112 protein-coding genes (2 of these 112 only partly in view) are annotated in these 112649 nt (G+C 64.0%); 71 read left to right on the top strand and 41 right to left on the bottom strand.

The genetic code is table 11. The annotated features are described in order from the left end of the window. From AB7245_RS38465 to AB7245_RS38450, 4 genes are all read left to right on the top strand, one after another. Positions 1 to 879, top strand: partial view of an NAD(P)/FAD-dependent oxidoreductase gene (locus AB7245_RS38465; protein ID WP_085401811.1) — the 3' portion only. 540 nt of this gene lie to the left of the window's left edge; only the last 879 of its 1419 coding nucleotides appear in the window; its start codon lies off the left edge, out of view; the stop codon is at positions 877 to 879. Then, positions 876 to 1997, top strand: coding sequence for an NAD(P)/FAD-dependent oxidoreductase (locus AB7245_RS38460; protein WP_085401812.1), 1122 nt, complete (start codon positions 876 to 878; stop codon positions 1995 to 1997). Before AB7245_RS38465 ends, AB7245_RS38460 begins: the two co-directional genes overlap by 4 nt. 12 nt (positions 1998 to 2009) lie before the next feature. Continuing rightward, entirely contained in the window at positions 2010 to 2357 is a 348-nt protein-coding gene (locus AB7245_RS38455) for a RidA family protein (protein WP_085401813.1), read from the top strand. A gap of 135 nt (positions 2358 to 2492) precedes the next feature. Further along, positions 2493 to 3212, top strand: a complete 720-nt coding sequence (locus AB7245_RS38450; RefSeq protein WP_063981063.1) for a hypothetical protein — start codon at positions 2493 to 2495, stop codon at positions 3210 to 3212. Here AB7245_RS38450 and AB7245_RS38445 read toward each other — a convergent pair. Together AB7245_RS38445 and AB7245_RS38440 are read right to left on the bottom strand one after the other, a co-directional pair. Further along, positions 3202 to 4047: a tetratricopeptide repeat protein gene (locus tag AB7245_RS38445; protein WP_085401814.1), complete on the bottom strand. Its 846-nt coding sequence runs from the start codon at positions 4045 to 4047 to the stop codon at positions 3202 to 3204. The two genes, AB7245_RS38450 and AB7245_RS38445, sit on opposite strands and share 11 nt — an antisense overlap. Positions 4048 to 4086: 39 nt before the next feature. Then, positions 4087 to 4254, bottom strand: a complete 168-nt coding sequence (locus AB7245_RS38440) for a hypothetical protein (protein ID WP_161495845.1) — start codon at positions 4252 to 4254, stop codon at positions 4087 to 4089. Positions 4255 to 4277: 23 nt separating this feature from the next. On the opposite strand from AB7245_RS38440, the gene AB7245_RS38435 reads away from it, so the two are divergent. Beyond that, entirely contained in the window at positions 4278 to 5873 is a 1596-nt protein-coding gene (locus AB7245_RS38435; protein WP_354115626.1) for an ABC-F family ATP-binding cassette domain-containing protein, read from the top strand. Positions 5874 to 6023: 150 nt separating this feature from the next. On the opposite strand, the gene AB7245_RS38430 is transcribed toward AB7245_RS38435, so the two are convergent. Then, positions 6024 to 7358 (bottom strand): dicarboxylate/amino acid:cation symporter, encoded by a 1335-nt coding sequence (locus AB7245_RS38430; protein WP_085401816.1) that lies wholly within the window; start codon positions 7356 to 7358, stop codon positions 6024 to 6026. A gap of 163 nt (positions 7359 to 7521) precedes the next feature. On the opposite strand from AB7245_RS38430, the gene AB7245_RS38425 reads away from it, so the two are divergent. Continuing rightward, on the top strand, positions 7522 to 8841 hold the full coding sequence (locus tag AB7245_RS38425; protein WP_085401817.1) for a solute carrier family 23 protein: 1320 nt from the start codon (positions 7522 to 7524) through the stop codon (positions 8839 to 8841). Between the two features lie 72 nt (positions 8842 to 8913). Next, positions 8914 to 9750: an SDR family oxidoreductase gene (locus AB7245_RS38420; protein ID WP_085401818.1), complete on the top strand. Its 837-nt coding sequence runs from the start codon at positions 8914 to 8916 to the stop codon at positions 9748 to 9750. Between the two features lie 52 nt (positions 9751 to 9802). Here AB7245_RS38420 and AB7245_RS38415 read toward each other — a convergent pair whose 3' ends face one another. Further along, complete coding sequence (locus AB7245_RS38415) at positions 9803 to 10063, bottom strand: DUF1488 domain-containing protein (protein WP_085401819.1); 261 nt, start codon at positions 10061 to 10063, stop codon at positions 9803 to 9805. Between the two features lie 425 nt (positions 10064 to 10488). Between AB7245_RS38415 and AB7245_RS38410 the strand changes: the two genes are divergently transcribed. The 6 genes from AB7245_RS38410 (at position 10489) to AB7245_RS38385 (ending at position 16451) form a co-directional block, all read left to right on the top strand. Further along, the gene (locus AB7245_RS38410) at positions 10489 to 10719 is read left to right on the top strand and encodes a hypothetical protein (protein ID WP_439035549.1); all 231 of its coding nucleotides are present in this window, start codon (positions 10489 to 10491) and stop codon (positions 10717 to 10719) included. A gap of 10 nt (positions 10720 to 10729) precedes the next feature. Next, a complete protein-coding gene (locus AB7245_RS38405) occupies positions 10730 to 11134 on the top strand; it encodes a hypothetical protein (protein WP_063981068.1) in 405 nt (134 codons plus the stop codon). A 68-nt stretch (positions 11135 to 11202) separates the two neighbouring features. Next, positions 11203 to 11574, top strand: coding sequence for a signal transduction histidine kinase (locus AB7245_RS38400; RefSeq protein ID WP_187387922.1), 372 nt, complete (start codon positions 11203 to 11205; stop codon positions 11572 to 11574). Between the two features lie 185 nt (positions 11575 to 11759). Further along, a complete protein-coding gene (locus AB7245_RS38395) occupies positions 11760 to 12581 on the top strand; it encodes an NAD-dependent protein deacetylase (RefSeq protein WP_085401821.1) in 822 nt (273 codons plus the stop codon). Between the two features lie 133 nt (positions 12582 to 12714). After that, positions 12715 to 14799, top strand: a complete 2085-nt coding sequence (locus AB7245_RS38390; protein WP_085401845.1) for a hydantoinase/oxoprolinase family protein — start codon at positions 12715 to 12717, stop codon at positions 14797 to 14799. A gap of 2 nt (positions 14800 to 14801) precedes the next feature. Further along, entirely contained in the window at positions 14802 to 16451 is a 1650-nt protein-coding gene (locus tag AB7245_RS38385) for a hydantoinase B/oxoprolinase family protein (protein WP_354078622.1), read from the top strand. Positions 16452 to 16478: 27 nt separating this feature from the next. On the opposite strand, the gene AB7245_RS38380 is transcribed toward AB7245_RS38385, so the two are convergent. Both AB7245_RS38380 and AB7245_RS38375 read right to left on the bottom strand, forming a co-directional pair. Then, positions 16479 to 17648 (bottom strand): alpha/beta fold hydrolase, encoded by a 1170-nt coding sequence (locus AB7245_RS38380; protein WP_245344107.1) that lies wholly within the window; start codon positions 17646 to 17648, stop codon positions 16479 to 16481. Between the two features lie 23 nt (positions 17649 to 17671). Next, the gene (locus AB7245_RS38375; protein ID WP_354078624.1) at positions 17672 to 19084 is read right to left on the bottom strand and encodes a DUF4403 family protein; all 1413 of its coding nucleotides are present in this window, start codon (positions 19082 to 19084) and stop codon (positions 17672 to 17674) included. A 604-nt stretch (positions 19085 to 19688) separates the two neighbouring features. Here AB7245_RS38375 and AB7245_RS38370 point away from each other — a divergent pair. The 3 genes from AB7245_RS38370 (at position 19689) to AB7245_RS38360 (ending at position 22642) form a co-directional block, all read left to right on the top strand. After that, positions 19689 to 21407 (top strand): pyrroloquinoline quinone-dependent dehydrogenase, encoded by a 1719-nt coding sequence (locus AB7245_RS38370; protein ID WP_063981075.1) that lies wholly within the window; start codon positions 19689 to 19691, stop codon positions 21405 to 21407. A gap of 89 nt (positions 21408 to 21496) precedes the next feature. Beyond that, entirely contained in the window at positions 21497 to 21838 is a 342-nt protein-coding gene (locus AB7245_RS38365) for a c-type cytochrome (protein WP_135214749.1), read from the top strand. A gap of 36 nt (positions 21839 to 21874) precedes the next feature. After that, positions 21875 to 22642: a substrate-binding periplasmic protein gene (locus tag AB7245_RS38360; protein WP_085401825.1), complete on the top strand. Its 768-nt coding sequence runs from the start codon at positions 21875 to 21877 to the stop codon at positions 22640 to 22642. A gap of 73 nt (positions 22643 to 22715) precedes the next feature. Here AB7245_RS38360 and AB7245_RS38355 read toward each other — a convergent pair whose 3' ends face one another. After that, complete coding sequence (locus AB7245_RS38355) at positions 22716 to 23360, bottom strand: glutathione binding-like protein (RefSeq protein WP_085401826.1); 645 nt, start codon at positions 23358 to 23360, stop codon at positions 22716 to 22718. Between the two features lie 106 nt (positions 23361 to 23466). Between AB7245_RS38355 and AB7245_RS38350 the strand changes: the two genes are divergently transcribed. Next, entirely contained in the window at positions 23467 to 24111 is a 645-nt protein-coding gene (locus AB7245_RS38350) for a TetR/AcrR family transcriptional regulator (RefSeq protein WP_085401827.1), read from the top strand. A gap of 187 nt (positions 24112 to 24298) precedes the next feature. Here the strand turns inward: AB7245_RS38350 and AB7245_RS38345 are convergent, their stop codons facing one another. Further along, entirely contained in the window at positions 24299 to 25264 is a 966-nt protein-coding gene (locus tag AB7245_RS38345; RefSeq protein WP_085401828.1) for a 2-hydroxyacid dehydrogenase, read from the bottom strand. A 141-nt stretch (positions 25265 to 25405) separates the two neighbouring features. On the opposite strand from AB7245_RS38345, the gene AB7245_RS38340 reads away from it, so the two are divergent. The 4 genes from AB7245_RS38340 to AB7245_RS38325 all read left to right on the top strand — a co-directional run bounded on the left by AB7245_RS38340 (position 25406) and on the right by AB7245_RS38325 (position 28164). Continuing rightward, a complete protein-coding gene (locus AB7245_RS38340; protein WP_063981079.1) occupies positions 25406 to 25774 on the top strand; it encodes a YciI family protein in 369 nt (122 codons plus the stop codon). Next, the gene (locus tag AB7245_RS38335) at positions 25771 to 27072 is read left to right on the top strand and encodes an RNA polymerase sigma factor (RefSeq protein ID WP_085401829.1); all 1302 of its coding nucleotides are present in this window, start codon (positions 25771 to 25773) and stop codon (positions 27070 to 27072) included. Before AB7245_RS38340 ends, AB7245_RS38335 begins: the two co-directional genes overlap by 4 nt. Positions 27073 to 27151: 79 nt before the next feature. After that, a complete protein-coding gene (locus tag AB7245_RS38330) occupies positions 27152 to 27688 on the top strand; it encodes an SRPBCC family protein (protein WP_085401830.1) in 537 nt (178 codons plus the stop codon). Positions 27689 to 27750: 62 nt separating this feature from the next. After that, the gene (locus AB7245_RS38325; protein ID WP_028161093.1) at positions 27751 to 28164 is read left to right on the top strand and encodes a VOC family protein; all 414 of its coding nucleotides are present in this window, start codon (positions 27751 to 27753) and stop codon (positions 28162 to 28164) included. A gap of 112 nt (positions 28165 to 28276) precedes the next feature. Here the strand turns inward: AB7245_RS38325 and AB7245_RS38320 are convergent, their stop codons facing one another. The 4 genes from AB7245_RS38320 to AB7245_RS38305 form a co-directional block, all read right to left on the bottom strand. Then, on the bottom strand, positions 28277 to 28639 hold the full coding sequence (locus tag AB7245_RS38320) for a hypothetical protein (RefSeq protein WP_085401831.1): 363 nt from the start codon (positions 28637 to 28639) through the stop codon (positions 28277 to 28279). Positions 28640 to 29067: 428 nt separating this feature from the next. Continuing rightward, the gene (locus tag AB7245_RS38315) at positions 29068 to 29412 is read right to left on the bottom strand and encodes a hypothetical protein (protein ID WP_063986089.1); all 345 of its coding nucleotides are present in this window, start codon (positions 29410 to 29412) and stop codon (positions 29068 to 29070) included. Between the two features lie 287 nt (positions 29413 to 29699). Continuing rightward, positions 29700 to 30128: a hypothetical protein gene (locus tag AB7245_RS38310; RefSeq protein WP_425364317.1), complete on the bottom strand. Its 429-nt coding sequence runs from the start codon at positions 30126 to 30128 to the stop codon at positions 29700 to 29702. Positions 30129 to 30258: 130 nt separating this feature from the next. Further along, positions 30259 to 31047, bottom strand: coding sequence for an SDR family NAD(P)-dependent oxidoreductase (locus tag AB7245_RS38305; RefSeq protein WP_439035548.1), 789 nt, complete (start codon positions 31045 to 31047; stop codon positions 30259 to 30261). A gap of 89 nt (positions 31048 to 31136) precedes the next feature. Here AB7245_RS38305 and AB7245_RS38300 point away from each other — a divergent pair, with 89 nt between their 5' ends. Next, on the top strand, positions 31137 to 31514 hold the full coding sequence (locus tag AB7245_RS38300) for a cupin domain-containing protein (protein ID WP_085401834.1): 378 nt from the start codon (positions 31137 to 31139) through the stop codon (positions 31512 to 31514). Between the two features lie 93 nt (positions 31515 to 31607). Here the strand turns inward: AB7245_RS38300 and AB7245_RS38295 are convergent, their stop codons facing one another. Beyond that, positions 31608 to 33275, bottom strand: coding sequence for a methyl-accepting chemotaxis protein (locus AB7245_RS38295; RefSeq protein WP_085401835.1), 1668 nt, complete (start codon positions 33273 to 33275; stop codon positions 31608 to 31610). Between the two features lie 319 nt (positions 33276 to 33594). Here AB7245_RS38295 and AB7245_RS38290 point away from each other — a divergent pair, with 319 nt between their 5' ends. The 10 genes from AB7245_RS38290 to AB7245_RS38245 all read left to right on the top strand — a co-directional run bounded on the left by AB7245_RS38290 (position 33595) and on the right by AB7245_RS38245 (position 38871). Next, complete coding sequence (locus tag AB7245_RS38290; RefSeq protein ID WP_085401836.1) at positions 33595 to 33960, top strand: nuclear transport factor 2 family protein; 366 nt, start codon at positions 33595 to 33597, stop codon at positions 33958 to 33960. Positions 33961 to 34126: 166 nt separating this feature from the next. Next, on the top strand, positions 34127 to 34531 hold the full coding sequence (locus AB7245_RS38285) for a YciI family protein (protein WP_028152208.1): 405 nt from the start codon (positions 34127 to 34129) through the stop codon (positions 34529 to 34531). Positions 34532 to 34596: 65 nt separating this feature from the next. Then, positions 34597 to 34959, top strand: a complete 363-nt coding sequence (locus AB7245_RS38280; RefSeq protein WP_063981089.1) for a YciI family protein — start codon at positions 34597 to 34599, stop codon at positions 34957 to 34959. Positions 34960 to 35129: 170 nt separating this feature from the next. Beyond that, positions 35130 to 35870, top strand: a complete 741-nt coding sequence (locus AB7245_RS38275) for a TetR/AcrR family transcriptional regulator (RefSeq protein WP_085401837.1) — start codon at positions 35130 to 35132, stop codon at positions 35868 to 35870. A 120-nt stretch (positions 35871 to 35990) separates the two neighbouring features. Continuing rightward, entirely contained in the window at positions 35991 to 36476 is a 486-nt protein-coding gene (locus tag AB7245_RS38270) for a DUF2852 domain-containing protein (protein ID WP_028152211.1), read from the top strand. Positions 36477 to 36676: 200 nt separating this feature from the next. Then, positions 36677 to 36844 (top strand): hypothetical protein, encoded by a 168-nt coding sequence (locus tag AB7245_RS38265; RefSeq protein WP_144030761.1) that lies wholly within the window; start codon positions 36677 to 36679, stop codon positions 36842 to 36844. Between the two features lie 68 nt (positions 36845 to 36912). After that, positions 36913 to 37170, top strand: coding sequence for a hypothetical protein (locus tag AB7245_RS38260; protein ID WP_085401838.1), 258 nt, complete (start codon positions 36913 to 36915; stop codon positions 37168 to 37170). After that, positions 37167 to 37304 carry a hypothetical protein gene (locus AB7245_RS38255; RefSeq protein ID WP_201266188.1) on the top strand — a complete coding sequence of 46 codons (138 nt, stop codon included), beginning with the start codon at positions 37167 to 37169 and terminating at the stop codon, positions 37302 to 37304. The genes AB7245_RS38260 and AB7245_RS38255 overlap by 4 nt, the downstream gene beginning before the upstream one ends. Before the next feature lie 63 nt (positions 37305 to 37367). Beyond that, positions 37368 to 38135 carry a serine O-acetyltransferase gene (locus AB7245_RS38250; RefSeq protein WP_085401839.1) on the top strand — a complete coding sequence of 256 codons (768 nt, stop codon included), beginning with the start codon at positions 37368 to 37370 and terminating at the stop codon, positions 38133 to 38135. Between the two features lie 25 nt (positions 38136 to 38160). Beyond that, positions 38161 to 38871: an SDR family NAD(P)-dependent oxidoreductase gene (locus AB7245_RS38245; RefSeq protein WP_354078636.1), complete on the top strand. Its 711-nt coding sequence runs from the start codon at positions 38161 to 38163 to the stop codon at positions 38869 to 38871. Positions 38872 to 39084: 213 nt separating this feature from the next. Here AB7245_RS38245 and ggt read toward each other — a convergent pair whose 3' ends face one another. Beyond that, the gene (gene ggt, locus AB7245_RS38240) at positions 39085 to 40821 is read right to left on the bottom strand and encodes a gamma-glutamyltransferase (RefSeq protein WP_085401841.1); all 1737 of its coding nucleotides are present in this window, start codon (positions 40819 to 40821) and stop codon (positions 39085 to 39087) included. A gap of 711 nt (positions 40822 to 41532) precedes the next feature. Between ggt and tolQ the strand changes: the two genes are divergently transcribed. From tolQ to ftsH, 10 genes are all read left to right on the top strand, one after another. After that, complete coding sequence (tolQ, locus tag AB7245_RS38235) at positions 41533 to 42249, top strand: protein TolQ (protein WP_085400854.1); 717 nt, start codon at positions 41533 to 41535, stop codon at positions 42247 to 42249. A gap of 43 nt (positions 42250 to 42292) precedes the next feature. After that, positions 42293 to 42742 (top strand): protein TolR, encoded by a 450-nt coding sequence (tolR, locus tag AB7245_RS38230; protein WP_028152217.1) that lies wholly within the window; start codon positions 42293 to 42295, stop codon positions 42740 to 42742. A 4-nt stretch (positions 42743 to 42746) separates the two neighbouring features. Next, the gene (locus AB7245_RS38225) at positions 42747 to 43703 is read left to right on the top strand and encodes a protein TolA (RefSeq protein WP_085400852.1); all 957 of its coding nucleotides are present in this window, start codon (positions 42747 to 42749) and stop codon (positions 43701 to 43703) included. 41 nt (positions 43704 to 43744) lie between these two features. Further along, complete coding sequence (gene tolB, locus AB7245_RS38220; protein ID WP_049807612.1) at positions 43745 to 45088, top strand: Tol-Pal system beta propeller repeat protein TolB; 1344 nt, start codon at positions 43745 to 43747, stop codon at positions 45086 to 45088. 290 nt (positions 45089 to 45378) lie between these two features. Beyond that, positions 45379 to 47712 carry a putative bifunctional diguanylate cyclase/phosphodiesterase gene (locus AB7245_RS38215; RefSeq protein ID WP_085400850.1) on the top strand — a complete coding sequence of 778 codons (2334 nt, stop codon included), beginning with the start codon at positions 45379 to 45381 and terminating at the stop codon, positions 47710 to 47712. Positions 47713 to 47911: 199 nt separating this feature from the next. Beyond that, positions 47912 to 48637, top strand: a complete 726-nt coding sequence (locus AB7245_RS38210; RefSeq protein ID WP_085400848.1) for an N-acyl amino acid synthase FeeM domain-containing protein — start codon at positions 47912 to 47914, stop codon at positions 48635 to 48637. Between the two features lie 293 nt (positions 48638 to 48930). After that, positions 48931 to 49419, top strand: coding sequence for a peptidoglycan-associated lipoprotein Pal (gene pal / locus AB7245_RS38205; RefSeq protein WP_028152222.1), 489 nt, complete (start codon positions 48931 to 48933; stop codon positions 49417 to 49419). A 184-nt stretch (positions 49420 to 49603) separates the two neighbouring features. Continuing rightward, positions 49604 to 50635, top strand: a complete 1032-nt coding sequence (ybgF, locus tag AB7245_RS38200; RefSeq protein WP_085400846.1) for a tol-pal system protein YbgF — start codon at positions 49604 to 49606, stop codon at positions 50633 to 50635. A gap of 72 nt (positions 50636 to 50707) precedes the next feature. Continuing rightward, positions 50708 to 51790: a tRNA lysidine(34) synthetase TilS gene (tilS, locus tag AB7245_RS38195; RefSeq protein ID WP_085400844.1), complete on the top strand. Its 1083-nt coding sequence runs from the start codon at positions 50708 to 50710 to the stop codon at positions 51788 to 51790. Between the two features lie 259 nt (positions 51791 to 52049). Continuing rightward, positions 52050 to 53972 carry an ATP-dependent zinc metalloprotease FtsH gene (gene ftsH / locus AB7245_RS38190; RefSeq protein ID WP_071909744.1) on the top strand — a complete coding sequence of 641 codons (1923 nt, stop codon included), beginning with the start codon at positions 52050 to 52052 and terminating at the stop codon, positions 53970 to 53972. 487 nt (positions 53973 to 54459) lie between these two features. On the opposite strand, the gene AB7245_RS38185 is transcribed toward ftsH, so the two are convergent. From AB7245_RS38185 to AB7245_RS38175, 3 genes are all read right to left on the bottom strand, one after another. Continuing rightward, a complete protein-coding gene (locus AB7245_RS38185; RefSeq protein ID WP_085400843.1) occupies positions 54460 to 55329 on the bottom strand; it encodes an alpha/beta fold hydrolase in 870 nt (289 codons plus the stop codon). A 143-nt stretch (positions 55330 to 55472) separates the two neighbouring features. Next, positions 55473 to 56333 (bottom strand): DMT family transporter, encoded by an 861-nt coding sequence (locus AB7245_RS38180; RefSeq protein ID WP_085400841.1) that lies wholly within the window; start codon positions 56331 to 56333, stop codon positions 55473 to 55475. A gap of 85 nt (positions 56334 to 56418) precedes the next feature. Continuing rightward, on the bottom strand, positions 56419 to 57033 hold the full coding sequence (locus tag AB7245_RS38175; protein ID WP_201266168.1) for a TetR/AcrR family transcriptional regulator: 615 nt from the start codon (positions 57031 to 57033) through the stop codon (positions 56419 to 56421). Positions 57034 to 57272: 239 nt separating this feature from the next. Here AB7245_RS38175 and AB7245_RS38170 point away from each other — a divergent pair, with 239 nt between their 5' ends. After that, positions 57273 to 58286: an alpha/beta fold hydrolase gene (locus tag AB7245_RS38170; RefSeq protein ID WP_439035547.1), complete on the top strand. Its 1014-nt coding sequence runs from the start codon at positions 57273 to 57275 to the stop codon at positions 58284 to 58286. Positions 58287 to 58364: 78 nt separating this feature from the next. Here AB7245_RS38170 and AB7245_RS38165 read toward each other — a convergent pair whose 3' ends face one another. Together AB7245_RS38165 and AB7245_RS38160 are read right to left on the bottom strand one after the other, a co-directional pair. Further along, positions 58365 to 60158, bottom strand: coding sequence for an adenylate/guanylate cyclase domain-containing protein (locus AB7245_RS38165; protein WP_354078643.1), 1794 nt, complete (start codon positions 60156 to 60158; stop codon positions 58365 to 58367). A gap of 255 nt (positions 60159 to 60413) precedes the next feature. Next, positions 60414 to 62900, bottom strand: a complete 2487-nt coding sequence (locus AB7245_RS38160; RefSeq protein WP_201266167.1) for an arylsulfatase — start codon at positions 62898 to 62900, stop codon at positions 60414 to 60416. 367 nt (positions 62901 to 63267) lie between these two features. Here AB7245_RS38160 and AB7245_RS38155 point away from each other — a divergent pair, with 367 nt between their 5' ends. Beyond that, a complete protein-coding gene (locus tag AB7245_RS38155; protein WP_063981102.1) occupies positions 63268 to 63717 on the top strand; it encodes a MaoC/PaaZ C-terminal domain-containing protein in 450 nt (149 codons plus the stop codon). A 193-nt stretch (positions 63718 to 63910) separates the two neighbouring features. Here the strand turns inward: AB7245_RS38155 and AB7245_RS38150 are convergent, their stop codons facing one another. Next, positions 63911 to 64576 (bottom strand): CPBP family intramembrane glutamic endopeptidase, encoded by a 666-nt coding sequence (locus tag AB7245_RS38150; protein WP_085400840.1) that lies wholly within the window; start codon positions 64574 to 64576, stop codon positions 63911 to 63913. A 413-nt stretch (positions 64577 to 64989) separates the two neighbouring features. Here AB7245_RS38150 and AB7245_RS38145 point away from each other — a divergent pair, with 413 nt between their 5' ends. Beyond that, positions 64990 to 66378: a hypothetical protein gene (locus AB7245_RS38145; RefSeq protein WP_063984876.1), complete on the top strand. Its 1389-nt coding sequence runs from the start codon at positions 64990 to 64992 to the stop codon at positions 66376 to 66378. Positions 66379 to 66863: 485 nt separating this feature from the next. Continuing rightward, on the top strand, positions 66864 to 67511 hold the full coding sequence (locus tag AB7245_RS38140) for an HAD family hydrolase (RefSeq protein ID WP_085400838.1): 648 nt from the start codon (positions 66864 to 66866) through the stop codon (positions 67509 to 67511). Between the two features lie 234 nt (positions 67512 to 67745). On the opposite strand, the gene AB7245_RS38135 is transcribed toward AB7245_RS38140, so the two are convergent. Both AB7245_RS38135 and AB7245_RS38130 read right to left on the bottom strand, forming a co-directional pair. Beyond that, positions 67746 to 68024, bottom strand: coding sequence for a hypothetical protein (locus tag AB7245_RS38135; protein ID WP_085400836.1), 279 nt, complete (start codon positions 68022 to 68024; stop codon positions 67746 to 67748). 237 nt (positions 68025 to 68261) lie between these two features. Beyond that, positions 68262 to 69749: a hypothetical protein gene (locus AB7245_RS38130; protein WP_085400834.1), complete on the bottom strand. Its 1488-nt coding sequence runs from the start codon at positions 69747 to 69749 to the stop codon at positions 68262 to 68264. Positions 69750 to 70148: 399 nt separating this feature from the next. Here AB7245_RS38130 and AB7245_RS38125 point away from each other — a divergent pair, with 399 nt between their 5' ends. Beyond that, positions 70149 to 70313: a Flp family type IVb pilin gene (locus AB7245_RS38125; RefSeq protein WP_014492421.1), complete on the top strand. Its 165-nt coding sequence runs from the start codon at positions 70149 to 70151 to the stop codon at positions 70311 to 70313. Positions 70314 to 70760: 447 nt separating this feature from the next. Continuing rightward, positions 70761 to 71441, top strand: coding sequence for a TetR family transcriptional regulator (locus AB7245_RS38120; RefSeq protein WP_063981105.1), 681 nt, complete (start codon positions 70761 to 70763; stop codon positions 71439 to 71441). A gap of 151 nt (positions 71442 to 71592) precedes the next feature. Here the strand turns inward: AB7245_RS38120 and pyk are convergent, their stop codons facing one another. Together pyk and AB7245_RS38110 are read right to left on the bottom strand one after the other, a co-directional pair. Next, positions 71593 to 73029 (bottom strand): pyruvate kinase, encoded by a 1437-nt coding sequence (gene pyk, locus AB7245_RS38115; protein WP_085400833.1) that lies wholly within the window; start codon positions 73027 to 73029, stop codon positions 71593 to 71595. Further along, positions 73026 to 73625, bottom strand: a complete 600-nt coding sequence (locus tag AB7245_RS38110) for a DUF1036 domain-containing protein (RefSeq protein WP_085400831.1) — start codon at positions 73623 to 73625, stop codon at positions 73026 to 73028. The genes pyk and AB7245_RS38110 overlap by 4 nt, the downstream gene beginning before the upstream one ends. A 180-nt stretch (positions 73626 to 73805) precedes the next feature. Here AB7245_RS38110 and AB7245_RS38105 point away from each other — a divergent pair, with 180 nt between their 5' ends. The 3 genes from AB7245_RS38105 to AB7245_RS38095 all read left to right on the top strand — a co-directional run bounded on the left by AB7245_RS38105 (position 73806) and on the right by AB7245_RS38095 (position 75159). Beyond that, positions 73806 to 74108: a DUF1244 domain-containing protein gene (locus tag AB7245_RS38105; protein WP_085400829.1), complete on the top strand. Its 303-nt coding sequence runs from the start codon at positions 73806 to 73808 to the stop codon at positions 74106 to 74108. A 198-nt stretch (positions 74109 to 74306) separates the two neighbouring features. Continuing rightward, on the top strand, positions 74307 to 74579 hold the full coding sequence (locus AB7245_RS38100) for a DUF2312 domain-containing protein (RefSeq protein WP_014492426.1): 273 nt from the start codon (positions 74307 to 74309) through the stop codon (positions 74577 to 74579). A gap of 154 nt (positions 74580 to 74733) precedes the next feature. Next, entirely contained in the window at positions 74734 to 75159 is a 426-nt protein-coding gene (locus AB7245_RS38095) for a DUF1801 domain-containing protein (protein WP_085400827.1), read from the top strand. A gap of 979 nt (positions 75160 to 76138) precedes the next feature. Here the strand turns inward: AB7245_RS38095 and AB7245_RS38090 are convergent. The 3 genes from AB7245_RS38090 to AB7245_RS38080 form a co-directional block, all read right to left on the bottom strand. Then, complete coding sequence (locus tag AB7245_RS38090) at positions 76139 to 77746, bottom strand: DUF882 domain-containing protein (RefSeq protein WP_245344057.1); 1608 nt, start codon at positions 77744 to 77746, stop codon at positions 76139 to 76141. Between the two features lie 284 nt (positions 77747 to 78030). After that, entirely contained in the window at positions 78031 to 80286 is a 2256-nt protein-coding gene (locus AB7245_RS38085; RefSeq protein WP_085400821.1) for a L,D-transpeptidase family protein, read from the bottom strand. Positions 80287 to 80652: 366 nt separating this feature from the next. Then, positions 80653 to 82149 carry a sigma-54-dependent transcriptional regulator gene (locus tag AB7245_RS38080; RefSeq protein WP_439035546.1) on the bottom strand — a complete coding sequence of 499 codons (1497 nt, stop codon included), beginning with the start codon at positions 82147 to 82149 and terminating at the stop codon, positions 80653 to 80655. Between the two features lie 127 nt (positions 82150 to 82276). Here AB7245_RS38080 and AB7245_RS38075 point away from each other — a divergent pair, with 127 nt between their 5' ends. From AB7245_RS38075 to AB7245_RS38025, 11 genes are all read left to right on the top strand, one after another. Further along, on the top strand, positions 82277 to 84184 hold the full coding sequence (locus tag AB7245_RS38075) for a M3 family oligoendopeptidase (RefSeq protein WP_085400817.1): 1908 nt from the start codon (positions 82277 to 82279) through the stop codon (positions 84182 to 84184). A 224-nt stretch (positions 84185 to 84408) separates the two neighbouring features. Next, entirely contained in the window at positions 84409 to 87396 is a 2988-nt protein-coding gene (locus AB7245_RS38070) for a cell division protein (protein ID WP_085400816.1), read from the top strand. A gap of 140 nt (positions 87397 to 87536) precedes the next feature. Next, positions 87537 to 87689, top strand: coding sequence for an aa3-type cytochrome c oxidase subunit IV (locus AB7245_RS38065; RefSeq protein WP_008136857.1), 153 nt, complete (start codon positions 87537 to 87539; stop codon positions 87687 to 87689). Positions 87690 to 87827: 138 nt separating this feature from the next. Next, positions 87828 to 88955, top strand: coding sequence for a Re/Si-specific NAD(P)(+) transhydrogenase subunit alpha (locus tag AB7245_RS38060; RefSeq protein ID WP_085400814.1), 1128 nt, complete (start codon positions 87828 to 87830; stop codon positions 88953 to 88955). A gap of 11 nt (positions 88956 to 88966) precedes the next feature. Next, complete coding sequence (locus AB7245_RS38055) at positions 88967 to 89284, top strand: proton-translocating transhydrogenase family protein (protein WP_014492434.1); 318 nt, start codon at positions 88967 to 88969, stop codon at positions 89282 to 89284. 39 nt (positions 89285 to 89323) lie between these two features. After that, positions 89324 to 90721, top strand: coding sequence for an NAD(P)(+) transhydrogenase (Re/Si-specific) subunit beta (locus AB7245_RS38050; protein ID WP_085400812.1), 1398 nt, complete (start codon positions 89324 to 89326; stop codon positions 90719 to 90721). Positions 90722 to 90741: 20 nt separating this feature from the next. After that, positions 90742 to 90912: a hypothetical protein gene (locus tag AB7245_RS38045; protein ID WP_201266166.1), complete on the top strand. Its 171-nt coding sequence runs from the start codon at positions 90742 to 90744 to the stop codon at positions 90910 to 90912. Positions 90913 to 90933: 21 nt separating this feature from the next. Beyond that, entirely contained in the window at positions 90934 to 91734 is an 801-nt protein-coding gene (locus tag AB7245_RS38040) for an alpha/beta hydrolase (protein ID WP_085400810.1), read from the top strand. 60 nt (positions 91735 to 91794) lie between these two features. Continuing rightward, on the top strand, positions 91795 to 92892 hold the full coding sequence (locus AB7245_RS38035) for a calcium:proton antiporter (protein WP_063981119.1): 1098 nt from the start codon (positions 91795 to 91797) through the stop codon (positions 92890 to 92892). A gap of 13 nt (positions 92893 to 92905) precedes the next feature. Further along, the gene (locus AB7245_RS38030) at positions 92906 to 93190 is read left to right on the top strand and encodes a cupin domain-containing protein (protein WP_014492439.1); all 285 of its coding nucleotides are present in this window, start codon (positions 92906 to 92908) and stop codon (positions 93188 to 93190) included. 93 nt (positions 93191 to 93283) lie between these two features. After that, the gene (locus AB7245_RS38025) at positions 93284 to 94243 is read left to right on the top strand and encodes a hypothetical protein (RefSeq protein WP_085400808.1); all 960 of its coding nucleotides are present in this window, start codon (positions 93284 to 93286) and stop codon (positions 94241 to 94243) included. An 86-nt stretch (positions 94244 to 94329) separates the two neighbouring features. Here AB7245_RS38025 and AB7245_RS38020 read toward each other — a convergent pair whose 3' ends face one another. Together AB7245_RS38020 and rpsU are read right to left on the bottom strand one after the other, a co-directional pair. Next, positions 94330 to 94983, bottom strand: a complete 654-nt coding sequence (locus tag AB7245_RS38020) for a tetratricopeptide repeat protein (RefSeq protein WP_085400807.1) — start codon at positions 94981 to 94983, stop codon at positions 94330 to 94332. A gap of 144 nt (positions 94984 to 95127) precedes the next feature. Then, entirely contained in the window at positions 95128 to 95430 is a 303-nt protein-coding gene (gene rpsU, locus AB7245_RS38015) for a 30S ribosomal protein S21 (RefSeq protein ID WP_071909764.1), read from the bottom strand. Positions 95431 to 95694: 264 nt separating this feature from the next. On the opposite strand from rpsU, the gene aqpZ reads away from it, so the two are divergent. Then, on the top strand, positions 95695 to 96417 hold the full coding sequence (gene aqpZ / locus AB7245_RS38010) for an aquaporin Z (protein ID WP_071909765.1): 723 nt from the start codon (positions 95695 to 95697) through the stop codon (positions 96415 to 96417). Between the two features lie 36 nt (positions 96418 to 96453). On the opposite strand, the gene AB7245_RS38005 is transcribed toward aqpZ, so the two are convergent. The 3 genes from AB7245_RS38005 to AB7245_RS37995 form a co-directional block, all read right to left on the bottom strand. Continuing rightward, complete coding sequence (locus tag AB7245_RS38005) at positions 96454 to 97560, bottom strand: 5-(carboxyamino)imidazole ribonucleotide synthase (protein ID WP_085400805.1); 1107 nt, start codon at positions 97558 to 97560, stop codon at positions 96454 to 96456. Continuing rightward, a complete protein-coding gene (gene purE / locus AB7245_RS38000) occupies positions 97557 to 98045 on the bottom strand; it encodes a 5-(carboxyamino)imidazole ribonucleotide mutase (protein ID WP_071909766.1) in 489 nt (162 codons plus the stop codon). Before purE ends, AB7245_RS38005 begins: the two co-directional genes overlap by 4 nt. A 92-nt stretch (positions 98046 to 98137) precedes the next feature. Continuing rightward, the gene (locus AB7245_RS37995) at positions 98138 to 98341 is read right to left on the bottom strand and encodes a hypothetical protein (RefSeq protein ID WP_259261251.1); all 204 of its coding nucleotides are present in this window, start codon (positions 98339 to 98341) and stop codon (positions 98138 to 98140) included. Here AB7245_RS37995 and AB7245_RS37990 point away from each other — a divergent pair. Then, complete coding sequence (locus AB7245_RS37990; RefSeq protein WP_354134106.1) at positions 98274 to 98900, top strand: GGDEF domain-containing protein; 627 nt, start codon at positions 98274 to 98276, stop codon at positions 98898 to 98900. The two genes, AB7245_RS37995 and AB7245_RS37990, sit on opposite strands and share 68 nt — an antisense overlap. 62 nt (positions 98901 to 98962) lie before the next feature. Here AB7245_RS37990 and AB7245_RS37985 read toward each other — a convergent pair whose 3' ends face one another. From AB7245_RS37985 to AB7245_RS37975, 3 genes are all read right to left on the bottom strand, one after another. Next, complete coding sequence (locus AB7245_RS37985) at positions 98963 to 99214, bottom strand: hypothetical protein (RefSeq protein WP_063981128.1); 252 nt, start codon at positions 99212 to 99214, stop codon at positions 98963 to 98965. A gap of 21 nt (positions 99215 to 99235) precedes the next feature. Continuing rightward, complete coding sequence (locus AB7245_RS37980; protein ID WP_014492449.1) at positions 99236 to 99454, bottom strand: hypothetical protein; 219 nt, start codon at positions 99452 to 99454, stop codon at positions 99236 to 99238. 127 nt (positions 99455 to 99581) lie between these two features. Then, positions 99582 to 99788 (bottom strand): YdcH family protein, encoded by a 207-nt coding sequence (locus tag AB7245_RS37975; protein ID WP_063986093.1) that lies wholly within the window; start codon positions 99786 to 99788, stop codon positions 99582 to 99584. Positions 99789 to 100117: 329 nt separating this feature from the next. Here AB7245_RS37975 and AB7245_RS37970 point away from each other — a divergent pair, with 329 nt between their 5' ends. Then, on the top strand, positions 100118 to 100300 hold the full coding sequence (locus tag AB7245_RS37970; protein WP_008131172.1) for a YdcH family protein: 183 nt from the start codon (positions 100118 to 100120) through the stop codon (positions 100298 to 100300). 141 nt (positions 100301 to 100441) lie between these two features. Here AB7245_RS37970 and AB7245_RS37965 read toward each other — a convergent pair whose 3' ends face one another. Beyond that, on the bottom strand, positions 100442 to 101545 hold the full coding sequence (locus tag AB7245_RS37965; RefSeq protein ID WP_085400801.1) for an NAD(P)/FAD-dependent oxidoreductase: 1104 nt from the start codon (positions 101543 to 101545) through the stop codon (positions 100442 to 100444). A gap of 202 nt (positions 101546 to 101747) precedes the next feature. Here AB7245_RS37965 and AB7245_RS37960 point away from each other — a divergent pair, with 202 nt between their 5' ends. The 6 genes from AB7245_RS37960 (at position 101748) to AB7245_RS37935 (ending at position 109495) form a co-directional block, all read left to right on the top strand. Next, the gene (locus tag AB7245_RS37960; RefSeq protein ID WP_063981130.1) at positions 101748 to 104426 is read left to right on the top strand and encodes a sensor domain-containing protein; all 2679 of its coding nucleotides are present in this window, start codon (positions 101748 to 101750) and stop codon (positions 104424 to 104426) included. A 136-nt stretch (positions 104427 to 104562) separates the two neighbouring features. Next, positions 104563 to 106023, top strand: coding sequence for a glycerol-3-phosphate dehydrogenase (locus AB7245_RS37955; RefSeq protein ID WP_085400800.1), 1461 nt, complete (start codon positions 104563 to 104565; stop codon positions 106021 to 106023). 75 nt (positions 106024 to 106098) lie between these two features. Beyond that, positions 106099 to 107256 carry an ABC transporter ATP-binding protein gene (locus tag AB7245_RS37950; protein WP_085400798.1) on the top strand — a complete coding sequence of 386 codons (1158 nt, stop codon included), beginning with the start codon at positions 106099 to 106101 and terminating at the stop codon, positions 107254 to 107256. Then, entirely contained in the window at positions 107253 to 108167 is a 915-nt protein-coding gene (locus AB7245_RS37945; RefSeq protein ID WP_085400796.1) for an ABC transporter permease, read from the top strand. The genes AB7245_RS37950 and AB7245_RS37945 overlap by 4 nt, the downstream gene beginning before the upstream one ends. Positions 108168 to 108171: 4 nt before the next feature. Continuing rightward, positions 108172 to 108984 carry an ABC transporter permease gene (locus tag AB7245_RS37940; protein ID WP_354078664.1) on the top strand — a complete coding sequence of 271 codons (813 nt, stop codon included), beginning with the start codon at positions 108172 to 108174 and terminating at the stop codon, positions 108982 to 108984. Between the two features lie 13 nt (positions 108985 to 108997). Next, entirely contained in the window at positions 108998 to 109495 is a 498-nt protein-coding gene (locus tag AB7245_RS37935; protein ID WP_085400792.1) for a DUF6622 family protein, read from the top strand. On the opposite strand, the gene AB7245_RS37930 is transcribed toward AB7245_RS37935, so the two are convergent. The 5 genes from AB7245_RS37930 to AB7245_RS37910 all read right to left on the bottom strand — a co-directional run. Continuing rightward, on the bottom strand, positions 109496 to 109747 hold the full coding sequence (locus tag AB7245_RS37930; RefSeq protein WP_245344056.1) for a hypothetical protein: 252 nt from the start codon (positions 109745 to 109747) through the stop codon (positions 109496 to 109498). A 66-nt stretch (positions 109748 to 109813) separates the two neighbouring features. Further along, positions 109814 to 110488: a hypothetical protein gene (locus AB7245_RS37925; protein ID WP_439035545.1), complete on the bottom strand. Its 675-nt coding sequence runs from the start codon at positions 110486 to 110488 to the stop codon at positions 109814 to 109816. Between the two features lie 211 nt (positions 110489 to 110699). Next, on the bottom strand, positions 110700 to 111566 hold the full coding sequence (locus AB7245_RS37920; RefSeq protein ID WP_028151662.1) for a carbohydrate ABC transporter permease: 867 nt from the start codon (positions 111564 to 111566) through the stop codon (positions 110700 to 110702). Further along, positions 111563 to 112435: a carbohydrate ABC transporter permease gene (locus tag AB7245_RS37915; protein ID WP_028151661.1), complete on the bottom strand. Its 873-nt coding sequence runs from the start codon at positions 112433 to 112435 to the stop codon at positions 111563 to 111565. Before AB7245_RS37915 ends, AB7245_RS37920 begins: the two co-directional genes overlap by 4 nt. Before the next feature lie 97 nt (positions 112436 to 112532). Next, positions 112533 to 112649 carry the 3' portion of an ABC transporter substrate-binding protein gene (locus tag AB7245_RS37910; RefSeq protein WP_028151660.1) on the bottom strand. It continues 1269 nt past the right edge of the window, so 117 of the gene's 1386 nt are visible here — the last part of the coding sequence; the start codon falls outside the window, past its right edge; its stop codon occupies positions 112533 to 112535.

Raw genomic sequence — 112649 nt, 5'->3', positions numbered from 1 at the left:
GATCGCATCCTCGACACCACCGAGCGCGGCAATTACTTCGCCGCGTTGCCGCACGCCTTCGCCTTCCTGACCTCGCCCTATTTCACCAAGGGGCTGTCGATGATGCGCGAGGTGAAAGCGAAGGCGCAGGTCGTCTCAGGTGTGACCGAGCTCTCAGCATCCGGTGATGGCCAGCTCGCGAATGTGAGCTATGTCGCCGGCGGCAAGCGTGAGACGATTCCGGCGGACCTGTTGCTGCTGCATCAGGGCGTCGTGCCCAATGTCAATCTGGCGATGGCCGCCGGTATCGAGCATCGCTGGGATGATCTGCAATTGTGCTGGTCGCCGGTGTTAGACGCGAGCGGCAATTCGTCGGTAGCGGGCATCGCGATCGCTGGTGACGGCGCCGGTATCGGTGGTGCCAATGCGGCTGTGGTCCGTGGCCGCATCGCGGCGCGCGCGGCAGTGGAGGCATTGGCGCCTGCGGTTGCGACAAAGCTTGCGCCGATGGCGACGCTCCGCGCCGATCTCGCCAAGGCCGAGCGCGGCCGCGTCTTTCTCGACACGCTGTTCCGCCCGGCGCCGCAGTTCCGCATTCCCACGGGCGACACCATCGTCTGCCGCTGCGAGGAAGTCACCGCGAAGGACATTCTCGATGCCGTTGCCATCGGCGCGACCGGGCCGAACCAGCTCAAGGCCTATCGCCGCACCGGCATGGGGCCGTGCCAGGGCCGGCTCTGCGGCCTCACGGTCACCGAGTTGATGGCGCAGGCGCGGGGCAAGACGGCACAGGAGATCGGCTATTACCGGCTGCGCGCGCCGGTCAAGCCGATCACGCTCGCCGAGCTCGCCTCCGTCCCGAAGAGCGAGGCCGACGTCAAGGCGGTGGTACGCGGATGACCCAAAACGTGGATGCGATCGTCGTCGGCGGCGGCATCCACGGATGCTCGACCGCGCTGCATCTGTGCCTCGCCGGCATGAAGCCGGTGCTGATCGAGAAAGACTACGCCGGCCGCCATGCTTCCGGCGTCAATGCCGGCGGCGTCCGCCAGCTCGCGCGGCACATGCCCGAAATCCCGCTCTCGATCCGCTCGATGGGGATCTGGGAGAAGATCACCGATCTCCTCGACGACGATTGCAGCTTTGAGAGTTACGGTCAGGTTCTCGTCGCGGAGAACGAGGAGGAGCTCGCGGTCTGCCGCGCGCGTGTCGCCGAGCTGAACGCGCTTGGCTTCACCCATGAAGAGCTGATCGACGCGACTGAATTGCGGCGCCTCGTGCCGGCCGTGGCTGAGACATGTCCGGGCGGCGTGGTGTCGCGCCGCGATGGGGCCGCCAATCCGGCGCAGACGACGACGGCGTTCCGGCGCAAGGCGGAGCAGCTCGGCGCGACCGTGCGCGAGGGCGTGGCGGCCAGCAACATCCGCTACAGCGACGGCCTCTGGTATGTCGATGTCGGCACCGAGACTTATGCCGCGCCGGTGCTCGTCAATGCCGCCGGCGCCTGGGCCGGAAACATTGCGGCCGCGCTCGGCGAGCCCGTTCCGGTCGAGACCGTGGCGCCGATGCTGATGATCACCTCGCGCGTGCCGCACTTCATCGACCCCGTCGTGATCCTGCGCGGGCGCAAGCTCTCCTTCAAGCAATTCTCCAACGGCACCGTGCTGATTGGCGGCGGCCACCTGGCGACGCCCTATCAGGATCGCAACGAGACCGTGCTGGACTGGAAGAGCCTCGCGATCAGCGCGCGCACCGTGTTCGAGCTGTTCCCGGTGATGCGCAGCGCGACGATCGTCCGCGCCTGGGCCGGCATCGAGGCGAAGATGAAGGACGATATCCCTGTGTTCGGACCGAGCAGCCGCCACAAGGGCCTCTATCACCAGTTCGGCTTCTCCCTGCACGGCTTCCAGCTCGGCCCCGGCGCCGGCGCCGTGATGGCCGAGCTGATCGTCAATGGCGGCACCCAGACCCGAATCGGCGATCTCGGCATCGACCGTTTCCATCCTTCCACGCTCTAAGAAGAGGACATCATGAGCATCACCCGCAGCATCCGCACGCCCATCATGCACCGCGCCGTCGAGGCCAACGGCTTCGTCTTCGTCGGCGGCACCATCGCCGACGACACCTCGGTCTCGATGGGCGATCAGACCCGCAACATCCTCGGCAAGATCGCCGGCTATCTGAAGGAAGCCGGCACCGACAAGTCGCGCGTCGTCAGCACCTCGATCTTCGTCACGGATCTCTCCAAGAAGAAGGAGATGGACGCGGCCTGGACCGAGTTCTTCGGCGACAACCTGCCGACGCGCGCCACGGTCGGTGTCGCCGATCTCGGCGGCGGTGCTCTGATCGAGGTGGTGGTGACCGCACTCAAGGGCTGATTGCGCTCTTCTCACGGGCCCGTGAAGAGAGCCGTCGATCCGAACATGACGAAGATGTAATGGTCTGGATTAGCTGCGGCGCTTTGACGCGCCGCAGTTTCCGTTTATCAGTAGGGGACTCGGCTGGAATGCCCAATGTCCTCGCAGAATAATAACAACAAGCTCGCGATCAAATTTCGCTGCCCCGGAGAACTCGAAGGCCTGCTGCCGCAGCCGGTGCCGGCGAATCTCGGCGTTCCCGACTGGCTCAAGGCGATGCCGACCACGGCCTTCAGTGCCCTCAATCAGCAGGATGACGAGACGGTCAAGCGTTGCCCGCCGTTCATCGACGCGATGACATGCGGTTTCCTGATCCCGCTAATCTGCGATATCAGGGTCGAGGATGGCGAGATCAGCTGGGACAACGACATCCCGCCCGGCGGTGAGATCGATTTTCCGCGCTCGCCGATCAGCTTTCACGATCAGGGCCAGCTCACCGGCTCGCCGCTGTTCGAGGCCGATCGCTTCGTCATCAAGTTTCACAATCTCTGGACCATCGAGGCGCCGGAAGGCTATTCGCTGTTCTTCACCCATCCGGTCAATCGCTTCGACCTGCCGTTCATCACGCTGAGCGGCCTCGTCGATTGCGATCGCTATCGCGACAGCTGGATCCACTTTCCGGCGCATTGGCACAATACGGGCTTTCGCGGCGTGCTGCCCAAGGGCACACCGATCGCGCAATGCATTCCGGTCAAGCGTGAGGATTGGACGCGGCAGACCTCGGCCTTCACCGAGGATGAAGCGCAGAAGGTCCACGCCCTGCGCGCCGCGCTGAAGCGCGAGCCGGGTCTGTACCGGCGGAAATTCAGGGCGTAGCCCGCTCGGGCCTGGCTCCCAGGAATTTCGCCGCGGCGCTCGGGCGGAAGAAGAAGCGGCCGTGCGACGAGGCGGCGAGTGTGAGGGCGGCGCGGCTGAGCATCTGCGGCCGTCCGCCATACACGGACCGCAGCGCCGCCTCGCCGCCATCGCGTTCGCCCATCTCCATCAGGCAGATCGCGAGATTGGCGCGGGAGAGAGCGTCGTCCGGGCGAAGCCCGAGCGCGTGACGGTAGGTGTCGGCGGCCTCCGCATAGGCGCCGTCGAGAAGCTCGGCCCAGGCAAGTTCGGTCAGGATATCGGTGCGTCCCGGCCCGATCGCGCGCGCCGCGGTCAGCACGGTACGCGCTTTGGCGCGATTGTTATTCCGGACATGCATGCGGCCAAGGTCGAGTTGCAGATCGACGCTGGCCGGGGCGAGCGCGAGGGCTTGCTCGATCATCCCGACCGCCTCGCCAACCTCGCCGGCGTTCGCAAGCTGGCCCGCCAGCTCCTGGAACGCGGGCAGATAGGGCGGACGGCGTGCTGCGGTTCGCCGCAGTTGCGCCAGTCCATCGCTTCTGCGCCGCGCGGCACACAGCACATGGCCGAGCAGCGTCTCGATTTCGGGATCGCTATTGCGCTTCGCGGCTTTCTCCAGCGGCGCAATCGCCTCCTCCGCGCGCTCCTGGCCGAGCAGGGCATGGGCGAGGATCAGCACGGCATTCCGGTCGGTGCGATTTGATTTCAGGGCTTCGGTCGCAAGCTGCCTTGCAATGTCGAACTGCTTTGCACGTAGCGCCAGAAAGGCTTGCTGAAGCAGTTGGGCGAGGGGGCTATTCGGCTTGCCGCTCAAGAGATGGCCTCTTGGTTGAGACACGTTGTTTTTTGCCCCTTACCGCATGCCCCATGCAGCGTCCATCAACAGCTTCGTGATGCTTTGCTGATTGGCCCGGACGCTTCGCACGGAATGCGCCTTGATCTCGGCGCCCGGCGGGATTATCAGCGAGACATCAATCAGGAGTTTCGCATCCATGGATTTCACCCCGACCGCAACGCCCATCCGCCTTGCTCACGGGGAATTCCATGCCTGCATCGATCATTCTGTCGAACCTCTCGCTGTCCACGCCTGACGGCCGTCCTCTCCTTTCCGACCTCAAGCTGACATTTGGTGCCGAACGGGCTGGTCTCGTCGGCCGCAACGGCGTCGGCAAGACAACGCTGCTTGCTGCGATCACCGGAGAGCACATTCCCCAAGCGGGACGCGTTCTCCTGAGCGGAACCGTGGGAATGCTCCGCCAGGACGTCCAGCTTCCTGCGGGCGCCGCGGTGATCGATCTGTTCGGCGCGCGCGCAGCGCTGGAGCTGCTTCGCCGTGCCGAGCGGGGCGATGCATTCGCCGACGAAGTCACCGACGTCGACTGGACGCTTGAAGCGCGGCTTGCGTCCGCGCTCGCGCGTGTCGGGTTCGATCCTGATACCGACACGGAGCTGGATCGTTTGTCGGGCGGGCAGATCACGCGGATCCGTCTGGCCGCGCTGGTCTTCGCCGAGCCGGACTTCCTGCTGCTCGATGAGCCCACCAACAATCTCGATCGGGATGGACGTAAGTCAGTGGTCGACCTGCTCGCAGGCTGGCGGGGCGGGGCGATCGTCGTCAGTCACGACCGCGACCTGCTCGAGACCATGGATGCCATCGTCGAGATGACATCGCTCGGGGCAAGACGGTACGGCGGCAATTGGAGCAGTTACCGCGAGCAGAAGGCCATCGAGCTCGCTGCCGTCAGGCACGACCTTGCGCATGCCGAGAAGCATCTCGCCGAGATCGACGGCAAGGCGCAGGAGGCAGCGGAACGCAAGGCGCGCAAGGACAGCGGCGGCAGGAAGAAACGCGCCAAGGGCGACATGCCGCGCATCCTGGCCGGCGCGCGCAAGGATCGCAGCGAGGACTCCGGCGGCAAGACCACGCAGATCGCCGAGCGGCGGCGTGCGGAGGCGCTCGAGGCCGTCGACACGGCTCGCCGGCGCGTCGAGATTCGCCAGCCGCTGTCGGTCAAGCTGCCCCCGACCGGCCTGCCGGCGGGCAGGGAGGTGGTATGGCTCGATCGCGTCAACGCCGGCTATCAGCCGGAGCAGCCGGTCCTGCGCGATCTCTCACTCACGCTCGTCGGCCCGGAGCGCGTCGGGGTCGTCGGGCCGAATGGTTCCGGCAAGACAACGTTACTCAAGCTCGTCACAGGCGAGTTGCGCCCGTTCGCGGGCACCGTGCGGGTCAGGCCGGACTTCGCGCTGTTCGACCAGAAGGTCAGCCTGCTCGATCCCGCGATCTCCATCCTGGACAATTTCGGGCGTCTCAATCCGAAAGCGAGCGCGAACGAGTGCCATGCGGCCCTGGCCCGGTTCGCGTTTCGCGCCGATGCCGCCGCGCAGATCGTGGGGAGCCTGAGTGGCGGACAGCTGTTTCGTGCGGGCCTCGCCTGCGTTCTAGGCGGGGCGGCGCCGCCGTCCCTGCTCATCCTGGACGAGCCGACCAATCATCTCGACATCGAGTCCATCGAAGCCATCGAGGCAGGCTTGAGGGCCTATGACGGCGCGCTGCTCGTGGTCAGTCACGACGAAGCGTTCCTGCAGGCGATCGATATCACGCGCAGGGTCGAGCTGGTCGCCAGCTCGGCCTTCTAAGGCTCATTGGTCGACAACAAATACCCGACGCCCTGCCCCCAGCGCGTCGGGTGGAAAGATAGACTATCAATCGGTGAACCCAACGCCATTGTTGTGACGCGTGCCTTGCCAATTCTCCAGTCCGGGAGACTACCGGCTGCGTGGCGCGGCCTACGAGGCCGCGCTGCCGCCCGGTTCCAGCGCCTCGCCCATCTCCAGCGGATGAGCCATGGTCTCGTGCAGAGCCTCGCGATCGAGCTCGCCTTCGGAGATGCTGATGACGACGCAGGCGATACCGTTGCCGATCAGGTTGGTCAGCGCGCGGCACTCGCTCATGAACTTGTCGATCCCGACCAGGATCGCGATCGACTGGATCGGGATGTCGGGAACGATCGAGAGCGTCGCGGCAAGCGTGATGAACCCGGCGCCGGTCACGCCCGAGGCGCCCTTCGAGGTGATCATGGCGATGCCGAGAATGCCGAGCTCCTGCCAGATCGTCAGATGGGTGTTGGTCGCCTGCGCCAGAAACAGCGTCGCCAGCGTCATGTAGATGTTGGTGCCGTCGAGGTTGAAGCTGTAGCCGGTCGGAATGACGAGGCCGACCACCGAGCGTGAGGCGCCGAGATGCTCCATCTTCTGGATCATCTGCGGTAGCACCGTTTCCGACGAGGAGGTGCCGAGCACGATCAAGAGTTCGTCCTTGATGTAGGCGATGAAGCGCAGGATCGAGAAGCCGGAGAGCCGCGCGATCGAGCCCAGCACGATCAACACGAACAGGATGCTGGTGAGATAGAACGTGCCGATCAGGGCCGCGAGGTTGAGCAGCGAGCCGAGGCCGTAGGCGCCGACAGTGAACGCCATCGCGCCGAACGCGCCGATCGGCGCCACGCGCACGATGATGCGGATGATGCCGAAGAACATTTTCGCGGCCTTGTCGATCGCCTCCGCGATCGGCTCGCCGGCCTTGCCGAGGAAGGCGATGGCGAAGCCCGACAGGATCGAGATCAGCAGCACCTGAAGCAGGTCGCCGCGCGCGATCGCGCCCACATAGCTGTCGGGAATGATCGCCATCAGATGGGCGACGATGCCCTCTTCCTTGGCCTTGGTGACGTAGGTCGCCACCGATTTCGGATCGATCGTGGCGGGATCGATGTTGAAGCCGTGCCCGGGCTGGAGAATCTCGCCGACCAGCAGGCCGATGGCGAGCGCGACGGTCGAGACCGTCTCGAAATAGATCAGCGACTTCAGCCCGACCCGGCCGACGCGCTTGAGGTCGCCCATCGAGGAAATGCCGTGCACCACGGTGCAGAAGATGACAGGCGCGATCATCATCTTGATCAGCGCGATGAAGCCGTCGCCGAGCGGCTTCAGCTCCTTGCCGAGATCGGGATAGAAATAGCCGATGAGCACCCCGAGCGCGATCGCGATCAGAACCTGGATGTAGAGGATCTTGTACCAGGGTTGATGCCGGCGATGGACGGCTGGCTGGATCGCGACTTCTGTCATAGTGTGTGCCCCGGAACGCATTGATTTTTGATTCTGCAAGATCTGGCTTTTGCAAGCTTTGAATCTTGCATGACTCGCATCATGTGATGGTCGCCGCAGAAGCGACAATCACATTTTTGTCGGATCGCACGAAGATCGGTCGCTGCACCGCAACGGGGGGAATATGACAACCACGATGGGCTCGGACGAGCAGCCGCAAAGCTATTTTCCGCGCTGGAAATTCAAGGCCTCGGGCGTGATCATGCCGGAGGAGCGGCTGTCATGGGGCCAGACCGTCGTCTCCGGTCTTCAGCATTGCGTCGCAATGTCGGGCTCGACGATCATCGCGCCGCTGCTGATGGGGTTCGATCCCAATGTTGCGGTCCTGTTCTCCGGCATCGGCACGCTGATCTTCTTCGTCATCGTCGCCGGGCGCGTGCCGAGCTATCTCGGTTCGAGCTTCGCGTTCATCGCCGTCGTCATCGCCGCCACCGGCTATGCCGGGCAGGGGCCGAATCCAAACCTCTCCGTCGCGCTCGGCGGCATCGTTGGCGCCGGCGTGCTCTACGGCGTGATCGCGTTGATCGTGATGTGGTCGGGCGTTGGCTGGGTCGAGCGCCTGATGCCGCCGGCCGTCACCGGCGCCGTGGTCGCCGCGATCGGCCTCAATCTCGCGCCCGTGGCGGTCAAGGCGGTGAGCGTCAACGCGTTCGACACCTGGATCGGGCTCGCGACGGTGCTGATCATTGGCATAGTGGCCGTTGCCGCTCCAGGCCTGTGGCGCCGCCTGCCGATCATCCTCGGCGCGGTGGGCGGATATCTGTTGTACCTGCTGTTCGCGAACGGCCTTGGCTTCGGCAAGCCGATCGACTTCGCGCAACTCGCGGCCGCGCCGTGGTTGGGCATGCCGAGCTTTACCACGCCGACCTTCCAGGCCGATGCAATCTTTCTGATCGCGCCGGTTGCGGTCATTCTCGTCGCCGAGAACCTCGGTCACATCAAAGCCGTTGGCGCCATGACGGGCCGGAGCCTCGATGCCTATCTCGGCCGCGCCCTGTTCGCCGACAGCCTCGCGACCATCGTGGCAGCCTGCGGCGGCGGCACCGGCGTCACCACCTATGCCGAGAACATCGGCGTCATGGCGGCGACGAAAGTCTATTCGACACTGTTGTTTGCATTCGCGGCCACGGTCTCGATCCTGCTCGGCTTCTCGCCGAAATTCGGCGCACTGATCCTGTCGATTCCCGGTCCCGTCATCGGCGGCCTCTCGATCGTGCTGTTTGGATTGATCGCCGCGATGGCCGGACGGATCTGGGTCGAGAACAAGGTCGACTTCGCCAATCCCGCGAACCTGATCACCGTCGCCGTGGCGCTGACCGCGGGCGCCGGCGACCTCACGTTCAAATTCGGCGCGTTTACGATCGGCGGGATCGGCACGGCGACTTTTGGCGCCATCATCCTTTATCAGATCCTGACCTCGCCGCTGGCGCGGCGCGCGGAATGAATCCCAAGGATGCACGGAAGGATGGAACAAAACGCGCCGTCCGTCGATGATGAGACATTCCGGAGAGAACACATGCCGCAGACCGATCGCTCGACCCCGTTTTCCTCCCGCCTCGTCGACCAATACGCGCTGGTGACCGGTGCCTCGCAAGGCATCGGCCGCGCCGTCGCCATCCGGCTCGCGCAGGAGGGCGCGACCGTCGCCATCAACTATGTCGATCACCCCGAGAGGGCCGAGGAGACGCTCGCGCTTGCAAGGACAGGATCGGCTGACCGCGGCCACGGCAAGCTCGATCATGTCGTCGTCAAGGCCGATGTCAGCAATGAGCAGGAGGTCGCCGCGATGTTCGAGACGGTGCTTTCGCGCTGGAAGCGGCTCGACTGCCTCGTCAACAATGCCGGCTTCCAGCGGGAGTCGCCGAGCGAGGCGCTCGACATCGACACCTACCGCCGCATCATCGACGTCAATCTCAACGGCGCCGTGCTCTGCGCGCAGAAGGCGCTCGCCCATTTCGTCGCGCGCGGCGGAGGCGGCAGCATCATCAACTGCTCCAGCGTCCACCAGATCATCCCGAAGCCGGGCTATCTCGCTTATTCGATCAGCAAGGGCGGCATCGCCAATCTGACACGCACGCTGGCGCTGGAATTCGCCGGCCGCGGGATTCGCGTCAATGCGGTCGGCCCGGGCGCGATCGATACGCCGATCAACGCGGCGTGGACGGGTGATCCCGCCAAGCGCGGCGTCGTCACCAGCCACATTCCGCTGGGACGGGTCGGCACCCCGGAAGAGATCGCCGCTGTGTTCGCCTTCCTCGCCTCGGATGACGCCAGTTACATTACGGGCCAGACCATTTACGCCTGCGGAGGCCTGACGCTGTTCCCCGAGTTTCGCGAGAACTGGGCGAGCTAGAAACGTGGATTCACGACCGAAGCCACGAACTCATCACCCCGTGCCGACCGCTTCAAAAATCTCCCGCGAGCAGGTCGTAGGAGCCCCGGCTGCCGCGGACATACTTTTTGGCCGCAGCGGCACATATCAAGTCGCGGTTGGAATCGAACGCAATCAGAAATCCCGATTCGCTGGAATGGGTACCCGGTTGAATCCGCTTCAATGCGTCTTCGTCGATGAAGAACGAGGCCTCGATGGCGCTGTCGTGTCCCCAGAACCGCACGGCATGCCGCGTCCGGTCATACGAGCGGCTGTGATTTGGAAAGTCGATCATGGTCAGGCCGATCAGGTTGCAGGTGCCGCGCGCCAGCCTTTCGCCGTTTGAGTCGGGGCTCGCCGGGTGGCCGACGCTCGGCCCGCGTACGTCAGGAACACGGACGTTCCGTCCAGACGAAGACGCGCCGGTTGCGCCTCTCTCAAATGAAGATTTGGCAACAGGGCAGCAATCCGATTCAATGCCGATCGCGACAAATAGTTTCTTGATAAGCCTCGCTATTCGGCGAAGGGATCACTACATACAGTTTATCACCGCGCGCCCCTCGGCTGTCATCGGTGACTGAGAGCATTGCGCTCCCGCCAGAACCAACAGGCGGTCAGTATGTCGGATTCCCCTAGATTCAGCCTTCGCGAGTGGCTCGTACCTCCGGTCTTGCTACCGGTTTTCTTCGTGGTGTTGATCGCCGCAGCGATGCTCATACAATGGTAGCCGGTCTTGGCGTGCCTTCGCCATCGGCTCAAGCAAGCAGCTCGTCAGAATCGATCCCGGCCTCTTTGGCTTGCGAGGTGAGCGCCAGGGCGATCAACGCCCTCGACCTTGCCCGCAAGATGCCGTCGGGAGACAAGCGCACGGTGGCAATGCGCCGGGCAGCGATTCTCGGAAATGCCGCTGAAATCCTCACGTATTTCTCGGCGGCGAAGGATCGCTGTTGAAGGAGCCCGCATGTTTAAATTTCTGCAGTATCGTGCAAAAGCGGCCGCGTATGGCGAACTGGCGAGGAATTCGCCCGGCAAAGCCGATACGCGCAAATTCGAACAACTGCAGGATAGCCACACATCGCGCGCGGACAACGAGCAGATGCTCGCGGACCAATACGTGGATGCAGTCAATGCCGGGGGGACGGAGCGACTGCGCGGCGCAGCCCTCGCGGCGGAGGAAGAGCGCGTTTTGCGCTGTCTCGGTGCGGCCGTCATCATGCAATGGAATTCATTGCCGACGACGCTCCAGCGGGAGATCTTCGATACCGCCGGATCGGTTGGGACATTGCTGGATACGGCGGCGCTCCGTGGGCAGATTGCCCGGTTTCTTCACAAGCATAGGCACGACGCCGATCCCGCCAAGATCTGACATGTTCAGGGGCTGAGCGAGAGGCGCGGTTCGCGAAGCATATGGACGCAAACAACAGGAGGATCCAGATGGCACTGACAAAATTCCGTATCGATGAACAGCCGCATGCCATGGACGGTCTGCGGCTTCTTGCCCAGGAAGGCACGAGAGAAGTCGAGGCGTTCGTCAGTCGCAAGGTGATGGACGTTTGGGCCGAATCGATCGAGCACAGTGGCGGACGTCAGAGTTTGTTCCGGAAGCAATACAGCGCGCTTGGGAAACGGAACTTTGCCGCGCTTGAGCGCATCGTGAGCGCCAAATACCAGCGGGGCACCGCGTTCAACCGTCAGCATCCGTTTGTCGAGGTGTTGTTCTCGGACATCGCGGAAAGCGGGGAGACCTTGAATCTCAGCGAACTGGTGCGTGAGCCGTTGCCGCCGGCATTTCACCGGCGCGCCTGATCCGATTGGAACGCCGCCCGGTAGCGGTCACTGGTTTGCCAATGTGCCCCGTCATGAAGATGGGAGGCGTGGAGGCTCTGGCCGACCTGCTCGGGCTGACGCAGGCCAAAAACTGATCGCCGGCTTCGAGCTGCTGGCGCGGGAGTGATCTGGCAAAACGACACGGCGTGAACTACATCTGCGCCATGGCAAACCCTCCGCAGGCAAACCGTTCGCTCGAAGATTTCGTCGGCCGGCACGAACGTCTGTTCGTGCTGACCGGCGCCGGCTGCAGCACCAATTCGGGCATTCCCGATTATCGCGACAGCCATGGCAATTGGAAGCGGACCCAGCCGGTCAATTTCCAGGCCTTCATGTCGGAAGAGCCTACGCGCCAGCGCTATTGGGCGCGCAGCCTGATCGGCTGGCGGCGGTTCGGCCGGGCGAGGCCGAACGATGCGCATCATGCGCTTGCCCGGCTCGAGGCGAGCGGGCGCTGCGAGATGCTGCTGACCCAGAACGTCGACCGGCTGCATCAGTCCGCCGGCCACCGGCAGGTGATCGATTTGCATGGCCGGCTCGATCTGGTCCGCTGCATGGGCTGCGGGGCGAAGACCCCGCGCAACGAATTCCAGGACAGGCTCGGCCGTGCCAATGCGGAATGGCTGACGCTCGACGCCGCCGATGCGCCTGATGGTGACGCCGATCTCGAGCATGCGGATTTCTCGTCGTTCGAGGTGCCCGCCTGCGAAGCCTGCGGCGGCATCCTCAAGCCCGACGTCGTGTTCTTCGGCGAGAACGTTCCGCGCGACGTGGTTGCCACCGCGCAGGATCATCTGGCGCAGGCCGACGCCATGCTGATCGTCGGCTCCTCGCTGATGGTCTATTCCGGATTCCGCTTCGTGCAGTCTGCCGCGAACCGGCAGATCCCGATCGCCGCGGTCAATCTCGGACGCACCCGCGCCGACGATCTCCTCACGCTCAAGGTCGAGGAGCGCTGCGAGGCGGCGCTTGCATTCCTGCTCTGAGCGCGTGGGCCGCACCCTTCTACCGCATAGGTGCCACGCAAAGCGGCTCGGACGCTTCACCCCGGGCGTTGTCGCTGGTATGAAAATTGCTGCGGTTTTCGCGCAGTTTGTCGATCAGCACGGAGAATTTGGAATGCTTGAGGGAGCCGAGGTGCGGCTTGCCGTTGATATCGGTGGCACGTTCACCGACATCGTGCTGGACGTGGGGCAGGATCGCAAGACGCGCAAGGTGCTGACGACGCCGCAGCGGCCGGAGCAGGCGGTGCTGGATGGCATGCGTCTCATTCTCACTGACGCGCGTGCGCATATGAGCGACATCGACGTCTTCATTCACGGCACGACGCTCGCGACCAATGCGATCATCGAGCGCCGCGGCGCCAAGACCGCGCTGATTGCGACCGACGGCTTTCGCGACGTGCTCGATATCGGCACCGAGAGCCGCTATGACCAGTACGATCTCAGCATCGACAAGCCGAGGCCATTGGCGCCGCGGTCGCTCCGCTTCACCGTGCCGGAGCGGATCGACGCACACGGCGCCGTTCGCCTCCCGCTGGACGAGGCGGCAGTACGTGCACTCGCGCCAAAATTGCGCGCGCTGAACGTCGAGAGCGTCGCGATCGCCTTCCTGCACTCCTACGCCAATCCCGAGCACGAGCGCCGCACGGCCGCGATCCTCGGCGAGGAGATGCCCGGCATCTCCGTGACCGTGTCCTCTGCGGTGTGTCCGGAGATCCGCGAATACGAGCGCACCTCCACCGCGGTCGCCAACGCCTATGTGCAACCCCTGATCGACGGCTATCTCGCTCGCATGGCGGATGCCTTGCAGGTTGAGCAGTTCCGCGGCGCGATCTATCTCGTCACCTCCGGCGGCGGCGTCACCTCGATCGAGACGGCGCGGCGCTTTCCGGTGCGGCTCGTCGAATCCGGTCCTGCCGGGGGCGCGATCTTCGCGGCGCAGATCGCAGCGCGGCTCGGCGAGAGCAAGGTGCTGTCCTTCGACATGGGCGGCACGACCGCAAAAATCTGCCTGATCGAAAAATACCAGCCCGAGACCTCGCGCGTGTTCGAGGTCGATCGCGCGGCGCGCTTCCTGAAGGGCTCCGGCCTGCCGGTGCGCATCCCCGTGATCGAGATGGTCGAGATCGGCGCCGGCGGCGGCTCGATCGCGCATGTCGATGCGATGAAGCGTGTCACTGTCGGCCCCGAGAGCGCCTCGTCGGAGCCGGGGCCTGCCTGCTACGGCCGCGGCGGCCAGCGTCCGGCCGTGACGGACGCGGACGTAGCCCTCGGTATGATCGATCCTGATGCCTTTGCGGGCGGCACGATCAAGCTCAACCCGGAACTTTCAAAGGAGGCGCTGTTGCGCGCCGTCGGTGAGCCGCTGGGGCTGTCGGCGGAAACCGCGGCCTATGCCGTGCACGAGGTCGTCTGCGAGAACATGGCGAGTGCGGCGCGCGTGCACGCGGTCGAGCGCGGCGAGATTGTCGGCCAGCACACGCTGATCGCCTTCGGTGGTGCCGCGCCGCTGCATGCGGCGCGCGTCGCCGAGAAGATCGGCGTCTCGCGGGTCATCGTGCCCTCGAATGCCGGCGTCGGCTCGGCCGTCGGCTTCCTGGCTACTCCCATTGCCTATGAGCTGGTGCGCAGCCGCCATGTCCGCCTCGATGATTTCGACACGGAGGGGGTCTCGGAGCTGCTCCAGGAGATGGTGACTGAAGCGCGCGCGCTGGTGGAGCCGGGCGCGGCCGGTGCGCCGGTGCGCGAGCGCCGTGCAGCCTTCATGCGCTATGTCGGCCAGGGCCACGAGATCTCGGTCGAGCTGCCGAACCGGCGGCTGACATCGGCCGATCTCGCCGGCCTGCGCCAGAAGTTCGAGGCCGACTATTCGGCGATGTTCGAGCGGCCGATCCCGGGCGCCGCGATCGAGGTTCTGAGCTGGTCGGTGCTCGCGACCACCGATGCGCACAATCCCTCTGTCGTCGCTTCCGTTGCGCGCAAGCCCGCCGGCAAGGCCTCGGGCAGCCGCAAATTCTTCGACGGACGCGCGGGGGAAGTGATCGAGATCCCGCTCTATCGCCGCGAGGACATGGCACCGGGCGCGACCATTGCGGGTCCCGCCGTGATCGCCGAGGACGAGACGTCCACCTTCGTCTCCAACAGTTTTGACGCCCATATCGACGGTGCCGGCAGCATCGTCATGGAACGAAAGGCGGCCTGATCATGAGCAAGGCAAATGGCGCGAGCCTGATCGACCTTCAAATCATGTGGCACCGGCTGATCGCCGTGGTCGAGGAGCAGGCGCAGGTGCTGCTCCGCACCGCCTTCAGCCCGATCGTGCGCGAATGCGGCGACCTTTCCGCCGGCGTGTTCGACCTCCGGGGACGGATGCTGGCGCAGGCGGTGACCGGCACGCCCGGCCATGTCAACTCGATGGCGGAATCGGTCAAGCACTTCATTGCGCATTTCCCGATCGAGACGATGAAGGAAGGCGACGCCTACATCACCAACGATCCCTGGATGGGCACAGGTCATCTCAACGACTTCGTCGTCACCACGCCCTGCTTCAAGGACGGCAAGCCGGTCGCGCTGTTCTCCTGCACCAGCCACCTCATGGACATCGGCGGCATCGGGTTTGGCCCTGACGCCACCGACGTGTTCATGGAGGGGCTCTACATCCCCATGCTCAAACTGATCGACCAGGGCGTCGTCAACGAGACGCTGATGGCGATGATCCGCACCAACACGCGGCTGCCGATCGACACCGAGGGTGACACCTATTCGCTGGCCGGCTGCAACGACGTCGGCTGCGAACGCCTGGTCGAGATGATGACCGAGTTCGAGATCGACACGCTCGATGAGCTCGGCGACTACATCTGCGACCGCTCGCGCGAGGCCGTGCTGGCCGAGATCGCAAAACTGCCGAAGGGCAGCTGGCGCAACACCATGGTCGTCGACGGCTACGATGCGCCGGTGACGCTCGCGGCGACGCTGACGATCTCCGAGACGGGCATCCATGTCGATTTCGACGGCACCTCGGCCGCCTCGAAGTTCGGCATCAATGTGCCGCTGTCCTACACCACGGCCTACACCGTGTTCGGCCTCGGCTGCGTCGTCGCCTCGCAGATCCCGAACAATGCCGGCTCGCTCTCGCCGCTGACGGTGTCGGCTCCCCCTGGTGCAATCCTCAACGCGCCGAAGCCGGCGCCGGTCGCTTCGCGTCACATCGTCGGGCAGATGCTGCCCGATGTCGTGTTCGGTTGCCTGCGCCAGATCATTCCGGAGCGCGTACCGGCGGAAGGCACCTCCTGCCTGTGGAATCTCAACGTGCGCGGCCAGACCCGCTCGGGTGCCGGCGGCAATTACGGGTTCTCGATGGCGGTAACTTCGAATGGCGGTACCGGCGCGCGCTTTGCGAAGGACGGGCTGTCCGCGACCGCCTATCCCAGCGGCGTGCGCGGCACGCCGGTCGAGATCGCTGAGACGCAAACGCCGCTGATCTTCTGGCGCAAGGAGCTTCGCCCGGATTCCGGCGGCGCCGGGCGCACCCGCGGCGGTCTCGGCCAGATCATCGAGGTCGGCAGCGGCATCGATGCGCCCTTCGACATCCTCGCTGCATTCGACCGCATCGACCATCCGCCGCGCGGTCGCGACGGCGGCAAGAACGGCGAGGCCGGCTATGTCGGATTGAAGTCCGGCCAGAAGATGCGTGGCAAGGGCTTTCAGACCATTCCACCGGATGACCGGCTGGTGGTGATGACGCCGGGCGGCGCCGGTATCGGTGACCCCAAGGAGCGCGATCGTGCAGCGATCAAGGATGACGTTGAGAGCGGTCTCGTGTCGGCTGACAACGCTGTTGCCGTTTATGGGTAGCTAACGCTCCGGCAACGACTGCGGCGATTACCCGCCGCAGTCGTTCGGCGCCGGCTTCCCGGCAAAGCGGTCGGTCATCCAGTTCACAGCGGCCATCGTGCTCGCCTGTGCGGCGCGGCCGTGTCCGATGTTGGGAAGGGTGACCATTTTCACGGGGCTGCCCGCCTTGCACAGCCGGCTCATATAGGCGCGCGTCACCGCGGGCCGGATGATCTGGTCGACAGTCCCTTGAGCGAGGAACACTGGCATGCCGGCGGCCAACGTGCCGGCGCTGTTCTTCTCCAGCAGCGAGCGCCAGGGCTCGCGCTTGGTCGGATCCGGCACGGTCAGAAAATATTCCTGGAGCGGCCGCTCGGTCCGCTGCCGGATGAAGATATCGAAGGGACCTTCGATGCATTCGCGTGCCAGCCGGTCGATCACCGGCAGCGCGCGCGGATCGAGGACGCCGTCGAGCGCGGCGCCGTAGACGCGATGCCACGACCATAGCGTCATCGCCGTGATGTTCTTGCCACCGACGGAGTTGATGTCGTCGCTCATCAGCGTGGCGAGATCCGTCGCGGGCGCCGCAGCGGCAACGCCGAGCAGATGGAGATCGGGCGCATAGGTCGGCGCCAGCTGCCCGGCAAACAGCACAGCCTGTCCGCCCTGCGAGTGTCCCCACAAGGTAAAATCCTTAGTCCCGCCGGCGCCCGGCAGATCGCGCGCGACGCGCACGATGTCGAGCACGGCGCGGCCCTCGCTCTCGCCGACGAGATAAGGATGCGGACCCGGCGTGCCGAGCCCGGGATAGTCGGTTGCCGCGACGATGTAGCCACGCGCCACCATCGAGCGCAGTCCCTGGATCTGCTGGAACAGGAAGATCGCGAGCGACGGCGCGCAGCGCGGCACAATGCCTGACGTCGGATGCGCCCAGGCGACGATCGAGCGGCCGCCCGGTGGCGGCGGTCCTTGCGGCACGATGACGACGCCCGAGACGAGAATGGGTTCACCCTTCAATCCGGTCGATCGGTAGAGCACGCGGTAGCTCGAGGCGCCGAGCGGCGCGCCATCCATCGGCTCCTGTCGCACCAGGCTGCCGGGCGGGCCATCAGCGAGCGATGCCGGCGCGTCGTAAAATGCCGATTGCGCGTGGGCAGTCACGATGCCGGCGGCGAACATGACGAGTACGGCCATCAGAGCGCGGGCGGCGACAAGCATTTGCGATCCGCTCCAGCGCACGATCACATCCCGTACAGGATTTTCAGCTCGCCGCTCGCGCGCAGCGCGAGTGTGATCCCGTCGGCAAGCAGCAAGGCCTTGTCGAACTGCACCGAGGAGAGCTTGCCTTCCATACGGAAGCCGTCCTTGAGCGGACGCGTCAGCCGCTGGTTCGCCGCCATCAGCAGGTTCTGGTAGGAGACGCCATAGTCAATGTTCACGGCCTGCTTCAATTGCGCGACGATCGACTGCAAGCCAGGGTTTGCCTCTCCGTCCTGCGCGGCGAGATCGAGATCGGCGAGCGCGACGCTCTTGCTGGTATCGTCCACCTTCAGTGCGCCGGAGAGATAGCTCCATTGGCCTGCATTGGGGTCGCTGTCCGACGTCTTCGCAAGACGCAGGCCGATCACAAGCTTGCCCGCCGACGGATAGACCTGAACCTCGCGCAACGCGCTGTCTTGCGCCGGCAGCGCGGCGATCGCCTGGCTGATCTTGTCCTTGATCGCGTCATAGCCGAGCCGGACCGGAAGGATGACGTCGAACGTTCCCGGCGCGGTCACGTCGTTGCCAAGCGGCGGCAGCGATGTCGGGGTGACGCTCGCACCCTGCTGCCCAATCGACGTCACGGCGCTGCCGGAGAGTTCGAGCGAGCCGGACAACACCTTGTCGTTGGCCCGCACGCCGGCAAATGCGGCAGCTTGCGGCGTCACTTGCAGCCAGACCGGCGGCTCGTCGGTGAGCTTCATCGGCTCGAACGCATGCGTCCAGGCAGCGGCCGCCTTGTCCCGCAGATTGAGTTTCCTTGCCGCGGCCAGCGCACGTGATCGCACGCGCGCGAGCTGCGTACGGATGCGCGGCTCGACGTAGGGCGCAAGATCGAACTCGCGGCCGAGCACGTGCAAATAAGGTGCTTCGCTCCAGTGGAAGGAGTCGCTGAAATTCAGGTCGAGCGACCAGTCCTTGCGCAGCGCGGGCCGTGCCTCGGCCTCGATCGTCGCGCGCGCTTCGGTCTGGCCGCGGATGCGCGCGGTGAAGCGGTTGGCGCCCTGGCCTTCGGCCGCGCCGTAGATCGAGACTGCACCATAGACGCGGTCGCCGCGGCCATAGAGCGAGACGCCGCTGGTGCGATTGGCGAAGCCAAACACGTCGCAATTGGCGTTGACACGGAACATCAGTACGCGGCGGTGCACGCAGTTGACGCGCTCGTCGATGGTGGCAAGCCGCTTGGGGATATCCTGCTCGATCGCCTTGGCGAGCGCCGGCAGACCGAACTCGATGGTTGCGGACACCCGCGAGGTCGTGGCGAGCGGCGCCGGCGGATCGGGAGCGAGCGGCGGCTTGTCGGCGGCGTGCGCGGCTTGCGCGAGTGCGGTGAGGGCGAGCGCAACAAGCCCGGCACGTTTCGTCGAACGAACAATTCGCAAGGAAACGGGCATTCTTTTTATTCCAGCTTGGCCCTGCTTCGCGCCCAGGCCGCCGGCAGCGGTGCCGTTCGGTCTTCAGAGCAAAATCGCGGAAGGAGAGGGCGGTCAGTTGATCAACTATTGCTTGTATTCAATGGTCGCGTATCGCGGCACTTGTATGGCGCGGCGTCGCGCTTTGAGCAAGGCTTTGTATATCGCTCCGTTATGATGGCCGTTCTTGAATTGCTCAAAAGAGATTGACGCCGCCCCCGTCCAAATGATCACGCGATGAAGCTTCTCCGTGGGCGCTGCGATTTTTGAGTCCGAGATCTGCGGCCAAGACGAAACGGTCAGCGCAGCTGACGTTTCAAATTCGTGCTGCGCGTTAAATTCGCGCCGCTCGCGCATTCCATCTTTGCGCCCTCCCTCATCCGGCGTACTCTGTGAGAGCGAGCAGGAGTGCAACAGCAACCAGCCCAGGAAACGTAGCTCCTTTTGGCGATGTCCGCCGAGAGAGATCGAGAGCTGTTGGCAGCTCATATGCGATGGAGAAGAACCGACACTTAGCGAGCTGCAAACATCCCTCGCAGCGTCTGCGAGACGCGAGTTCAACAAAACACAAAAGCGGGAGGAACGGATGAAGAAGCGTTGGTGTAATTCTGGTCTACCTCTTGTTGTCGGCGCGACACTTGCGGCGTCGGCGGCGTTGGCCCAATCCGTGGATACTGCCCGGATCGAGAACGCCGGTCAGAACGATTGGCTCACCTATCATGGTTCATACAAATCCCATCACTACAGCCCGCTCGCGCAGATCAATGCGAGCAACATCGGCAATCTGGGCGTAGCCTGGACGCACATTCCCGGACGATCGACGCGCGGCCTGCAGTCAATGCCGCTCGTGGCCGACGGCGTGCTCTATTATTCGGGTTCGTACAGCCGGGTCTTTGCGCTGAACGGCGCGACCGGCGAGGTCATCTGGTCGTTCTTTCCGGAACTCGATGAGGCGCTCATCAGCCGACAGACCCACTCGCCCTACAACCGCGGTGTAGCCCTTGGTGAAGGCAAGGTCTTCGTCGGTACGATGGATGGTCGTCTGTTCGGGCTCGATGCGAAGTCGGGAAAGGTGCTCTGGGAAACCAGGCTGATCGACTCGCAGAAGCTCACGGTCGGCTTCACTGGCGCGCCGCTTTACGCGAAGGGAAGCGTCATCATCGGCTCGCAGGGGGGTGAATGGCCGGGCCGTGGCCCGATCTTCGCTGTCGATGCCACCACCGGCAAGAAGAAGTGGGAGTTCCTGACGGTCGCGGGCACCGACGAGGCCATGAAGACCTGGGGCAACGATTCCTGGCGCACGGGCGGTGGCGGCGGCTGGATGCCGGGCACCTACGACTCCGAGACCAACTCCGTCCTGTGGGGCACCGCGAACCCGGCGCCGCTCTACGATTGGTCGGGCGCTGATTACAAGACGCAAGGTGCGCGTCCCGGCGACAATCTCTATACGAGTTCGGTCATCGCTCTCGATATCGATACCGGAAAGCTGAAATCCTACCATCAGGAACTGCCTCACGACGCCTGGGACTTCGACAGCGCCGTCGGCGAGTTCGTGATGCTTGAGCGCGATGGCCAGAAATACGTGGTTCATCCGAACAAGGGCGGCTTCGTCTTCGTCTACGACCGTAATCTTGGCGTGAAGAACGTCTGGCGGCTGGTTGAGAACATCAACTTCGTCAAGGATATCGATCCCAAGACCGGCGCGCTGATCGGCCGTCGCGATTTCCCTGTCGGGAAAGTCACTGAAGTACCGCTGTGTCCCTTCATTGGCGGCGGCATCAGCTGGAATGCCGGCTCGTACAACCCGAAGACCGGTCTTTATTACAAGATCGGCCAGGAATGGTGCATGACGCTGGATATTCAGAAGACGACGCCGGTCACCGCGCCCCAGGTCCAGCTCAACATCGGCGCCGACTTCAAGATGGTGCCGCCTCCGAGCGGCGAGATCTACGGACATCTCGACGCGCGCGACCCGATAACGGGCGCGAAAAAATGGGAGGTTCGCTTTCCCGAGCCGCCGCTTGGGAGCGTTTTGTCGACCGGGGGTAATCTTGTGTTCGTACCCGACTCCCGTGGCATCCTTCACGCCTACGATGCCGAAACCGGGGCCGAGTTGTGGAAGCACAACAACGGCACCGGCCACCAGGGCGGTATCGTCAGCTACTCCGTCGGCGGCAAGCAATATATCGCCGTGGCGGCCGGCTTCGGCGGCATGCTGGCGGACGAATATGCGCCAAACTTCGGCGGCGTCTACAAGAGCATGCCGCGTGACGACGGCGCCCTCGTCGTCTTCAGCTTGAAATAGTCTGTCTCAAACGATCTGCCGAGGAGCGGGTGCAAACCCGCTCCTCGGTCGATTGCAGCGGCCGGGCGTGATTCAGGAATGGAGCGGACGTGTTGAAACTGCATTTGAAGTCGCTTCCGGCGGTGCTGGGCGCTTCGTTGCTGTGCGTTGTGGTGGCTCGAGCTCAATCTGCCACGCCGGCGCCGGACAACGGGTCACTGGACGTCGAGCAGTTGTTCGCAGGCACCTGCGGCTTTTGCCACTCCGACGGCGGCCGGGCTGCTGGCAGGGGACCGCAACTGATGAATTCGCAACGAGACGACGAATTTCTGCACAACCGTATCAAGATCGGCAAGCAAGGTGCGATGCCGGCATTCGGCGAGAGCTTCAGTGACGCGCAGATCGACCAGATCGTCAAATATATCCGCGCCTTGAAGCCGCGCGAGGGCTGACCCGCCGGGACCTGATCCATCCAGATGAGACGCGGCATGAAGGCAATTGTCCTGATTATCGTCGGTGCCGCCATCGGGCTGTCCGGACCGGCGCAGGCGCGAACCCTGGAGGCGATCCGCGCGAGTGGCGCGCTCGGACTATGCGCGCATCCCAACTCGCTTCCTTTCGCGCGCAAGGGCGGCGATCCGCCCGGCTTTCAGGTCGAGTTGGGACAGGTGCTGGCACGCGAGCTCGGTGTCTCGCTGCGGCTCGACTGGATCATCACGCAGTATCAAATGCGCAGCGCCAATTGTGACGTTCTCCTGGATGTCATCGCCGATCGCGAAGCGCAAGGCGAGACCCGCTTGAGGATCTCGAAACCGTACTATCGCACGGGCGTCGCGCTCGCGGTGCCGTCATCCAGCTCCCTCACATCGTTCAAGAGCCTTAGCGAGCATACCAAGGTGGGCGTGCAGGTCGGCTCTGTCGCCGCCATGATCATCGGTCAACGGCACGTGCCCATATCGATCTTCGGCTTCGAGACCGACAGCCTCGACGCCGTATCAAACAAGGAGATCGATGCGGCTGCGGTCACGCCCACCGCGGCGGGCTATTTCAATCTGACGCATCCCGACAAGGCACTCCGGATCCTGGATCGCGACGAGGGCGTGGCCGACCTCAACTGGAATGTCGCCGTCGGCATGGTCCGCCCGGATGATGCGTTGCGCGAGGCGATCGACGGAGCGCTGGAACGGCTGCGCAACGACGGCACGATCGATCGGATCTACGGTCGCTATGGGATCGTGCTGCAAGCGCCGAGGTAGCCGATTGCCGAAAGAACGACGCCGTCCCGGTTTGGCCAGGACGACGTCGCTTTGCGAAGATATCGCTTTGGCCTTAAGCCGCCGCCTTCTTCCGCGCCTGCTCGGCCTTGTACAGCTCGAACTCTTCGGCGATCGCCTTCGCGACCGACGGCCGCTGGCGCAGGCGGTCGTGATACGCCTTCACGTTCGGCCATTTGGCGAGCTCGACCGGCGGGGTCGCCATGGTCCAGTTGATGACCGTGACGAGATAGGCGTCGGCCACGCTGAAATGGTCGAGCAGGAAGTCGCGCCCCTTCAGGTAGTTGTCGAGATAGTCGAGCCGCGACAGGTTCTTCTCCAGCGCATAGGCCTTGGTTTCCTGCGGCGCCTTGCGGTCGAGCAGGGGGATGAACAGGCCCTTGTGCAGCTCGGTGCCGATGAAGCAGAGCCATTGATGCAGCCGGGTGCGATCGATGCCCTGGGCCGCACCGAGGCCGGATTGCGGGAACCGATCCGCGACATATTGCAGGATCGCGGCGTTCTCGGTCAGCACCACGCCCTCGTCGGTGCGCAGCGTCGGCACGAGCCCGATCGGGTTGATTGTGCGGAAGTCGGTGCCGTCGTTCAGCACTGTCTTGGTCGGCGGATCGACTTCGAGATAATTCGCTTCGGCGCCGGCTTCATACAGCGCGACGCGGGTCGCCATCGAACAGGCGAGCGGCGAGAAATAAAGATCCATCTTGGGCCTCCTTGGGCAATTCCTCTTTGGGTGTCGCTCAACCTGGCCAGATTGATTTTTGTACCATCTTGTATAATATCGCAGCGGTCAAGGATTAATTTGCGAAATGGTACAAAAATCGAAGCCGCCAGCTGCTGCCAATGAACCGAAGCGGCGTGGCCGTCCGCGCGCCTACGAGCCCGACGTCGCGCTCGGCAAGGCGCTCGACCTGTTCCGCCGGCAGGGTTTTGCGGCGACATCGCTGGACGATCTCAGCGAAGCGACCGGCATGAACCGGCCGAGCCTCTACGGCGCCTTCGGCGACAAGCGCGAGCTCTACATCAAGAGCTACCAGCGCTACCGCGAGGACGCGCGCGCCTCGATGGTGGAGATCTTTCGCCAGGAGATGCCGGTGCGCCAGCGGCTCGAGCGCATCTTCGCGTCCGCGCTGAACATCTATCTCTCCGGCGAGACCGGTCCGCGCGGCTGCTTCACGGTGGTGACCGCGGCGTCCGAAGCCGTCGGCGATCCCGAGATCCGTGCCATGGTGCTGGATGGGCTGACCGAGCTCGACAAGGCCTTTGCTAGTTGCTTCCGCCGCGCCAAGGAGAAGGGCGAACTGCCGGAGAGCGCCGACCCGGTCGTGCTGGCGCAACTCGCCTCCGCAACCGTGCATTCGATCGCCATCCGCTCCCGCGCCCGCGTGTCGCGCAAGGAGCTCGAGGCGATCGTGAAGGGCGCGATTGACGTGATGGTGGGGGCCAAAAGTTAGGCCGTCGCCCCGGGGCGCGCGTAGCGCGAGCCCGGGACCCGTAACCCCAGGGAGGCGTTTGGCGACGACTGGTCGTTCGGTACTGCGACCATCCGCAACGATAAATCACGCGGTATGGGTCCCCGCGTACGCGGGGACGACAGCGAGGGTGGGGCGCATGCGTGCCTCTCTCAGCCTGCCCAAGCGTCTAATATCCCCGTGCCCGGTCCACCACGTTCTCCAGCGCACCGCCGGCCTCGAACTTTGCGATTTGCTCGGCGACATAGGCCGAGATTGCATCCGCGTCGGTGTCGGCCGCGTTGTGCGGGGTCAGCAGCACCTTGGGGTGGGTCCAGAACCGGCTGTCCGCAGGCTGCGGCTCCTGCACGAAAACGTCGAGCGAGGCCGCGCCAAGCGTGCCGTCGTCGAGGCAGGCCAGGATGTCGGCCTCGTTCTGCAAGCCGCCGCGACCCGCATTGATCAGCACGGGCGCGCCGAGCGGGCTGCTGCGGTTGAGCTTGGTGAAGACGTCGCGGTTGAGGATGCCGTGCGTATCAGGCGTCAGCGGCAACAGGCAGACCAGGATGTCGGTCTTGCGCAGGAATGCATCGATCTGCGCGGCGCCATGGAAGCATTCGACGCCCTCGATCGTGCGCGGGCTGCGGCTCCAGCCGGCAACGCGGAAGCCGAGCCGGCGCAGCACGTCGGCGGCATCGGCACCCAGCGTGCCAAGCCCCATCACGCCGACGGTGACGGCGCTCGCCGGCCACTGATATTGCGGCTCCCAGCGTTTTGCGCGCTGCGAGTCCCGCAAGTACAGCTCCTGGCGGTGGTGCATCAGCACGTGCAGCACGACATATTCGGTCATGCGATTGGTGAGATCAGGCACGGCGACGCGCACCAGCGGCACGTCGGGCAGGCTCTTGTCGGCCATCAGCGCGTCGACGCCGGCGCCCAGATTGAAGATCGCACGCAGATTGGGGAAAGAGCTGAGGTCGCCCGGCACCGGCTTCCACACCGCGGCATAGTGCACCTCGGCCGGATCGAGCCCGGCGTCGGGCAGCAGCACCACGCGGCGGCCGCCGCAGACCGCGTCGAACCGGGCCTTCCAGCGCTCCGGCAGCCAGTTCTGCTGCGTGCTGTTGATCAGGACGGCCAGTGTGCCCATGCTCATTCGAAGTGCCTCGTCGGTTCCGTTTTGAAAACCCTCCTTGGCACGATCCGATGGATTTTTCTCGCAAATTTTTTCCGCAGCCCTGTCGGGGCGGGGCATATTGGATCGTCTTAAAAACAAGCGTTCAGGAAGGTGCTGCCCATGCTTTATGCGATCCTCTGCTATCACGACGAGGACTTCGTCGGCTCCTGGAGCAAGGACCAGGACGAGGCCGTGATGAAGAAGCTCGCCGTGGTGCAGGACAAGCTCACACAGCAGGGCCGGCTCGGTCCGGTGGCGCGGCTGTTGCCGACCACGGCGGCGGCGACGCTGCGCAAGGAAGACCCGCCGCTGGTGCTCGACGGCCCCTATGCGGAGACCAAGGAGCAATTGCTCGGCTTCTACATCGTCGATTGCAAGAACCTCGACGAGGCCCTCGACGTCGCGCGCGACCTCGGCGCGGCCAATCCCGGCGGCGCCTATGAGGTGCGCCCCGTCGGCGTATTCCGGCCCGGAGGAATTTCGACGTGAGCGAGGCCGACACCGCCTGGATCGAGACCGCGCTGACCTCGGCGCGACCCCAGGCGGTCGGCGCGCTGCTGCGCTATTTCCGCGATCTCGACACCGCCGAAGAGGCCTTCCAGAACGCCTGCCTGCGCGCGCTCAAGACCTGGCCGCAGAACGGGCCGCCGCGCGATCCCGCGGCCTGGCTGATCATGGTCGGCCGCAACGTCGCCATCGACGAGGTCCGTCGCGCCCGCAAACAGCAGCCGCTGCCCGAGGACGACCAGGCCATCTCCGATCTCGACGACGCCGAGGGCGCGCTCGCCGAGCGGCTCGACGGTTCGCACTACCGCGACGACATCCTGCGTTTGATGTTCATCTGCTGCCATCCGCAGCTGCCGGCGACGCAGCAGATCGCGCTGGCGCTGCGCATCGTCTCCGGTCTCACCGTGAAACAGATCGCGCGCGCCTTCCTGGTCTCGGAAGCGGCGATGGAGCAGCGCATCACCCGTGCCAAGGCGAAGGTCGCCGAGGCCGGGGCGCCGTTCGAAACGCCTGGCGCGGTCGAACGCTCCGAGCGGCTCGCCGGCGTTGCCGCAATGATCTACCTGATCTTCAACGAAGGCTATTCGGCCAGCGGCGACACGGCGGAGATCCGAAAGCCGCTGTGCGAGGAAGCGATCCGGCTGGCGCGGTTGCTGCTGCGGCTGTTCCAGAGCGAGCCGGAGATCATGGGGCTCGCGGCGCTGCTGCTGTTGCAGCATGCGCGCAGCGCCGCGCGCTTTGCCGCGGACGGCGCGGTGATCCTGCTCGACGACCAGGATCGTACGCTGTGGAACGGCAACATGATCGCGGAAGGCCTGGCGCTGATCGACAAGGCGATGCGCCATCGCCGCAGCGGCCCCTATCAGGTCCAGGCCGCGATCGCCGCGCTGCATGCGCGCGCGTCGACGCCCGAGGAAACCGACTGGACGCAGATCGACCTGCTCTACGGCGCGCTCGAACTGATGCAGCCTTCGCCGGTGGTGACGCTCAACCGGGCGGTTGCGGTCTCCAAGGTGCGCGGGCCGCAAGCGGCGCTCGAGCTGATCGAGCCGCTGGCGCCGAAACTCGCCAACTACTTTCATTTCCACGGCGTGCGTGGTGCCTTCCTGATGCAGCTCGGCCGTAACGACGAAGCCCGCATCGCCTTCGACCACGCCATCGCACTCGCCAATACTTCGGCGGAAGCCGCCCATATCCGCATGCATATTGATCGCCTGATCCGGGACAGCCAGCCGAAGGGCGCCAATGGCGGCGCCAGGCAGGGCGCAAAGGCAAAGTGACGGCCAAAAATTTCGTCCCGCCAATTGTCGGCTCCCGCCGTTCCCCTTCGTCTTAATTCCATATCCAGGGAGCCCACTCATGCTGAAAGCCATTGCCATCATCGCCGTCGTGCTCGTCGTCGGCATAGCCGCGGTCCTCGTCTTCGCCTTGACAAAACCCGACACGTTCCGCGTCGAGCGCTCGCTCGCCGTGAAGGCGCCGGCCGATGCGATTTATCCGCACGTTGCCGATTTCCATTTCTGGATGAGCTGGTCGCCCTATGAGGATCGCGACCCCGGCATGAAGCGGACCTTCGGCAGAACCGCGTCAGGCAAGGGCGCGACCTATGCCTGGGACGGCAACAATAATGTCGGCGCCGGGCATATGGAGATCCTCGAGGCAAGCACGCCGTCGAAGCTTCGGATCAAGCTCGATTTCGAGCGCCCGTTCGAAGGCCACAACACCGCCGAGTTCACCTTTGTGCCGCAAGGCGATGCCACACTGGTCACATGGGCGATGTACGGTCCGGCGCCGTTCATGTCCAAGGTGATGCAGGTGTTCATCAATATGGACAACATGATCGGCAAGGACTTCGAGGCCGGCCTCGCCAGCCTGAAGAAGCTCACCGAGAAGTAGCAAGGCTTGCTGCCCCAAGGAGCAGCCAAGGAACCGACAAGAAAACGAAGAGGAGAGAAACGATGATCAATGCCTATCTGTTCTATCAGGACACCTGCGAAGCGGCGTTCAACTTCTATGCCAAGGTTCTGGGCGGCAAGATCGACGCCATGATGCGCTCATCGGAAGCGCCGCCGGACATGCCCGCCGCGCCCGGCCGCGAGAAGATGATCATGCATGCGCGGATGTCGCTGCCCGACGGCAGCGTGCTGATGGCCTCCGACGCGCCACCCGAGCATTTTCAGAAAGCCCAGGGCTTTTCGGTCTCGCTCACGGTCACGGACCCCGCGGATGGCGAACGCAAGTTCAACGCGCTCGCCGACGGCGGCACCGTCACCATGCCCTTCAGCAAGACGTTCTGGGCCAAGGGCTTTGGCATGTGCGTCGACAAGTTCGGCATTCCCTGGATGGTGAACTGCCCGGCCGAGGGCATGTGACGGGCGCGTCGGCCTGACACGCCAAGCCGCGATCCCACTCCCGTTGTTACGGGAGTGGGTCACTGTCACTCATGCCGTCGTCATGTCACACGGCTGATCGCCGCGTGCTCGCTCACCGGAGCGATCCGGTCGCGTCATCGCTTGGCGGCGGCGATTCAACGCAGCGAGGGCAGATCACGAGTTTCGTGCCAAGCTGCCTGTCGTTCTCCGCCTCGATTTCGTCATGGACCACCCACCACGCCTCGGAGAACGGGCGCAACGTGCCGAGCACTCTTTCCCGCTCCTGATTGGGATTGTCCTGCGCAGGCGCCGGGTTCGCGGCGCGCCGCTTTGTGACAGAGGAGCGGTGAGGGGCCTGGTTCGGATCCCGGCCGAGGCCGTCCCATGCGATCGGTCGGCGCTCCTGCGCCGACGCCGCCGCGCATCCGAGGAGCGCTGCGCAAAAAGTGAGCAAGACGAAGCCGTGACGCAGCATGCCGGACCCTTGGTGCGGTACGCGACACGCAAACTCCGCATGCGGAGCCTTGCATCGCGCCGGTTAAATGGAACCTAAGGGAAACGACGTGGCCGCCATGGCCCAATATGGAATCGTGCTCTCGCATCACATTGCGAGAGCAGTGAGGCCGCTTCGTGAAATCATGCGGATCGCATCGCACAACAACTGGCGAAATATTAGGCTGTAAACTCCACGACAGAATCGCTAATAATTTCTTCATAAATTCTACAAACTGGGGTGGGCGTAACTTGGGAAGGGAGCGACCGATGGCAGCGGCGCTACAAATCAATTTTGCACTTTGGGGTATGCTCATCTGCGCGACCTTGGAATTGGCGCAGACCATCCAGAGGCTTTACTAGGCCCGACGAAATGCGTGACCGGCGCAATTTCGCCGTCGCGCTTGCCTGCTAGCTCACCAGCAACGCGATGAGCGTGAAGCTGACGCTCGCGATCACGATCATCGAGAGGATGTAGTTGCGCGGCCGCGCCGTTCGCGCACGCGGCGGTCTCCGCCGCTGGAGTGGCTCGCTCGCCTGCCATGCGAGCTCCGACGGCGCGAGCGCAGCCTCTGCGCCCGAGCCGATATATTTCACATAGAGCTCGAGCAGCCGCAGCTCGGACGGCAGGTCCATCAGGCCCTCGCGGTGGCGCCGCGACAGCAATTCGAATTCGACGGTTTCCTGGGAGCTCAACTGGCCAAGGACAATGCGTCCCTGGTCCGACAGGCGGTAGTGAAAATCGATGGGCTGCACGGCCTGCGACCGGTTTGAAAATGAGTAATCTTGAAAAAGCGGAACCATCCTAGTCTGTGACCATTGCTGCGATTATGACGGCCCTGCAGCCATCGTGACCCGAGCGGCCTCAATCTGGACGGGACCATCATAGACGGTCGGGAAAGGCCGCAAACCGGGTAAATTGGGCAGGCATTGCCAAGCGGTTGAGCGGATTCGTGTCCGGATCGTCGGAATTTTGCAAAACTGCCTAATCGCCGGACAGCGGCGGATGCAACCCGGTCGCATCGCTGGCGGCCGCCTGTTGCTCAGCGGCAGCGCGGATAAATCGCCGCAAGGTCGCGGCCCTTCAGCAAAAGCAATCTGGACGAGAGGCCACCGTGCCGGCTGATCCAGTCGCGCACCGGGCCGGGATAGGCCTGCAGCACCGCGTCGGAGGCTTCGGGCTCGGCATAAAAGCGCCCGCGCCGGTCGACCGAACGCGCCGCGTGGAAGCCGAGTACCGCGCGCTTGGTGACGCAGATGCGCTCGCCCGGCACGATGCTGAGCACCAGCGTGCAGGCGGACAGGCACGGACCGTCGATCACCACGCGCTCGCCGCTCTCGCGCACCTGCTCGAACAGGTCGAGGAACGGCCCGACCTCTCCGCCCGGCGACTGGATGATGCGGATTTCGGCCATGGCGGGGGTGGTGGTAAAGAGCGCAGATGCGAGCATCCAGGCACCCACAAAGAACATGCGTCGCATGGAGCACTCCACTAACTCGATCCCGTAGGGTGGGCAAAGCGTAGCGCGCCCACCAATGGCATCGCAAATCTGGAGGGAAGGTGGGCGCGGCGCTTGCGCGCCTTTGCCCACCCTACGACGTTCACCCGTTCCGCCGTTCGCCGCGCAGCGTCGGCAGGCCGATGCCAGCCGCATCGAAGCCGCCATCGACGGCCAAAATTTGGCCGGTGATGTAGCTCGATCGTTCCGAGCACAGGAAATAGATCGCTTCGGCGAGTTCCTCCTCCAGGCCGTAGCGGTTGAGCGGAATGGCGTCGTGATAGTCGGCGCGGATCTCCCTGCTGTGCACCTGCTTCGCCATCGCGGTGTCGACCGGCCCCGGCGCGACTGCGTTGACGCGGATGTTGAGCGAGGCGAGCTCGACCGCGAGCTGCTTGGTCAGGTGCGCAAGGCCCGCCTTGCTGGTGCCATAGGCCGAACGCAGGGTCGAGGCGCGCACCGCCGAGATCGAGGTGACGTTGACGATGGCGCCGCCGCCTTGCTCGCGCATCAGCGGCGCGGCCGCCTTGGTGAACAGGAACGGGCCGGTGAGATTGACCGCCATGATCCTGTTCCAGTCGGCGTCGCTGGTCTCCAGCACTGGCGCGAACACGGCGACGCCGGCGTTGTTGACGAGAGCATCGAGCCGACCGAAGCGGCTCATGACCGCCACCATTGCAGCTCCTACGGCGGCTGCATCGGACACGTCGCAGGTGATTGCCAGCGTGTTATCGGGATTCTTCAGGGCCGCCGTCGCGCCTGCCTGCAGCTCCCCCTCGATATCGAGCAGCGCGACGCGCCACCCTTCGGCCAGGAATTTCTTGGCCGTCGCCAGCCCGATACCTCGCGCGGCTCCGGTGACGAGGGCGACGTTTTGTGGGGCCTGCGGCATTTGCTAATCTGTCCTGTGTTCGAAAGGGGCGCGCACGAGCGCCGGCTCCTTTTACTTCGCTTTCGTCCCGGCAAGAAGGGCTCCAGGCCATGCTCATCGATCCCAGCACGATCCCGCTCGAGGAATGGCGGCCAGGTGTGAAGACCCGCATGGTCACATCCGCGCGCAACGGCGCGACCGCGCTCTGCATCTTCGAGCAATGGGTCGATCCCGGCGCCGGCGCGCCGACGCACAGCCACACGGTCGAGGAGGTGCTCACCGTGCGGGCGGGCGAGGCGGAGATGTGGGTCGAAGCCCGGCGTATCACGATGACGGCCGGACAGGTGCTGCTGGTTCCCGCCGGCCGCAAGCACGGTTTTCGCAATTCGGGAGCGACCATGCTGCATGTGCATGCGGTGTTGGCCTCGCCGGTCTTCGAGATGCTGCCGGAAGGGGCGAGTGAAGCGACGCGACGCTGGGAGCGGTAGGGTAAGGGCGTCGGTCTCTCTCACCGTCACCCCAGGGTGGCCGCTTCTTCAGCGGCCCTCGAAGGATGACGGGGATCGTGATAAAGCGAGAGCTTACGCCAGCTCCGCCGATGCGCGCTGCATGTTCGACGACATGTCGGAGGTCACGATGCTCTGCTCCTCGACCGCGGCCGCGGTGGAGGCGATGAACTCGTTGACGCCGGCGATCGCGGCCTTGATCGCGGTGAGCGAGCTCGCAACGTCGCCCGAGATGGTGTTCAGCGCGTCGATTTCGGAGGTAATCGTGTCGGTGGCCTGCTTGGCCTGGCTGGCGAGGTTCTTCACCTCGGAGGCGACGACGGCAAAGCCGCGGCCCGCTTCGCCCGCCCGCGCCGATTCGATCGTGGCGTTGAGCGCAAGCAGGTTGATCTGACTGGTGATGCCCGAAATCATCTCGACGATGCCGCTCATGGCCTGGGCCGCTGCAGTCAACTTCTGAGCCTGACCGTCCGCGGACTCGACCCTGGTGGTCGCGACCTTGGAGGTCTCGCGCGATTTCGCCATGGTCGCGGAGATCTCGCGGATCGAGGCGCTCATCTGCTCGCTGCCGGCCGCGACCGCCTCGATCAGCCCGCGCGCATTGTCGGCCTTCTTGCGGCCGATCGCCTGCGCGGTGATGTCGGTGGCGTATTTCACCACCTTGTAAGGTTTTCCGTTGAGGTCCAGAATCGGATTGTAGGACGCCTGGATCCAGATCTCGCGGCCGCCCTTGGCGATCCGCCTGTATTCGGCGGCCTGGTATTCGCCGCGGTTGAGCATCTCCCAGAAATGGCGGTAGGCCGCCGAATTCCTCTCGCTCGGCTCGACGAACATGGAATGGTGCTGGCCCTTGATCTCGGCCAGCGAATAGCCCACCGCCTTGAGAAAATTCTCGTTGGCGGTGCGGATCGTGCCGTCCATGTTGAACTCGATCACCGCCTGCGACTTCTGGATCGCAGCGAGCTGGCCGTCATTGTCGGCGGCCTTCATCTTCTGCGCGGTGATGTCGGTTGCGAACTTCACCACCTTGAACGGCTTGCCGGTCTCGTCGAGGATCGGGTTGTAGGTCGCGAGTATCCAGATCTCCTTAGCCCCCTTGCCGAGCCGCTTGTACTCGGCCGCCTCGAACTCGCCGCGGTTCAGCCTGGCCCAGAACGCGGCATAGGCCGAACTCGCGCGGTCCTCGGGCGTCACGAACATGCTGTGATGCTTGCCCCTGATCTCGTCGAGCGAATAGCCCATCGCGCCCAGGAAGTTCTCGTTGGCGGTGACGATGGTGCCGTCCATGTTGAACTCGATCACGGCCTGCGCGCGGTTGATCGCGGCGATCTTGCCGGAGTCTTCCATGGTCTTGATCTTGTACGCCGTGATGTCGGTGGCGAACTTGATGAAGCTGACCACCTTGCCGTTCTTGTCCAGCAACGGGGCGTAGGAGGCATGAACCCAGACTTCCTTGCCGTTCTTGCCGAAGCGCTTGTATTGCGTGGTCTGGAATTCGCCGCGGTTCAGGCTGGCCCAGAAGTCGCGGTAGCGGGCGCTCTCGCGTTCGGCCGGGCTGACGAAGATGCTGTGATGCTTGCCCTTGATCTCGGCGAGCGAATAGCCGCTCATCTTCAGAAGGTTCTCGTTGGCATCGAGGATGGTGCCATCGAGATCGAATTCGATGACGGCCTGCGAGCGATCGAGGGCGTCGACTTCCGCGAGCGCGTGCTGGATCCTGGCCTTGCTGTTGAAATTGAACACTTGAAGATCCCCGGAATGGTTCAACTATGCGTCGGCCCAGCTGCAATTGGCCTTCCCGAAAAAGTTGCATGCACGCGTTGATCAACTGTAAACCCTTGCAGCAAGTTGCGCGGTCTCCGTAGTTCCGCGTGCGCCGGCCATGTTGTTCTGCTTTCGAAGATTCTTGTCCTATATGCACGGCGGTGGACATAGTCGGTCCGTAATCGTACGGACCCGCCTCGCGATATTTTCGCATCGTCTCTGTTGAAATTCGGCAAGCGATGTCGGGGCACGCGTTCGTGCATCGTCTTCAAGAGGATCTTCTCTGCGGAGACCATCAATGCCTGACGACCGCGAGCGCCTGATTCGAGACCTCTTCGCAGCCTATCTCGGCAACGACCGGCAACGGGTCGCCGACGCATTGGCCGACGATTTCCGCTTCACCAGTCCGTTCGACGACGACCTCGACAAGGCGGCCTATTTCGAGCGCTGCTGGAAGGACACCGGCTGGATCGCGCGGCACGACATCGAGCGGGTTTTCGTCCGGGGCGACGAGGCCTTCGTCACCTATCTCTGTCTGGCGAAAGATGGCAGGAGCTTTCGCAACACGGAGTTCTTCACCTTTTCGGGTGGCAAGGTCCGCCGCATCGACGTCTATTTCGGCGCTGCCCGAAAGGATGGGCGTTTCCTGCCACAGCCGCGCTAGCGGTCGGCGCAATGACCTCCGGAATAATTTTCATCACCCTGTCGGTTCCGTAAAGGTTGGTTCGTCTTAGAGGTAAGGGTGGGCGGCCCGGGCCGCCGCTCCCGTCCTTCCGGGGGTGGCGCCGCGCCGCGCAAACCCGAAACGACAAAGCAAACAAGGACTGCTCATGCGATTCATGATGCTGATGATTCCGCTCGGCTACGAGACCGCGCCGCCGGACGTGCAACTCGATCCCGAACGCGTCGCCGCGATGATGCGCTACAACGAGGCGCTGAAGGATGCCGGCGTGCTGATTACGCTCGACGGCCTGCACCCGCCGTCGATGGGCGCGCGCGTCTCGTTCGCGACCGGCGAGCCCATCGTGACCGACGGCCCCTTCGCCGAAGCCAAGGAAGTCCTTGGCGGCTACTGGATGATCGAGGTTGCCTCGCGCGAGGAGGCGATCGCCTGGGCGAAGAAGTGCCCGGCCTCCGCCAATGAAGTCATCGAGATCCGGCAGGTACAGGAGATGGCCGACTTTCCGCCGGAGGTGCAGGCAGCCGCCGCCGGTTTCGACGATCTGAAGACGTAGCCGAGACGGCCGCGGATCAACTCGCGGCTCGTCAATCCATCATCCATCAACAAAGGAGAGAACCAATGAGCACCGATACCTATCTCGCCGTTTTCCTCGGCAGCAAGACCAGCCCGCAATGGGCCGCATGGAACGCGATGTCCGAGACCGCGCGGAAGGCGAAGGAGCAGGAGGGCATGGCGGCCTGGAAAGGCTGGGTCGAGAAGCATCAAGGCGCGATCCAGGCCATGGGCGGCCCTCTCGGCAAGACCAAGAAGGTCGACGGCAAGGGCGTCGCCGACATCGCCAACGAGATGGGCGCCTTCACCGTGGTTCGCGCCGCGTCCCATGAGGCCGCAGCCAAGATGTTCGAGAACCACCCGCACTTCGCGATCTTCCCCGGCGAACGCGTCGAGATCATGCCGGTGCTGCCGATTCCCGGCGGCTAGGCCGTGTCATTCCGGGGGCGCGCACACGCGAGCCCGGAAATCTCGAGATTCCGGGTTCGGCTCGTCGAGCAGCCCCGGGTCGAGCCGCCCCCGGAATGACGAGTTGGCCGGTTAATCAAATCCGGCCTGCGCTAGTGACTTCACGCCCGGCTCATGTAAAAGCTGTTCACATGAGCTGGCGTAAGGACCAGGGCCGCACCGAGCGCGGCTATCACCACGGCAATCTGAAGGAAGCCCTGTTGCAGGCTGCCCTCGGGCTGATCGCCGAGAAGGGCGCGGCCGGCTTCACCTTTGCCGATGCCGCGCGCATGGCTGGCGTCAGCGCAGCGGCGCCCTACCGGCATTTCCGCGACCGCGAGGAGTTGCTGTCCTCGATCGCGCAGCGCGGCTTCGAGCAGTTCGAGCAGCGCCTGACCGCGGCCTGGGACGACGGGCGCCCGGATACGGTCTCGGCGTTCGAGCGCGTCGGCAAGGCCTATCTCGCCTTTGCCCGCGAAGAGCCTGCCTTCTACAACGCGATGTTCGAATCAGGCGTGCCGGTCGATTCAAATCCGGCCCTGCAGGCTGCCAGTGAACGCGCCTTCAACATCATTCGCGCCGCCGCCGAACGGCTTGCGGCGTTGGCGCCGCCCGGCACGCCGCGGCCACCGGCCATGATGATGGCGCTGCACATCTGGTCGATGGCGCATGGCGTGGCCTCGCTGTTCTCACGCGGCGACGCCGCGCGGCGAAAACTGCCGATGTCGCCGGATGACCTGCTCGAAGCCGAGGTGCTGATCTATCTCCGCGGCCTCGGCTTCCCGACCGACCGCCGTCCGCCGGCGAGAAGCACCGAGCCGCCGCCGGTGCCACCGGAGGCATCCTCCGGTTCTGGCCTGCCGCCCGGCGGCCCCTGGGGCAAGCCGAAATAAAATTGCGCAAATAATTCGGCGACCCTGTCAGGCGGCCGGCTTGACAAAATCGCGGGATGGTCTAGCTATGTAAATGTTATTTACATTCACAACGGCGCTGGTGCCGTGATGGAGATGGAAATGGCCTACACCGCTGATGTCAATCGATGGCGCGGTTCCTCTGACGAACGCTATGAGCGCCCCCACATGCTCGATACGCCCTGGCATCCCGGCTGGATCGCCGTGACCATCCTCGGCTTCATCATCTGGTGGCCGATCGGACTTGCCCTTCTCTTTTTCACACTCGGGAGCAGAAAAATGGGTTGCTGGAGCCATCAGGATCGCTGGCAGAACAAGATGGAGCGGATGCAGTACAAGATGGACCGCATGCGCGGCCGCATGGAGCGCCGTGGTTTCGGCTTCGGCTTCGGCCCGCCCTCGAGCGGCAACCGTGCCTTCGACGAATACCGCACCGAGACGTTGCAGCGGCTTGAGGAAGAGCAGGTCGAGTTCAGGAACTTCCTCGACCGTCTGCGTCACGCCAAGGACAAGGAAGAGTTCGACCAGTTCATGGCGCAGCACAAGACGCGTCCGACCCCGCCGCCGACCGACCAGCCGCAGGGCTGATCTAAAACGGCTGATCCGAGGTCTGCCTCTCAAAGCCTTCAGGCGCATGCCCCCAAAGTCCTGATGGCCCCGAGCCGCCCGCCTGCGCAACCCGCAGGCGGGCGGTTTGGTTTTTGGGGACCCGAACCAACCGCCGACGATCCGACACCAAGACTTGCGCGTGCCACCTCAATCCGCCGCGCTGCTGGACGACGCGCATCATGGACCTCTACACCCGCCTGCTGCTTGCCGTGACCGCCCTGGCGGTGCTGGGCTACATTGGCTTGGTCTATGGCAGCTGCGCGTCTGATCCCGATTGCCATTTTCGCCTCTGCGCCGGTGGGCGTGCGTTCTGCGGCGTTGATCACGTACATGTGCAGGACCGGTAGAACCCGATCCGCACCACGCCCGACCAAGCCCCGACGGCGCATCTCCCGCGGCGCCAACGGGCCCGACCATGACCAACGCCGAACGCAAAGAGATCAGCCAGCGCATCGCGCTCCTTGAGCGCGCCTCGGCGCTGTTCGACCGGTTCGGAAACATCGTGCCGGTGGCGATCGCGTTCCTCAATGGATGGCCGACGGAAGTCCAGCTCTATCCGCAGTGGCAGCTCGGCGAATCCTGGCGGTTCTTTCTCAGCCTTTATCTCTATTGGTTCGCCTCGTTCGCACTCAGCCGCGCGGTCTCGTTTGCGAAGGGGAGTATCGCCCCATGATCCTGCTCCGCGATTTCGCGCTCTTCGTCCTGCCGATCCTGATCGCGGCGGGCGGCTGGCTCTACACGCTCAGCCTGCGCAAGCGGGCCCGGACCGATCTTGAGGGCGAAAGCAAGCGCGTCCCGACGGCGTGACTGGCGCCCCGACCCGGACCGCCTATATTCGCCTTCACAAGAGTGGGCGGACCGGAGGCGACAATGGCGGAAGCTGCGATCACGGCGAGCGACGGCCTCTGGCAACAGGTCCGCAGCGAGGCGCAGCGCGCGGCTGATGCCGACCCCGTGTTCGGTACGGCCCTTGCGCGTACCATTCTCGCTCATGATGATTTTGCCGCCGCCTTAGCCGATTTGATCGGGCAGCGGCTCGGCAGTGGCACCACCGGGCGCACGCGCTTCACGTCCTATTCCCGCGACGCCTTTCAAGGCGAGCCAGACCTGATCGAAACCGCCAACCGAGATCTGCAGGCCATCGCATTGCGCGATCCCGCCATCACCGACCTGCTGCCGCCGCTGCTGCATTACAAGGGCTACGTTGCGCTGCAAGCCTGGCGCGTCTCGAACTGGCTCTGGCGTCATGACCATCGCGACGCGGCGCTGCTGTTTCAGAACGAGGCGTCCAACCTGCTGCAGATCAGCATTCATCCGGCCGCATCCATTGGATTGTCCGTCTATCTCGACCACGCCACCGGCATCGTGATTGGTGCGAATGTGGTGATCGGCGACGAGGTCACCATCCTCCAGAGCGTCAGCATCGGCCGTCGCGGTGAATTGCCGACGCGTTCGCCGCGCATCGGCCGCGGCGTCTACATCGGTGGCGGCGCGACCATTCTCGGTGACATCAATATCGGTGATTTCGCAAAGATCGGTGCCGGCGCTGTTGTGACCGGTGACGTGCCCGCTGGCTGCACCGCGATCGGCAATCCCGCGCGATTGACCAATTGCCCCGAACCTGCCTCGGCGGCTTGACCCCATCAACCTTCGGAGAGTTGCAATGAAGACGGCAATCGTGATCGGCGTTGGTCCGGACCGCGGGCTCGGAGCCCGGCTTTGCAAGCGCCTTGCGGCCGATGGGCTCAAGGTGATCGTCGCGGGCCGGACGCTGTCTGCCTTGCAGGCCGTTGTCGACGACATCACGAAGGCGGGCGGCGCAGCCGTACCCTTCGTTGCTGATGCGACCAGGGAGGGGGACATCGTCGCGCTGTTCGATGCCGCCGGCGACAACCTCGACCTCGCCATCTACAACGCCGGCAACAACACGCCCGGCAAGATCATCGAGATGGAGGCCGACTATTTCGAGAATGCCTGGCGCGTGGTCTGCTTCGGCGGCTTCCTGTTCGGCCGCGAGGCGGTGCGGCGGATGGTGCCGAAGAAGACCGGCACGCTGCTGTTCACCGGCGCCAGTGCCTCGCTGCGCGGACGCTCCGGCTACGGCGCCTTCAACTCGTCCAAGGCCGGCCTGCGCACGCTGGCGCAGGCGATGGCCAAGGAATACGCGAGCGACGGCATCCATGTCGGCCATGTCGTGGTCGATGGCGCGATCGCCGGCGACAAGATCTTTTCACGATTCCCGGATGCGGCCGGCCGCGAGGACAGCCTGATCGACATCGATGGCATCGTCGATGCCTTCGCCTTCCTCTATCGCCAGCCCGAGCGCGCCTGGTCGTTCGAGCTCGATGTGCGGACCTCGAAGGAGAAATGGTGAGGGGCGGTCCTCGACCATTTCTACCGCCGTCATTGCCCGCGAAGGCGGGCAATCCAGTATTCCAGAGACAGCATTGAGATGCGGAGGAGCCGCAGCGTACTGGATACCCCGCTTGACGCCTACGCTAAAGCTTCGGCGCCCCTGGACCGCAGCCCCGGCGAAGCCTTGGCGTAGCCGGGTCGCGGGGGATGACAGTCGTAAGGGTGGCGTAGATCAATACCCGGCGGCCAATCCCGAGTTTCGGCGTGGATCGTTCGCACCGTAGTAACGGTTGTTGCCGACTTGCTCGCCATTCAGTGACGGCGCGCCGACGATGATGACCGCGAGATGGTTGGCCGGCTGCGGCGGCCCGAATTTGTGGCCCATGCCTTCCAGGATCTTGCGCGTGTCCGGTGACAGCGCATAGTCCTCGACATTGGTCATATCAGGCAGCCATTGCTGGTGGATGCGCGGCATGTCGACGGCTTCCTGCGCGTTCATGCCGTAGTCGATCGCATTGATCATGGTCTGCAGGACCGCCGTGATGATGCGGCTGCCGCCGGGCGTGCCCACCACCATGACGGTCTTGCCGTCCTTGGTGACGATGGTCGGGCTCATCGAGGACAGCGGTCGCTTGCCCGGAGCGATGGAATTCGCCTCGCCCTGCACCAGGCCATACAGGTTCGGCACCCCGACCTTGGCCGTGAAGTCGTCCATTTCGTCGTTCAGCAGCACGCCGGTCTTGGCCGCCGTCACCTTGGCGCCGAACCAATCGTTCAGCGTGTACGTCACCGATACCGCGTTGCCGTCCTTGTCCGCGATTGAATAGTGCGTGGTGTTGCTGCCCTCGTGCGGCGCGACGCCCGGCTTGATGTCCTTGGAGATTGCGGCCTTGTTCGGATCGATCACGGCGCGGATCTTGGTCGCGTAATTCTTGTCGAGCAGGCGGTCGAGCGGATTCTTCACGAAATCCGGATCGCCGAGATAGCTGTTGCGGTCCACGTAAGCATGCCGCATGGCCTCGATCTGCACGTGCACGGCCTGCGCGGAATGGTAGCCCAGCTCCTTCAGAGGGTAGCCCTCCAGGATATTCAGGATCTCGCAGATGACGACGCCGCCCGAGCTCGGTGGCGGCGCGGAAATCACGTGATAGCCGCGATAGTCGCATTCGACAGGTGCGAGCTCGCGCGTCTTGTAGCCGTCGAGGTCGTCCTGCGTCAGCAGGCCCTTGCCGGCCTGGCTCGATGCCACGATGGCGCTGCCGACCCACCCCTTATAGAAGCCGTCGGTGCCTTTGCTGCTGATCTCGCGCAGGGTTTTCGCCAGTTCGGATTGCAGCAGTCGATCGCCCACGCCGAACGGCTGGCCGTTGTTGAGGAAGATGGCGCTCGATGCCGGATCGTCCTTGAAATCGTCGGTTGCCGTGCGCAGCAGGTCGATGTCGCCCTGGTCGAGCACAAATCCCTGTTCGGCGAACTGGATCGCGGGAGCGAGCAGGTCGGCGCGCTTCATGGTGCCGTATTTTTCGCGCGCATATTCCATGCCCGAGACGGAGCCTGGCACACCCACAGCCAGATGCCCCTTGGTCGAGATGCCCTTGATGACGTTGCCGTCCTTGTCGAGATACATATTGGCCGTCGCCGCCTTGGGCGCGGTCTCGCGGAAATCGAGGAAGGTCTTGCGGCCGTCGGCGAGCTGGATCGTCATGAAGCCGCCACCACCGAGATTGCCGGCGGCCGGATAGACGACGGCCAAGGCATAGCCGACGGCCACAGCGGCATCGACGGCATTGCCGCCGCGCTTCAGCACGTCGACACCCACTTGGGTCGCCAGATGCTGCGCGGACACCACCATGCCGTTTTGCGCGGCGACCGGCGCGACCGACGCCGCGCGCGCGGCGCCGGATGTGACGAGGCTGACCGATATGATCGCGGCGACGATCCACCGCTGATTTGCTTGTGGTTTCGGCATGGGACGCTCCTCGGGCTGGCCGGTGATGCCGGCACGTTATTGTCAGCGAGCGCAGCCTATCGGCTCGTGCCCGCCGTGAGATGCGAGATGGAGCATGTGGACGTGGTGTAGCTGTGGCGCACGCGACGCTCCCTGCGATTTCGGGCTGGGCAGGGGCGGGGGTTCCAGAAGGGGCGTCCGTTGCGCCCGGTGTCGTAGCGCCACGAGTCCCACTGCGCTCCCCCCTTGCTGGGGAGGGCGGGGGAGAGGGGTCGCCCAGGAAAAGGTGCTCGTTGCGTGTGTTCGATTTCGGTGGGAGCCCCCGTGTGGTACCCCTCTCCCTAGCCTCCCCCGCAAGGGGGGGAGGGAACCGACCTCGCCAGTGGACCCGGCTCCGATCCGTCGCCGCCATGTCCCGCGGCAAAGCGGCCAACCGCCTGCGCTGCCTACCTTTCCGGCAGCCAAATTCGGCCGTGGTAACCGCACGTTAACCATCGGCGGGCTCTGGTAATTGCGGACAGTCGTGCCCGGAGCCGTGCTCAAGGCCCATAGTTTTGACATCTTGGCAGGGAATGCAGACGGCCGGCTTTGGACGAGCCCCTGCACCCCAGAAAGACAAGGCTTTGAGCGGGCTTGCCGGCCGCGCCGGTGCTAGCGCGGCTGTTGGGGAACCGGCAGCCATTTGCTGGCCGGAGAGGTCAGGTAAATGATCGCCTTGAGAGGATACTGCTTATGAATCCGGCCGACGTGGCTCAGTCAGCCCTTCCGGTTGCCGCTTCCGCGGACGTGTCGCTGATTGCGCTGTTCTTGCAGGCTCACTGGATCGTGAAAGCGGTGATGCTGGGGCTTCTCGCCTGCTCGGTCTGGGTCTGGGCCATCGCGATCGACAAGATCTTTCTTTACGCGCGCACCCGCCGCTCGATGGACCGGTTCGAGCAGGCCTTCTGGTCCGGCGAGTCGATCGAGGAGCTCTATCGCACGCTCTCGGCCAAGCCGACGCATTCCATGGCAGCCTGCTTCGTCGCCGCCATGCGCGAGTGGAAGCGCTCGTTCGAGAGCCACGCTCGCTCGGTCGCGGGCCTTCAGATGCGCATCGACAAGGTGATGAACGTCTCGATCGCCCGCGAGGTCGAGCGGCTGGAACGCCGGCTGCTGGTGCTCGCTACCGTCGGCTCCGCCGGCCCCTTTGTCGGCCTGTTCGGCACGGTCTGGGGCATCATGTCGAGCTTCCAGTCGATCGCGGCATCCAAAAATACCTCCCTGGCGGTGGTCGCGCCGGGCATCGCGGAAGCGCTGTTTGCGACCGCCGTCGGCCTTATCGCCGCCATTCCTGCCACTATTTTCTACAATAAGTTCACTTCCGAGGTGAACCGGCAGGCCCAGCGGCTCGAAGGTTTCGCCGATGAATTTTCCGCCATTCTGTCGCGTCAGATCGACGAGCGGGGCTGACGGACGGCATGTATAGTGTGAGGGGCAATTTGGGCACTCGATCATGGCGATGAACGTAGCTAGTTCGTCCGGAGGCGGCGGGCGCCGTGGCCGGCGCAAGCCCGTCGTGGCCGAGATCAACGTCACGCCGATGGTGGACGTGATGCTGGTGCTGCTCATCATCTTCATGGTGTCGGCTCCGATGTTGACGGTCGGCGTGCCGCTCGACCTGCCTCAGACCCAGGCCAAGAGCCTCGAAAACAACGACCAGAAGCCGATCCAGATGTCGGTCGACATCAAGGGCAAGGTGTTCATCAACGACGCCGAGATCGCGATCAACGAGTTGATCCCGAAGCTGAAGGCGATCACGGACGCGCGCGGCGGGCTCGAGGAGCGCATCTATCTGCGCGCCGACAAGAAGGCGGATTACGGAACGGTGGCCAAGGTCATGGGCCTGTTGTCCGGCGCGGGCTTCAAGAAGCTGGCGCTCGTGACCGAGGCGGATCAGGGGTAAACCGGTGAAGGTGAACGTCGACAAGACACTCGTTGCGTCGATTGCCCTCCACGTCCTCGTGCTTGGATGGGGACTGGTCACCTTTAGCAGCAAGGCCTTTGTCGCGGAAGAGTCGCTTCCGATCGACATCATCTCCACCGATCAGCTTGCGCAGATGATGTCGGGGCAGAAGACCGGCAAAAAGGAAGAGCCGAAGCCCAAGGTCGAGAAGATCGCGGAAGCCAAGCCCGAGGAAGACGCCGTCGGCAAGGTCACCGAGAAGAAAGAGCTGATCAAGACCAACTCGACGCCCGAGCCGCCGCCGAAACCCGTCGAAAAGCCGGTCGAGAAGAAGCCCGAGCCGCCGAAGCCTGTCGCCGAGGCGAAGCCGAAGGAAGAACCGAAGCCGCAGGAAAAGAAACCTGATCCGGCGAAGGAAGATCCGATCGCCGAGCTCCAGAAGAAGCTGGAGACCAAGAAGTCTCCGCCGAAGCCCGTCGAGCAGAAGGTCGCGGCGGTGCAGCCGCAACAGCAACCGAAGCCCAAGGAGCGCAGCTTCGATCCCGCGCAGATCCAGCGCGACCTCGACAAGCGCGCGGCGACCCGGCACGAGCTCTCCGGCGCGGCGCTGAATGCGTCGGCTGCGCTGGGATCGACAACCGGGACTGCTGCCAACAACGTTGCGACGTGGGGAGGCGCGTTCACGAATGCGGTCCGGCGCTGCTTCACGCCCACCTATAACGGGCAAGACGCCGAGCAATACGAGGCTGACATCGATATCCCGATGAAAATCGATGGCTCACTTGCGTCCGAGCCGATTATCGTCGCGGTTCGCGGCCCGTCTCGGTCGATTGCTCAGGCGGTGGCGGAGAGCGCCAAGCGCGCCATCGTGCAGTGTCAGGTCTATTCGTTCCTGCCGAAGCAGCAGTATGACACTTGGAAGACCATTCCAATGCGCTTCGGCCTGAAAGATATGTTGTGACATCCGAACAAAAGAATTTTGCGATGAATGACGTCCTATCGATGAACCGCCGCCGCTTCATGACGCTGACAGGATCGGCGCTCGCGACGCTCGGGGGCGGACATGCCCTGGCCCAGGGCCAAAAGCGGCTCGAACTCAATCCAACGGAGTTTCGGCCGATCCCGATCGCGATCTCCAACTTCGTGCCGGGCTCGCCCGCCGACGGCGACGTCAGCAACGGCGTCACCCAGGTCATCACCAACAATCTGAAGCGGTCGGGCCTGTTCGCACCGATCGACCAGGCCGCTTTCATCGAGCGCATCAGCAACATCGACGTCGCGCCGCAATTCCAGAACTGGAAGACCATCAACGCCCAGGCCCTTGTCACCGGCCGCATGACGCGGGGGCAGGACGGAAGGCTCAAGGCGGAATTCCGCCTGTGGGACGTCATCACGGGCCAGCAGCTTGCGGGCCAGCAATATTTCACCTCGCCGGAATATTGGCGCCGCATCGCCCACATCATCTCCGACCAGATCTATGAGCAGATGACCGGCGAAAAGGGCTATTTCGACAGCCGCGTGGTGTTCGTGGACGAGACCGGTCCAAAGGAGCGTCGCGTCAAGCGGCTCGCGATGATGGACCAGGACGGTGCCAATGTGCGCTATCTGACCCGCGGCTCCGACCTCGTGCTGACGCCGCGCTTCTCGCCGAACTCGCAAGAGATCACCTACATGGAGTTCGGCCAGGGCGATCCGAAGGTCTATCTCTTCAACATCGAGACCGGCCAGCGCGAGATCGTCGGCAATTTCCCCGGCATGACCTTCGCGCCGCGCTTCTCGCCGGACGGCCAGCGCGTCATCATGAGCCTGCAGCAGGGTGGCAATTCGAACCTGTTCGTGATGGATCTGCGCTCGCGCTCGACCACGCGGCTCACCGATACGCCGGCGATCGACACCTCTCCGTCTTACTCACCGGACGGCACCCGCATCTGCTTCGAATCCGATCGCGGCGGCAGGTCGCAGATCTATGTGATGGCCGCGGGCGGCGGACAGGCGCAGCGCATCTCCTTCTCCAAGGACGACACCAACGCCACCTATTCGACGCCGGTGTGGTCGCCGCGCGGCGATTACATCGCCTTCACCAGGCAAGGCGGCGGGCAGTTCTCGATCGGCGTCATGAAGCCGGACGGCTCCGGCGAGCGTCTGCTCACCTCAGGCTATCACAACGAAGGCCCGACCTTCTCGCCGAACGGCCGCGTGCTGATGTTCTTCCGCGATCCTGGCGGCAGCGGCGGGCCGTCGCTGTTCTCCGTCGACATCTCCGGCCGCAACGAGCTCAAGGTGCCGACGCCGGGCTTCGCCTCCGACCCGGCATGGTCGCCGCTGCTGTCCTCGACACCCGGCTAGAGCGCCTGCGAGCGAAGTGGATACAGGTTCGCGTGAAACATCGGGGCTAAGACATTGCGCGTTCAGACGCGCGATGTTTTCGAAAAAACATGCCGATTTTTTCGGGGTTTGGTGCAGGACGCAAGCTTTCCTTCACCTTGTGCCCGGCAACGCTTGCCTAGTTGCTTGATATTTCAGCGGAAACTTGTTCGCTATTGCCGAAAAACAACTCGACTTTAACGATGTTCCCTCAGAAAGGCTTCATCAGGTCTGGGTAAAAGTACGCGCCAAACAGGACGCGTAACAAGCCGATGCAGCTGGCCGACCAGAAGCAGAGCGATCGAGACGAGCTGGAGCCAATACTCTACGCCGCTCTCATCAACTCTATGGTGCAGAATTTCTGGGCGATTTTCCTGGGCTCGGCCTCCGCGGCCGTGGCCGCGGTCATGACTGCGCTGAAGACAGGCGATGTCTGGCTGTGGCCGCTCGCATTTCTGCTGATCGCGATCGGCACCGCGCGCGCGTTCCAGATGCGCGGATACGAAAACCGCACGCACCCACTCTCGTTCGAGGAAGCCAAGCACCTGGAGCCGCGCTACTGGCTCGGCGCGCTCAGCTATGCGGCGGTGCTCGGCCTGTGGTCCTTCGTCGTCATCTACAACAATGACGATCCGATTGCCGACATGCTCTGTGTCGCCATCGGCATCGGCTACACCGCGGGCGGCGCCGCCCGCAATTACGGCCAGCCCCGGGTGATCCAGTGGCACGTCGCGCTCGCCTGCGCACCGATGTCGCTCGCGCTGCTGCTGCATGGCGGCTTCTACCACATCGGGCTCGCCGTCCTGCTCGTGTTCTTCTTCGTCGGGCTGAAGAACATCAATCTCAGCCTGCATGCGATCTTCGTCAAGGCGCTGACCTCGAGCTTTCGTGAGTCCGCGCTGGCAAGCCAGTTCGACACCGCGCTCAACAACATGCCGCATGGCCTGTGCATGTTTCGCGCCGACGGCCGCCTTGCGGTGATGAACCATCGCTTCGGCGAGCTGATGGCGTTGCCCGAAGATCTGGTCAAGCGTGGCGCCACCGCTGCCGACATCGTATCGGCCTGTATCGCCGCCGGCTCCATCTCGGCGGAGAGCGGCAAGCAGATCCTGGCCGAGATCGAGCATGCGCGGATCTGCGAGATCGTCACCGCCGATCCGGATTCCTCGCGCGGCCGCGCGCTCGCCTGGACGTTCCAGCCGATGACCGGCGGCGGCACGGTGCTGCTGCTGGAAGACATCACCGAACGTACCAACGCGGAAGCCCGGATCACCCATCTCGCCCGCTATGACGAGCTCACGGCGCTGCCCAACCGGGTCTCCTTCCGCGACGAGATCGAACGGTTGCTGGCGATCTCGCACGACGCCGAGCGCCTCTCGGCGCTGCTGTTCGTCGACCTCGACCAGTTCAAGCAGGTCAACGACACGCTCGGCCATCCCTGCGGCGACCAGCTCCTGTGCGCGGTCGCCAACCGCCTGCGCGAGATGCTGCGTCCTGAGGATTTCGTCGCCCGCTTCGGCGGCGACGAGTTCGTCGTGTTCCAGCAGAACATCAGCTCGGCCGAGGATGCCGCGAGCCTCGCCCGCCGCATCGTCGAACGCCTGAGCGAGCGCTACCGAATCGACAATCATCTGGTCGAGATCGGCGCCAGCGTCGGCATCGCGCTGACCTCGCCGGACGGCGACGTCAGGGCCGACACGCTGCTCAAGAACGCCGACATGGCGCTCTACCGCGCCAAGGCCGACGGCCGCGGCACCTTCTGCTTCTTCCGCGACGAGATGGCGGCCACCGTCGAGGCCCGCCGCATCCTCGAGCTCGACCTGCGCAAGGCGCTGGCCAACGAGGAGTTCGAGCTGTTCTACCAGCCGCTGGTCAATCTGAAGTCCGGCAAGATCACCACCTGCGAGGCGCTGCTGCGCTGGAATCATCCGGTGCGCGGCACGGTCTCGCCGGTCGACATCATCCCGGTCGCCGAAGACATGGGGCTGATCGTCGATCTCGGCCGCTGGATCCTGCGCCGCGCCTGCATGGAATGCATGAAGTGGCCCGACGGCGTCAGCGTCGCCGTCAACTTCTCGCCGCAGCAATTCCACCAGCGCGACGTGCTCAGCGAAATCCGCTACGCGCTCGAGGTCTCGGGGCTGCCGGCCCATCGGCTGGAGATCGAGATCACGGAGTCCTCGCTGCTTCGTAACACCCAGCTCACCCACGACACGCTGTCGCAACTGCATGCGCTCGGCGTGCGCATCTCGCTCGACGATTTCGGCACCGGCTATTCCAGCCTCAGCTATCTGCACAATTTCCCGATGCAGAAGGTGAAGATCGACCGCTCCTTCCTCGAGGGCATCGACACCGACCGGCCGCTGACGCTGCTGCGTGGCGTGGCGCGGCTGTCGGCCGACCTCGGCATGGCCGTGGTGGTCGAGGGCATCGAGACCAATGAGCAGCTCGAGCTGATCAGCGCAGACGGCACCGTCTCCGAGGCGCAAGGCTATCTGTTCAGCCGTCCGGTGCCCGCCGTGCGGATGCGCCAGCTCCTCAACGCCTCGCATGGACGGCGCGGCGAGGGCCTGCTCCAGGTTGTCAGCTCACGCTCCTTCGCCTGAGTCCACATCCAGAAATTGCACGTCGTTTCAGGCAGTTGCTGAACCGACCGTAGTGCTACGGAGGTTAACCCTATCGCGTCGATTGCTTTGCATCGTCGTTAAGGAGGTGTTAATAAATCGTCACGCGCGCGCAAGTTGTTCAGCGGCAAATGGCCCAGGTTCGCGTGGTGGTGTTGTTGGTGGTGGGTAAGGAGTTCGAATGCAGTCCTCAGCCAGATCTGTCATTTCGGCTGTTGGACGGGGAGCGGAGCTTCTGACCGACGTCGACTATCATCTCGCGGCGACGGACGCGGAAAAGGAGCAAATCTACAACCTCCGCTACCGCGCCTATCTGCGCGAGGGTGCCGTCAGGGAATCCGCGGAAGCCCGCGTCACCGACCGCTACGACGAGCTGCCGAACGCGTGGACCTTCGGCGTCTATCTCCGTGGCCAGCTCTGCAGCTCTGTGCGCATCAGCGTGCTGACCTCGGAATGGCGCGAGTCCACCTCGGCCGACGTCTTCCCCGACATCCTGCTGCCGCGGCTCGATCGCGGCGAGGTCATGATCGACCCGACCCGTTTTGTCGCCGATCCCGACCAGGTGAAGCGGGTTCCGGAATTGCCCTATCTGACGACCCGGCTCGCCTACATGGCGTGCGAGCACTTCAATGCCGATCTCGGCCTCGCCATCGTGCGTCCCGAGCATCAGGCCTTCTACCGGCGGGTGTTCCTGCACGAGACGATCGCCGAGCCCCGCCTGGTTCCTGGCCTCACCAAGCCGTTCGGACTGATGGCGGCGGATTTCCCGACCTTCCGGAAGAAGGTGTTCGAGCGTTATCCGATCATGCGCTCCACCGCCTTCGAGCGGCGGATGCTGTTCGGGCGCGGCGGGCAGCGCGAGATCCCGCAGCGGTCGTCACTGGTCCCGGAAGCCGTTCACGTCTGATTGCCTGCCGTCACCGCCTTGAGCCGCCGCGCGCCTTTCGGCCGGAGCTCCGTTCATCCCCATCATCGTCCGAGCCCAAAATTCCAGCAAAAACCTGCACTTTTGCCGGTTGCTGCAGGTTGCTTCACCCTCGCGCCACATTTAGAACCCATTAACCATGACGGTTGCTTTTCGCGGTTTGGGGGCATTTGACCGGCTGAAGCAAGGTTCCATCAAGGTTGACGGAACGTTCGCTTAACCAACCCCCTGTAGACCGGACAGCAGTGGACGAACGTGAGCGTGGAGGCTCCGGAATGAAATACCCTATGCGTATCCTCCAGGGATTGAAGCTGGCTGCGGTGGTTGCGATCGCGCTGTCGATGGGCGCATGCGCGAACAAGAACGCAGCGACGGATGCGATGGCCAATGCTGCGACGCCTGGCAGCCAGCAGGATTTCGTCGTTAACGTGGGCGACCGCGTGTTCTTCGAGAGCGACCAGACCGATCTGACGCCGCAGGCGATCGTGACCCTGGAGAAGCAGGCGCAGTGGCTCCAGAACTATCGGCAGTACAGCTTCACCATCGAGGGGCATGCCGACGAGCGCGGTACCCGCGAATACAACATCGCACTCGGCGCCCGCCGCGCCCAGTCGGTGCGTTCGTTCCTCGCCTCGCGCGGCATCGATCCGAACCGCATGCGCACGATCTCCTACGGCAAGGAGCGGCCGGTCGCTGTCTGTAACGATATTTCCTGCTGGTCGCAGAACCGTCGCGCCGTCACCGTGCTGAACGCGAGCTCCTGACGATCAGTCAGGCGCCGTTCATCTTCAGGAACCGATTATGCCGGCGCCCTCTCGGGCGCCGGTTTTGTTTCAGCCATCTGTGACCGAAACCCCGTGGTGCCAGTCACATTTTTGGCGTACTGCCTTTCAATGTGTGGCGCGTCGCAGGTTCCGTCGCAGATTTCGTTTTCGTCGTCAGGGCAAGATGTCATCCAGATCCAAGGTCTTTACCGGCACCGTGGCGATCGCCGCGCTGTTCTCTTTGTGCTCGCCCGCACTGGCGCAGTCGGACGATGATCCCGAGATGCGGATCGAGCGGCTGGAGAACCAGCTGCGCCAGCTCACCGGCCAGAACGAGGAGCTGCAATACCGCAACCGCCAGCTCGAGGAGCGGCTGCGGGCGCTCGAGGGTGGCGCGCAGGCCGCGCCCGGACAGGCGCCGGTCCAGCCCTCGGTCGCAGCCGTACCGCCTGCGCAGTCCGCGCCGGCCTATCGCCAGCAGCAACAGGCTCAGCCGAATTACGAGCAGCCGCAGATCGCGGCTCCCGCGCCGATCGTTCAGGAGCAGCCAGCGCCCGGTGCGCCCGGCGTGCGCCGCCGCGGTGATTCCTTCGATCCGAACCAGAACCCGAATGCGCCCGGCGCGCCGCGCGCGCTTGGTGGCGGGCAGCAGCCGATGGCGGCAGGCGCCCCTGGCGGCGGGCGCGCTGCCGGCGAGCCGCTCGATCTCGCCAACACCAGCCCGCGCTACCAGCAAGGCGTGCCGCCGGCAGCCCAGCCCGGCTACCCGCCGGCACAATCGGGCTATCCGGCGCCATCGGGTGGCACCGGTCTGACGACCCTGCCGCCCTCGGCTACGCCGCGCGACGAGTTCGACCTCGGCATCGGCTACATGCAGCGCAAGGACTATGCGCTCGCCGAGCAGACCATGAAGAATTTTGCGCAGAAACATCCGAGCGATCCGCTGCTCGGCGACGCGCAATACTGGCTCGGCGAAAGCTATTTCCAGCGCCAGCAATATCGCGACTCCGCGGAAGCCTTCCTCGCCGTCACCACCAAATACGACAAGTCCGCCAAGGCGCCGGATGCCCTGCTGCGGCTCGGCCAGTCGCTGGCCGCGCTGAAGGAGAAAGAGGCCGCCTGCGCCGCCTTCGGTGAGGTCGGCCGCAAATATCCGCGCGCCTCCGCCGGCGTCAAATCCGCCGTCGATCGCGAGCAGAAGCGGGTGAAGTGCTGACGCGCGGCATTTGCGCCCTGACAATGCGGATGGCGCTGCGCTAAATAGTCTGGTGATGGCCTGGGCAGCGTCATGTCAGACGACGACAACTCACCGATCTCGGCGCGCGCGGCGAAGCAACTCTTCGCCGAGCTCAGAAGTGCGCCGGCGCTGGTGCTCGCGGTCTCCGGCGGACCTGACTCGGTCGCGCTGATGTGGCTCGCCGCGCGCTGGAAGCGCGGCCTGGCACGCGGTCCGCAATTGACCGTCGTCACCGTCGATCACGGCCTGCGCCCGGAGGCGGCGCGCGAGGCGCGCGAGGTCAAGCGGCTGGCGGCCGAACTCGGGCTGGCACACCGGACCCTGCGCTGGCGTGGCGCGAAGCCGAACACGGGACTGCCTGCCGCTGCACGCGAAGCCCGCTACCGCCTGCTTGCGCAGGCCGCGCGCAACGCCGGCGCGAGCCATGTGCTGACCGCCCACACCCGCGACGACCAGGCCGAGACCCTGTTGATGCGCCTTGTCCGCGGCAGCGGGCTCGCCGGGCTGTCGGCGATGGCGCGCCTCACGGAGCGCGACGGCGTGGTGCTGGTGCGCCCGCTGCTCGATGTCCCGAAGTCGCAGCTGATCGCGACCTTGAGGCGGGCGAAGATCGGCTTTGCCGATGATCCCACCAATCGCGACACCGCCTTCACCCGGCCGCGGCTGCGCGCGCTGCTGCAGCAGCTCGCGGCCGAGGGGGGCGACAGCAGGAGCCTGGCGCGGCTCGCAGGCAGGCTGGCGCGCGCCAATGCGGCGGTCGACGTGCTGGTCGATGGTGCGGAACGCTTCCTTCAGCTTCGGGCGCGCGGCGATGCGCCGCAGGCGGGCGGTCGCAGCTTCGAGGCCTCGGCATTCGCCAATCTGCCGGAGGAGGTCCGGCTGCGGCTCCTGCTGCGGGCCGTCAATGCCCTCGGTCATGAGGGGCCGGCGGAACTCGGCAAGGTCGAGACTCTCCTGGCCGCGCTCGATCAGGCCATAGCTGCAAGCCCCCGCGCAGCCGCAAATGGCCGGCCGGTCCTGAAGCAGACCCTTGCGGGAGCCTTGATCAGCCTTGCCGGGGGGCGTATCCACATCGCACCGGCGCCGGCCCGGCGGTCCAAGGGACGGACGAGGGCGGATCAGGGCGGATCATGACACCGGCCGTTTCCGCCGCGCGCCGTCAGGACACCTTAACCAGGCAGGAAAAACCCCGGGCAGATCGCCATTATTTCAGCGGGAATCGCTCTAAGATGGGATAAATAGTCCCATCTCGTTCCCTTGGCAGCGACCGGGGCGGCACCTAAATTGTATCCGTCTAACCAAGAGGATTCCTTGGGGATTTCCTCGCACTGACAAAGTAACTGCTACCGCCCAAGGATCAGGCCGCGATCCGCGCGACCATGAAGGAAGATCGATGAACGCCAATCTGCGCAATTTCGCCCTCTGGGTCATCATTGTCTTGCTGCTGTTGGCGTTGTTCACGCTCTTCCAGAATCCGGGTCAGCGCGCCTCCTCGCAGGACATCGCCTTCTCCCAGCTCTTGAGCGAAGTTGACCGCGGCAATGTGCGCGATGTCGTGATCCAGGGGCCGGATATCCACGGCACCTTCACCAATGGCTCAAGCTTCCAGACCTATGCGCCGAACGATCCGACGCTGGTGAAGCGCCTCTATGACAGCAAGGTCCAGATCACCGCGAAGCCGCCCGGCGACAACGTGCCGTGGTTCGTCTCGCTGCTGGTCTCCTGGCTGCCCTTCATCGCGCTGATCGGCGTGTGGATCTTCCTGTCGCGTCAGATGCAGGGCGGCGCCGGCAAGGCGATGGGCTTCGGCAAGTCGCGGGCCAAGATGCTGACGGAGGCCCATGGCCGCGTCACCTTCGAGGACGTCGCCGGCGTGGACGAAGCCAAGCAGGACCTGCAGGAGATCGTCGAATTCCTCCGCGACCCCGGCAAATTCCAGCGCCTCGGCGGCCGGATTCCGCGCGGCGTGCTGCTGGTCGGCCCTCCCGGCACCGGTAAGACCCTGATCGCGCGTGCGGTCGCGGGCGAAGCCAACGTGCCGTTCTTCACCATCTCGGGTTCCGATTTCGTCGAAATGTTCGTCGGCGTCGGTGCTTCCCGCGTCCGCGACATGTTCGAGCAGGCCAAGAAGAATGCGCCCTGCATCATCTTCATCGACGAAATCGACGCCGTCGGTCGTCACCGTGGCGCCGGTCTCGGCGGCGGCAATGACGAGCGCGAGCAGACGCTGAACCAGTTGCTGGTCGAGATGGACGGCTTCGAGGCCAACGAGGGCGTGATCCTGATCGCCGCGACCAACCGTCCCGACGTGCTCGATCCCGCGCTGCTGCGTCCGGGCCGCTTCGACCGTCAGGTCGTGGTGCCCAATCCGGACGTCGTCGGCCGCGAGCAGATCCTCAAGGTTCACGTCCGCAAGGTGCCGCTGGCGCCGGATATCAACCTCAAGACCATCGCGCGCGGCACCCCGGGCTTCTCCGGCGCCGACCTGATGAACCTCGTCAACGAAGCCGCCCTGACCGCCGCCCGCCGCAACAAGCGGATGGTGACGCAGGCCGAGTTCGAAGAGGCCAAGGACAAGGTGATGATGGGCGCCGAGCGCAAGTCGCTGGTCATGACCGAGGAAGAGAAGCTGCTGACGGCCTACCACGAGGGCGGCCACGCCATCGTCGGCCTCAACGTCGTCGCGACCGATCCGATCCACAAGGCGACCATCATTCCGCGCGGCCGTGCGCTGGGCATGGTGATGCAGCTGCCTGAGCGCGACAAGCTGTCGATGTCGCTGGAGCAGATGACCTCGCGCCTCGCCATCATGATGGGTGGCCGCGTCGCCGAAGAGCTGATCTTCGGCCGTGAGAAGGTGACCTCGGGTGCATCCTCCGACATCGAGCAGGCGACGCGTCTGGCCCGCATGATGGTCACGCGCTGGGGCCTCTCGGAGGCGCTCGGCACCGTGTCCTATGGCGAAAACCAGGACGAGGTGTTCCTGGGCATGTCGGTGTCGCGCACCCAGAACGCATCGGAGGCGACGGTCCAGAAGATCGACACCGAGATCCGGCGTTTCGTGGAAGAAGGCTACAACGAAGCGACCCGCATTCTCACCGAGAAGCGTGCCGACCTCGAAGCTCTCGCCAAGGGCCTGCTCGAGTTCGAGACGCTCTCCGGCGACGAGATCATCGACCTGCTCAAGGGCAAGAAGCCGAACCGCGAGTCCGTGCTCGAGCCGACCACGCCGCGCGCCTCCGCCGTGCCCCCGGCCGGCAAGTCGCGTCCGCGGCCCGATCCGGATCCCGGCCTGGAGCCGCAGCCGCAGGCGTAATCGAGAAGCGGCAGATCGAATCGAAAAACGCGGCGGAAACGCCGCGTTTTTTGTTGGCCGATGTTGATGCAGCTGCGCTTCAAACTCCGGTCTCGTGCCCTGAACGCAGCGCAGCGCCCCTTCGCCGGTGCGCTGCAGAACCGGGGCCCATGTCTCCGCATCTTGCCGTGTAGCCTTCTGGGTCCCGGCTCAGCGCAGCAGCGTTGCACGCAGCAGCGCGTCCGGGACACAAGAGAGGTGCGCGTCCCCGGCCCGCAAACTCCGTCATTGCGAGCGCAGCGAAGCAATCCAGAATGTTTCCATGGCAGCAGTCTGGATTGCTTCGTCGCTTCGCTCCTCGCAATGACGGCGTGGATGCAGTTGGGCTCGTAATGGCTCTGCACCGGTCTCGTAGGGTGGGCAAAGGCGCGTAGCGCCGTGCCCACCATCTCTCGGCAATTGCGATAGACGCGGTGGGCACGCTTCGCTTTGCCCACCCTACGATATCTCACTTCGCTGCCGCTCCGGGCCTCTCACCGCCACGCTCCAGAAAATGCAGCACGTCGTCGCTGAACTGCTCGGGATCCTGCAGGAACGAGAAATGACTGACCTCCGGCTGGATCAGCAGGCCGGCGCCCGGAATGTTCGCCGCCATGAACTCGGTGTTCTCGCGCTTGATCGCCTCGTCGTGGTCGCCGTCCACGATCCAGGTCGGGACCTTGATCGTCGCGAGATCCGACGCCGTCCATTTCGGCTGGCTCTCCCACATTTTGGTAATCTCGGCGACGAAGCTCTGGTACTCGGTCGGGGTCGGCGAGAGGCGCTTGTACTCCTCGCCGGCTCTCGCGATGTAGGCGTTGAAGACGTCGCTCGACGCGATGTCCGCAACGCCTGACGGATCCGAATTCGCGGCGAAGGCGAACAGCTTGCTCACGCGCTCCGGGTGCTTCATCGCAATGTCGAGGCCGATGATCGCGCCGTCGCTCCAGCCGACGATCGCAGCTTTCCTGATCCCCAAGTGATCGAGCAGGGCGACCACGTCCGAGGCCATCAGATCGTAGCCATAGGGCTCCTGATTGCGGCTGCTGCGCCCATGTCCGCGGCTGTCCATGACGATGACCTGATAGTGCCGTTGCAGCGCGCGGACCTGGCGGCCCCAATAGTTGGCGTTGGCGAGGCCGCCATGCAGCAACAGGACGGGCTCGCCGCGGCCGAAAATTGCGTACCAGACCTTGATGCCGTTGACGGGCGCGAAGCCGCTCTGTGTCGCCCTGGGCAGTGTCGGCGTCGGCGGCAGGTTCAGCCATTGCGGTGCCGCATGTGCCGCGCTGATCGCGACCGTGACGACAAGCGCGGCGAGAAGATTGCGAAACATCATGATACGCCCTCCTGTTCGACCGGATATTAGCGCACGGCAAGTTGTGGGCGTCACGTCGCAACACGGTCCACCACCGAGACGTGAAGCCTCGTGATCTCCGTTGCCGGGCAGACGACATCGATGCCACAACGCAACGTCCGGGCTCAAATGGGGCGCGCGCTCGGTCTGACTTGTGTCATCGCAACGCCTGCGATCGCAAGCAGCCCGCCGGCGATCAACTTCGGGGTCATGCGCTCGCCAAGGAACAGCACGCTCGACGTCAAGGCGAACACCGGAAGCAGCAGGCCGAAGGGCGCGACGCGGCCCATGGAGCAGCGGGCGATCAGCCAGAACCAGAGGCCGAACCCGACAATTCCGCCGATGAAAATCGTGTAGGCGAGCGCCAGCCAGCCGCGTCCATCCGCCGTGACGAGGCTCGCCAGTTGTCCGTATTCGAGCAGCAGCGACATCAACATGACCTGCGGCACTGTGAACAGCGACGACCACCCCATCAACATCAGGGGATCGAAAGGGCCGTAGCGTTTCGTCAGGACGTTGGACACCGCGAATGCGAAGGCCGCCCCGACCACCAGCAGCAGCGGAAGCCCGTTGGCCGACAGGCCAGGCTCCGCTGCCAGCACGACAACGCCGGCGAATGCGAGCAGCACTCCGGCGGACGTGGTGAGAGACGGCCGCTCGGCGAGCAGCGGCCAGGCCAGCAGGACGGTGAAGGGCGTCGCGAGCTGATACGCGACGGCCGACAGGCTTCCCGAGCCGAGCCCGAGTCCGACATAGAACAGGCCGAAGTTCAGGCCACCAAGGAAGATCGAAATCGCGACGACAGGGCCGAACTGCTCGCGCGTCGGCCGTTTGACGAACGGAACGAGCAGCAGTGCGATCGCGAGGAAGCGCAGCGCGAGGAAGAACAGCGGCGGAAACTCCGAAACGCCGACCTTGATGGCCACGAACTGATAGCCCCAGAGCAGGGGAACGGCCACCGCGCAGACGATCTGGATGGCAGTCATGGCATCTTCCTTTCAAGACCGATCAGTCCAGATATTGACGCACAAAGTGCGGAGGCGTCCGGGGTTTTTTGACCTGATTGGGTTGCTACCTGACGAACCGATCGAGCAGAGCGTCAGCGGTGGCTTGCGATGTGGCCCGCGCCGGCGCCGTCTTGCCGACCACGCGCAGGCCCTCGACGAAACAGACCAGAATCTTGGCGGCACTCGCGGGATCGACACCGTCGGCCAGCTTGCCCGCCACCTTCGCACGGGACAGCGCATCGGCCAGGCGGGCCTCCATGGCCCTGAAGAAGCCCGCGACGCGACGACCAATCTCGGCATCCTGGCCGGCCAGCTCCATGGCCGTGGCCACCAGCAGGCAGCCGCGCCGGCCGTTGGCGCCACTGGTGCGGTCGACATAGCCGGCAAGATAGGCCCGCAGGGCGTCGATCGGCTCCCTGCGGGGGGCGAGCTCGACATCCATCCGCGTCACGGCATCGGCAATGTAGCGATCGAGCGCGCGCAGGAAGAGCGAGTGCTTGTCGCCGAACGCGGCGTAAAGGCTGCCACGCGAGAGTTTCGTGGCCCGAAGCAGGTCCGGCAGCGCCGTGGCGTGATAGCCGCGCGACCAGAACACCCCCATCGCGCGTTCGACCGCGGCGTCCACGTCGAAGCTTCGGGGGCGGCCACGGGGCGACTGCACTGGGGCTTGGCGGCTCATGACCGTTATATAGACCGATCGGTCTTTAAATCGCAAGTGCCCGCATCGGGGCGAAAGCCGGCGTCAGCTTTGAACGCGGAAATGGCTACCGAGGGCCAGTTGCAGACATCCGACAGCCGTGTGACCATGGCGGCCGTTGTTGCGGCCTACGATCGAGAAATTCCAAAAAGGAGATGGTTGGCTGAGACAAAGGCTCCGCGAGATCGACGAGTCATCGAGGCCCGACGGAGGGCATATATTTGAGAAATTCAAGCAACGCTGCGTGCCTTGGCGAAGGTGCAGTCCAGATCGGCGGTCGATCACTGGCTTACCTTCAGGTCGGCGACCCGAACGGTCCGCTCGTACTTCACAATCATGGCGGACCATCGAGCCGGCTCGAAGCCAAGGTTTTTGCGTCTCACGCGCTCAAACTTGGTTTGAGATTTGTGTGCGTGGACCGTCCAGGCCAAGGCAAATCAGATCCTCAACACGGTCGCACCTTCGCAGGCTGGGCCGCGGACCTGGAAGCGATTGCCAACGCTTTTGAGACCAATCGCTTTGCGGTCACAGGCTGGTCTGAGGGTGGTCCTTGGGCGCTCGCGGCAGCGGCGTATCTCGATCCCGCGAGGCTGATACACGTGACCAGCATCGCTCCCGGATCCTACGGCGCATTCGGTACGAATTGGGCGGCGAAGGATCTGTCCTCGACCGACGCCATGGGCGGGTTCCTTGCACTGCATTTCCGGCCGGGTTTCCAGCTGATGTATGACCTGATCGATCTCGCTGCGACGCGGTTTCCGGAGCAGTACAAGAAGGCATTGCTGAAGGCGAGCTGCCCCGCTGACCTCGCGGCGCTTGCTGATGACGATGTGTTGAGTGCCATCGTGGAGTCTGGACGCGAGTGTTTCCGGCAAGGCGTTGACGGTCTCGTGACCGATGCGCAGATGCTCTATCAACAGTGGTCATTCGACGTCACGGCGATCTTAGGCCGGTTCATCTGTGGCAAGGCAGCGCCGATACGTTTGTGCCTTACGCAGTCAACAAACCGCTGGGTGAGCGGATGCCTGGAGCGGTATGGCACGAAGTCGCTGATGGCGGGCACTTTATCGCGAGTTCACACGCCGCCGAAATATTGGCGATCGTTGCCAACGATGCGGCAGCAACGGCGTGATTTCGGTCTCCCATCGTCCCGATGGGAATGTCCGCTTTGGAATGCGAAGGACTCAGAGCGGGCAAAGTCAGTCCGCTCTACCCCACCAAGCGGACCTCAATGAAAGGTGTCGCCACTTCGCTGATGGGCCAAGAGCGGAAGTTGCGGCTCTCACTCTCTTGCCGCACCGTGGCCGTAGAGGTCATTCGGGCAGCCCGGCTCGCCGCAACCCTTCCTCGTATCGAGCGAGATCTTCGGCGCGCCGATAGGGGCCGAGCACGCTTTTGAGATTGGAGACACGCACCGAAGGATTCAATTGCCGCAGCCGGGCCACCGCCTTTTGTGCCTGCTTCAGTCGTCCGGCCATTGCCTTGCTTGCGGCGTCCATACGTAACGCAGGTTGAAAGTCCGGATTGTCCTGCAACGCCATTGCCGCCCACGATGCCGCGTCGCCATAGTGGCCCAGGAAGAAATGGGCATGCGAGGTCCCAGTTCGCACCCCGCTCATAAACGGATCAAGCGGGTTGAGGCGGATGGCACGGGCGAAGCGCTCGATTGCCGTTTCCGGCTCGCCTAGCCAGTTCTTCACCCAGCCACCCCAAAACCATGCCTCGGCCCAATTGGAATTGAACACGAGCGCGCGATCAATCAAGGCGGCGCCTCCCCCGAGATCGAGTAAAACAAACGCTGATACATATCCGCTCGCCGCGAGGGCGATCACGTCGTCTTTTCCTAGCTCAACCGCTCTCTGAACGAGCTTTTCTACTTTGGCAGTCTCGCTCGGTGTGACTGAAATCCAGCCATTGGTCTTGGCAAAGGTGTAGCAAAGGGCGGCACGACCGTAAGCCGACGCAAAACCTGGGTCGAGCTTGATCGCCTTGTTGAATAGGCGTAACGCCTCTTCGTTCGCTTGCCGGTTAGCAAACTGATAAGAGCTGGCCAAACCGCGTAAGTAGTGATCATAGGCATCAAGACTCTCGGTAGGCTTGCGTTTGGCGCGCTCGATCTCGGCTTTTTCAACCGCCGGTGCGATCGCTCCGACTATGCTCTCGGTGACCTGGTCCTGCAGGTCGAAGATGTCGGTGAGTCCACCGTCAAACCGGTCTGCCCAGAGATGTCCTCCCGTAGGGGTATCGACGAGCTGTCCCGTGATGCGCACCCGGTTTGCCGCCTTGCGAACGCTTCCTTCCAGCACATAGCGCACGCCAAGCTCGCGCCCCACTTGCTTGATGTCGACAGCGCGTCCCTTGTACGTGAAGCTCGAATTGCGGGCGATGACGAACAGCGCCTTGAAACGGGACAGCGCGGTGATGATGTCCTCCGCTATTCCGTCCGCGAAGTATTCCTGTTCGGGATCGCCCGACATGTTCTGGAACGGCAGCACGGCGATTGACGGCTTGTCGGGCAGCGCCAGAGCCTGGGTGGTCTCGACAGGCGACCTTTTCGAGATTGCCGCAGAACCGTCCGCGTTTATTCTCAATCGCCACGCGCGCATCGGCTCAACAATGTTCTTCAGGTTCTGCGGACCCATGTCCTCGAAGGCGATATCGATCTTGCCGCGGATTTGACGTTGCGTGTCCTCGGAGATGCAGATGCCGCCGGGTTGCGCGATGCCTTCAAGGCGGGCGGCGATATTGACGCCGTCCCCGAAGATATCATTTTCGTCGCTTATGATGTCGCCGACGTGGATGCCGACGCGAAATTCGATCCGCTTGGCCTGCGGCACCGCGGCATTTCGCTCAACCATGCCGCGCTGCACCTCGATGGCGCATCGCGCTGCATCGACGGCGCTGGCGAACTCGACCAGCATGCCGTCGCCGGTCGTCTTGACGATCCGTCCGCGATGCGCGGCGATGGAGGGATCGAAAAGAGACTTTCTGGCGGCCTTGAGGCGAGCCAGCACGTCTTCTTCGTCCATACCCATCATGCGGCTGTATCCGGCAACATCCGCCGCCAGAATTGCCGCAAGCCTCCGTTCCACGCAATTGTCGGCCAAAACGGCCCCCGCGAGATCGGTAGATTCCGTCCCACGTATCAAAGCACAGGGTGTTCCTTTTGGGCTAGGGTCAATGTCAGGTCAGGGTCAAAATGCGAAGAACTCAGAGCGGGCAAAGTCAGTCCGCTCCACCCCACCAAGCGGACCTCAATGAAAGGTGTCGCCACTTCGCTGATGGGCCAGGAGCGGACTGGTGTTGGCGCGGGACACAAAGAGAGCCCTCCTCGCGTAACGGGGAAAGGCCAAGTCTTGCGCTCAAGCCTTGTGTTTGATCTTCACGGTGTTGATGGTGCCGGTGAAGGCGTTTTCCCAAGGATCGTAGTCATCGCACACTGGGGAGTAGGCATCCATGCCGATGTCGGCGGTCTCACCGGCCAGCGACCACACCGCACCCTGCGTCTTATTGATGCGGCCTTCGCCGACTTTCCTGCCGTTGATCGACAGCACGCCGGTGCCGCCCTTGTGCAGGCCGCCGCCGTCATAGGTGAAATCATAGACCAGCGTGACCTTGCCTTCCGGTAGAGCCTCCTTGCCTTCGATGAAGTATTTCTCCCGCGCCAGCCAGTTGTAGGCGAGCTTGGGTCTTCCATCCTTGACGTAAAGACTCCAGCCGCCGAACAGGCCACCCTGCGAGACCACGACGCCGTTGGCGCCGCCTTTGGGAATGACCAGGTCGGCGGTGACAACATAGGAACGGCTGAGCGTGTCGATGAAGACATTTTCAGCCATGCCGGTCATCCCGGCGTAGTAGGTCACCTCGGTACGGCCAGCCATGATGTCGGGCCGTCCGGCATTGGTCGCATTCAACCGTGCGAAGGAGCGGTCATCCATCGGATAAACGCCGAACTTGATCGCCTCCTGATGGAATAGATCCTGCAGTTCTTTCAGCTTCGCGGGATTTTGCGCGGCGAGGTCGGTGGCCTGTCCGAAGTCCACGGCCACATTGTAAAGCTCCCATTTGTCCTTGGCGTAGTCATCGACGCGGGGGCTGCTCTCCCATGGCGCGCGGTGCATCACGCAGGCCATCCAGCCGTCCTTGTAGATGCTGCGATTGCCGCTGCACTCATTGTACTGGACGGTGTGGCGATCCTTTGCCGCCGCATCGTCGAACGAGTAGATCATGCTGGTGCCGGCCATCGGAATTTGCTCGACGCCGTTGACTATCTTTGGCTCGGGGATGCCGACGGCTTCAAGGATGGTGGGGCCAACGTCGATCAGGTGGGTATATTGCCTGCGGATTTCCCCTTTCGATTTGATGCCGCCGGGCCAGCGAATGACCATGCCCTGATTCTGGCCGCCGCCCTGACAGGCATTGATGCACCAGGTTGCCGGCGTGGAGCCGGCCATTGCCCAGGCCACCGAATAGTTGGGGTAAGAGTTCGGTCCGCCATACTCGTCCATTCGGGTCTTGAGATACGGGATGTCTTCGGGGGCGTCGTTGAGGTTGGACCATTCATTGTAGGTTCCGTTTAGACCACCGATCGCGGTGCCGCCATTGTCGCCGGCGATATAGATCACGATGGTGTTGTCGAGTTCGCCGAGATCCCCGATGGCATCGATCAAACGCCCGATCTCGCGGTCGGTATGCTCGGCATAGCCTGCATAGACTTCCATTTGTCGCGAAAGCACCTTCTTCGCGTCGTCCGAAAGGGCGTCCCATTTTGGAATTTCAGGAGGGTTTTCAGCAATCTTGGTGCCCGGAGGCATCAGGCCCATCTTTATCTGACGCGCAAGAATTTCCCCGCGTAGCTTGTCCCACCCCTGATCAAATTTCCCCTTGTAGACATCGAGCCATTCTTTCGGCGGCGTGTGAGGCGGATGCGCGCCGCCCGTGGCGTAATACATAAAGAACGGACGATCCGGGGTCAGCGAGCGCGTACCACGTATCCAGCCTATCGCCTTGTCCGTGATATCGACGTTGAAATGATAGTTTGGGTCGCGCGGCACGCCGAGTTCGGTAGTGCCATCCACGAGGTAGGGCCGGAACAAGTTCTTCTCGCCGCCAATGAAGCCATAGAATTTTTCAAAGCCCTGTCGCGCTGGCCAGCGGTCGAACGGGCCGCTCATGCTGGTTTCCCACGGCGGCGTCTCGTGGCTTTTGCCGAACATCGACGTGCAATAGCCCCACTGTCGAAGAATTTCAGCGATGGGCGCAACGCTCTTTGGCCGCATGCCGGTGTCGCCGGGATATGAGGTCGCACCGTCAACTACAGCGGCTTGGCTATTTTGATGTTGATTGCGTCCGGTCAATAGCGCGGTGCGGCTCGGCGAACACAGACTGTTGACGTGAAAGTTCGTGTAGGTCAGCCCCTCTTTGGCGAGACGATCCATGGTCGGGAAGTTGATCGGTCCGCCGAAGGTCGATGGGTCCGCATAGGAAGTCTGGTCTTGAAGAATGACCAGGATGTTGGGGGCGCCCTTCGGCGGCCGGATCGACACTGGCTTCGGCTGCGGCACCTTGCGCCAATCCGGCTCGGTGATGACAGGACGCGGCGGCTGCGGAAACGGCAGGATCTCGCCAAGCTTCGGCCCCGTCGATGCGGGTGCCGCTGCAGGTGCCGGTGCAGCCTGTTGCACTTGAGCGGTCGCTGGCGCCGTCGCCGCCAAAGCCGTCATCGCAGCGAGCGACGAACCACCCAGCAAAAGGTCGCGTCGTTGCATGCCGTCATTGCCGCGCCTCTTTTTTTCGAATGCGTTTGAGGAGGATTCGTTCGGGGGACCGTCTTCTGGATGATCGCTCATAAGCGTCCTCTCTTGTTCGACGATTGAACCAAACTTCCTGGATGTACCTCACGTTGATCTAGATCAATGGAAGACCGCTACGGGTCAGAATGCGAAGAACGCAGAGCGAGCAAAGTCAGTCCGCTCTACGCCACCAAGCGGACCTCAATGAAAGGTGTCGCCATTTCGCTGATGGGCCACAAGCTGATTTTCGGATGATGACCTTTAGTGTTTGCTCATCCGGGAAAGTCTGCCTTGGAAATTGGTGCGAATGGCCTGAACGACGTGCGGGTTAGCCGGACAAGAACAGAAATTGATGCTTGAAAAGGGTTATAATCCCGCCGCGTTGAGCCGTGCCTGATTTACTTCATCCGCAGAGGACGAAGCCATGACCCAGCTGTATTTTGAAGATGCCGAAATTGGTATGACTAGCAAGGCTGGTCCTTATCTGGTCTCGAAGGAAGAGATCGTCCAGTTCGCCAAGCAATATGATCCAGCGCCCCGTCACCTCGATGAGGAGGCAGCAGCACGTTCAATTTTTGGAGGACTAACCGCATCGAGCGCCCATACGTTTTCGATCTTCATCTCGCTCACGCCGAAGCTCCAGCCTCGGCTCCATGTCCTCGCCGGAATGGGTTGGGATGAGTTAAGGCTGCCGAACCCGGTACGCCCAGGAGATGAACTCGATCTTGAAATGATTGTTCTGGAGAAGCGGGAGTCTAAGTCGAAACCTGATCGAGGCATCGTGCGCAACCAAATCCGAGTGCGCAATCAACAAAACGAAATCGTCTTGCAGTGTATAGCCAATATTCTCGTTGCGAGACGAGCGGGTCCATAGCAACGAGCCACCGTCCGTCTTGGCGGCGCTTGCCAACGCAAAATGTTCACGTCCGCTATGGGTCAAAATGCGAAGAACGCAGAGTGAGCAAAGTCAGTCCGCTCTACCCCACCAAGCGGACCCCAATGAGAGGTGTCGCCACTTCGCTGATGGGCCAGGAGCAGTCGTAAGACTTCCGAACCTGCAAGGCGCGTTAGGCGAAATTGATCAAATCTAGCAGGTAATGCGCGAGTGCCACCGGCCATAGCACACCCGACCGCCGCAGCATTAACATGAGGAAAAGGCCAACAGTAGCCGCAGAAAGGACATTACCAAGGCCGGCCCACCAATGAATTGCGCCGAACAAAACTGACGTAGTGAGAACGGCAAGGATGCCGTCACCCAGATAAGGCCGGAATGCTAGCCGGATGTATCGGCGAAATATGACTTCTTCGCTGATAGCTACCAAGGCTAAGCCAAAAAAAAGATCGAACGCTTTTAGCCATCCGGTCGGGTGCGGATATGCGCCGAGAACGGTTGTAGGGAATGCCGCATTGAGGAGAGATTGCGGCAACTGGACAAAGCGATCTAGCAAGCAAATTCCGACGATCCAAAGGACAATCTCAAAAAGTGAAATTTGACGTTCACCTGTTGGAAATGCAGCGATTCGAGCAGAAGGCACTGCCGCCAAAATGGTGAGAGCAGTGATCCGACCCGCATAGTCCCAGAGAAGCCAACTTAGCGCTTGATGTTGATGCAGCCGCATGACTTGTGACGCAACTAGCGCCATAAGGGCTAGAACGAACCACCATATTAACGGTTGCGTAATGGAGCGATTATTCGCGCGCTCTTTAGAATTGCCGGAGGAGCGTTCTTCCATGCTCGCCTGTAGATTACCTGCGGCTTGAACCTAAGACAGTTGGAACGAAGCGTCCATGCCGGTATCGTTGGTTGTCCGCCTCTGATGACCGCTTAGGGTCAAAATGCGAAGAACGCAGAGTGAGTAAAGTCAGTCCGCTCTACGCCACCAAGCGGACCTCAATGAAAGGTGTCGCCACTTCGCTGATGGGCCATTCGCGACATTCTAGCGGTGCGCCGACGAATTCCGGTCTACCCCGATAGGCAGACATAACGCATTCGTGAACCTCGCCACAGGGCGACCGCTGTCCTTGCGAATGAACACAAGGGACGGCAGGGGCGACCAACCCTACAGCGGGAAGACTTGCCACAGCGCCTGCCTCGGCTGCATGTCAGGACGTTCGAGGCAGCATTCCCGTTCCGGGGAGGCGCGATATGCTGCAGTTGAAAGACAAGGTCGGACGGTTCGCGACGACAGGGCGCAGCTGCCAAAACTGGAAAAAGGATCAGGAGCTGGTCATTTCGCTGCTCAACAAGATCGCCATTTCCGACGGCGGCGCCGAGAACACGCTTAAACCACAGATGGTCGTGACCGGTTACGCCAGCGACGGCCTTTACAACTCGATTCTGTACTTCCAAAAGAAGAACTTTCCCGGCACGCCTGACGGCTATGTTCGGCCTGCCGGCCCGACATTCAGTCGGCTCGTTGAACTGTCGACGAAGGCGGCTGCCAAGCCCGCCCTGCCAAAGGGCCAATGGGACGCAATCGCGACTCCTTCCGTCGATGCTGCACTTCGCAAAGGCCTCATCGACGATTCAAAGCTGGACTACGCAGAGATCGTTGACATCATCCGGGCTACCGTCGCAGACGGCATGGTCACCGCATTCGAGCTGGACGACCTGACCACCATTGCGAACACCTCCAGAACGCTCTCCCCCACCTCGAAAAAGCTCATCACGCTCTTCGTCGGAGAAGAATACAAGGAGAAGCGCGGGATCGGACCGTACGACCTCAATTCCGACCAGAAAAAACTAGCCGCGGAAATGGTCTGCGATTTCCTGAAAAACACGAGGACGACGTTCTTTCCGAAGCTCGACCCACACCGCGTCGGCATAGGTATTCTCAGGCGCATTGCGAAGCCGAGCCTCATCAATCAAGATCAGGGAAGTCTGTGCGGGCCATCCGCCCTGATGTTCGGCTACGCGTCCGACAAGCCAGGGTCTTACGCGCGGTTCGCGATCGATCTCTATCAGAAGGGGCAGGCGAACCTTGGCCGCCTGCTGATCAAGCCGGGAAAGGATGTGAGGAACTTCACGCCACCCTGGTCGCTGGACCACGTCGATTGGCTGACATGCGCCTCCATACGCGATTCGGAGAACTGGTTCCTCGATTTCGACGACACAGGCAAGATCAGCGATCTTGCGGGTGTCACCCTGCCGAGCGAAATGGAGCAATGGTTTCGCAAGGCAGGATACCGGGACGTGCGGGAGAATACCAACATTTCGCGATACAACAAAGACATCGACGATGTAAACGAAGCCAACCGGCTGCTCGACAGCGGATATCGCGTATGTCTTTTCATAAGCGCCAATATGATCGACTATGACGACCAGTCCGATAAAGGCTCCGCGTTTACAATGCACTGGGTCGTGCTGCGCGAGAAGATACAAGTGATGAACGGGTACGTGAAGGCGAAGGTCTTCTCATATGGCGATGGAGACTACGTGATACCGCATCCGCAGGAAAAAACCGGTGCCGTCAAGCCCCTCGCCGTTCGGGACTTTCTTATGAATTTTTATGGGTACGTTGCTGCCAAGGGGTGACCGGGGCCAGAAGCGCCGAAGGCATCATCATGCTGGTCACGCACGAGATGGCCTTCTTCCGATGTCTCGACCTGCGTCGGCTTCATGAATGCCGGCATCATGGCCGAGGATCGGCACGCCCGAGGAAACCATCCGCCAGCCGCGCAGCGAAACGGCTGAAGGTTCTTGAGCCGGTTTCACGAGGCGCACCGAGGCTTGTACTCGCAGAACGCCCGGCAGTCAGGGCGCGTATGAGGTCCGCTGTGCCCCTGATAGCGGCGCAATAGCGGATCTCAGCAGAGGTCGGCTTTGGGTCAATCGCGTCGGTTTGGTTCTCCCGAGACGACTTCCGGTCAGCCCCAGTGAGCGGACATCTTTAGTACCCCTCGCCAGGTCTCATACGGGCCAGAAGCAGACAAAGTGCTCCCTCTGTATCGTCGGAACGGGTAAGCTTCTAACCTAACTACGTCCGTTCCTAACGTGATCGTGCTTCTAATGACCCCACCGTGATTGAACTCATCATTTTCGACGCGGATGGCGTCTTGGTCGATAGTGAAACAATCGCGCTGGCCGTCTTAGCCCGCGCAGCATCGCAGGAAGGAGCTGGGATTGGCGTGGAGGAAGCAATCAAGCTTTTCCGCGGGCGAAAAATGGCCGACTGCGTGCATGAAATTGAGCGCAGGTTAGGTCGCAGCGTTTCGGACACCTTCGTTGCGGACCTTAGACGAGCTACGGCGTCAGCATTTGATGCCGAACTGAAGCCCGTCGAAGGAATTCATGCGGCGTTAGCTGAAATAGCTATTCCTACCTGTGTGGCGTCTAACGGGCCCATGTCAAAGCTGACACACACGCTCGGATTGACGAAGCTCCTAGATCATTTCGAGGGACGTATATTCAGCGCGTACGAAGTGGGTTCATGGAAGCCAGAGCCGGGCTTATTCCTTCATGCGGCGCAAACCTTGAACGTTCATCCGTCACGCTGCATCGTCATCGAAGACGGTTTGTCGGGGGCTTACGCAGCAAAGGCTGCGGGAATGCAAGTTCTGGGCTTTACCGGCGGCGATCCGAGCGCTGAAATCGAATTGCGCGGGGTCTGCGGGAAAACCTTTCATCGGATGAGTGAACTTCCGAGTTTGCTGCAACAAACGAATTGAACCATCAGGCGATCCCAAACTGTGCGGTTTTTCCGCCTTGGGTCAAAATGCGAAGAACGCAGAGTGAGTAAAGTCAGTCCGCTCTACGCCACCAAGCGGACCTCAATGAAAGGTGTCGCCATTTCGCTGATGGGCCACAAGCTGACATCGCTGATGCTTTACTCAATCACTTCATCTGCGATGCCCAGCGTGGGCGGTATCGTTACCCCCGGCGCCTTCGCGGTCTTGCGGAAATCAGCGCGCGAATTTGTAGTAAGCGAACGCCGCCGAAGTGACCGTAAGCAATGCCGAGGCGATCCAGATCGGCCCCAGCACAAAGATGGCTATCGCGCCCTGCCCACAGGCACCGCATGCAACCCAAAACAATATTGGAAACAAACATAGCAGGATGACTACGGCAAATCCTGTACTGAGCCAAACTCCTCTCGACCCCCATCGCGCACCCAAAAACCACGGCACGGCGGGAAAGCCGAAGGACAGAATAACCAAGAGGGTCATCAGATTGTCGAACATGAATGGCTCTTGGTCGTTGACACGAGGCAGATGGTTGAAACTCACACGAGAACCGCGCGAGCCTTTGTCATCGCTGCTATCTTGACTCCGGGCGCATCAGTCGAATAACAGCAATTGACATTGCCGCTTGACGACCGCCTTGGGTCAAACGGCGAAATGGCCGGAGTGCGTGCCTAAGTCCGCTTCACATCTTTTAGCGAACGTCGCATCTGAGAGGACACGCCTGAAGCTACGTCCTCACTTCGACGGCACCGCAGCTCCGTCAGCATTGTCCCGCACATGGATCACCGCGATGTCATCCGTATAGATCCGCTTCCAGCCCTTGAGCTGGTCGAGGATTTGCGGGCCCGGCGCATCGGCGACCAATAGCGTCGCGTCGATCTTGTACTGGTCGAGCAGGCGCGGCAGCAGCTCGGGCTTCTTGCCTTCCGTCGCCTTGAAGAAGTCCATGACGAACTTTTCGCCATAGAGCTCGGCGCGGCCGTCGACGTAAACAGGGACGTCGCGCGAGATCAGATAGCCGCCGAACTGATAGGCGTTGAAGATGCGCTGCACCCTGAGTTTTTCGAGCAGGTCGACCGCCGCAACCGGCGTCTGCGCCATCGTGAACGTGAAGCGATGGTGTCCCATGTAGAGCGAGGTCGAGGTCCAACTCGCGGCCACGATCATGAGCGCACCGAGCGCGGTGACATAGCGGGCCGGCCAGCGGTCGGCGCCGGCTGTGTCCGCTGGCGGGCGCGCGAACATCTCGCCGAGCGGCTTTGCCAGCACCAGCGGCACCAGGAAGGCGAAGGCCTCGATATTCCTGACATGGGTCAGCGCGCTCCAGGTCAGGAACAGGATCAGGAAGATCCGCGGCGCCGACAGCACGAGGCCGCGATAATAGCCGAGCGCGATCAGGCCGAGCAGTGCGCCTTCGAACCCGGTGAAGGTGGCAAAGTTCGCCGGCATCCATTCGAAGATCAGTGACAGCAATTCGCCGAGGCTGAGGATGTTGGTTGCGCCCATCAGCGTCCGCCAGCCGTACGGCGTGCAGCAGGCAGCGATCAGCGCGCCGACGCCGAACAGCACCCAGCGCATGAACAGCTTCAGCCGCTGTCCCTTCTCGGCATGCTCGACCGCTTCGAGCGAGATCGGACCGATCAGTGCGAGGCCCAGCACGAAGCCGCCATGTAAATTCGCCCAGAGCGCTATCAGCGGCAGCCAAGTCCAGGACGGCGCGCTTCTGCGGTCGGCAGCCGCCATCAGCAGGCCGACCCACGCCACCATGACGGGCAGCGCCAGAATATGCGGACGCGCCAGCACGTGATGGATCGACAGCAGCAACGCCAGCATCGCGAACAGCACCGCGCGCGGCGCCTCGATCTGCGCGTCGAGCAGATAGACGAAGACTGCAGCGGTGAGCGCCATCCCGGTCGCGGTGAGGATGACCGGACCTGCCCAGCCCCATTGCGCGTAGGAGAAAGCGAACAGCACCTGCGACAGCCACGACGTCGAGATCCAGGATTCTCCTGGGCGCGTGAAGGAATAGAAGTCGGTGTAGGGCAGGGCGCCGTGATCGAGGATCCATTGCCCGATCCTGATCTGCCAGAACGAGTCGGAGTCCTGAAGCAGCGTGTCGCCGACGAAGAGGAAGAACAGATAGGTGCCGGCACCGACGCAGAGCGGCAGCAGTGCTCGCGCGCGGCTCTGCACCGCAATGCTGTTGGCAAAGGAAAGTGACATGCCGCCTCGTCGTCCTGCTTGTTCTTGTCGGCCGGAGCATGATCCGGAAAAGTGTGTAGCGGTTTTCCGAGAAGATCATGCTCAAACAATAACCTGAAGCGCGATGAACGATTCATCTCGTCGTGCTTCAGGCCGAGCGGGCGGCATTGGACCATGCGCGGTCATAACTTCGGGTAAATCGCGCCTCCGCGGCATTGCCGCGGATAGCTGCGATTTAACGGATTGTTTTCAATTCTCCTTTACCATCGTCGAATACGTGCAATCCGCTTCGTGTTTCCGCAGTCGAATTAACTGCGGCGCAATTCTTTGCCTCTAGGTTCGGTTCCATGGTCGGGCGGCGCTGGGAAGCCGAGAAGACCAGACCATTTGTAAGCCACGTGTACTCTTTGGGAGCAGTCTATGAAGAACCTCGTTTCGCGTTTCGTGAAGGACGAATCCGGCGCCACCGCCATTGAATACGGCCTGATCGCTGCCGGCATCGCGCTCGCGATCATCACCGTCGTCAACAACCTCGGCAGCTCGCTGAACACCAAGTTCGGCTCGATCTCGTCCAGCCTCAAGTAAGACCGGACGATCTGAGAGTTTCGAGAGCCCCGTCCCGGACGGGGCTCTTTTCTTTTGCGGGGTGGTGAGCCGGAGGCTGCTCGGCCTGCATGGTTCGCCCGGCGATGCGGAGCATCGTCCGGAGATGCCCGCTTTGGTGGGCTCCTCACCAAGAGGGTCTGATATCTTGCCGCGAAACGCGACCTCATCCTGAGGGCACGCCGTAGGCGGGCGTCTCGAAGGATGGGCCCGCAGGCAAGCTTCCCCGCACGTTCTTCTTCAAAGCCCTCCAGCCGGCGTCACCAGGCTGGGGCTCCCGTCCGTCCGGCGTGACGTTCTACGCATTTGCATCTTGTCATTCACTTTGAATAGTTGTTCAGTCCTTGCGGGACGATTTGCATCTATTGCAGGGACGACGCGTTCGGCCGCGCGGGGCGTGCGGCTGGCGTGTGGGACAGGAAGCGCGCCATGGTTTATCGGCGAACGCATCAAGTGGTGAAGCGCCTTGCGGCCAGGCGCAGTGCGATCCTTGCTGCGGCGCGGGAAGCTGCGGCGGAAGGCGGGATGGCTGCGGTGCAGATCGCGCCGGTTGCTGTCCGGGCCAGTGTCGCGGCCGGAACGGTCTACCGCTACTTCCCGTCCAAGTCCGAGCTGATCTCCGAATTGATAGCCGAGGTGTCGCGCGACGAGCTCGCGGCGATCCGCCGGGCGGCCGATGCCGCGCCCGGCCCATCCTCGGCGCTGGCGGCGGCCGTCACCACCGTGGCGGTCCACACGCTGTCGCAGCGCAGGTTGGCCTGGGGCATCCTGGCCGAGCCGGTCGACGTCGATGTCAGCGCGTCCCGCCTCGCCAGCCGCCGCGAGATCGCCGGCGAGATGGCCGCGCGGATCGACGCCGCCGTGCGGGCCGGCCATTTGCCTGCGCAGGATACCGCGCTGGCCGCCACCGCGCTGTTGGGGGCGCTGCATGAGGCTCTGGTCGGGCCGCTCGCGCCCGATAATCTCGACGATCCCGCCAGGATGCGCGATGCGGTGCAGACCGTGACGCTGCTGGCCCTGCGCGCAGTCGGTGTGATGGACGCCCGCGCCCGCGGTCTGGTGGTGCAGCAGACGCTGCTGCCGACCGCGAAAGCGCTGGTCGGGGCCTGAAGAGCAGGTCGCGGCCGGGGCCGAGACCTGATTCCGCTCAGGTCATTGCCCGAGCGCGCCTTTCCACAAAACCCGAGCACCTTCGCCGGCAACGCCGGCTACTGTGCATGGGGTTGTTTTCGTCTTTTTTTGTTTGCCGGGCTCCCGCGGACTAGATATCCGCGCCGCCCTCAGGGCCGACCGAGGCGATGCGTACCATGTTGGTGGTGCCGGGAATGCCGAGCGGCACGCCGGCGACGATGATCACGCGCTGGCCGGCGCGGACAAAACCGTCGCGGAAGGCGATCTGGCCGGCGCGGCTTACCATGTCGTCCTGGTCGCGCGCGTCTTCCGCCACCACACAATGCACGCCCCAGACCACCGCCAGCCGGCGTCCGGCCGCGATGTTGGGCGTGATCGCCACGATCGGCGGCTTCGGCCGCTCGCGCGCGACGCGCACCGCGGTCGAGCCCGAGCTGGTCCAGCAGATCAGGGCCGGCAGATCGAGCGTCTCGGCGATCTGGCGGGCGGCGTCCGCGATGGCGTCGCCGGCGGTGGATTCTGGCGCGGGGCGCTGCGCGGTGAGCACGGAACGATAAATCGGGTCGCGCTCGACCTCTTCGCCGATGCGGTTCATGGTCGAGACCGCCTCGACCGGGAATTTGCCGGCCGCCGATTCCGCCGACAGCATGATGGCGTCGGCGCCTTCATAGACGGCGGTGGCGACGTCCGAGACTTCGGCGCGGGTCGGCACCGGCGACTGGATCATCGATTCCAGCATTTGGGTTGCGATCACCACCGGCTTGCCGGCGCGGCGCGCCATGCGCGTCATCTGCTTCTGGAGGCTCGGCACACGCTCCAGCGGCAGCTCGACGCCGAGATCGCCGCGCGCCACCATCAGCGCGTCGGAGGCCTCGATGATCTCGGCGAGGCGGTCGATCGCCTGCGGCTTCTCGATCTTGGCCATCACGGCGGCGCGGCCGCGGATCATCTTCTTGGCCTCGATGACGTCGTCGGCGCGCTGCACGAAAGATAGAGCGATCCAGTCGACGCCGGTGACCAGCGCGGCCTCGAGGTCGGCGCGGTCCTTCGGCGTCATCGCCGAGACCGGCAGGTCCGTATCCGGCAGGCTGACGCCCTTGCGGTCGGACATCCGGCCGCCGACCACGACGCGGGTCACCGCGTGCTCTTTCGAGGTCTCTTCGGCCATCAGCCGCACCTTGCCGTCGTCGAGCAGCAGCGCATGGCCGGGCCTGAGTGCTGCCAGGATCTCCGGATGCGGGAGATTGACGCGCGTGGCATCGCCCGGCGCCTTGTTGGAATCGAGCGTGAAGATCTGGCCGTTCTGGAGCTGGACCGCGCCTTCCGCGAAGGCGCCGAGCCTGAGCTTCGGGCCCTGGAGATCGACCAGGATGCCGATCGGCCGGCCATAACTGCTCTCGACGTTGCGGATCGTCGCGACCAGCTCCCGCATCTTGTCATGCGGGGTGTGGCTCATATTGATGCGGAACAGATCGGCGCCGGCCTCGAACAGGCGGCGGATCATCGCGAGGTCCGAAGAGGCAGGTCCCAGGGTCGCGAGAATCTTGATACGGCGAAGACGCCTCATGGCTTATTTCCAGACGGTGGCGAGGGGGCTGGCGGAAGGCCAGGCGCGGCGGGGGGCGTACCACCGGGCGGACTATTGGGCAAACCCGGAACGCCGCCACCCGGGCCGACCGGGCCCGGCAGGCCGGGCACGCGCTGCTGCTGTGACGGCTGCTCGTTGGCGTCGGTGAGCTGAACCGTCCAGGCCCGCTGCTCGCCGGTATCGACCTCGAAATAGCCGGTCCGGTCGTAGCCGCGCGCGAGGCAATCCTCGGTGCCGCGGATGGTGAATTCCTTGTCGCGCGAGCACATGAAGGCCTGGCCCGACCATTCGCCGCCGCGGTCGTAGTCGATCGCGTAGATGTAATAGTAGCGGGCGACCAGCGTTCCCCGCAGCAGGGTCTCGCAGGAGCGGGACGAGATGTTCCACCAGCCCTCGGTGGTCCAGCCCTCGGCGTCCTTGTAGCCGAGCGCAATGCCGACCCGGCTCGAGGTGTTGTTGCAAAGCCGGAAGTCGGCGGAGGCCGGGCTGGCCCACAGGCACAGCAGGCCAACCACCAGCACCGGGACCAACCGGGCGAGCAGGCGAAGGGGGACGCGGGGAGATTCGGCGATCATTGTCGCGGAACGTATACCAGATGATTGACGATTTGGCGTAGGGCCGGGGAACCGGCCTTCGGGTTGGCTCTGGCGCCGTTTGCGCCGTGATATGGCAAAATCTGTGACAAGGGCCCACCTGATCCCGTAAGGGTGACCCCCATCGGGGGCAGAACCAATTCAGGCCGAAGGGATCCAGCCATGGCAATCGACGACAAAACCAGAACGGAGCTCGAGGCGGCCGCTTTCCGGCGCCTGGTCGATCATCTGAAGACGCGGACCGACGTCCAGAACATCGATCTGATGAATCTGGCCGGCTTCTGCCGCAACTGCCTGTCCAACTGGCTCAAGGACGCCGCCGACGCCCAGGGCGTGAGCTTAAGCAAGGACGAGAGCCGCGAGGCCGTCTACGGCATGCCCTACGAGACCTGGAAGGCGAAGCACCAGGGCACGGCCACGCCCGAGCAGATCGAGGCGATGAAGAAGGTCCATCCCGGGCACTGAACGGCCTCGCCGGCAGTCTGGCGGTGAGTCGCACCACACAACTTCTTTCTTGGCCTCGCCGCAGGAAGGTGTGGGCGCGCTGTGGACGAGCGCGATGCTGCCTTGAACGCGAGAGCGGCGAACCCTAAGGGTCAACCAGCACGCGCGGTGAGGATGCCGGCGTCACCTCGTTTTGCCAGTTCCATTGGGAGTACCAAGATGGCCACCTCCGCCGCCGTCCGCGACGACGAGCCCGCGACGAAATTTGCCAAGGACCAGCTCAAATCCATCATCGAGCGCATCGAGCGGCTGGAGGAAGAGAAGAAGGCGATCTCCGACGACATCCGCGACGTCTATGCCGAGAGCAAGGGCAATGGCTACGACGTCAAGGCGCTGCGCACCATCGTGCGCATGCGCAAGCAGGACCCGAACGAGCGCGCCGAGGCCGAGACGATCCTCGAGACCTATATGCAGGCGCTGGGAATGCTCTGAGGCGTCTTGCGCCTCAAGCACTGCTGCCGTAGCCCGGATGGAGCGCAGCGAAATCCGGGTTCTCGCAGTATGGAAGCATTCCCCGGATTACGCTTTCGCTCCATCCGGGCTACAAGCGTGGCGTGTTGCACTTCGTTTGTGAACGGAGACCGCTGTGACTGCGCCGCCGCTGCCGCGCGAGGTGGACCGTGCCTTCCGCGCCCTTCCGGCGCCGATCGGCAAGCGCTTGCTCCAGGTACGTGAGCTGATCTTCGCGACCGCTGCGGCACATCACGATGTCGGCAAGCTCACCGAGACCCTGAAATGGGGCGAGCCGGCTTACCTGACCGATGAGACCGGCAGCGGCAGCACGATCCGGCTCGGCCGCCTCAAGGACTCCGAGCACGCCGCCATTTTGTTCAACTGCAAGACGACGCTGGTCGATACGTTCCGCGAGCGCTTTCCCGATGAGTTCGAATATCGGCAGACCAGGGCTTTGCTGTTGCCCCTATCCGGCGCGCTGCCGAAGCAGGAGCTCACCGTCTGCCTCTCGCTGGCGTTGACATATCATCTGGATCGGCGGGTCAGGAAAGCGAGATAGAAGCTGCAGGCTTCGACACTGTAGTCTTGGAAGTGGCGAGGACGCCATTGCGCCGGTCCGGCACGCAGCCTCGATCCGCAAGATTGTCGGTCTCGGTCTCAATTGCCGCGTCCGCGTTTGGCGTCTCGTCGGGCCTGCGCCCGCTTGTTGGCCTGCGAGACTCTTCCGATTTTTTCCGGTGGGAGTTTCTTGAGCCGGCGACGGCTTGGGATGGACCGCATGCCGTCATGCGAAGTTGGGGTCGTCTGCGGGCGAGAAAACTGACGCGCCCGACGGAGTGCTAACGCCCGTCGCGCCGCTTCCCCGAGCTCCCGTCGTGCTTCAAACTTCCGGATGCGCCTCAGCTCGTTCTTGACGCGCTTGATGGCGGCAGCGAAAACCGATTGGCGCCGGTTTGCATGCTCTGCCGTGCCGGAGAAACTCTTGCCGCGCGGGTCGGCTGTTCCCTTTGTTTCGCGGCGTCGATGCCGCGACAATGTACGCTCCCTGTCGCGCAGATCCCGAAGTCGGGCGCGAAGGCTCTCAAGTCCATCGCGCTCCATCTCTCCGACCACGGGATGGTGCGTACTCAATATGACTTCGCGCTCGTCGTGGTTCAGAAGGCTGAGCTCAGACTTGCATGGAACTGACATCGCATGCTCCTACTTCGCTGTGGCGACTTCCCTTTATGCGGCGCCGCTGCGGAAACGCGGAACACCAAGGCTAACGCAATCGCGTCCTCGGACTTTGTCATCGCGTCCGTTCTGGGCGCATTGCCACAATGCGCGTTTGGAATGCGTAGCGATACCGGGTGGATTACCCGTTGGAAGTGGGGGAATCTCCCTTAGTGCAGATGCGCACCAGGCCGGGACGACACTTGAGCGTGTGGCGCTGTCGTGCCCCAGGATTGCGCGGAGCCTGTCATCGGGCGGCGCTTCGCGCCGACCCGTTGGCTTCATCCCGGCTTGCGGGACTACCGAACGGCGTGAGGGGAAAGATCTCAGCGCAGCGCGGCGGTGCGCACCACGAACGACGTCGTCTCGAGCTTCGCGGTCGCGCTGCCCGTAAAACTGTCGCAGGACAGGCCCTGCATCGGATCGTCGGCAAAGCCCATCGCGATTACGGCCTGCGGTTTGACGAAATAGCCGCGCAGGGCAACGGTATCGAGCTCGCCCATCAGCGTCACCGACATCGCGCGGCTGGCGCTCGGCGACAGCATCACGATCTTGAGCCAGATGCTCTCGCCCCTGGCGGCGGAGAGGCGGGTCGCGGTTGCGATCCTGCCGTCGATGCTCTTGCCGACCACCGTGTTGATCTCGGTCGCGGGCGCAAGGCCGCGCGTCGCGGCAACGGGGCGGCCTGTGCGCGGGATCGGCGCGGAGGCGGCGACGACGTTGGCGCGGTCGACCGGGGAGGCGGACGCCGGCGCATAGGCCAGCGCCTGATAGGCCGCGCTGGAGACGCTCGCGGTCGCTTGCGGCTCGGTGGCGGCGGCGAGCGCCTGGCGGGCCTTCAGCGCAGCCACTTGAGCTGGCGTCGCCTGCTGCGGGGTCGCAGGGGTATCCCAGAAGCCGCGGGCATTGATGATGTCGGCCGGGGTCTCGGGCTTGCCGGCTGCCGGCTTGTCAGCCACGGGCGCGGGCTTCGGCTTGGGCGGTGCAACGAGCTGCGCATCGGCCGAAGCGAGCTGGATCGCAGCGGCGATCTGCGGCTTGGCGCGCGGTGTCGGCACCGGATCGGCCGGTTTGGCCGCGGCGGCAACCACGGTCGGCGCAACAGGCTTCGCGGCCGGGGCGGGCGCGCCCTCGTCATCCTCGTCGCTGCTCGTGGCGGCGGGAGCCGACTTGCTCTTGAACAGAGCGGCAAAGAAACTCGGCTTGCTGCCGGAATCGTCGCCGGTGCCGCGGCGCTCGATGTCGGCCTTGGCCAGCTCATAGCCCTTCAGCGGCGTGCCGTCGGTCGGAACGTGGACCGTGCGGCCATCCGGGAACACGCGGGCGAGCTGGTCATGCGTCATGCGCGGCCAGTGCCGGATGCTGCCGGTATCCAGATGGACGAAGGGCGAGCCGGAGGTCGGATAGAAGCCGACGCCGCCGCGCTGCAGGCGCAGGCCGGCGAAGCGGATCTGCTCCAGCGGCACGCCCGGAATGTGGAAGTCCATCGCATGCCCCAGCATGTGCTGGCTGAAGCGCGCCACACCCGAAGAGCGGCGGCGGAGCATCGCGTTGGTGGCGGGGGAGCGGTAGGAGGAGATGATCTGGATCGGCTGCTTGCCGTCGACGTCGCGATAGACTTCCCAGAGGATGTCGAACAGGCGGCGGTCCATGACCGTCTCGTCCTGGGTCCGCCAGTCGCGCAGGAAGTGGTTGAGCTGCTTCAGCGCGGCCTCGTCGAAGCGGCCGTCGCGCTTGAAGGTGACGGTGAGGTCTTCGCCGGAATGGGTGTGGTGGAACGAGAGCGTCTTGGTCTCGTTCAGCGCAGCGGCGTCATGGACCGAGCCCGCGGCAGCAAGCAGCAGTGCGGAAGCGAGGCCGATCCGGGATCCGGCCTTCACTCCCGCATGGGACAACGACAGCACTGCGAATTTGCGTGCGAGACCAGTCAGCACGAATGAGCCCACCCAGTCGACGAGCGTTCAAAATGGACTCTCCCGGCAACCCCGTTAGCGCGCGAAAGAGGATGAACGCTTTCTTAAAGCGAGAAGGTTAATTCGAGGTTGACCTTCCCGACCCCAAACCAAGTCACAATACGAACCTAAGCGGTTCAGTGTGGCAAAAAAACGCCCGCTGCCGGAGTTCGGGTGGAGAATGGTTAACGTTAAACGACCCCATCCAGGGGGATGAGGTCGCTGATCTTACTAGAGAATTTCCGGCAAAGCCCTGTCGGGAGGCCTCAGCGGGTAAACACCCGCTGCTGCTGCGGCCGGCGGCCGACCGGAGCCGGCGGCGGGGTCGGGGCCCCGAACAGGCGCTCGAAGAAGTTCGGACCCGACGAGCCGAAGCTGCTGCCACCGTTGTTGGCGACCGCAACGCCCGAGGGCAGCGTCGTCGCCGGGCGCGAATAGCTCGGCTGGGAGTGTGCGACGACGTTCTCGAGATCCTTGCCGCGGCTGTTCTTCAGGATGTTGATCATGGTCGCGTCACGGCCATAGACGTCCTTGCGGATTTGCAGCTTGCCGCCATCGTCCACGAACGCGGTCTGATAGGTGATGTTGACCGGGATCGGCGTCGGGAATTTCAGGTCGATCTCGCTCTTGCCGTACATGCTGCGCACGCGCTCCGGCGTGTACTTCTCGTTCGGCATGGCGATGTTGAGCAGCACGGAGGCGTACTGATCCGGATTCTGCACGCGCATGCAGCCATGGCTGAAGGCGCGATCGTCCCTGGCGAACAGGTTCTTGTCCGGCGTGTCGTGCTGATAGACCAGGAACTTGTTCGGGAAGTTGAAGCGGATGCGGCCGAGCGCGTTGGCTTCACCGGGCGGCTGCGAGATGTGCACGGAGCCGTCGCGGTTCTGCTCGAGCTTGAGGCCCATGCGCTGGAGCACGGTCGGGTCCTGCTGAAGCGCCGGCAGGTATTCGTTGTAGACGATCGACGGCGGCACGTTCCAGGTCGGATTGACCGTGATGTATTTCATCGTCTCGGTGAGCAGCGGGGTCGCATGCGTGCCCGGCTTGCCGGTGACGACGCGAGTGGTCCAGACCTGCTGGCCACGCTGCATCACCTTCAGTGTGTAGTCAGGAATATTGAGGATGACATAGGCATCGCCCAGCGAGGGGACGCCGAGGTCGCGCGGCAGCCAGCGCCAGCGCTCCATGTTCACCAGCACAACGTCGATCTGCTTGTCGCGCTTCGGCGTGTTGATCGCCTTGACGGTCTTGTCGTCGAGGATGCCTGTTACCTTCATTTCGGCGCCGCTCTGGAATTTGCGCACGGCTTCGGCGACGGTGGCGTCATAGCGGGTGTCGCTGGCGTTCTCGGCGAGACCGAGCTTGGCGCGGAGCTGCGGCACGCGCGGATCGTCAACGACGATTTCAGCCTGCTTCTTGCCGGCCGGGGTGTATTTCAGCGCCGGACCGTCGGCGATCTCGATCACCGGGCCGCTGCCCTGGCCGCGCAGCTCGGCGAGCTTGGCCTTCAGCTCCTTGTAGAGCTTCTGCGGCGGGTTGTAGCCGTCGAGCGCTGCGGAGGCGTCGGCTGCGGTCGTGACCTTGGCGAGCACCTCGCTCGGATCGACCGGATGCTCGGGATAGAGGATGTCGCCGCTGACCTGCGACCAGTGCATGCGGCCGCTCTGGGCCTGGCGCGCATAGTCAAACATGCTGGCGGTGAGCTTCAGCTCGGCATCAGCGAGCGCATCGGGCGTCGTGGCGGCGGCGAAATCCGGCACCGGGTAGTCGGCGGGATTGAGGCCATCGGAGGCCGCATCCTTCAGCCGCGTGATCACGCCCTTGGCCGCAGCGGTCAGGCTGCCGGCCTGGGTCCAGACCGGCGCGAAGTCGCGTGCACCGTAAAACTTCTCGATCGCGGCGCGCTCGTTCTTGCGGTCGAAATGGCGCGAGGTCTTGGCGCCGATGATGTCCTTCAGCTTGTCGGCGACCGGCTGGTCGGCGGCGGGAACGTTGCTCGCGGCCTTCACCGGCTCGGCGGCCGGAGCCGCAGCGGGGGCCGCAGGCGCGGCCGGCGTTGCCGTCGCGGTGTCGGCCTTTGCCGGTTCGGATTTGGCAGGCTCGGTCTTCGCGGCCTCGGACTTGGCGGCCTCGGACTTCGCGGGCTCGGTCTTGGCGGGCTCGATCTTGGCGGTTTCGCTCTTCGGCGCCTCAGCTGCAGGCGTGGTGGCGACGTCGGAAGGCTTGGTCTCGACCTTGTCGGGGGCCGGTGCGGCTTCGGCCTTCACCGGTTCCTTGGCCGGCTCCTTTGCGGAGTCCTGAACCGTCGCCGTGGTGTCGAGCTTGATATCGGATGCGGTCGGGGGCGGGACGTTTGCGGGCTCGGGGCGCGGGATCGCGGCTTCGATCGCGAGTTCGGCGGCGCTGCTGCGCGCCTGATCCTGCGCCAGAGCCGAGCTGGCCGATACCGTGAGGAAGGTCGCCGCGACCGTCATCAAGACGCGGTCAAAGCCCGCACGGTGGTTCAAACAGTCACGCATTGTGTCGCACCCCTCGGGTGAACTGTCCCTCGTGGAACAGCTTCATTATCGCCTAATGAGCTTCGGGCTAAACTGCGCCGGCCGCTCGAAAGTTGCACGCCTGCACGCAACAATTCATACGCGGACGAACGAATCCTACGCAGACGATATACAGGCCCCGTTTGGGCGGCCAGCGCTACCCGGGACAACTCACGACAAACTGACTTCAAGAAAGCCCGTTTGCAACGGATTGTGCGGCTTTGGCAGACGCTTTTCCATGTGTCTGTCACTTCCAAGTCACGGTTCACGCCGCAGCCGGATTTTGCCGTAATGCGAAGGGCTTGCGGCGTCATCGCGACGCCAGGCAAACCTCCGTTCGCATGAGGCTCAGGGCGTCTCCTCACCGCTTTTGCCGCCATGTCCGGGAACCCCGGCTTCGTCGAGCTTGCGGTAGAGCGTGGACCGGCCGATCTTGAGGCGGCGGGCGACCTCGGACATCTGCCCCCGATAATGCGAGATCGCGAAGCGGATGATCTCGTTCTCCATGTCGTCCAGCGGGCGGACGTCGCCGGTGGGGGTCAGCATGGAAAGGGTCCCCGCCAGCGGCAGCGGCGCGATCGGTATTTCACCACCCGACACCACCGAGGGCGCCGCGATCGGCTCGAGCATCAGCGGCGCGGTCGGGATGTCGGTCTCGAGATGCGGCTGCGAGGTGAGCAGGGGGAAGTCGGCAAGGTCAAGCTGGTCGCCCTCGCTCATCACCACCGCGCGGTAGACCGCGTTTTCGAGCTGGCGGATGTTGCCGGGCCAGTCGAGCTGGGCGAGGTGCGCCACGGCCTCGCCGCTGATGCCGGTGATGAGGCGATTCTCCTCGGCGGCAAAGCGCGCCAGGAAATGCCGGAGCAGATACGGGATGTCCTCACGCCGCGCCCGCAGCGAGGGGATCGTCAGCGGCAGCACGTGGAGGCGATAGAACAGATCTTCGCGGAAATGGCCCTGCTTCACCCGCTCCAGCAGCCTGCGGTTGGTCGCGGAGATGATCCGGACGTCGACCTTCAACGGCTTGCGTCCGCCGACCGCTTCGACCGCGCCTTCCTGAAGTGCGCGCAGCAGCTTGACCTGTGCGGTGAGCGGCAGCTCGCTGACCTCGTCCAGGAACAGCGTGCCGCCATGAGCCTCGACGAACTTGCCGGTGTGCCGTTCGGTGGCGCCGGTGAAGGCGCCCTTCTCGTGGCCGAACAGGATCGACTCGACCAGATTGTCGGGGATCGCGCCGCAATTGACCGCGACGAACGGCTTCGCCTTGCGCTCGCCGCTGCCATGGATGGCGCGTGCGAACATCTCCTTGCCGACGCCGGACTCGCCCTCGATTAGCACAGGGATCGACGAGCCCGCGGCCTTCTGCGCGGCGCGCATCACGGCCGCCATCGCCTCGGCGCGGGTGATGATGTCGGAGAAAGTCAGCCGGCCCTCGCGGCTGTGACGGATGCGCTGCAACTCGCCCTTGAGCGCGGAGGCATTGAGTGCGTTGCGCAGAGAGACCTGGAGCCGCTCCAAGCCAACCGGCTTGACGACGAAATCGGCCGCGCCCGCGCGCGTCGCCGAGATCACGTTGTCGATGCCGCCATGGGCGGTCTGCACGATGACGGGGACGCCGAGGCCGGCCTCGCGGATTTTCGCCAGCACGCCCATGCCGTCGAGGCCGGGCATCACGAGATCGAGGATGACGGCGTCGATCGCCGGTGCATCGGGGGCGGTGAGGGCGGCGATCGCGGCGTCGCCGGAGTCCACGACGACCGTCTCATAGCCGCATTTCTGCACCATGTTCTCGACCAGCCGGCGGGCTACTGCGTCGTCGTCGGCGATCAAAATACAGGCAGCCATGGTGTTCCCCGCACGCTACTACTATCTGTCTCGAATCGGGTCACTCTGGCCGAAGCCGATTAACGCACTCTTAAACCTTGATGCCCCCGCCCGCCGTTGCGCTTGTTGAACACAGGTTTCCCACACAATGAATTCGCGCTCCAAATCTGCTCTCAAGAAATCTGCCTCCAGCAAGCCCGCTCTCCGCAAGCCAAGCACCAGGAAATCCGCCGCCAAGGCAAAGTCCTCCAAATCTTTGCCCGCAAAGCCTGCGGGCAAGACCGGCAGGCTTCCGGAGTGGAACCTCGCCGACCTCTATTCCGGGATCGATGCGCCGGAAGTGGCGCGCGATCTCGAAAGGATGGACGCCGATTGCGTCGCGTTCGAGACCGACTACAGGGGCAAGCTCGCCACAGGGACAGCAAACGAAGATGGCGGAAAATGGCTCGCCGAGGCGGTGCGACGCTATGAGGCGATCGACGATCTCGCCGGCCGTCTCGGCTCCTATGCCGGCCTCGTCCATGCCGGCGACAGCGTTGATCCCAAGATTTCAAAGTTTTACGGCGATGTCTCGGAGCGGCTGACGGCGGCGTCCACGCATCTCCTGTTCTTCGCGCTCGAGCTCAACCGCGTCGATGACGATATTTTGAACCGCGCGATGCAGGCCGCCGAGCTCGCGCATTACCGCCCCTGGATCGAGGATCTGCGCAAGGAGAAGCCGTACCAGCTCGACGACAAGCTCGAGCAGCTCTTCCTGGAGAAGTCGCAAACCGGCTATTCCGCCTTCAACCGGCTGTTCGATCAGACCATCTCGGGCCTGCGCTTCAAGGTCGGCGCCAAAGAGCTCGCGATCGAGCCGACGCTCAATTTCCTGCAGGACCGTGACGGCACAAAGCGCAAGGCTGCGGCCGAAGCGCTGGCCAAAACCTTCAAGGCCAATGAACGCACCTTTGCGCTGATCACCAACACGCTCGCCAAGGACAAGGACATCTCCGACAATTGGCGCGGGTTCAAGGACGTCGCGGATTCTCGGCATCTGAGCAATCGCGTCGAGCGCGAGGTGGTGGACGCGCTGGTCGCCTCGGTGCGCGCGGCCTATCCAAAGCTGTCGCATCGCTACTATGCGTTGAAGGCGAAGTGGTTCGGCAAGAAGCGGCTGGCTTATTGGGACCGCAACGCGCCGCTGCCGTTCGCCGCGACCGGCGTCATCGGCTGGCCCGATGCGCGCAACATGGTGCTGACGGCCTATCGCGGCTTCTCGCCAAAAATGGCCGATATCGCCGAGCGCTTCTTCACCGATCGCTGGATCGACGCGCCGGTGCGTCCGGGCAAGGCGCCGGGCGCGTTCTCGCATCCGACCACGCCGTCGGCGCATCCTTACGTGCTGATGAACTACCAGGGCAAGCCGCGCGACGTGATGACGCTCGCGCATGAGCTCGGCCATGGCGTGCACCAGGTGCTGGCCGCGAAGAACGGCGCGCTGATGGCGCCGACGCCGCTGACGCTGGCCGAGACCGCGAGCGTGTTCGGCGAGATGCTGACCTTCCGGCGGCTGCTGGCGCAGACCAAGAGCGCCCGGCAGCGCCAGGCGCTGCTCGCCGGCAAGGTCGAGGACATGATCAACACCGTGGTGCGGCAGATCGCGTTCTATTCGTTCGAGCGCGCGGTCCACACCGAGCGCAAGAACGGCGAGCTCACCGCGACGCGGCTCGGCGAGATCTGGCTGTCGGTGCAGGGCGAGAGCCTCGGGCCGGCGATCGAGATCAAGGCGGGCTACGAGAACTACTGGATGTACATCCCGCACTTCATCCACTCGCCGTTCTACGTCTACGCCTATGCCTTCGGTGATTGTCTCGTGAACTCGCTCTACGCCGTCTACGAGAATGCGGCCGAGGGCTTTGCCGAGCGCTACCTCGACATGCTCGCCGCCGGCGGCACCAAGCATTATTCCGAGCTGCTGCGACCGTTCGGACTCGATGCCAAGGATCCCAAATTCTGGGACGGCGGTCTCTCGGTCATCGCCGGGATGATCGACGAGCTCGAGGCGATGGGCTGAGGCGAAGCGCGAGTTCCTTCCCGGCGCACGGAATGCGGGTGTCGCAAGTTTTTGTGGCCCCCAGTTCCATCCATGCGCGCGGGCGACCTTCGCGGCGGAGGCCGGCAATTTGCTACGTGCGATTGAACGTTCGCGCGGCCCGCAAGACTAACTCAACAGATACTCGAAAGATGATTTTCTACTATTGATTGTGGATTGATCGGTTTCTCCCTGGGGAGGCACCCATGCTCCATCAAGGGCCCGCCACGCCGGTTCCGATGGCGAGAAATGCTGCCGCCGTCGATCAGGAAACGCCCTGGTGCGAGAAGCACCATCAGATCGTCTGCGATGAGATCGAGGCGATCAACACCCGCCGCGAGCCGGAACGGCGCCTCGATGCCGATGGCCTGCAACCCTGCCAGTTGCTCGACGTCACAGGGCTTGCGTTGTCCGGCGGTGGCATTCGCTCGTCGGCCGTTTGCCTCGGCGTGCTCCAGGCACTGAACCACCACAACCTGATCGGCCGGATCGACTATCTCTCCACCGTGTCGGGCGGCGGCTATATCGGCACCTCGCTCAGCGCCACCATGACAACCGCACGGCGCTTTGTGTTCGGCGAGAGACCCGCCGGCGGAACCGTCACGTCCGCCGAGATCAGCGATACGCCGTCGGTCGGACACCTGCGCAACTATTCCAACTATCTGATCCCCGCCGGTGCCCGCGATCTTCTGACCGGAGTTGCGATCGTCGTGCGGGGACTGGTCGCCAATATCGGGTTGACGTTACCCATCGTGCTGCTGCTTGCCGCCGTCACCATCTGGTCGACGCCGCTACGGAGCTGCCTGACGGATGCGAACATCTTCGGCATCAGTCTCAACAACAGGTCGTTGTGCGAGCTGCATGATTTCAGCGACATCGATCGTTACGGTTTCAGCACATTCGGCCTGGTCGTCGCGCTGGTGATGTTCGCTTGCAGCGGGCTCGCCTATTTCACCTCCCGCTCGGTCCGCGGCAGCGGTCCCAGTGTCGTGTTCGCCTATATTGGCGGGATCGCGCTGTTGCTGGGCGTCGCGTGCGACTTCGCGAGGTTTCTCAAGGTCCAGCATTTTGCGCTGAGCCTGTCGATCGCAATCATCGGCGGCGTCCTGTTCTTCGGATGGGCGCTCAAGCAGTCGCTCGCGAGCCCCGGCAAGCGGCAGGAGTTCCGTTCGCACTGGCCGAGCATGGGCGCGACCTTCCTGGTGCTGCTGGCGGTGATCGCCTTCTTCGAGTTTCAACCCTTCATGCTGGAGCAGATGTTCGATGTCGCCGAGAGCAGCGCAATCGGTGGACCGGCTGCTGCGGTTGCGATCACCTGGATCAAGTCGCTCGCGGCGGTGGCTGCGCCAATCGGCGTCTTCGTCACCGCGTTCAGGCAGCAATTCGTGGAATTGCTGAAGGGCAACAGCGCATCCTCGCAATGGGGTTCGCTTGTGCTCGCGGTCGTCGCCAAGGTCGCGCTATGGATCGCGGGTCTTGCGCTTCCGCTCGTCATCTGGGTCGCATACCTCTATCTGTCCTATTGGGGCATCGCCAACGACCTGTTCGAGAGGTGTCCGTCCGTCATGGGCGCAACCTCCCAGCGAGAGTGCCTGGTCAATGCCAAATCGAACGCGCCGTCCGGAAGCCTCGCAGGCAGGATTCAGTTCGATGTCAGCAAGGGGACCTTGTCGGCGGAAATCACGCCGAAAGCCGCACCGCAGGTCGTGGCAGATGCCGAGCAGTTGACGCCGACCTGGCACACGCCCGCCTGGCTCCTGTTTCTGGCTCAGAAAGCGGGGCAGGTGGTTCAGGTGCGTTTTCCCAGCCTGTTCCAAGGGAACGCTTCGGAGCTCGCCTACTCCTACAGTCTGCACATGGTGATCCTCTACACGTTCGCCGGCGTGCTGCTGTTCGCCATCTCGTTCTGCCTGACGCCGAATGCGAACTCGTTGCACCGGCTCTATCGCGATCGCCTGAGCAAGGCCTTCCTGTTCGATCCGACGCGTTCGGCCGACGGGCGCGTCGCGCCCGCCGAAGCCAGTCTCGACCAGGGGCGCGATTTCAAGGCGCTCGACCGCATGAAGCTGACGGATCTCTACGCGGCTCCGGCCGCGACGGCCCGGACTCCAGGGCAGCCGGCTAAGCCGAAGCTGCACGCGCCCTATCAGCTCATCAATACGGCGCTGAATATTCAAGGCTCCGACTTTGCCAACCGGCGCGGACGCAACGCGGACTTCTTCGTGTTCTCCGCCCTGAACGTCGGCAGCGAGGCGACGGGCTATGCGCCCACCGCTCTGGTGCAGGACGACGAGCAAAGTCTCGATCTCGCCACCGCAATGGCGATTTCCGGAGCCGCGGCCTCCTCGAACATGGGTTCGAGCTCGATCAAGGCGCTGACGCCCACGCTTGCGCTCCTCAACGTCCGGCTCGGCTATTGGCTGAAGAACCCGCGTTACGTCGATGAGCGTGTCCGGCCGCAGCGCCGCTCCACGCCGATCTATTTCTGGTCGGAGATCTCGGGGCGCCTGTACGAGAACAGCGACAGCGTCTATCTGACGGACGGCGGTCATATCGAGAATCTCGGCGTCTACGAGCTGTTGCGCCGCCGCTGCAAGGTGATCATCGCGGTCGATGCGGAAGCCGATGCGCCGATGAATTTCGGTTCCCTGATGACGTTGCAGCGTTACGCCCGCATCGATCTCGGCGTCCGCATCGACCTGCCATGGACGCCGATTCGCGAGCGCACGCGTGCGCTGATGGCGCGCAATGCCGACAAGGCGGGTGATCCCGGCGCGGCCGACGAGCGCGACGACATTGCCCGAGACCACGTCCACGTCGCGATCGGCACCATCGACTATGGAGGCGACGAGCAGGGTTATCTCGTTTACGTCAAATCGTCGCTCAATGGCGACGAGAACGACTACATCCGGGACTACGCGCGGCGAAACGACCGCTTCCCGCACGAGACCACGGGTGACCAGTTCTTCTCGGAGGAGCAGTTCGAGGTCTACCGCGCGCTGGGCTTCCACATGGCGCACGGTTTCCTGTCCGGGGACAATCCGGTCGCGGTCGGGGCCGGCGTCGATCCGCATATGGCCCGATTCACTGAAGCGGGCGAGCCGGCGATCGACGCGGTCCGCGAGGCGCTCGGTCTTCCGGTACCTCGGCGGCAAACTGCGAGCGTCACCGCCACGATGATCGATCAGGGCTGAGCAGCGCGACAGCCGGATTCCCGGCAATCGGAATTCCAAATCACCTGATTTGCCCGAAAACCGGCCATCGGTGCCGTTGCCCTGCCCGAAGGTTTGCGGTATCCCAGCCCAAGAATTCGACTTTCGACTGGGGACAATACATGGCTGACCATAGCGAAGTGGCGTACACCACCGCCGACGGCAACGACTACGTTGCCCACGAGCAGACCTATGAGGGCTTCATCAAGCTGGTGAAGTACGGCACGGCCTCGGTCGCGCTCATCGTGATCCTGATGGCGATCTTCCTGACCTGACCTATCGGCAGCTGCACACGTCAGCAGCAGCTGCCGCCTACAAAACTTGCATCCAAGCCGGTCTCAAAACCGGTATCGAACGCTGCGGGAGTAACGCTTAAGTTTGCGCGCGCGCTGTCCCGCGTCGCCGGAGGGCCTATGAAGATCGCCGTTGCCAAGGAAATCGATCCGTCGGAGCCGCGTGTTGCCGCTTCGCCTGATACGGTGAAGAAGTTCAAGGCGTTGGGCGCCGAGATCGCCGTCGAGCCGGGCGCCGGCCTCAAATCGGGCCTGCCGGATTCCGAATTCACCGCCGTGGGCGCCACCGTCAGCGCCGATGCGCTGAAGGACGCCGACATCATCATCAAGGTGAAGCGTCCCGAAGCCTCCGAGCTCGCACAGTACAAGCGCGGTGCGCTCGTCATCGCCATCATGGACCCCTACGGCAACGAGGCCGCGCTGAAGACGATCGCCGATTCCGGCGTCTCCGCCTTCGCGATGGAACTGATGCCGCGCATCACCCGTGCGCAGGTGATGGACGTGCTGTCGTCGCAGGCGAACCTTGCCGGCTACCGCGCCGTGATCGAGGGGGCCGAGGCCTTCGGCCGCGCCTTCCCGATGATGATGACCGCCGCCGGCACCGTGCCCGCCGCAAAGGTGTTCGTGATGGGCGTCGGCGTTGCCGGCCTCCAGGCGATCGCGACCGCGCGCCGTCTCGGCGCCATCGTCACCGCGACCGACGTGCGGCCCGCGACGAAAGAGCAGGTGGAATCGCTCGGTGCGAAGTTCCTCGCCGTCGAGGACGAGGAGTTCAAGAACGCGCAGACCGCCGGCGGCTACGCCAAGGAAATGTCCAAGGAGTACCAGGCCAAGCAGGCCGCGCTCACCGCCGAGCACATCAAGAAGCAGGACATCGTCATCACCACTGCGCTCATTCCGGGCCGGCCGGCGCCGAAGCTCATCAGTGCTGAAATGGTCAAGTCGATGAAGCCGGGGTCGGTGCTGGTCGATCTCGCCGTCGAGCGCGGCGGCAATGTCGAGGGCGCAAGGCCGGGCGAGGTCGCCGACGTCGATGGCATCAAGATCGTCGGCTACACCAACGTCGCCGGCCGCGTCGCGGCCTCGGCCTCCAGCCTCTACGCGCGCAATTTGTTCAATTTCATCGAGACCATGGTCGACAAGACAGAGAAGAAGCTCGCCGTGAACTGGGACGACGAGCTCGTCAAGGCCACCGCCCTGACCAAGGACGGCGCGGTGATCCACCCGAACTTCCAGCCGAAGGTTTAAGGAGAGCCGCCATGGAGCATGCAGCACAGGTCGTCGACCCCTTCATCTTTCGGCTGTCGATCTTCGTCCTCGCCGTCTTCGTCGGTTATTTCGTGGTGTGGTCGGTGACGCCGGCGCTGCACACGCCGCTGATGAGCGTGACCAACGCGATCTCCTCGGTGATCGTGGTCGGCGCGCTGCTCGCCGGCGGCGTCGCCAATGTCTCGAGCGGCTCGGGCTGGGCACGCGCCTTCGGCTTCGTCGCGCTGATCTTCGCCTGCATCAACATCTTCGGCGGCTTCCTTGTCACCCAGCGCATGCTGGCGATGTACAAGAAGAAGTCGAAGTAAGCGGCCACCTCGGGCTGATGGGATCAATGGGGACCTGAGATGAGCGCCAACCTCTCTGCATTTTTGTATCTCGTGGCGGGAGTGCTGTTCATCCTGTCGCTACGCGGGCTGTCGAGCCCGGCTTCGTCGCGCCAGGGCAATCTGTTCGGCATGATCGGCATGGCGATCGCGGTCGCCACCACGCTCGCCAACCATCCGCCGGCAGACGGCCTCGCCTGGGTGCTCGTCATCGTCGGCATCGCCATCGGTGCCGCGATCGGTGCGGTGATTGCCCGCCGCGTGCCGATGACCTCGATGCCGGAACTGGTCGCCGCCTTCCACTCGCTGGTCGGCATGGCCGCGGTGCTGGTCGCCGCCGGTGCGTTCTACGCGCCGGAAGCCTTCGACATCGGCACCCCCGGCAACATCCATCCGCAGAGCCTGGTCGAGATGTCGCTCGGCGTCGCCATCGGCGCGCTGACCTTCACCGGCTCGGTGATCGCGTTCCTGAAGCTGTCCGCGCGCATGAGCGGCGCGCCGATCATCCTGCCGTTCCGCCACGCCATCAATATCGTGCTCGCAGTTCTGCTCGTCGTCTTCATCGTCGGGCTGGTGATGTCGGGCAGCGCGCTGGACTTCTGGCTGATCGTCATCATCGCGCTGGCGCTCGGCGTGCTCATGATCATCCCGATCGGCGGCGCCGACATGCCGGTCGTGATCTCGATGCTGAACTCCTATTCCGGCTGGGCCGCGGCCGGCATCGGCTTCACGCTGGGCAATTCCGCGCTGATCATCACCGGCGCGCTGGTCGGCTCGTCGGGTGCGATCCTGTCCTACATCATGTGCCACGCGATGAACCGGTCCTTCATCTCGGTCATCCTCGGCGGCTTCGGCGGCGAGACCGCCGCGGCCGGCGCTGGCGGCGGCGAGCAGAAGCCCGCCAAGCTCGGTTCGGCCGACGACGCCGCCTTCATCATGAAGAACGCGCAGAAGGTCATCATCGTGCCCGGCTACGGCATGGCAGTGGCGCAGGCCCAGCACGCGCTGCGCGAAATGGGCGACATCCTGAAGAAGGAAGGCGTCGAGGTGAAGTACGCCATTCATCCGGTCGCGGGCCGCATGCCCGGCCACATGAACGTGCTGCTCGCCGAGGCCAACGTCCCCTACGACGAGGTGTTCGAGCTTGAGGACATCAATTCCGAATTCGCGCAGGCCGACATCGCCTTCGTGATCGGCGCCAACGACGTCACCAACCCGGCGGCCGAAGAGGACAAGACCTCGCCGATCTACGGCATGCCCGTCCTCCAGGTCTGGAAGGCCGGCACCGTGATGTTCATCAAGCGCTCGCTCGCCTCGGGCTATGCCGGTATCGACAATCCGCTGTTCTATCGCGACAACACCATGATGCTGCTCGGCGACGCCAAGAAGGTCACCGAGAACATCGTCAAGGCGATGTAGCGCGGGAAGGCGAGCGGACCGTGGCCCTGAACAAGGAGTGGCACCGGTCCCATCGCATGCCACCGAAGGCGACACGCGAGCAGCGTGTCGCATGGCACGTCGCCCATGCGGCGGCGTGCGGCTGCCGCGAGATTCCCTTGGGCATCCGGCCGAACGTCCTCAAGCTGCTCAAGAGCCGCCGCAAGTCCTGAACTCCGGAATGGCGGGCCGCGATGACATTCCTGAAATGGACCGCCACCATCCTTGCGGCCGGCTACCTCGCCGGTCTCGTCCTGCTGTTTGCCAAACAGCGCGCCATGCTGTTTCCGATACCGACGGCCGAGCGCACGGCGCCCGCTGCCGCGGGACTTCCAGACGCCGAAGAGCATGTCCTGACGACGTCTGACGGCGAGAAGGTCATCGTCTGGCACGTGCCGCCAAAGCCTGGCCGTGCCGTGGTGTTGTTCTTCCACGGCAACGGCGATTCTCTCGCCGGCCTTGCCGGCCGCTTCAAGGCGATCACGGCTGACGGCACCGGTCTTGTCGCGCTGTCCTATCGCGGTTACGCGGGCTCCAGCGGCGCACCGGGCGAAGATGGCCTGCTGCGCGATGGCGCGGCTGCGTACGCGTTCGCGACGGCGCGTTATGACGCCCGGCGCCTCGTCGCCTGGGGCTTCTCGCTCGGGACCGGCGTTGCAGTCGCCATCGCCTCCGAACATCCGGTTGGGAAGCTGATCCTCGAGGCGCCCTATACGTCGATCGCCGACGTCGCCGCCGCGCATTTCTGGTTCGCTCCGGTTCGCCTCCTGATCCGCGACCCCTTCCACTCGGATGAGCGCATCGCACGCGTCACGGCGCCGCTCCTGATCATGCATGGCGCGCAGGACCAGACCATCCCGATCGCATTCGGCGAGAAATTGTTTGCGCTGGCCCGCGAGCCGAAGCAGTTCGTCCGCATTCCCGGCGGCGGGCACGACGATCTCGGCAGCTTTGGCGCCATCGAGATCGCGCGAAACTTCATCAATGGGTCCTGAGGGCTGACGGACGCGATCTTCTCGCGCATAATCGGTCTCCCATTTGAAGGAATCGCCAGCATGAGCGCACACGGACCGATGCCGCGGTCGTCCTGGATCTTCCCCGCTCTTGCGGTGCTGCTGTTCCTGATCGTGACCGCGACCGGCTACAGCTTTACGCTAACGGCGGGCGGAGCCCTGTTCGCGATCGTGCTGCTGGTGATCCTGTTCGGCACCGTGTTCGCGGCCGTTCATCATTCCGAGGTGATCGCGGAGCGCATCGGCGAGCCCTACGGCACGCTGCTGCTCACGCTGGCGGTGACCATCATCGAGGTCGCGCTGATCACCACGATCATGCTGGGCGACAAGCCGGCTCCGGAGCTCGCCCGCGATACCGTGTTCGCCGTCGTGATGATCGTCTGCAACGGCCTCGTCGGCCTCTGCGTCTTCATCGGCGGCATGCGCTATCGCGAGCAGGGCTTTCAGGTTTCGGGCGCCAACGTCTATCTCAGCGTGCTGATTGCGATGGCAACCATCACCCTGATCATGCCCAACTACACGCTGACGACGCCGGGCCCGATCTATTCGACGCTCCAGCTCGGCTTCGTCGATCTCGCAACGATCGTGCTCTACGGCGTGTTCCTCTACACCCAGACCGTCCTGCACAAGGACTACTTCGTCCACGAGAGGGCGGACGGCGAGGGCGGGGAGGCGCATTTGTCGGGCAGAATGCTGGTGCTCAGCATCGTGCTGCTGCTGATCTCGCTGCTGGCGGTCGTCCTCCTCGCCAAGAAGTTCTCGCTGGTGGTGGACGCGGTCGCCGTTCAGATCGGCGCCCCGCCGGCGTTCGCGGGCCTCCTCGTCGCCCTCCTGATCCTGATGCCGGAGGGTGTCTCGGCGATTGCGGCGGCGCGCAAGAACGACCTCCAGAAGAGCATCAACCTGGCGCTCGGGTCCTCGCTCGCAACCATCGGCCTGACCATTCCGGCGGTCGGGATCGCCACCTACCTGCTCGACCAGCCGCTCGTGCTGGGCCTGAACCCGGCGAACACCGCACTCCTGTTCCTGACATTCTTGTTGAGCATGCTGACCTTCGGCACCGGCAGGACCAATGTCCTGTTCGGGCTGGTCCATATGGTGGTATTTGCCGTCTACGTGTTCATGGTTTTCGTGCCGTAGAAGGAAATTCCCGATGCTTGCCGCCAAATCCGAGGTTCAGGTCGACAACGAGCAGGTCCGGGTGACCGAGTGGCGGCTCGCCCCGGGCAGCGCGACCGGGCATCACACCCACGGCATGGACTATGTCATTGTTCCCGTCGTCGCCGGCGAGATGACCATCGTGGCGCCCGGCGGCGAGCGTTCCAAGGCGCAGCTCGCGGCCGGAAAATCTTACTTTCGCAAGGCCGGCGTCCAACACGACGTACTTAACGAAACCTCAACCGAGATCGTGTTCCTTGAGATCGAGCTGAAGCCGTAAGGCGGGCGAACCCTTTGCCATCGATCCGTCGCAGTTGATCCCTTACAATGCCCCAAAGTTCCCGCATCTGATCGCGCGGGGAGTGGCCGAGAAATGCTGAAATACCTCGCTAAAATCTCGATGGATATTCTCCCCTCGGTGCTCGCGACGATCATCGGGGCGTACATCGTTAACCACTACATCAACGCCAAGCCGGCGGCCGATGCCCCCGCGGCCGTGGTGGCGCCTGCCGATGCCGGCAAGAGCGGCAAGCCCTCCGATGTGGCCAACCTCCCGGCGCCCGGCGTCAAGGCCAAAGGCGTCTCCGAGAAGAGCGTGACCGACAAGGCGGCGGCCGAGAAGCCGGCCGACAAATCCGGCGAACACCCGGCCGAGACCAAGGCCGCGGACGTTGCTCCCGCCGAGGCCGGCCCGCGCGGCCGCAACCCGGCGCGTGAGAAGGCGGCCGCCAAGTCCGCTCCGGCTGTCACGGCTCCCGCCACCACCCCGGTGGTCGAGGCCAATTCGGCACCGGCGTCCCCGGCTGCGACGCCCGACGCCAACGATCTCGCGCGCGCCGCGATCGAGCGCCTGCGCAAGTCGCCTGAGGGCAAGGCCGCCGAGGCCAGATCTTCCGAAACCAAGTCTTCCGAGAGCAAGCCTTCCGAAGCCCGGCCGGCTGAAACCAAGTCGGTCGAGAGATCGCTGGAGCCTGCGGTTCGGGAAGCCTCCCGCACCCCGGAAGCCCCGCGCGTCATTCCTGCTGAGCCGTCCGCGCTCCGTCCGCTGCCGCCGCCGATCACGGTGTCGACGCCTTCGTCCGAAGCCTATGGCAATGGCGGCGCGTCGCCGGTCAATCCGCCCTACACCGCCTCGATCGGCAACGACGATCCGAACCGGATGACGCCGCCGGCCGACATTCCGGTGCCGGTGATCGCGCCGCCACTCGACCTGCGTGCCGATGCCGGCGCGACCATGCCGCGGCCGAAGAAGACCAATGTCGCCGACGAGATGCTGTCGGGCATGAAGTCGATGTTCCACTCCGTCCTGCCGAAGAGCGCCACCCCCGATTAAGGCGGTGGCTGGGAGCGTCTTCGAGCGACGTGGACATCGCTTCGCGTGAAGAAAACGCGTCAAAACGAGCAGCTCTAGCCGCGCTGTCAGCCGCCGACGCGGGCGAGACCGCTGCGGGCGGTATCGTCGCGTGGACGTAGCGCGACCGCCTTGTTGTAGGATGTGGCCGCCTTGGCCTTGTCACCCAGCCGCTCATAGGCCTGTCCGCGCGTGGTCCACACCTGCGCGTTGTGCGGATCGACCTCGGAGGCCTCATCGAGATCGGCCGCCGCTTCCTTGACCTTGCCGATGGCGAGATAGCTGATGGCGCGGCCGAGCAACGGCTCGACCTTTTGCGGATTGAGCCCGTTGGCGGCGCTGAAATCGGCGATGGCGAAATTATGCTCGTTGTTGCCCTGATAGATCAGGGCGCGACCATAAAGTGCCTGTGCGTTGTAGGGATCGAGTGCGACGGCCCGGTTGAACTCGTCCAGCGCGCCAGCCGTCTCCCCCGCCTTTGCCAGGGTCTGGCCTTTTGCGGTGTGAGCCTGGGCCTCGCTGACATTGCCGGCGCTGACCGCGCTGTCGGCGGCCGTCGCAGCCGCCTTGGGCGCCTCCTGCGGCTTCTCCTTCTCGGGCATCATGGAGCCGAGGTCGAAGGAGCAGCCGCACAGCACGATCCCCATCAAGCCGAGCGCGAACGGCTGTCGCCAGATCTGGCGTAGCCGCGCCAAGCGGCGTTCGGGGAAAGGGGAGGCCATCTACGGTTCGCTCGCGCTGGTGCCGCATCGGTAGTGCCCCCGTCCCAGAGAAGGCACCGCTCACAAAACAATAACGCGGGCCAAGGGCCCGCGTCATCGAAAACTGAAGTCTTGGAAAACTGAAGTCTTGCAAGTCAGGCGGAATCAGCGCGGTCCGCGCGGACCTGCACCTGCACCCGGGCCGCTGCGGCCGCCACGATCACCGCCGGGACCGGCGCCGAACACCGGCTTCGGCTTCATCGGCAGCAGGCCTTCGCGCTGCAGCTTCTTGCGAGCCAGCTTGCGCGCGCGGCGCACGGCCTCGGCCTTTTCACGGGCCTTCTTCTCGGAGGGCTTCTCGTAATGACCGCGGAGCTTCATCTCGCGGAAAATTCCCTCGCGCTGCATCTTCTTCTTCAGCGCCTTGAGGGCTTGATCGACATTGTTATCGCGAACGAGAACCTGCACGCGGCATCCTCTTCAGTGGATCGGATTTGAATTCTGGTAAGTCAAAGGGGATGGCGAAACGCACAAGCCCTTAACCTTGAGGGCGCGGATGTATCAGACAAAACCCGCGATGTCCACCTGCCAAGCAGGTTTTCGGGCCAAGTTCAGCCATTAAATAAGGCGAAAATACCTCCGTGCGGCCCCGATTTGGGTGATTCGGCGCCAAGGGTGGGGCAGTTCCCGGAGCTTTGCTCCGGAAATTCCTGGAATTAGGGGAGACGTCACATGGATATGAAGAAATACGCTGCCGAGGCGATCGGCACATTCTGGCTCACATTCGCAGGCTGCGGCAGCGCGGTGATCGCCGCCGGCTTTCCGCAGGTCGGAATCGGCCTGGTCGGCGTGTCCCTTGCGTTCGGCTTAAGCGTCGTCACCATGGCCTATGCGATCGGGCACATCTCGGGCTGCCACCTCAACCCGGCCGTCACCGTCGGGCTTGCCGCCGGAGGACGCTTCCCGGCGGGACAGATCCTGCCTTACGTGATCGCACAGGTCTGCGGCGCGATCGTTGCCGCCCAGCTGCTTTACATAATCGCCAGCGGTGCTCCCGGATTCGACGTCAGCAAGGGTTTTGCGTCGAACGGCTACGACGCGCATTCGCCCGGCCAGTACAGCCTGATCGCCTGCTTCGTCACCGAGGTGGTGATGACCATGATGTTCCTGTTCGTCATCATGGGCGCCACCCATGGCCGCGCGCCCGCAGGCTTCGCCCCGCTCGCGATCGGGCTCGCGCTGGTGATGATCCATCTCGTCAGCATCCCCGTCACCAATACGTCGGTGAACCCGGCGCGCAGCACGGGGCCCGCACTGTTCGTCGGCGGCTGGGCACTGGCGCAGCTCTGGCTGTTCTGGGTCGCGCCGCTGATCGGCGGCGCGCTGGGCGGGGTGCTCTATCGCTGGCTCAGCGAGGAGCCCTCTGGCGTCGTCGCGGGCGTGAAGACGGCCTGATCGAAAGGCGGGATTGCGGCATGCGCCGCGGTCCCGCTACTTGCCCTTCGTCGGCCTGACTTCGGTGACGTGGCCCATCTTGCGGCCGGGGCGCGGTGCGCCCTTGCCGTAGATGTGCACGGTCGCGCCCGGCACGCTCAGCCACTTCTCGTAATCGTTGATCTCGTCGCCGATCAGATTGGTCATGGTGACGATTTCGCCGTGGCGCACGGCCTTGCCGAGCGGCCAGCCGGCAATGGCGCGGATGTGCTGCTCGAACTGCGAGACCGAGGCGCCGTCGAGCGTCCAGTGTCCGGAATTGTGCACGCGCGGGGCGATCTCGTTGACCAGCACCTTCGGCCCGGTGCCGTTGGCGAGCACGAACATCTCCACCGCGAGCACGCCGACATAATCGAGCGCGCCGGCGATCTTGCCGGCGATGCTGCGCGCTTCTTCCGCGAGCGCATCCGGAATCTGTGCGGGGGCGCGGGATATCTTCAGAATGTGGTCGCGGTGCTCGTTCTCGGTGACGTCGAAGCACTCGACCTGGCCCGTCGCCGAGCGCGCGGCGATCACGGAGATCTCGCGCTCGTACGGGATGAAGGCTTCGAGGATCGCCGATTTGGTGGCGAGGCTGGTCCACACCTTGGCGATGTCGTCGCCCTCGCGGATGATGGCCTGGCCCTTGCCGTCGTAGCCGAAGCGGCGGGTTTTCAGCACCGCAGGGAGGCCGATCCTGACGATCGCCTCGCGCAGCGAGGAGACCGAGGTGACGTCGGCATAGGCTGCGGTGCCGATGCCGAGCTTCGTCACGAAATCCTTCTCGGCGAGCCGGTCCTGGGTGGTCTCGAGGATCTTGCGGTTGGGCAGCACCGGGCGGCGCGCGTCCAGCACCATCGCGGCGGCAGACGGCACGTTCTCGAATTCGTAGGTGATGACGTCGACGTCGTTGGCGAACAGCTCGAGCGCTTCGACGTCGGCATATTCGGCGCAGGTCGCGTTCAGCACGACGTCGAAGGCGGGCGAGTCCGGATCGGGCGAGAATACCTGGCAGCGCAGGCCGAGTCGCGCCGCAGCCATGGCCAGCATCCGCCCCAATTGTCCGCCGCCGAGGATTCCGATGGTGTCGCCGGGCTTCAGCTTCACCTGCTTTGCGTCAGTCACGCCTTGTCCTCCGGGCGCTCCGCAACCGCCTCGGTCTGTGCCTTGCGCCAGGCGGCGAGGCGGTCGGACAGGGCCGGGTCGGACAATGCGAGCACTGAAGCTGCAAGCAGCGCCGCGTTGATCGCGCCGGCCTTGCCGATGGCGAGGGTGCCGACCGGGATGCCCGCGGGCATCTGCACGATCGAATAGAGCGAATCGATGCCCTTGAGCGTCCTGGATTCGACGGGAACGCCGAACACGGGCAGTTCCGTCAGCGCCGCCGCCATGCCGGGCAGATGCGCAGCGCCACCCGCGCCGGCGATGATGACCTTGTAGCCTGCCGCCTTGGCACCCTTGGCGAATGCAAACAGCCGGTCGGGGGTGCGGTGTGCCGAAACGATGCGGGTATCGGCGGCAACGCCGAGCGCTGCGAGCGTGTCGGCGGCATGCCGCATCGTCTCCCAGTCCGACTGGCTTCCCATGATGATGGCGATCGGCGCGGTCATGACGTCAATTGTGCTCGGAAAACAGAAAGATAGGCCAGATTAACGGTTCCGGCCGGTGGCTCGCAAGGCGGTGGCAAGGAGAAGGGAATGCACTATCCTGTCTTGGTGAATCCCCGCAAGCCTTCATTGAGCAGGATGCCCATGAAGAAACCAAAAAGGGCAAGCGCTGCGAAGGCCAAAAAGGGCCGGAAAGCCAGCGCCAGCCGCTCCAAAGCCGCCCCCAGGCGGCTGGCGAAGCGCTCGGCCAAGCCGGCGCGGCGCGGAGCGTCGGCCGCCGACGACACCAGGGCGACCATCCGCGGCTTGCGGAGCAAGCTCAAGGAGGCGGAGCGGCGGGTTGTGGAACTGGAAGCTGCGGCCGACACCGATTTCCTGCTCGAGATTCCGAACCGGCGCGGCTTCGAGCGCGAGCTCGCGCGCGCCATCGCCTACATGAAGCGCTACCGCGCCAGCGGCGCGCTGATCGTCCTCGACGTCGATCGCCTGAAGCCGATCAACGATTCCTTCGGCCATGCCGCCGGAGACGAGGTGCTCAAGGCGATTGCGGCCACCCTGACGCGGCAGGTCCGCGCCTCGGACGTGGTCGGCCGGCTTGGCGGCGACGAGTTCGCGCTGCTGCTCTGGAATCTCAGCGAGACCGACGCCAAGGCGAAGGCCGCGACCTTCGAGCAGGCGATCGACGAATTGTCGTTTGCCTTTCGCGGTCAGCGCGTGACCGCGGGCGCCTCCGCAGGTGTCGCGCTGCTGGGGGCGCAGTCCGATGCAGGCCGCGCGCTGGAGGAGGCTGATGCCGCCATGTATGTGCGCAAGGCGCACCGGCGGCACGAGCCGCTGATCAGGCTGGTCAGCAACTAGGGCACGATCTTCGCGACAAATGCGGACCGCGTTGCGCGGAGATCATGCTCAAGCAACAACCCTTACAGCGTGGCCAGATCTTCCGGCACGTTGCCGAATTTGCGCAGCAGCGTGGCGTCGCCGAATTCGCCGGTCATGGGATCGCCGCTGCGGCTGAACGCAACCGCGCCGATATGGCCGGCACCGTGCGCCAGGATCTCGGCGCGCCGCAACGCGGCCGCCGAGCTCTGGCATTCCTCCGCGGCGCCCGCGACAGGCGATCCGTCGGCATCGATCAGGAAGGGCATTGCAACGTAGTAGGTCACATCCGACATGGCGTTGCTCCGATGTTGAACTCAGGCGGCGCTGCTGTTGCTCCGCACCTTGCTGCGTGCGGTCTCGGGAATGCAGCCGGCTGAAATCGCCGCCTGTAATTCTTCCAGCTCTGCTTCCAGATATTCGTTGGCCATGATCAGCGCCTTGATGGTGCTGCGCAGATTGCCGTCGCACATCGCGATCGCCTGGTCGCAGGCCTGTTCATAATGGCTGTTGTCGAGAAGGGCGGTTGCCGACATCTGCGTTGTCCTCGGGGGTTTCCTGGGCGTTTCCTGGGGCGGTGGGATGCCCAAATGTTCCTATTTTGTTCTTTTCGAGTCAAGCGGATTCGGATGCGGCGAGCTGCCACGAAAAGGGCCTCGCGGATCAGGCGATGATGTCCGGCGTGATCTGGTCTTCGATGAACGCGATACGGTCGCGCAACAACAGCTTGCGCTTCTTCAACCGTTGTAACCGCAACAGGTCGGGGGCAGGCGATTGATGCATCGCATCGATCGCGGCGTCGAGATCTCGGTGTTCTTGCTGCAACCGGGTGAGCTCGGCTTCGAGCTCACGCTCGTCTTCATTGGTCATGTTCGCGGTGGCCGAAAACCCGATGGGCGTGAGATTCAAGGCTGTGGATGCCCTGTGGAAATTATCGTCCTTGCGCGCCGTGATCGCAAGCGATCTCGGGCCGCCGCTCACCGAACTCTCGCAAGATATTTCGACGATTCGTTGCGGCGTTGCGCAAGCACATTGATATCATGGATTTTTCCAGCGTGGTTCCTTACTCACGATTCGTTACATATGAATTTTCAAAAATGACGCTGCGACGACGGATACATATCGACAGAACGAATCGGTGATGTACACTTGTTTGTCCGGATCGAATCCAAGGTTTCCCCCTACCGAGGAGGTTTCGAATGACAATTCAGGCACATCTGGTTGAATTGGAACGGAAGCACAAAACGCTCGAAAACGAATTGCACGAAGCTCTCGTGCACCTTTCAACAGACGACCTGCAAATTGTTGAGTTGAAGCGACGGAAGTTGATGGTCAAGGACCAGATCGAGCGTTTGAAGCACACCGGCGACACGCTCCACTAGTAACCCCTGTAACAGTGTAGAGTTGAACTTACCCTTTCATGCAGGGGTGAGAGCTATTGTGCTCATCCCTGCATGAAGGTGCGCAGCGTGCAAAGTTATTTGCGCGGCGCTTGGAGCCTTTCCGCTCCGATGGAAAATCCCCTAGATGCCTGCGAGCTCAGCGACGTGATCCGCGATCGCGAGCGATGACGTCAGTCCCGGCGATTCGATGCCGAACAGGTTGATCAGGCCTTCGACGCCGTGATCGCGCGGGCCCTGCATCAGAAAATCCTGCGTGGCCACCGCCGGCGGCACGATCTTCGGGCGAATGCCTGAATAGCTCGGCATCAGCGCGCCGTCGGGCAGCGTCGGCCAGTATCTCCGGATCGCCGGATAGAAGCGCTCGGCGCGTGATGGATCGACCTCGTAATTGATCGTCTCGATCCACTCGACGTCGGGGCCGAAGCGTGCCTGCCCGGCCATGTCCAGCGTCAGGTGCACGCCGAGCCCGCCAGGCTCGGGCACCGGATAGATCAGGTGCGAGAACGGTGCCCTGGCGTTGCAGCTGAAATAGTTTCCCTTGGCGAGATAGGCCGGTGGAATCCGGTCGATCGGCATGCCGTCGATGTGGCGTGCGACCGTTGTCGCCGAGAGCCCGGCGGCGTTGACGAGCAGGCCGCATTGCAGCGTCATCGGCGCTTCGCCGCCGGCCTCGATCTCGATCACATCGCCGGCTGCCTTGGCGCGGACCAGCGGGGTGTGAAATGCAAAGGCCGCGCCGGCTGCCTCGGCCTCGCCGCGCAGCGAGAGCATGTAGGCGTGGCTGTCGATGATGCCGGTCGATGGCGAGAGCAGCGCGGCGTCGCAGGCGAGCGCCGGCTCCAGCGCGCGCGCGGCCTCGCCAGTGAGCAGCTGCATGTCGAGCACGCCATTGGCCTCGGCATGCGCCTTGATCGATTGCAGCTTCTCGGTCTCCTTGGCGCTGGTCGCGACGATCAGCTTGCCGCAATTCTTGTGCGGGATGCCGCGCTCGCCGCAGTAGCGATACAGCGCATGCTTGCCGCTGACGCACATGCGCGCCATCCAGCTCCCGGCGCGGTAATAGATCCCGGCATGGATCACCTCGCTGTTGCGCGAGGAGGTGATGGTGCCGATGGCCTCGGCTTCCTCGAGCACGATCACCTCGCGCCCGGTCTGGGCAAGCTTTCGAGCCACCGCGAGCCCGACCACGCCGGCTCCGATGACGACGCAGTCGACCCTATCCATGGTTGTGCAGTGTATCCATTGAAAGTATCGGTGGCATCAGGCCTGAGAACCACGGCACCGGGCCGTTTTCCATTAAGGAAGCATTTATCATGTCAGGGCAATTGCCGTATTTGGCGTCACATTTTTCTGTTGCGCGTACAGGCGTTTACCCGATCCAAACCCGTGAAGCCAGACAATCCGACGTTGAAAGCGCGGGTGGCTGATGGCTGAGAAGAACTGGCACGTGGGCAGCACGCTTCCGATTGCTGTGCAGGCCGTCGTGTGCCTGGGCAGCGCGGTCGCGCCTGCGCGCGCCTTTGCGCTCTCGGACAGCTTCGCGCCACCAGGCAAGCTCGATCCCAATTTGGTCTGGGAAGCGCTGATCGGCGGCATCGTCGTCTGTGCGTTCCTGGCCGCCATCGCGCTGTGGATCCATTCCTCGCTGCGCCGCACCAAGCGCTTGCAGCTGCGGCGCAACGCCTTCGTCTCCTCCGCCATGAACAATCTCAACCAGGGCGTGGTGATGACGGATGCGCAACGACGCATCATGTTCTGCAACGACCGCTATCTCGAGATCTACGGCCTGGCGCGCTCGGATCTGTGGACCGGGATGACCGGCTACGACATCCTCGAACTCAGGCGCAAGCGCGACGTCCTCGGCGGTGTCTCCGACGATGAGTTCTACGAGAAGGCGGCGAGCCCCAACGGCCTGATCACCGAACTGCCTGATGGCCGCGCCATCCTGGTGAAATATTTCGTGTTGCCGAACGGCGGCTCGGTCGCGACGCATCTGGACGTCAGCGATCAGCGCAAGCTGTCACGGCAGCTCGCCTCCACCAAGCAATTCCTGGAAACCGTGCTGGACCACGTGCCGGCCTGCGTCGCCGCGAAGAATATCGAGGACGGTCGCTACATCTTCGCCAACAGCGCCTATGAACGGTTCTGGGGGTTCTCGCGCGACCACGCCGTCGGCAAGAATGCGCGGGAGCTGTTCGCGCCCATCTCGACGGCCAGCATCGAGGCGGCCGACAAGGCGGCACTGAATTCGCCGGACGGCCAGTTCCGCAATGAATTCGAGGTCGACCGCGCCGGTGAACGGCGCATGGTTGCCTCGATCCGGATCGTGGTCCGCGACGAGAGCAACAAGCCCGAATTCCTGATGCTCGTGTTCGAGGATATCACCGACCGCCGCTCGCTGTCGCAGGAGCTGGAGAGCACGAAGAAGTTCCTGGAGCTTGTGGTCGACAACATTCCGGTGGCGCTGATCGTGGAGCAGGTCAAGGACGGCCGCTACCTGCTCGCCAATCGCAGCGCGGAGACGATCCTCAACCGCCGGCGCGAAGAGGCCACGGGCCTGACCGCCTCCGACATCTTCAATCCCAAGGAAGCCAAGCTGATCATCGCGCGCGACGAGGCCGCGATCAAGAAGCGCGGGATGATTACCGAGGAGCACCCGATCTCCACCAAGGACGGCCTGCGGCTGTTCCTGACCCGGCGGGCGACCGTGCTCAGCGATGCCGGCGAGCCGCAATATCTGATCAAGACCCACGAAGACGTCACCGACCGCCGGCAGACCGAGTCGCGCATGGCGCACATGGCCTATCACGACGGCCTGACCGATCTGCCGAACCGCGCCGCCTTCCTCCAGGCGCTGACCCAGATGATCGAGGCCTGCGAAGGCACCAGCGAGGAGTTCGCCGTGCTCTGCCTCGACCTCGACGGCCTCAAGGAGGTCAACGACGTCTTCGGTCATGCGCTCGGCGACAAGCTCTTGATCGAGGTGGCCCAGCGGCTTCAGGATTCCGCGCGCGGCGGCGTGGTGGCGCGCCTGTCCGGCGACGAGTTCGGCCTCATCATCGACGGCAAGCAGCCGGAGGCGGGCCTTGCGCTGGCGCAGCAGCTCGGCGAGGCCGTTGCCCAGGAATTTCAGATCGACGGCCGGGCGGTCCGCGCCGGCGTCACCACCGGCATGTCGATCTTCCCGCATAATGGTGCCGACGGCGCATCGCTGCTGGCCAATGCCGGCGCGGCGCTGTTCCGCGCCAAGCAGAAGTCGCGCGGCACGATCGGCCTTTACCAGCCGGAGATGGACCAGCAGATCCGCGACCGCCGCGTGCTGCACCAGGACCTGTCGAAAGCGATCAAGAACGGCGAATTGTCGCTCGCGTTCCAGCCGCAGGGCATCGCGCGCCACAGCGTCGCCGAGAGCGAGATTATCGGCTTCGAAGCGCTGGCGCGCTGGCAGCATCCGGTGCGCGGCCAAGTCTCGCCGGCCGAGTTCATCCCGATCGCGGAGGAGAGCGGCCTGATCGTCGAGATGGGCGAGTGGATCCTGCGCGAGGCCTGCCGCGAGGCGGCGTCCTGGCCGAAGCCGCTCCAGGTCGCGGTCAATTTGTCGCCGGCGCAGTTCATGCACGGCGACGTGGTCGGGCTGGTCCATTCAATCCTGATCGAGACGGGCCTCGCACCCGGCCGGCTCGAGCTGGAAATCACCGAGGGCGTGCTCATCGAGGACTTTGATCGGGGTCTTGCATTGCTGCGCCGGCTGAAGGCGCTCGGCGTGCGCATCTCCATGGATGATTTCGGCAGCGGTTACTCTTCGCTGAGCTATCTCCAGGCGTTCCCGTTCGACAAGATCAAGATCGACCGCGCCTTCATCATGAATCTCGGCCGCAACCCGCAATCGGCGGCTATCGTCCGCGCCGTGATCGATCTCGGCCACGGCCTCGAAATGTCGATCATCGCCGAGGGCGTCGAGACCCTCGATCAGCTCGTCTTTCTTGCCAAGGAGGGCTGCGACGGCGTGCAGGGCTACCTGCTCGGCAAGCCGCTGCCGATCGGCAAATATGCCGGCCTCGTCGGCCGCGCCGAGACCATGGAGCTTGCGCTCAAGACCGGCTAGAGCGTTATCGAGCCAAGCGGATACCGGTTCGCGCAAAGAAAACGCGTCAAAACAAGAATCCAAAGCCTCGTTCCGATTTCATCGGAATGGAAATGGCTCTAGTGATGGCGGGCGCTAGCTCCCATTCGACGGCTTCATGGCGGATTACGACCTTGCGATCATCGGCGGCGGCCTGAACGGTGTCAGCCTCGCCCGCGATGCGGCCGGCCGCGGCCTGCGGGTCATTCTGCTGGAGCAGGGCGATCTCGGCGGCGCGGCGTCATCCGCGACGCCGCGGCTGATCCATGGCGATCTGTCGGTGCTGGAACGCCGCGGTTTTTGGCGGGTGCGCCGGGCTTTGGCCGAGCGCCGGACGTGGCTTGCCATCGCGCCGCATCTGGTCCGGCCGATGCGCTTCGTGATCCCGGCCCATTCCGAGGAGCGTCCACCCTGGCTGCTGCGCGCCGGCTTGTACCTCTATGACGGCCTCACCGGTCGGAGCGGCCTGCCTGCCGCGACGACCCTCGACATCACGCATCATCCGGTCGGCAACGCGCTGAAGCGCCCGTTTGGAACGGCTTTCGAATATTCGGACTGCGTCGTCGATGATTCCCGCCTGGTGGTGCTGACGGCGCTGGACGCCGCCGAACGTGGCGCTGCGATCCGGACCGGGGCGCGCTGTGTCCGCGCCGATCGAACCGACACATGGCGCCTCGCGGTGGTCGATCGTGGCCATCGCCGCGTGGTCACGGCCCGGGCGCTGGCCAATGCCACCGGCGGCTGGACGTCGATCGTCGCAGAGACCGTGCTGCGCCAGCCGCAGCCCACCATGGCGGCCATGCAGATGAGCCAGATCATCGTGCCGCGGCTGTTCGAGTCCGACAACGTCTACGTCTTCCAGAACAGCGACGGGCGGCTGATCTTCGCGAGTCCCTTTGAGCGCGATTTTACGCTGATCGGTACGGTCACTCGTGATTTCACCGGTGATCCCGCGATCGTGGCGATGCCTGGGGCTGACGTCAGCTATCTCTGCGAGGCCGCCAGCCGCTATTTCCGCGAGCGCGTCGCGCCCACCGACGTGGTGCGCGCGGTCTCCGGCGTCAACCTGACGCTGGCGTCCGTGCGGCGGCGCGACGGGACGACGCTGTTCCACGCGCGCCGGCGCAAGGCGCCGCTGATCACGATGTTCGGCGGCGACGTCACCACCGCGCGCCTGCGCGCCGAGCGGGCCGTGACGAAGCTGACGCCGTTCTATCCGATGTCGCCGCCCTGGACCGCCGGCGCCGCGCTGCCCGGCGGAGATTTTGCCTGGGATCGTTTCGACACCGAAGTCGACCTCGCCCGCGACCGCTGGCGCTTTCTGTCGGAGACGCAGGCTCAGCGTCTGGTCGCGGCCTATGGCTCGCGCTTGCCGGCCGTGCTCGGCGAGGCGAAGGCCCGCGACGAGCTCGGCCCCGCCTTCGGTCCCGAACTGACCGGCGCCGAAGTGCGCTATCTGATGACCCGGGAATGGGCCCGTTTTCCCGAGGATATCTTGTGGCGGCGTTCCAAGCTCGGCCTGACGATACCCGCGGCGGACAGTGACGCGCTGGCCGCGTTCATGGCGAATGTGATGTGAACGACGCGCCCCGAACCGGTTGAGCTGGGGACGATCGGCCGCTAGCGTGCGGCGGAATCGGGGTTGGCAGGGACCATGACGGACGAATTGCCCAAGATAGACGCCGGCGCGGATGCGCTTCCTGCGGCGGGGCAGCCGCTGCTGCGCATCGAGGGCGTCGCCAAGACGTTCGGGACGTTCCGGGCCGTGGACGGCGTGTCGCTCGACATCAAGGCCGGCGAGTTCTTCGCGCTGCTCGGGCCCAGCGGCTGCGGCAAGACCACGCTGCTGCGCATGCTCGCCGGGTTCGAGGCGCCGGACGAGGGGCGCATCCTGCTCGGCAGCCGGGACATCGCGCAGGCGCTGCCGCATGAGCGGCCGATCAACATGATGTTCCAGAACTACGCGCTGTTTCCGCATCTCTCCGTGCGCGACAACATCGCCTTCGGCCTGAAGCGGGCCGGCATGGCGCGCGCCGACATCGCCACGCGCGTGGCGGAAATGATTGCGCTGGTGAAGCTCGAGGGGCTGGAGAAACGCAGGCCCGACCAGCTCTCCGGCGGTCAGCGTCAGCGCGTGGCGCTGGCGCGTGCATTGGCGCGCCGGCCGCAGCTTCTGCTGCTCGACGAGCCGCTGGCCGCGCTGGACAAGAAGCTGCGCGAGAGCACGCAGGGCGAGCTGATGGAGCTGCAGCGCCGGCTCGGCATGACTTTTATCATCGTCACCCACGATCAGGAGGAAGCCATGACAATGGCGAGCCGGATCGGCGTGATGAGGGCCGGCAAGCTCGCCCAGATCGCGAGCCCCCGCGAGCTCTATGAAGCGCCGCGCTCGCGCTGGATCGCGGAGTTCGTCGGCGACATCAATCTGTTCGACGGCGAGTCCAAATTGCGCGACGGCCATCGTCTGATCATCGGCACGCGCGATGCGGGTGCGCTGGTGGTGGCCGAGCCGCGCGAAGGCGTCGGCGCGGGAAAATTGTCGGTCGCGATCCGCCCCGAGAAGGTCAAGCTCTCGCGCCGCGGGCCGGTGAGCGAGGCTGGTCGTGAGACGGCGATCAACAGCCTGGACGGCGTGGTCGCCGACATCTGCTATCTCGGCGGCACCACCACCTACAAGGTGAAGCTCGATGCCGGCGGAATCGTGCAGGCGTCGGTCCCCAACAGCGCGCGCCTCGACGTCGACGCCTACAGCCTGAACCAGCGTGTCGTCGCCTGGTTCACGCCCGACGACTGCGTGGTGCTGCAATCATGAGCTCGCGCCGCATCTTCGCAAGACCCGCGCGCTTTGCCGCGATCGCGCCCTACGTCTGGATGCTGCTGTTCTTCCTGGTGCCGTTCGGCTTCGTGCTCAAGATCAGCCTGTCGCAGACGGCGATCGCGCAGCCGCCCTACGAGCCGGTGTTCGACCTGATGGCGGGATGGGAGGCGCTCAAGGCAGCGTTCGCTGCGCTGTCGATCGACAATTTCAAGCTGCTCGCCTCAGACGACATCTACGTGTTCGCCTATGTGCGCAGCCTCACCGTCGCCGTCACCGCGACTGCGCTGTTGCTCGTGATCGGCTATCCCATCGCCTACGGCATGGCGCGGTTGCCGAAGCGCTGGCAAGCGGTGGCGATGGTGCTGGTGATCGTGCCGTTCTGGACCTCGTTCCTGATCCGCATCTATGCCTGGATCAACATCCTCCAGCATGACGGCCTGCTGAACCAGATCCTGCTCGCGCTGCATCTGGTCAGCCAGCCGGTGGTGTGGCTCTCGACCGACACCGCGATGTATATCGGCATTGTCTATTCCTATCTGCCGTTCATGATCCTGCCGCTCTACGCCACGCTCGCGAAAATGGAGCCGGTGCTGGAGGAGGCGGCCTCTGATCTCGGCGCGCCGCCCTGGCAGGTGTTCTGGCTCATCACCTTTCCGCTGTCGCTGCCCGGCGTCGGCGCGGGCGTGCTGCTGTGCTTCATCCCCATCGTGGGCGAGTTCGTGATCCCGGACCTTCTGGCCGGCTCCAATTCGCTGATGATCGGCCAGACCCTGTGGCTCGAATTCTTCACCAACAAGGACTGGCCGGTGGCCTCCGCTGCGGCGATCGTGCTGCTGGTGGTGCTGCTGGTGCCGCTGCTGCTGTACGAGCGGCTGCAGAAGCGGCAGCTGGAACAGGGGCGCTGAAGCGATGCGCGAGGTCTCCCGCCTGTCCCGCTTCAACATCGCCTCGCTCGCATTGGGCCTGGCATTCCTCTATCTGCCGATCCTCATCCTCGTCATCTACTCCTTCAATGCCTCGCGGCTGGTGACGGTGTGGGGCGGCTGGTCGCTGCGCTGGTACCACGAGTTCTTCAATGACCGCGCCATGATCGAGGCGGCCTGGATGAGCCTGCGGGTCGCGGTCTCCTCAGCGACCATCGCCACGCTGCTCGGCACGCTCGCAGCCGTTGCGCTGTCGCGCGGCGAGCGCTTTCGCGGCCGCACGCTGTTCTCGGGCATGCTCTACGCGCCGCTGGTGATGCCGGAGGTGATCACCGGATTGTCGCTGCTGCTGCTGTTCGTCGCGCTCAACGCCGAGCGCGGCTTCTGGACGGTGACGATCGCCCACACCACGCTGACGATGTGCTTCGTCGCGGTGGTCGTGCAGTCCCGCCTCGGCTCGCTCGACCGTTCGCTGGAGGAGGCGGCGATGGATCTCGGCTGCAACCCGGCTCGCGCCTTCGTCGCCGTGACGCTGCCGCTGATCGCGCCCGCGATCGTGGCGGGCTGGATGCTGGCCTTCACGCTGTCGCTCGACGATCTCGTGATCGCGAGTTTCACCACCGGCCCCGGCTCGGCGACGCTGCCGATCCGGATCTACTCGGAGGTGCGGCTCGGCGTGAAGCCCGAGATCAACGCGATCTGCACGCTGGTGATCGCCCTGATCGCGGTGGTTATCGTCATCGCCTCGCTTGCCTCGAAACTCTCGAACTCGCAGGGCGAGAGCGCGGCGCCGCTGTAGGCGAGGAGCAATCATGACATTCGCCTACCAGATCCTGATCCACACGCCGGTCTGGGTCTGGATGCTGCTCGCTTTTCTGGTGTGGCAGGGCGTTCAGGCGATGCAGCCGCGCACGACGCCGATCTGGCGCGCGCTGATCGTGCCGGTCGTGTTCATCGTCTGGGGGATTTCGCGGCTCGGCTTCGGCCACCAAGACAGCGTTTGGCCGCTGGTCGCATGGATCGCGGCCGCGCTGGTGCTGCTGCCGCTTGGCGTGCTGACGCCGCGCCCGTTCGACGTCGATCACATGACCGGGCAGATCATCCGTCCGGGCAGCCCATTTGGTCTGGTCCGCAACCTGATTGTCTTCGCCTCGCAATATGCGGTCGGCGTGATCTCGGCGATCGATGCGGGCGATCGCGCGCTGGCGATCGTCGCCGGCCGCGCCATCTCGGGCGCGACCGCCGGCTACTTCATCGGCTCGACGATCGCCCTGCTGGTCACGTATCGACGCAAGAGCGCGGAGAGATGATCAGCGTGACCGGGTTGCGCGTTTCGCGGCCTTGGTGCCCGTAGAACGCGACCGCGTCGCGGAGGCCGAGATGGGCCCCACGTATCGCGCGCGCACCGCGCCCTGCATCGCGGCACCGAGCTGCCGCAGCGCGAGGCTGTCGAGCGGAAACTCGAGCAGGATGTGGATCAGGCTCAGCGCCAGCAGGAAGGTGAAGCCGAAAGCGTAGTCGTAGAAGTACAGCGCGGTGGAGGCGGCGCTTGCGGCGGCCATCGCCGCCAGCCGCCGTTTGGGCACCTCAGTCCAGCGGATGACGTCGGCTTTGATGAACCAGTTGAGCTAGTGGTAGGTATAGACGAAAGCGAGCAGGCTCGTCAGCCGGGTGTCGAGGACGAGGCCGGGGACTCCGAACAGCCGGCCCAGCGCTGGACCGACATTGCCGAAATAGTCCTGTCCGACCCGGGCAAAGCTCGAGATCCGGATTTCGGCCGTTGGCGGCAGCAACAGGATCGTGGCGACCGCAAGCACATAGACGGCCACCAGCGCAGCCTGCACGCGGCTGCCCGACCGGTGCGCGCCGAGCACCATGAAGACCAGCGTGAACAGCGAGACGTGGATCAGGGTCGGAATCAGGATGCCGATGACCGCAAGCGACGATCCGCTCGAATACATGATCGCGGACAGGACGATCGCCACCATGAACAGCAGCATGCTCTCGATCGCGGAGGTCGTGGCTGCCAGCATGGCGCAGACGACCAGCGCGCCCCACTTCGCAAGGCCGAACCATGAGGCGTTGTCGATCAGCGCCGCGACCACGGCGATGATCGCGAGGACCGCCGCGATCCCGCGGTGGGGCAGATAATAGCTGCGATCGTGCAGCCACGAGATCTCGGTGAAGTAGTGCGCCGGGCCAAGCACGACATAGGCCAGCAGCAGTAGCTCGAACGGCACCAGATAGGACGCCGCGAACGCCAGCAGCATCAGGCCGAGATGGATCGCGTCGTTGCCGCGCATGGTGACGTGCCCCGTGACAGGGCTGCGAGGTTAGAGCAGGCGTGGACAACCCGCAATTGTCCACGTCGTCGCTCGAACGCCCTGCTTGCGGCGACGCGATGCGTCCGGGAGCGATTTCGAGCGAAGTGGATACCGGTTCGCGTAAGGAAAACGCGTCAAAACAAGAATCGAGAGCCCCGTTCCGATTCCATCGGAACGAGGCTCTCGATTGTCAGGACTTCACTGCGCCTGCCGTGAGCCCGCCCACCATGTAGCGGCGGAAGGCGTAGTAGACCGCGGCCGGCGGCAGCGCGTAAATGAAGCCGGTGGTCATCAACAGCTCCCAGGGCGAATCGTCGGCAGCGAGGAAGTTGCCGAGCGCGACGGGGAGGGTGATCTCGCGGTCGTTGGACAGAAGCAGGAACGCGTAGAGATATTCGTTCCAGGCGAGCAGCACCGCATAGGTGCCGATCGCGACCAGCGAGGGCATCATCAGCGGCAGGTAGACCAGGCGGAAGATCTGGAGCGTCGTGGCGCCGTCCATCACCGCGGCTTCATCCAGCTCGACAGGCAGCTTGTCGGAGGCCTGCTTGAGCACCCAGATCGCGTAGGGGCTGGCAATCGTCACCATGGCCAGGATCAGCGACCAGTGATTGTTGAGCAGGCCGTAATTGCCCATGGTGCGGTACATCGGCACGGCGAGGAACGCCGCGGGGATGAAATAGGTGAAGAGCGCGAGGTTCAACACGGTGCGGCCGCCCGGCACCTTCAATCGCGAGATCGCGAACGCCGCGGCGGTGGCGATGAACAGCGTCAGCACGCCGACGGAGACTGCGATCACCGTCGAGTTCCAGAACTGGATGTAGAAGTCGCGCAGGAAGTAGTGCTGTTGCTTGAACACGATCTCGAAGTTGTGGAGCGTCGGATGATCCGGCCACAGCTTGCCCGAGAACGCGTCCTCCTTCGGGGAGATCGCGAACAGGAACATGTGGTAGATCGGAATCATCGTCCACAGGAAGACAGGAATACCGATCAGCAGCAGCCGCGCTTCGATCGCGACGTCGCGCCAGGAAAATTCGCTTACGCCGGGAAGCTTCATCGCGACAACCGTTTCATCATAAAGTACACGAGCGGCAGGACGAACGGCATCGCGCAGACGATGGAGGCCATCGCGAGCGAGAGCTGGTCGAGCCGGAGATAGCGGATACCGAGCGTCGCCAGCACGTGCGTGAGGTCAGCCGGGCCACCGCCGGTGAGCAGATAGACGCTGTTGAAATCGCCGAGCGTCCAGATCATCGAGAGCAGTGTGCAGGTGATGTAGAGCGTCTGCATCGACGGCCAGGTGATGTAGCGGAATTTCTGCCACCAGCTCGCACCATCGACCTCGGCGGCCTCGAACAGATCGTGCGCGATCGCAAGGCGTCCGGTGATCAGGATCAGCGTCCAGAACGGCAGTGATTTCCAGATGTGCACGCCGATCGCCATGCTCAGCGCCACGGCGGGGTCGTTCAGCCAGTTCGGGCCGTCATCGCCGGTGAGGGAGAAGATGAGGTGGTTGACCACGCCCCATTCGGGATTGAACATGAAGCGCACCGACAGGATGGTCGGGATCGACGGCACCGCCCAGGGCAGGATGAAGATCACCGAGAGCCATTTGATCCAGGTGCGCTGCTGCGCGAAGAAGCCGGACAGGAACAACGCGATCAGCATCTTGATGTTGATGCCGATGACCAGGAAGATGAGCGTGTTGACCGCGGCGCGCGCGAAGATCGGATCGTGAAACAGCGCGACATAATTCGACGGGGCCCGCGCCAGCCACAGCCCGTAGCAGACGGGATATACGACGAAGGCGAGGAAGACGAGCAGATAGGGCGCGAGCAGCACGATGCCCCAGACCTGCGCCGGGGTCAGCCGCGACGACAAGGGCGGAGCGGGCATCGACTGATCGCCAGAGAGCGTAATCGCCATTCTTCAGGACTCTTTGAAAGGACTTCCGGCCGCACGAGGCGGCCGGTATTAGCGTTTCGCCTCTCCCCGCGCCAGCGGGGAGAGGAAGAAAGAAGATTTAGCCTGCAACCTGCTTGATGCGGACGATCAGCTCGTCGACGGCCTTGTCGACCGGGACCTTTTCGCTGACGACCCGGTTCATCGCCTTGGCCCAGACGTTCTCGTTGTTGAGGAT

Origin of the sequence: Bradyrhizobium sp. 604_D8_N2_3, from assembly GCF_051810765.1 — a bacterium.
Classification (GTDB): domain Bacteria; phylum Pseudomonadota; class Alphaproteobacteria; order Rhizobiales; family Xanthobacteraceae; genus Bradyrhizobium; species Bradyrhizobium barranii.
The sequence above is the reverse complement of the archived record's forward strand: the minus strand, read 5'-3'. Positions and strand labels throughout refer to the sequence as shown.

Coding starts and splice junctions, on each gene's coding strand:
- AB7245_RS38460 (WP_085401812.1), top strand. CDS start 876: ATGACCCAAAACGTGGATGCGATCGTCGTCGGCGGCGGCATCCACGGA.
- AB7245_RS38455 (WP_085401813.1), top strand. CDS start 2,010: ATGAGCATCACCCGCAGCATCCGCACGCCCATCATGCACCGCGCCGTC.
- AB7245_RS38450 (WP_063981063.1), top strand. CDS start 2,493: ATGTCCTCGCAGAATAATAACAACAAGCTCGCGATCAAATTTCGCTGC.
- AB7245_RS38440 (WP_161495845.1), bottom strand. CDS start 4,254: ATGGGCGTTGCGGTCGGGGTGAAATCCATGGATGCGAAACTCCTGATT.
- AB7245_RS38435 (WP_354115626.1), top strand. CDS start 4,278: ATGCCTGCATCGATCATTCTGTCGAACCTCTCGCTGTCCACGCCTGAC.
- AB7245_RS38430 (WP_085401816.1), bottom strand. CDS start 7,358: ATGACAGAAGTCGCGATCCAGCCAGCCGTCCATCGCCGGCATCAACCC.
- AB7245_RS38425 (WP_085401817.1), top strand. CDS start 7,522: ATGACAACCACGATGGGCTCGGACGAGCAGCCGCAAAGCTATTTTCCG.
- AB7245_RS38420 (WP_085401818.1), top strand. CDS start 8,914: ATGCCGCAGACCGATCGCTCGACCCCGTTTTCCTCCCGCCTCGTCGAC.
- AB7245_RS38415 (WP_085401819.1), bottom strand. CDS start 10,063: ATGATCGACTTTCCAAATCACAGCCGCTCGTATGACCGGACGCGGCAT.
- AB7245_RS38410 (WP_439035549.1), top strand. CDS start 10,489: ATGGTAGCCGGTCTTGGCGTGCCTTCGCCATCGGCTCAAGCAAGCAGC.
- AB7245_RS38405 (WP_063981068.1), top strand. CDS start 10,730: ATGTTTAAATTTCTGCAGTATCGTGCAAAAGCGGCCGCGTATGGCGAA.
- AB7245_RS38400 (WP_187387922.1), top strand. CDS start 11,203: ATGGCACTGACAAAATTCCGTATCGATGAACAGCCGCATGCCATGGAC.
- AB7245_RS38395 (WP_085401821.1), top strand. CDS start 11,760: ATGGCAAACCCTCCGCAGGCAAACCGTTCGCTCGAAGATTTCGTCGGC.
- AB7245_RS38390 (WP_085401845.1), top strand. CDS start 12,715: ATGCTTGAGGGAGCCGAGGTGCGGCTTGCCGTTGATATCGGTGGCACG.
- AB7245_RS38385 (WP_354078622.1), top strand. CDS start 14,802: ATGAGCAAGGCAAATGGCGCGAGCCTGATCGACCTTCAAATCATGTGG.
- AB7245_RS38380 (WP_245344107.1), bottom strand. CDS start 17,648: ATGCTTGTCGCCGCCCGCGCTCTGATGGCCGTACTCGTCATGTTCGCC.
- AB7245_RS38375 (WP_354078624.1), bottom strand. CDS start 19,084: ATGCCCGTTTCCTTGCGAATTGTTCGTTCGACGAAACGTGCCGGGCTT.
- AB7245_RS38370 (WP_063981075.1), top strand. CDS start 19,689: ATGAAGAAGCGTTGGTGTAATTCTGGTCTACCTCTTGTTGTCGGCGCG.
- AB7245_RS38360 (WP_085401825.1), top strand. CDS start 21,875: ATGAAGGCAATTGTCCTGATTATCGTCGGTGCCGCCATCGGGCTGTCC.
- AB7245_RS38355 (WP_085401826.1), bottom strand. CDS start 23,360: ATGGATCTTTATTTCTCGCCGCTCGCCTGTTCGATGGCGACCCGCGTC.
- AB7245_RS38350 (WP_085401827.1), top strand. CDS start 23,467: ATGGTACAAAAATCGAAGCCGCCAGCTGCTGCCAATGAACCGAAGCGG.
- AB7245_RS38345 (WP_085401828.1), bottom strand. CDS start 25,264: ATGAGCATGGGCACACTGGCCGTCCTGATCAACAGCACGCAGCAGAAC.
- AB7245_RS38340 (WP_063981079.1), top strand. CDS start 25,406: ATGCTTTATGCGATCCTCTGCTATCACGACGAGGACTTCGTCGGCTCC.
- AB7245_RS38330 (WP_085401830.1), top strand. CDS start 27,152: ATGCTGAAAGCCATTGCCATCATCGCCGTCGTGCTCGTCGTCGGCATA.
- AB7245_RS38325 (WP_028161093.1), top strand. CDS start 27,751: ATGATCAATGCCTATCTGTTCTATCAGGACACCTGCGAAGCGGCGTTC.
- AB7245_RS38320 (WP_085401831.1), bottom strand. CDS start 28,639: ATGCTGCGTCACGGCTTCGTCTTGCTCACTTTTTGCGCAGCGCTCCTC.
- AB7245_RS38310 (WP_425364317.1), bottom strand. CDS start 30,128: ATGTTCTTTGTGGGTGCCTGGATGCTCGCATCTGCGCTCTTTACCACC.
- AB7245_RS38305 (WP_439035548.1), bottom strand. CDS start 31,047: ATGCCGCAGGCCCCACAAAACGTCGCCCTCGTCACCGGAGCCGCGCGA.
- AB7245_RS38300 (WP_085401834.1), top strand. CDS start 31,137: ATGCTCATCGATCCCAGCACGATCCCGCTCGAGGAATGGCGGCCAGGT.
- AB7245_RS38290 (WP_085401836.1), top strand. CDS start 33,595: ATGCCTGACGACCGCGAGCGCCTGATTCGAGACCTCTTCGCAGCCTAT.
- AB7245_RS38285 (WP_028152208.1), top strand. CDS start 34,127: ATGCGATTCATGATGCTGATGATTCCGCTCGGCTACGAGACCGCGCCG.
- AB7245_RS38280 (WP_063981089.1), top strand. CDS start 34,597: ATGAGCACCGATACCTATCTCGCCGTTTTCCTCGGCAGCAAGACCAGC.
- AB7245_RS38275 (WP_085401837.1), top strand. CDS start 35,130: ATGAGCTGGCGTAAGGACCAGGGCCGCACCGAGCGCGGCTATCACCAC.
- AB7245_RS38270 (WP_028152211.1), top strand. CDS start 35,991: ATGGCCTACACCGCTGATGTCAATCGATGGCGCGGTTCCTCTGACGAA.
- AB7245_RS38265 (WP_144030761.1), top strand. CDS start 36,677: ATGGACCTCTACACCCGCCTGCTGCTTGCCGTGACCGCCCTGGCGGTG.
- AB7245_RS38260 (WP_085401838.1), top strand. CDS start 36,913: ATGACCAACGCCGAACGCAAAGAGATCAGCCAGCGCATCGCGCTCCTT.
- AB7245_RS38255 (WP_201266188.1), top strand. CDS start 37,167: ATGATCCTGCTCCGCGATTTCGCGCTCTTCGTCCTGCCGATCCTGATC.
- AB7245_RS38250 (WP_085401839.1), top strand. CDS start 37,368: ATGGCGGAAGCTGCGATCACGGCGAGCGACGGCCTCTGGCAACAGGTC.
- AB7245_RS38245 (WP_354078636.1), top strand. CDS start 38,161: ATGAAGACGGCAATCGTGATCGGCGTTGGTCCGGACCGCGGGCTCGGA.
- ggt (WP_085401841.1), bottom strand. CDS start 40,821: ATGCCGAAACCACAAGCAAATCAGCGGTGGATCGTCGCCGCGATCATA.
- tolQ (WP_085400854.1), top strand. CDS start 41,533: ATGAATCCGGCCGACGTGGCTCAGTCAGCCCTTCCGGTTGCCGCTTCC.
- tolR (WP_028152217.1), top strand. CDS start 42,293: ATGGCGATGAACGTAGCTAGTTCGTCCGGAGGCGGCGGGCGCCGTGGC.
- tolB (WP_049807612.1), top strand. CDS start 43,745: ATGAACCGCCGCCGCTTCATGACGCTGACAGGATCGGCGCTCGCGACG.
- AB7245_RS38215 (WP_085400850.1), top strand. CDS start 45,379: ATGCAGCTGGCCGACCAGAAGCAGAGCGATCGAGACGAGCTGGAGCCA.
- AB7245_RS38210 (WP_085400848.1), top strand. CDS start 47,912: ATGCAGTCCTCAGCCAGATCTGTCATTTCGGCTGTTGGACGGGGAGCG.
- pal (WP_028152222.1), top strand. CDS start 48,931: ATGAAATACCCTATGCGTATCCTCCAGGGATTGAAGCTGGCTGCGGTG.
- ybgF (WP_085400846.1), top strand. CDS start 49,604: ATGTCATCCAGATCCAAGGTCTTTACCGGCACCGTGGCGATCGCCGCG.
- tilS (WP_085400844.1), top strand. CDS start 50,708: ATGTCAGACGACGACAACTCACCGATCTCGGCGCGCGCGGCGAAGCAA.
- ftsH (WP_071909744.1), top strand. CDS start 52,050: ATGAACGCCAATCTGCGCAATTTCGCCCTCTGGGTCATCATTGTCTTG.
- AB7245_RS38185 (WP_085400843.1), bottom strand. CDS start 55,329: ATGATGTTTCGCAATCTTCTCGCCGCGCTTGTCGTCACGGTCGCGATC.
- AB7245_RS38180 (WP_085400841.1), bottom strand. CDS start 56,333: ATGACTGCCATCCAGATCGTCTGCGCGGTGGCCGTTCCCCTGCTCTGG.
- AB7245_RS38175 (WP_201266168.1), bottom strand. CDS start 57,033: ATGAGCCGCCAAGCCCCAGTGCAGTCGCCCCGTGGCCGCCCCCGAAGC.
- AB7245_RS38160 (WP_201266167.1), bottom strand. CDS start 62,900: ATGAGCGATCATCCAGAAGACGGTCCCCCGAACGAATCCTCCTCAAAC.
- AB7245_RS38155 (WP_063981102.1), top strand. CDS start 63,268: ATGACCCAGCTGTATTTTGAAGATGCCGAAATTGGTATGACTAGCAAG.
- AB7245_RS38150 (WP_085400840.1), bottom strand. CDS start 64,576: ATGGAAGAACGCTCCTCCGGCAATTCTAAAGAGCGCGCGAATAATCGC.
- AB7245_RS38145 (WP_063984876.1), top strand. CDS start 64,990: ATGCTGCAGTTGAAAGACAAGGTCGGACGGTTCGCGACGACAGGGCGC.
- AB7245_RS38135 (WP_085400836.1), bottom strand. CDS start 68,024: ATGTTCGACAATCTGATGACCCTCTTGGTTATTCTGTCCTTCGGCTTT.
- AB7245_RS38130 (WP_085400834.1), bottom strand. CDS start 69,749: ATGTCACTTTCCTTTGCCAACAGCATTGCGGTGCAGAGCCGCGCGCGA.
- AB7245_RS38125 (WP_014492421.1), top strand. CDS start 70,149: ATGAAGAACCTCGTTTCGCGTTTCGTGAAGGACGAATCCGGCGCCACC.
- AB7245_RS38120 (WP_063981105.1), top strand. CDS start 70,761: ATGGTTTATCGGCGAACGCATCAAGTGGTGAAGCGCCTTGCGGCCAGG.
- pyk (WP_085400833.1), bottom strand. CDS start 73,029: ATGAGGCGTCTTCGCCGTATCAAGATTCTCGCGACCCTGGGACCTGCC.
- AB7245_RS38110 (WP_085400831.1), bottom strand. CDS start 73,625: ATGATCGCCGAATCTCCCCGCGTCCCCCTTCGCCTGCTCGCCCGGTTG.
- AB7245_RS38105 (WP_085400829.1), top strand. CDS start 73,806: ATGGCAATCGACGACAAAACCAGAACGGAGCTCGAGGCGGCCGCTTTC.
- AB7245_RS38100 (WP_014492426.1), top strand. CDS start 74,307: ATGGCCACCTCCGCCGCCGTCCGCGACGACGAGCCCGCGACGAAATTT.
- AB7245_RS38085 (WP_085400821.1), bottom strand. CDS start 80,286: ATGCGTGACTGTTTGAACCACCGTGCGGGCTTTGACCGCGTCTTGATG.
- AB7245_RS38080 (WP_439035546.1), bottom strand. CDS start 82,149: ATGGCTGCCTGTATTTTGATCGCCGACGACGACGCAGTAGCCCGCCGG.
- AB7245_RS38075 (WP_085400817.1), top strand. CDS start 82,277: ATGAATTCGCGCTCCAAATCTGCTCTCAAGAAATCTGCCTCCAGCAAG.
- AB7245_RS38070 (WP_085400816.1), top strand. CDS start 84,409: ATGCTCCATCAAGGGCCCGCCACGCCGGTTCCGATGGCGAGAAATGCT.
- AB7245_RS38065 (WP_008136857.1), top strand. CDS start 87,537: ATGGCTGACCATAGCGAAGTGGCGTACACCACCGCCGACGGCAACGAC.
- AB7245_RS38060 (WP_085400814.1), top strand. CDS start 87,828: ATGAAGATCGCCGTTGCCAAGGAAATCGATCCGTCGGAGCCGCGTGTT.
- AB7245_RS38055 (WP_014492434.1), top strand. CDS start 88,967: ATGGAGCATGCAGCACAGGTCGTCGACCCCTTCATCTTTCGGCTGTCG.
- AB7245_RS38050 (WP_085400812.1), top strand. CDS start 89,324: ATGAGCGCCAACCTCTCTGCATTTTTGTATCTCGTGGCGGGAGTGCTG.
- AB7245_RS38040 (WP_085400810.1), top strand. CDS start 90,934: ATGACATTCCTGAAATGGACCGCCACCATCCTTGCGGCCGGCTACCTC.
- AB7245_RS38035 (WP_063981119.1), top strand. CDS start 91,795: ATGAGCGCACACGGACCGATGCCGCGGTCGTCCTGGATCTTCCCCGCT.
- AB7245_RS38030 (WP_014492439.1), top strand. CDS start 92,906: ATGCTTGCCGCCAAATCCGAGGTTCAGGTCGACAACGAGCAGGTCCGG.
- AB7245_RS38025 (WP_085400808.1), top strand. CDS start 93,284: ATGCTGAAATACCTCGCTAAAATCTCGATGGATATTCTCCCCTCGGTG.
- AB7245_RS38020 (WP_085400807.1), bottom strand. CDS start 94,983: ATGGCCTCCCCTTTCCCCGAACGCCGCTTGGCGCGGCTACGCCAGATC.
- aqpZ (WP_071909765.1), top strand. CDS start 95,695: ATGGATATGAAGAAATACGCTGCCGAGGCGATCGGCACATTCTGGCTC.
- purE (WP_071909766.1), bottom strand. CDS start 98,045: ATGACCGCGCCGATCGCCATCATCATGGGAAGCCAGTCGGACTGGGAG.
- AB7245_RS37995 (WP_259261251.1), bottom strand. CDS start 98,341: ATGGTCGCCCTGGTGTCGTCGGCGGCCGACGCTCCGCGCCGCGCCGGC.
- AB7245_RS37985 (WP_063981128.1), bottom strand. CDS start 99,214: ATGTCGGATGTGACCTACTACGTTGCAATGCCCTTCCTGATCGATGCC.
- AB7245_RS37980 (WP_014492449.1), bottom strand. CDS start 99,454: ATGTCGGCAACCGCCCTTCTCGACAACAGCCATTATGAACAGGCCTGC.
- AB7245_RS37975 (WP_063986093.1), bottom strand. CDS start 99,788: ATGACCAATGAAGACGAGCGTGAGCTCGAAGCCGAGCTCACCCGGTTG.
- AB7245_RS37970 (WP_008131172.1), top strand. CDS start 100,118: ATGACAATTCAGGCACATCTGGTTGAATTGGAACGGAAGCACAAAACG.
- AB7245_RS37965 (WP_085400801.1), bottom strand. CDS start 101,545: ATGGATAGGGTCGACTGCGTCGTCATCGGAGCCGGCGTGGTCGGGCTC.
- AB7245_RS37960 (WP_063981130.1), top strand. CDS start 101,748: ATGGCTGAGAAGAACTGGCACGTGGGCAGCACGCTTCCGATTGCTGTG.
- AB7245_RS37955 (WP_085400800.1), top strand. CDS start 104,563: ATGGCGGATTACGACCTTGCGATCATCGGCGGCGGCCTGAACGGTGTC.
- AB7245_RS37950 (WP_085400798.1), top strand. CDS start 106,099: ATGACGGACGAATTGCCCAAGATAGACGCCGGCGCGGATGCGCTTCCT.
- AB7245_RS37945 (WP_085400796.1), top strand. CDS start 107,253: ATGAGCTCGCGCCGCATCTTCGCAAGACCCGCGCGCTTTGCCGCGATC.
- AB7245_RS37940 (WP_354078664.1), top strand. CDS start 108,172: ATGCGCGAGGTCTCCCGCCTGTCCCGCTTCAACATCGCCTCGCTCGCA.
- AB7245_RS37935 (WP_085400792.1), top strand. CDS start 108,998: ATGACATTCGCCTACCAGATCCTGATCCACACGCCGGTCTGGGTCTGG.
- AB7245_RS37930 (WP_245344056.1), bottom strand. CDS start 109,747: ATGGCCGCCGCAAGCGCCGCCTCCACCGCGCTGTACTTCTACGACTAC.
- AB7245_RS37925 (WP_439035545.1), bottom strand. CDS start 110,488: ATGCGCGGCAACGACGCGATCCATCTCGGCCTGATGCTGCTGGCGTTC.
- AB7245_RS37920 (WP_028151662.1), bottom strand. CDS start 111,566: ATGAAGCTTCCCGGCGTAAGCGAATTTTCCTGGCGCGACGTCGCGATC.
- AB7245_RS37915 (WP_028151661.1), bottom strand. CDS start 112,435: ATGGCGATTACGCTCTCTGGCGATCAGTCGATGCCCGCTCCGCCCTTG.